Raw genomic sequence first — 115343 nt, forward strand, 5'->3', positions numbered from 1 at the left:
CAGCCTGCTTCAGCATTGTGCAAATGCGGGCATGTGCGTACTGAACGTAGAAGACCGGGTTGTCGTTGGACTGGGATCTTGCGAGTTCCACATCGAAGTCGAGCTGAGAGTCATTCGAACGTGTCAGGAAGTAGTAGCGGACTGCGTCAACACCTACTTCATCAACCAGGTCACGCAATGCAACGAGCTTCCCTGCCCGCTTCGACATTTTCATCTTTTCGCCGCCTTCGAACAGGTTCACCATCTGGATGATTTTCACATCCATTTTGTCTGCTGGATAGCCAAGCGCCTGGATTGCTGCGCGCATGCGCGGAATATATCCGTGGTGGTCTGCACCCCAAACGTTGATGATCTTGTCATAACCACGATCAAGCTTGTCCTTATGGTAAGCGATATCCGGAGTCAAATACGTATAGTTGCCATCATTTTTAATAAGAACACGGTCTTTGTCATCACCGAAGTCTGTGGAGCGGAACCAGAGCGCGCCCTCTTTCTGATACGTATACTCACCCTCGGCGAGCTTTCTCAAAGCATCGTCAATTTTGCCGTCCTTGTAAAGACTTCTTTCTGAGAACCAATTGTCAAAGAAGACACCGAAGCGGTCCAAGTCGACACGAAGCTTGTTCAGCTCGTACTTCAATCCATATTCCTTGAAGAAATCAAGACGCTCTTCTTCTGACTTCTCCGTCCAGCTCTCTTTGTATTCCATGACAAGGGCTTTGGCAATGCCGATGACATCTTCACCATGGTAGCCGTCTTCCGGCATTTCACGGTCTTCACCAAGCTCTTGGAAATAACGAGCATCCACAGACTTCGCAAGATTATCAATCTGGCTTCCTGCATCATTGATATAGTATTCACGGTCGACGTCATAGCCAGCTGCTGCAAGCACATTGCAAAGTACATCGCCAAATGCAGCGCCACGGGCATGTCCAAGGTGCAAGTCGCCTGTCGGGTTTACAGATACGAATTCAACTTGGATGCGTTGCCCATTACCAGCACCAGTTTTACCATAGTCGGCTTTTTCATCAAGAATGAGTTTGACAAGGTCTCCAAGATAATCTTCTTTCATGAAGAAATTGATGAAACCAGGTCCGGCAATCTCAATTTCATCAACGGAAGCCTTAGATTTATCAAGGGTGTTCACGATGTCTTCAGCGATCTGGCGAGGTGCTTTCTTCGCAATGCGTGCGAGCTGCATCGCAATATTCGCCGCAAAGTCGCCATGCTGTTTGTCTTTCGGTTTTTCCAAGATGATATCGGGCATTTCTGCAGCCGTTGCAAGCTCGGCCTTGAGGACTGCATCTGCAATGGCCTGTTTCAGCTGATCTTCTGTTTGTGACAAGACGTTCATTCGCCGTCCGCCTCCTTCTCATATTCGAACATTAGTTGATGATTCCGTTCTTCCTGTCCATTGAGCCTGACTGTATAGGCAATCTCTAGCTTGCCGCCCTCAGGCCCTTTCCCATGAAAGAAACGCTCTGTCCGCGTCTCCATATGAAGAGAACCGTGCGGATGCTGGTAGACATTCTCTGTAATGCCGTCCGGCTTAAAAGATTGGTGCATGCCAACAGCGCCCGACCGTTTAATGCTTGCGGAAGCGGACTTCACTGTCACGAGATTGCGGATCATGCTTCCTTCGTATTCCTCTTCATACGTAATGACATCGGCATGTTCCACACGTCTCAGCATCCCAGTGTGGCTTGAGCTGTTTCTCTCTTCCCCATTGTCATCGGAGATCACAGTCTCCAGTCTGATCAATACGGGTATTTTGTCAGATTTCATTCCAATCGCTCCTGAACCTGAGATGAACAATATAATTTTCTATTATAGCCCTCTCCAACCCGCTTAGGCAATAGGAATCTCTCGCCTCGAGATGTCAGATAACTGCTTTCTTCAGCTCTATGTGTTTATTATTGTCCATTTCTTCCCATAATAGCGACTAACAGAAGGATTACTGAACCAGAGGTGAGAGAATGAGAACATCGCGCCGCATGCAACGAAGAAAGAGAAGACGGATTTTGAAATGGTTCATCCTGATCTGCATCATGCTCCCAGTCATGGTCATCGGTGGCATGTACGCGGCAAGCTACATTGCTGGCCCACCGCCAATCGGATCTGTAGAGAAGACTGTCTACTACAGCAAGGATGATGAACGGATTGACAAGACTTCCGGCAATAGCCAGAACTATGTCCCTCTCAGTGAAATCACACCAAGCCTCGTCAATGCAACAATTGCTATCGAGGATCGTAACTTTTACAACCATCACGGCTTTGACTTCAAGAGAATCGGCGGATCTATTTTGGCGGACATCCGGACCCTCTCTTTAAAAGAAGGCGCCAGCACACTAACCCAGCAGTATGCGCGGAATTTATACCTTTCGCATGAAAAGACATGGACTCGAAAAGCGAAGGAAGCCTACTATACAACAAGACTCGAAATGTACTACTCAAAACAAGAAATTCTCGAAGGCTATCTGAACCGCGTCTATTACGGCCACGGTGCCTATGGAGTGGAAGCAGCGAGCCGCTATTATTTCAACAAACATGCTAGTGATCTGACGATTGCAGAATCGGCCATGCTCGCCGGTATCCCGAAAGGCCCGACATACTATTCTCCTTTCAATGATAAAGAAAGAGCCACAGCGAGACAGCAGCTCATTCTGAAAGTGATGCAAAAGGAACAGTACATCACAAGTGCGGAATATGAACAGGCCGTTTCGGAACAGCTCGTTTACAACGAACCTGGGGAGCGAAGCAAGGATGAAGTCGGCCCCTACTTTCAAGATATGGTTGACCGTGAAGCTGCCAAACTGCTCGATAAAGATATTGAATCGTTGAGATCCGGCGGCTATAAAATCTACACCACGTTGGATGTTTCCATGCAGGAAAAGCTCGATGAACAAATTGAGAAGGACATGAAGCCGGAGACGAAGATGGAAGTCGGTGCCATTGCCATGGATCCGCACACAGGAGAACTTCGGGCAATTGCAGGCGGTAGAGATTATGAGAAGAGCACTTACAACCGTGCTGTCTCCGCTGTCCGGATGCCCGGCTCGACATTCAAGCCGCTCCTCTATTACGCAGCACTCGAAAAAGGATATACAGCAAGCACACCGCTCATGAGCTCACCGACCTCATTCGAGCTGGAAGACGGCAAAGTATACGAACCAAATAACTACAATGGCTATTATGCGAACAAACCGATTACGATGGCTCAGGCACTCGCACTTTCCGATAATATTTATGCCGTGAAGACGAACATGTTCCTGAAGCCAGAGACACTTGTCCGTACTGCCAGAATCTTCGGCATCAAAAGCAAGCTCGCTCCTGTCCCTTCCCTGGCACTTGGCAGCTATGAAGTGTCCGTAAAGGAAATGGTTTCTGCCTACAGCATGATCGCAAACGGCGGACAAAAGGTGGACCTGCATACAGTCCGGAAGATTGAAGATGCAAGCGGCGATACGTTGTATGAAAACGATACAAAGACAGGTCAACAAGTGCTGGACCGCTCTAAAGCATTCATTCTCACCCATCTTATGACCGGCATTTTTGATGAAAAACTAAATGGCTATATGCAAGTAACCGGCGCGTCAATCTCAAAACAGCTCACGCGCGAATACGCGGGAAAGACTGGCTCAACAGACAGTGACAGCTGGATGATTGGTTATAGCCCGGAGCTCGCAGTCGGAGTCTGGACTGGCTATGATGACAACAAGAAAATAGAAAATGCAGACGAAATGGGCTATGCGAAAAATATTTGGGCCGGGTTCATGGAGCAGGCACATGACCCTGAGAGAAAATTACCTTTCCTCGTCCCTGCAGGCGTTGTTCCAGTAAAGGTTGATCCCGAGACCGGCCTGCGCGCAACCCCTTATTGCAATAACAGCCGCGTCATGTATTTCGAGAAGAAGTCTGCTCCAAAGGAAACGTGTACGATCCACATGCATGGCGAGGATCTGGCGAAAGACTGGTTCGAATCAGAGGACAAACCACCAATTGATCCGAATCTAGAGAAAAAGAAACAAAAAGAAGAGAAAAAGCGGCGCAAAGAAATGGTTGATAAGTGGAAAGCCATTATTGAGTGACCGCAAAAAAGACAGCTGCACCCCTTTTGGAGAGCGGCTGTCTTTTATATATTTTCTTATACTGTTCAGATACTGTTTTATAAATGTAATTAGGTCTAGAACCAGAAAATTGTTTCTGGCACTATTATTAAAGCAACTCTAGTATTAGTATTCTTGAGTCAATGAATGGCCAAGCAATGAAGCAATTTGCAAATTCGTCAACTGGCTGGACAACTTAGAAGATCTGCCAACCTTATCTGACTGTCTCTGTATTATGCCGGCACGCCCATTTGGCATCAGGGCATATGGCCGCATCTTTTCCCAGAAAAGATCTGCAACCTTGCTGTAACCTGCCAGGCTGAGATGAATATTTCTCGGGTTCGGAATATACGTTTCATAGTCCTTGGCAATTGCCGCTCCTGTACGAACAAAGACAACATTGGATTGCTCGGTGCTTGCAGCAATTTCCTTATTCAGCAGTTTCAGAACTTGATTAATTCTTGGTTGCTGTTCTTTAGCAAGGTAAGGAAAAGGATTATAATATCCCATTACAAAAATCTTAGCATCCGGATTCAGAGACTTGATTAACGACTCGATCTTTTGCAAATTCTGTTTTGTCTCTTGCAGACTTAGAGCAACTTCCCTTTCATCATAATCTAGGCCTCTCGTCTTTTTATTCACTTTGACATGTTCGAACATATCATTGGCCCCAGCTGTAATTGTGATCAAATCAGCATGTTGTATTGCATCCTGAATTGATATTGTGTTTGTCTTATACCCAAATCCCTTTATGTTCCTATTCACATTCTGCCTAATATCTTTCAATACATCCTTAGTAGTGTAACCCGGTATGGAGAACCCTTTGTCAAAAGACATTAAAGGATATTCTTTTTTCATCTGACTGGCCAGCATATCAGCATAACTCCTGTTAAGACCGCCTTGTGGGGTCATGCCGGCAGCAAGAGAGTCACCAAGCGCTACATAATTCAATTGCCCTGCGGAAGCGGAGACTTCCCATGCCGGACAAAGGAATAGCAGCAAGGCAATTAGCATCAATCCATAATACTTTTTCAAACTCCATTCACCTCCATAACCTAATACATTCCTTAATTTGATTGCAGAAAAACAAAAAAAGTGCGGAATCTCCTCTGAATCAGGAAGCCTCCACACTTTTGTCCTCAAAGCTTAATCCGACAGCGCGTCCTTCAATTCCTTTGGTGCACGCTCCCACATATCCTTATCAAAGTCGATCAGGAAGTCACGCAGCAGATGCTTTGACTTGTCATCGATATGATCGAGTACGTATTTCCCTTTCAGCGACTGCTCCATATGCTTCACATGTTCCGGCAAACGCTTGTAGCCGCGCTTCGCCTCTTTATCAACACGGATTTCGCTCGCAGCGGCGCCATGATAATAAGGCCCCTCCGGTCCGCGTTCGACGACAACCCAGCAAATCCAGTACAGCTTCGCATTCGGAACATCTTCCCTGTTCGGCAGCATTTTCACACGGCGTTCAATTTCACTTCGGGCATGCATGGCACCCATGTCAATGAAAGCCTTGCCCTCTTCCGGGTCGATAATGACCGGTGACATATTTTCAAGACTGATCGCACCGACACCGTAGCCGCCGTGTCCATCAGTCGAATCATCTTTAATAATCGTAAAAGCATTTGATTTCTTTTTGCCCTTTTCTTCACTCATTGTTCAACTCTCCTTCCCATCTATTCCAATATCAATGTAATCCCATATTAGCACAAAAAATGCCCCCGTTCATGCGAATGGTTCGTGAATCACTTTGAACGAAATACAAATAGACTCGTCCAAAGAACCACAACCGTATGTCGTATCTTTTCTTTGTTGTGGGGGATACTTTTAAATAGAAATCATTTATACAATCTCGCCTTGATTATTTCCTAAAAAAGCGGTTCACTCAGATGCTGAGACAGACACCATTATTCTATTCAACTCCATTTTTTTGCTTTATCGGTAAGAAGAAGACTGTTTGAAATCCTAAACCTTTTCAGGAGGAATGAAATTGAACGAAGAGAAACATAAATTTAAAATGCCGACAACTTACACCATCCTCTTTGCAATTATTTTCCTCATTGCTGTGCTAACCTGGATTGTTCCGGCTGGCCAATATGACACAGACAAAAATGGGAATCTCATTCCTGGTACATATAAGATAATGGAGTCTCATCCTCAAGGTTTTTGGGATGTAGCAAAAGCTCCCATCGTCGGCATGCTTGGCAATGACAAAACACCTGGGGCTATTCCGGTATCCTTATTCATTCTTATTATTGGCGGGTTCCTTGGAATCGTCAACAAAACGAAAGCTCTTGATAATGGGATTGAATCGATATTGAAGAAGTATCGAGGTCGTGAGAAGAAATTAATTATCATTCTAATGACCTTATTCTCACTAGGCGGGACGATTTATGGAATGGCTGAAGAAACATTAGCCTTTTACCCACTTCTGATTGCCATTATGGTCAGCATCGGACTTGATACGATTACAGCGGTCGCCACAATCTTAGTAGCAACTACAGTAGGCAGCCTGGCTTCAACGGTAAACCCTTTCGCAACAGGGGTAGCTGCTCAGGCTGCAGGTATTTCTCCAGGTGAAGGGTTAATTTGGCGAATCGCACTTTACGTTATTTTAATTGCAATTGCGATTCTTTACGTTTATCGTTATGCGTCAAAAATAGAAAAGAATCCCGAGAAATCATACGTTTACGCTGACCGTGAGAAGAACATCCGCAGGTTCAAGCTGGAAAGCACGGACCACAGTATCACGCAAACACAGAAAAGAGTATTATGGCTCTTTATCTTAACGTTTTCTCTCATGATTATAGGATTAATCCCATGGAGCAGTATAAATCAAAATTGGACATTCTTCTCGAAATTGACGAACTGGATCACACATATCCCAATCTTAGGAAGCTTAATTGGAAAAGATATCACACCTCCCGGGGATTGGTACTTCACCGAGATTACCCTCCTCTTTATGGTAATGTCTATTGTCATTGGGTTGGCTGCGAAGATGGATGAAGAAGAGATTGTAGAGACTTTTGTGAACGGTGCGAAAGACATGGTGAAAGTCGCCTTCATCGTAGGGATTGCCAGAGGGATTCAAGTAGTGATGAATGATGGCTATATGACAGCAACACTCCTGCATTATGGAGAAGTATACTTAAGCAATCTGCCGCCAGTCCTATTCAGTATCATCACTTACCTTTTCTATATCCCGATGAGTTTCCTGATTTACTCCACTTCCGGCCTTGCTTCCGCGACAATGGGAGTTATGAGTGGCTTGGGAGATTTTGTAGGCGTGCCGAAACATATTATCATTATGGCATTTCAAGCTGGCAACGGTACAGTTAACCTGTTCAGCCCAACATCAGCACTTGTTATGGCGGTCCTCGGAATGACAGGAATTTCATTAGGGACCTGGTTCAAATTTATCGCAAAGTTTTTAGCAATTGTATTTGTCATCGTTTGTGCATTTTTGACGATGGTTACGTTAATTACATCATAATAATTAGGGAGTTGCATCATGAAACCACTAGCTGAATTAAAAGGACAATTTCTACAAGAACTCTCAAAATTAAAGGAAGTCGCTTTTAATTACAATTATGACTTGGCTGAACATCCTGAGATTTCCGGCCATGAGTTTGAGACTGTAAAAAAGATCTATTCTATTTTAGAAGATAACAATTTGAAGATTGAAAAAGAGTTGGGTGGATTGCCAACTGCATTCAAAGCTACAGTTAAAGAAGATGTGAATTCCGATGTAAGAATTGGCATCTTAATGGAATTCGACGCCCTTCCAGAAGTAGGACATGCATGCGGCCATAGTGCCAGCGGCAGCCTAAGTATGCTCGCAGCATTGGCACTTTCAAAAATGACCGAGAATCTGGAAGGCAATATCGATTTAATCGGAACACCTGATGAAGAAGTGGCCGGTCGAAAAATCGACCTTGGCAAACAAGGCTATTTTGATAATTATAATTACGTCATTATGATTCATATGAATTCGAATGTAACATGGCCAGCTGTTAAATTTCTCGCCCTTTCAGATTTAGAAATAAACTTTACAGGTATGCCCGCCCATGCTTCCGCTTCGCCATGGGAAGGGAAAAACGCTCTGAACGGCGCGATGCTTGCACTACACGGGATGGACATGCTCCGTCAGCATGTAAAATCGGATACCCGTATTTCCAGTATCATTACAAAAGGCGGCGAATCTACAAATGTTATTCCTGCAAAGGCTCAAATTCAGACTGCCCTTAGGAGTAGCGATCGCGCTTATTTGGACAAAGTAGAAAAAAAAGTGAAGAAGTGTGCTGATGGGGCTGCAATGGCCACGGAAACAGAAGTGGAGTACCATAACATAAACGCAGATTTCGCTGATATGAAGCTAAATGAGCCGGGGATTGATACAATCCGTGACGTGATGAGAGAGCTGGACGTTCCTTTCGAAGAAGACGATGGATCCATGCTAGCAAGTTCCGATATCGGCAACGTTAGCCACATTTGCCCTGCATTTCACCCGATGCTCGCTGTATCAGATAAGTACTTTGCCCACCATACACCAGAATTTGCAGCAGCAATGAAAACAGACCATATTAGGGATGTTATTGAAATCGGAGCTAAAATTATCGGCTTCTTTATCTTGACGACACTAACTGATCCTGAATTATTGAAAAAGATTAAACAAGATTTCGCAGAGAATAAATAATTGATTGAGGGTTCTCCTATTCGGAAGAACCTTTTTCTTTTTTGGTTGCCTAAAAACAAAAAGGAAGCGCCTCTCAGACGCTCCCCCTCATCCATGCATGGAACAAATCAGTGCACATTCATGCTGCTTTGCAATTCTTCAATGAACTGCCAAGCTTCTGCCATTTCTTCATCCGTATATTTCTGTTTCGGTTTGACGATGTGGACTTTCGCTTCTGCTTCGGCTCTTTCGAATTCCTCGAAATAGCAGATTGTCGAGACAAGCTCCAAGAAACGAGAGCTCTTCGATTGCAACAGCTCCACTTGCTCAGAGAAGTCAGGCATGTCCAACTCAAACTGTTCGACAAAGTCTTTTCCTTCTGGCGTGATCTCATAATTGTAGCGGAAGTAGTTCCCCTTATCCTCACGCTCTTCCTTTAGGAGATTCAAATTGCACAGCTCTTCAACGCGCAAAGTGAGTTCCTCGGAATACGGTCCATAGAAGTGGAACTGGAATTTCTCCGCAAACGGAATGCGGTTCTTTTGTAAAATATAAATCATCTTCTGCAGTTTTTTACGGCCTCCAACGCGGTTCGCCACCGAGAAGAAATGCACCAATTTGGCATGATTATTCAGCACGCACATGTCCTCCTTGTCCATGCAAAATTTCATATATGCGTTTCTTAAGCTCTTTGTCCGTACAAGCTTCAAGCAAGTCATCCGGGTAGTAGAGTTTGTGATCTGTTCGTTTCTTGCCCGAGATCGCTTCAACGATATCCGAGTTGCGGGACAGTTCTTTCAGTTCGCCGCCGGGCATGATCAGATTGATTGGCAGCCGTTCTTCCTCTTCGCCCGGACGATAGAAATCATACGGCAGGTCACTTGAGGAATCTACTTCCAAATAATAGTTCGGTTCAATGCCAGCCTGCTGGAACAGTTTGTGAAGCTCCATCCACTCGCGAATTTGCAAATGCGGATTGAACTCGACATATTTGAATAGGCGGCGATTCATGAATCTCTCGCATAAGTCTGCGAGAATTTCGTCAGACTCTTCCTGCCATAGCTGGAAGTAATAATAGACAATCGATTCGTCAAGCTTCAGATAGTCTTCCAAAGAAACATCTTCCTTGAAGAAGGAAATGAAATGGAGCGGCTTCAGTTTGAATGAATAGCCCTTTCCATAAAGCTCCTTCGCCCGGTGCAGGATTTTTGTCAAAATGACCTCCGCACTGCGGGTGACAGGGTGGAAGTACACTTGCCAGTACATCTGATAGCGACTCATGATATAGTCCTCCACCGCATGCATCCCGGACTGCTTGATCGCAACCTGGTCATCCATCGGCCTCATGACGCGCAAAATCCGCTCCATGTCGAAATGTCCGTAGCTGACACCTGTGTAATACGCATCACGCTGCAAATAATCCATTCGGTCCGCGTCAATCTGACTCGAAATGAGGCTGACGACAAGTTTCTTCTCAGATGTTTTTGCTATGACATCAGCGACTTTCTGGCTGAAACCCGGTTCAACACGCTCAAGCACCTTGTTGATTTCCGTATTTCCAGTCAGAATGCGCTGCGTAAACACTTCATGATCCAAGTTGAAAATTTTCTCGAATGAATGCGAAAACGGTCCATGTCCGAGATCATGAAGCAGCGCAGCGCATAGTGAAAGCAGCCTGTCCGACTCATCCCAATGTGGTCTATCCTGGAAATTGAAAAGAATCCGTCTCACAATTTCATAGACGCCAAGAGAATGGTTGAAGCGGCTGTGTTCTGCCCCGTGGAAAGTAAGATAGGTCGTTCCAAGCTGGCGGATCCTGCGCAGACGCTGGAACTCAGATGTCGCAATGAGATCCCAGATGACGCGGTCCCTTACATGGACATAGCGATGCACCGGATCTTTGAACACCTTCTCCTCATGAAGTTTCTCATTTTTATACGCCATACGATTTCCAACCCGTTTCTTTTCGATGCTTTTCGTTATAGTATATAGTAATTGAGCAAACATAAAAAGGATAATTAAAAAATAGTTCGAAACCCGGGTGATAATGTGGAAAATTGGCAGGAGACTTTTGAAAAAACAGCATTTCGCATATTCGATCAATCAAAAACCGAGACCTTTGCCGGCGAGCGTATGACAGCTGAAATGTCCTTCGCAATCGACGACGCATTGGCACTTTCCGTGTCTGAAACCACCCTACCAGCGATGCGGCTATGGGTGCATAATCCATCTATCGTACTCGGCATCCCGGATTCGAGACTGCCGCATCTGCCTGAAGCGCTCGACTATGCTGCAGTGCAAGGACATGATGTCATCATTCGCAATTCAGGTGGACTTGCTGTCGTGCTTGATCATGATGTGCTGAACATATCCCTTATTCTGCCAGGGTCCAAACATCTCGGCATTCATGAAGGCTATGATTTAATGGTCGCTTTCGTCCGTTACATGCTGCGCGATCTGACAGACAAGATTGAGGCATATGAAATTGTCGGCTCCTACTGCCCGGGGGATTATGACTTGAGCATCGGTGGGAGAAAATTCGCCGGCATCTCTCAAAGACGGGTGAAAGACGGTGTCGCTGTTCAGATTTATTTGGACGCAGCCGGAGACAGCAGAAAGCGCGCTGAGCTTGTAAAAGATTTTTATAATATTGGCTTAGGCGGGGAAACGGTTAAAAATCCGCCTCCTGACATTCGGCCGGAAACGATGGCCTCCCTATCAGAATTGCTTGGGATTTCCATAAGTGCTAATGACCTCGGAAGACGTGCCATTTTAAGTCTCGATTCGCTTTCTGCGGGATGTTCTTTTAGTGATTTCACTGTTAAAGAACTTGCAGACTTCCAAACACGATTACAACAAATGAAAAAGCGGAATGAACCGATCAGATGTCACAAATCCGACAATTAACCTATGGTAAAAGCAGGTCAACCGGCTCGGATACATGCCCTGGGACATGCTGTATGATATAATTCCACTTGAGAAGACTACGTGATGATTAAAGGAGAGATCAAGATGGCTGAACAAGCAGTAGAAACAATGGATGGCTGGTATTGCCTGCATGATTTCCGCAACATTGACTGGCCCGCATGGAAACAGGCCGCACCTGAAGAGCGCGCCGAAGCAATTGGTGAACTGAAGGAATTGCTTGCCAAATGGGAAGCTGTTGAGGAGAAGAAGGAAGGCAGCCACGCGTTCTATCAAATCGTAGGTCAGAAAGCAGACATCATGTTCATGCTTTTGCGTCCGACTATGAATGAACTCGGCAACTTCGAAACAGAACTTGCAAAATCCAAGATCGGCGACTACTTGCTGCCGGCTTACTCATATGTGTCTGTTGTCGAACTTTCGAAATACCGCGCGTACGAGGAAGAGCATCCTGAGGAGAACCCTCATGTGAAAGCCCGCCTTCAGCCAATCCTGCCAAAATGGGAGCATATGTGCTTCTATCCAATGGACAAACGTCGCGGCGACCAGCATAACTGGTATGATACAGACTTCAAAAAGCGTGCCGGACTGCTTTATGAACATAGCAAAACAGGCCGCAAATACTCAGGTAAAGTATCTCAGATTATCTCTGGTTCCTTCGGCTTCGATGACTGGGAATGGGGCGTTACACTCTTCGCTCACGATGTCATCAACTTGAAGAAAATCGTATACGAAATGCGTTTTGACGAAGCGAGCGCTCACTATGCAGAATTTGGTGAATTCCTCGTCGGTAACATTCTTGATAAAGAATCAGTCACATCTTATCTTGAAGTATAAGACTCTTTTGCACCCTGTCGCTATCTTGCGGCGGGGTTTTTTATGTTTTAAGGGTGGAAACCAGCTCACCCTTAAGTTGTGTTCGCGGACTCGCACATAAAACCGTACAATAAACCAACCAGCTCGTCCCCCTGCCACCAACTCGCACCAACTCCCCACTTTACTGTTCCATCCTTACTTTCACCAGCATAGGCTGTTTGGAGACTGATATTTTCAGAAGAAACGAGGGGTTTTGATGGCGGTCATCAAATATACGGATAAAGGCATTTCTACGCTCGCCCGGCTGCTCCGTGCTGAGGCTGAGGGTGAAGGTAATCTCGGAATGCTGATGGTCGGTAATGTTGGAGTAAACCGGATTTTGTCCAACTGTCTCGACTTCAAAGGCTTGCGCACGATTGACCAGATGGTATTCCAAAGTCCGGGCGGGTTCGAGGCTACACAGAAGGGCTACTTTTATCAAAGAGCTCGTGAAAGTGAGAAAAAGCTAGCGAGAAGGGTTGCGAATGGTGCCCGTTTCCATCCAGCAACGAATTCACTTTGGTATTTCCGCCCGGATGCACCAAACTGTCCTGCTCAGTGGTACGGTCAGTGGAATTCCGGAAAATACAAAGCACATTGCTTCTTTAATCCAACTCAAACTGAATGCCCGAACGTTTTCTAATCATATGGAGCGTACGCCCAGCATAGGCTTTTGGGGAACAGTTGAAAATTCGAACTCATCAGGAGGTTTTTAGAAATTATGAGCAACTATAATAATAATCAAACACGGCAACAGAGTCCGTCCTTCGTACCGCCTTTTTATTCTCAAGGTGTTCCAGGACAGCAGCCTGGAGCCGGATCTCCTCAGTTCCAGCAGCAAATGCCGGGCGGATATCCTTACACATATCAACAGCCAACAGCTTCACCTTTCCAAATGTCGCCTGGACCTGGAATGCAGTCTCAGCCGGGAAGCAATGTACCTGGAATGCTTCCAATTGAACAGTCCTATGTGGAGAACATTCTGCGCCTGAATCGCGACAAGCTAGTCAAAGCGTACATGACATTCGAGAACAGTCCGAATCAGCAAGTGTTCCAAGGAACGATTGAAGCTGCGGGCCGTGATCATCTTATTTTGAAAAACCCAGAAACGAACGAACGCTATTTGCTTCTCATGGTTTATCTCGATTATGTAATTTTCCCTGAACGTGTCAACTACGAGTATCCTTTTGGCGCGCAGACTGCCGGTCTGTTATCTACAACTGCGCCACGCGCATCCGGTACTGCTCCAACTCGATAGACGACAGAAAAAGGCATGGTCGAATTTTCTGACCATGCCCATTTTTTATAAGGGTTGTGATTCTATTTGATGCATCAATTCGCCAAACTAAAAAGAATGGAATTGATCACCCTCGCTGCCGCTGCTTTCCTGCTCCTCGTTGCTTTCTTGAAAAAATCCTTCCTGTTCGGGACATTCACTATTTGGCTCGTTGCGGCAAGTATCCTCATTGAAGGTCTATGCGCCGCCCACACAGGAAGAAAGCAGGACGCACTCAAAAACTGGGTCTGCAGCGGAATATTGCTTTTGCTTTCCATATTGATGCTAATTAGCCGATAATGTCACTCATTCACTAGATCTTCATAACTGCAATCGCTAGCAGCACCCAGCCGATAAGGAAGGAAACGCCTCCGAACGGTGTGATGATTGCAAAGAATTTAACAGAAGTCACAGCATATACATATAGACTTCCAGAAAACAGAATGATTCCAATAAGAAAAGCCCATCCTGCTGCAGTCATGCTCGCAAACTGATATTTCATCATAAGAAGGCCTGTTGCAAGCAGTGCCGTTGCATGGAACATTTCATATGTAACGGCTTTTTCCCAAATTTTAATCATTTTTTCACTGATCTTGCCTTCAAGTCCGTGTGCACCAAATGCACCGAGGGCTACAGCAAGAAACCCATTAATAATGCCAAGTAGCAAAAATAATTTCATCTTATATCTCCATCCTCTCAGAAATCCAAAAGCGAACCGCCAGTATCTTTAGAAGGCATAATACCACTCGGTTCAGATCGTTGAATGTTATGCATCTCAGCCTCCACTTGCTTCTGGTCACCTTGATCATCAAGCAACAGTTCACATAGCAATTGGATCCGGCTGGCGTGCTTCTGAATATCCTCCGGCTTTCCCGCTTTGCGGGCCTCTGTAATTTCTTGTATCATTTTATCCAGGATTTTATCTGTCGAAACGCTCATTACAGCTCACTCCTTAGAATCAGAGTATACCATGTTTACAACTTGTCTTAAAAAGAATTGAGAACTGCAAAAAACCCGGAAACCGTTTTCCGGGCGCATGTATGTACAAAGCATATTCACTTGTTCAATCCGTTTTGTCAGTAAGACGCTCTGTCTTCTCGAGTTCGTGGCGTTCGTACATCCATTGTAAGAAATTGACTTCACATTCAGCAAGTTCTCTCCCTAGCTGATGCTTCGTTTCACTGAAAAAAATTTCCATTTGGCTTTGTCCCACTCCTCCATGCCCCCGCACCTGTCATATAAAAGTAACTTTTTTCCTATTGTAATCGCTTTCAATTACAAATGCAACTGTTTAACGGAATTTTTACAATTAAAAGGAAGTGCACTTTTCGTGCCCTTCCTACCGGTGCTGAACAACATCTTTGAAATGTTGCTTATAAACGATATGTTCACGGGAAAATTCCCGAGGTGACTTCAGCCCTGCAACTGCTGCCAGTTCAAAGATACCTTCCCGCATCGCCACGACATAATTAGCCACGCGGTACTTTTTCTCTTCAATCGCCAGCGCCTGCTGCAGCTTCGGATCGGTTGTCGTGACACCAGTTGGACAGCGGTTCGTATGGCAAACTTCAGCCATAATGCAGCCAACACTCAACATGAAGCCCCGGGCGATGTTAATCATGTCCGCCCCAAGAGCAAGCGCCATCGCTGCCCGATCCGGGGTAAGCAGCTTGCCTGACGCAATAATGTGAGTCCGCTCCCGAAGACCGTACTTCTTCAGCAGATCATCCAGCAAAGGCAATGCTGAGAAAGCCGGCAACCCGACTGATTCCGCCAACTCATAATAAGTTGCCCCGGAGCCGCCTTCACCGCCATCTATCGTAATAAAATCAGGTACAATGTTCATTTCCTTCATCTTAGCGACATATTGTTCAGCTTGTTTTTCATCACCGATGACAATCTTTGTACCGACCGGCTTTCCGCCGAGCTCACGCATCTTTTCAACGAAATGAAGCAAACCTTCAATATCGGAAAATTCATGGAAACGGTTCGGACTGTCAACAGTTTGCCCTACTTTAATATTGCGGATTTCAGCAATTTCCTTCGTTACTTTGCTGCCATCAACATGTCCGCCGCGTTGCTTCGCTCCCTGGGCAAGCTTCAGCTCAAACGCCTTCACCTGCTCAATGCGGCTTTTTTTAACAAAAGCATCCCAGTCCATTTTTCCGTCTTCGGTGCGGACACCGAACAGACCGGAACTGATCTGCATGATAATATCAACTTCGCCTTTCTGATGATACGGTGACAAACTTCCCTCACCTGTATTCATCCATGTTCCCCCTGCCATTCCAAGCCCTTTGGAAAGCGCTGTAACCGCATGGTCACCAAGAGAACCAAAGCTCATCGCAGACTGTCCAATCATTCCTTTTACCTTGAATGGCTGCCGAACCGTGTCTTTTCCTAGAATAATTGCATCCTCATCTGGATACAGAAACGGATCAAGTTCCGTATCATGACGCTTCTCTTTTCTACTAAATAGTCCTTCATCCTCAATACGGTATAACTTCGTCTTCACCTTTGGTTCCTGCTCGATGCGCACTTCTTCACGCTGTGACGGGAACATGCTGTTAACAAGATAATAACCACCTTGTTCGAAATCCCGCTCCGAACCGTAGCCGATCATCCGGTTATTATATTTCGCAGCTTTATATACGAATTCGAATTGGCGCCGGCTGAACGGCTTACCTTCATTATCATTGTTGAACAAATATTGCCTAAGCTCAGGACCCATCTTTTCGACAATATAACGAGCCTTTCCAAGCACTGGATAATTTCGGAGAATTGTATGCTGTTCCTGTTTGCGATCATGGAAATAGATTCTAAACAAAACAGCCAATGGTATCCCAATTATAATAATCCCGAAGACAACGAGCACAATTGTCAATCCAAGTTCCATCAAACCCCTCCTGTCAGATTAAAAAACGCAGGTAGACAACGAGAATGATAACTACCCACATTACATCAACGAAATGCCAGTAATAACTGAAGATCTTCAATTTCTCATGATAGAGATGTTTCTGGATATTACGCATCCAGTTAGTGAAGAGCGCCGCCATCCAGCCAAGGCCAAAAGCGACATGGGCTGCATGGAGACCGACGAGCACAAAATATGAAGCCATGAAATTGTTCGCACTCACGCCGTTTCCTTCAGAAACATATTTATAGAACTCTTTGACTTCGAGACCGAGAAAAATTGCGGCAAACAGGAACGTTATGCCAAGACCGATGAGAAATCCGAGCTTTTTCCCCTTACTCAGAAAACGCTCGGCGCCAATAAGTGTGAAGCTGGAAGAAAGGAGAAAGAATGAAGATAGGATCAGACTTTTCGCTTCAAACAGCTCACCCGGCTGCGGTCCATGTGGTGATGGGGTGAAAATAATATAGTTTGTGAACAGTGTAGCGAACATGATTGCCTCAACACCGAGGTACATGCCGAAGCCAATCTTTTTATCCTTAAGCAATGCGCCTTCATACTCACTCATGGATTTTTTCTCCTTTCTCCATCTTGATTCTTTCATCTGACACATTACGGATGAACATGATCGCAAACACACCCGCACCACTTAGAACAGCGAGCCAGAACCAGTGATACACCATTCCGAAGCTTAGGCTGATCATCAGGATACCTGTCAGGAATGGCAGAATCGTCTGCGGTGACGGTGGCATCGGCCGCACATCATCAGTCGTAATCATTGCGTGGCCGGATTTCTTAGCGAACCAATAAGGGTCCGACGTATGCACAACAGGCATCGGTTCGAATGTATTTTCAGGTGACGGCGACGCTTGCGTCCATTCCAAAGTCCTTCCGTCCCATGGATCGTTGCCGGCAATAGGTTTGAAACGGAACGTCTTGTACAGATTCCAGAAGAAGAACAGCATGCTGATGCCCATAAGAAAGGCACCGACCGTACTCGTGAAGTTGAGAGCAGTTAATCCTTCACCTGCATAATAAACGTAAGCACGTCGCTGCATTCCGTTCAATCCTGTCAAATGCATCGGCAGGAATGTCATATGGAAACCGAAAAGGAAAAGCCAAAAATGCCATTTCCCTAGTTTTTCATCAAGCAGATAGCCTGTAATTTTCGGGAACCAATAATAAATTCCTGCAAAAATCCCGAGAATCGTAGAGCTGATAATGACATAGTGGAAATGCGCCACAACAAAATGCGTATCATGATACTGGAAATCCGCTGCAGATACGGAAAGCATGACACCTGTCACACCGCCCATAACGAAGGACGGTATGAAACCGAGCGCGAACAGCATCGGTGTCGTGAAACGGATAATGCCACCTCGCATCGTGAATAGCCAATTAAACACTTTAACCCCTGTCGGAATGGCAATCATCATTGTCGTTATTGCAAAGAATGTATTCGCCATCGCCCCAAGACCGACTGTGAACATATGATGTGCCCAAACCATAAGGCCAAGGAAGCCAATTAAAGCGAGCGAAACAACCATTGCCGGATAACCAAAGATACGTTTCTTGGAAAATGTCGTAATAATATCTGAGAAAATCCCGAACGCTGGAAGTGCCAATATATACACTTCCGGATGGCCAAATATCCAGAATAGATGCTGCCAGTAAACCGGATCTCCCTCATCTCCCGAGAAGAACGCCGCCCCGAACTGCCGCTCGAACATCATGAGATAGAGAGCAATTGCAAGCACCGTGAAAGCGATCAGAATGAGCCAGGAAGTAAATAGTGCCGCCCAAGGAAAAAGGGGCATCCGCGTCAATTTCATGCCCGGAGCCCGATGGCGTAATATCGTTACAATTAAATTAATAGCAGTAAGAATCGTACCGAGCCCGGATACTTGGACGCCGAACACATAGAAATTTGTATTCGGTCCTGGCGTATATTCTGTTGATAGCGGTGCATAGCCTGTCCAACCGACAGACGGTGCCTGGTTGAAGAAGAATGACAGATTGAAGAACACGCCCCCAGCGAAGAAAAGCCAGAAACCGATCGCATTCAAATATGGAAATGCCAAATCACGAGCACCAATTTGCAGAGGTACAGCAACGTTCATCAATCCAAGCAGCATCGGCATCGCCGCGAAGAAGATCATGATCGTTCCATGGGTCGTGAACACTTCATTGTATTTCTCTCCCTGAATGAGCCAGAAATGATTATTTGGCAAAGCAAGCTGCGAGCGCATGAGCAAAGCATCAATCCCCGCACGCAGGAAAAAAACAAAACCGAACAGCAAATAGAGCGTACCGATTTTCCGATGATTCGTCGTTCTCATGTAATCCCAAATTAAAGGGAGTTTTCTTCGTTTAAGCACATATATTGTAATGATGGCACCAACGACAAAAGTAAAAATCCAAGCAGCAATGACATCTGACGGCATAAAGCCGACGATTGGCAATTTCATCCGTTAAAAACCTCCCCTTCTACTTCTCTTTTATATATTTTTCATACTCTTTCTTTGGGATGACTTTTACCGTAAAACGCATTTTCGCATGTTCGACTCCACAAAATTCAGCACATTTACCCTCGTACTCACCTGGTTTTGCATTTTTAACTTCATATATAAGCTTTGTATGCGGCATGACATCGCTCTTACCGGCAATTTCGGGAATCCAGAAAGAATGGATGACATCTTTTGAATGCAGATGAAAATAGACTTTCGTATTGGCAGGCATGACGAGAACCCCTGTCTCTTTCTTGCCGCCTTTATGCTCGAACGTCCATATGAATCTTTCACCAGTCACTTTAATATGAGTCCCTTTACTGTGCGGATCGACATGCGACTTCGTTTTATCTGCACTTGTCACCGGTGATTGGCCATATGTAATTGAAATCGTCGGAATGGCAAGCGCCACAAGCAGCAGAATCGGTCCCACTGTCCAGATCGTTTCATACAGCTTGTTCTCTGTAATATCCGTTGGCAAATTCGGGTTGTTCTTTTGCTTCGACTCCCGATATTTCCAAACGAAGCGTCCCCAGAGAATGAATACAATGACCAGCACAAAAAGCATGATTGCGAGAGACAGCCAAATGAGGAAAGCCTGGTCCTTGCCCGTATCACTCTGCGGATTCAATACTCTGATGTGGCTGCAGCCAGTCAGAAAAATAAAAAAGACTGCAATTATCCACTTTTTCACTTGAAAACCTCCCTTTAAAACAGATTCCTAATAACTAGTTTCCGTCTCACTCTATGTCTAAACTTGCGGTCGGTGTTTTGGATACTGGGAATTACTGCAAGAGGGCAAATTCTTTTCAAAAAAGGGATGCATATTCATTCAGTCCAATGTATAATAATGAAGTTACAAATAGTCAGGAGGCAATCCTATGAAGAACTCATACACAATTACCGATCATCTTAAATTCATCATTCCATCGATTATCGGTGTTTTCCTATTTATGATTCCGATTAAAGTTGGAGGCGAATTTACAATACCGATCGCCATCCTTTCCAATTGGCTTGGTAATCTGCTTACCAATTATCTTTCGCTGATCATGATGCTCATCATCTGTATAACAGCTCTGTTCACATTGATTGCAATGATTTTTGGCCGGGAAATATACGACAAGACACCGTTTTTCAAAAATCTTTTCGGAGTAACACCGTTTTGGACGATTACCCGTCTGCTTGCAGCAATTTTTGCTGTCATGACTTATTTCAAAGTCGGACCTGAAGCTGTCTGGGGTGAAGATACAGGGCAAGTCCTGCTCGGTTCGCTGCTTCATACACTGTTCACTGTATTCCTATTCGCCGGCCTCTTCCTTCCATTGCTCATGAACTTCGGACTCATGGAAATGTTCGGTACACTTATGTCAAAAGTGATGCGCCCTCTCTTCAAACTGCCTGGGCGTTCTTCCATCGACTGCCTCGCTTCTTGGATCGGCGACGGTACGATCGGTGTCCTGCTTACAAGCAAGCAATATGAAGATGGCTATTATACGAAACAGGAAGCAGCTGTCATCGGTACGACATTCTCTGTCGTTTCCATTACGTTCACACTCGTTGTGCTAAAGACAGTCCACCTTGGCAATATGTTCGTTCCTTTCTATCTGACTGTTCTGCTCGCAGGCGTTATCGCTGCACTCATCATGCCCCGCATACCGCCGCTTTCACTTAAGGCGAAAACATATGTAAATGGTTCCGATGAACAACTTGATGAGTCAGCTCCAGAAGGCACTCACATTATTAAACACGGCTACGACATGGCAATCGCCAGAAGCCGTAAAGAAAAGAGCATCTACCAATTCCTGAAGTCTGGTGGCGAAAATGTCCTCGATATGTGGATGGGTGTTTCTACAGTCGTTATGGCATTCGGTACAATCGCTTTGGTTATTGCTACGTACACACCTTTCTTCAAATGGGTCGGCATGCCTTTCATCCCATTGCTTGAACTGCTGCAGATTCCAGAAGCGGCACATGCTTCACAAACGATCATTATCGGATTTGCCGATATGTTCTTGCCGTCTGTACTTGCAGAATCGATTCATTCAGAAATGACTCGCTTCGTAGTCGCTGCCCTTTCAGTTACACAGCTTATTTACATGTCAGAAGTAGGCGGACTCTTGCTCGGCTCGAAGATTCCAGTCAACTTCAAAGACCTTGTCCTGATTTTCCTGATCAGAACAGTAATTACATTGCTCGTCATCGTCGGAGTTGCACATTTGCTCTTCTAATATGACGCCGAAAAAACCTTCCATTCTGCTCACCGCAGCGTGGAAGGTTTTTTATTGATCGCCTGATTTGAGTAACATGCTGAATTCCGCGGAAAAGCAGTAGTAACGAGATGCCATAGAGCAGAATAACCGCATAAAACAATAGAATCTCTAGACCGCAAGAATCCCTCAGCGCATCTGCTGACTCGTAATCATGCGGAGCCGATCTGTCAGCAAGGCTGTGTTTTGCGGCAAGTTCATTTGCAGTTTGCGCTCTTCTTTTTTGACAAGCGCTTCATCATATCCTGCCTGTTTCGCCTGCTTCCTCATAAATTCATAGAAACTTTCCTGTTTAGCAGGACCGACATGATAAACGCCAGTCCGATCGTTCAGCGCCATTTCAGCAACAATCTTAGACAGGTCTTCAATATGAACAAAGGTCCGAATCAGATCATCCCGGTAATGAGCGGGCATTCCTTGCGCTACGGTCTGTTCCAGATTTTCCGTATGGGCATCCAGCTTGTCGCGCGCATTTTTTCCATAAACAGGTCCGGAACGCAGAATGACAAAGTTAGTCAGTTCCTTTTCTATAAAACGCTCGGACTTGATTTTTGCGTTGGCATATTTGCTCATACCATGATCATCTGCCATAGTCTGAAGCACATCGGTTTCTGAATAAGGTCCTCTCCCCCGGGCAAACACATAATCCGAAGAAAGGTAGACGAGTTTCGTTGACGGTGTCATGTGACTGATCAAATGAAGCAAACCTTCATCGCTCAACCGTTGTTCTTCAGCTCCAGCCATCAGCGCCCAAATAATGACATTGGGCTGGATTTCCTTATAAACCTGAGAGAAGTTCTCCGGATCATTCACATCAAGCTTAACCATGTTCTCTTTCGTTTCCTCATTCAAGTCCACACCGATTACTTGCAGCTTCTCTTCTTTTCGAAGAGCTTCATATATTGATGCACCAACATAACCTCCAGAGCCAAAAACAACAGCCTTCATTTTACTAAGCACCTGCCTTCCTATGATGGAAACCTGGCTAATTTCAATCTGATCAGGATACTTGCGAGCGTTTGCCCGTATTTCCTCTTATGAAACTCCAGAACGAATTCCAGCGCCCTTCGATGAATGGCTGCCAAAGCTTAAGCACAGGCTTGCTGGAAAGCACAAGTACAATCACCGCTGCCACAATGGCAAGTTCCGTTGCATCAATGATATTGTCAATAGAGAACAAATCTTGCTTGCGGAATGTCTGAATAAAGAAGCCGTGAAGCAGATAAACGTACAACGTCCTTGCCCCAAGCACTGTAAGTTTGAAGTGGCGTGACGGAATCCATGCAAGCACACTCGAGGCCATCACAACAGCTGTCACATAAACAAGACCGCGTGTGATTACGCCCATGAACGGAGATTCCAGCATGGAATATGGCTTCGATGCGAGCAGCCAACCGCTATCCAAATCTGGCATCCAATGAATAAACAATGCTACAGCTATCATGATGACAAGACCAGCGCCTTTAATAATAGGCTTCTTCAGCTGTTGTAATTGCTCAGTCCGCACCCAGAATCCTGCTAGGAAGAACGGGAAAAATACAAACGTTCTAGACAGGCTGAACAGCGAGCCGACTTCAGGAACATAACCGATCGCAAGACCAATCAATACTGCAAGCGCCAGTCCATATCTTGGACCAATTTTCTTGAACAAAATTAGCATGAGATGCCAGCTGAATAGACTGAACAGGAACCAGAGCGCCCATTGCGGATCAAACACACTGTTCATCCAGTTCTCTTTTCCAATTAAGAAATAAAACACCGTATACAGCGCCTGAAAAACAAGATACGGAAGCAGCAATTTTTTAGCCAGGTTGTATATATATGACTTATTCCCTGCTCCTTTTGCAAAAAAACCGGAGAGGAAAATAAACGCCGGCATGTGAAACGTATAGATCCATATGTACATTGTATGCAAGACACTCGAATCCTTTGTCGATGGCTGGATCAGATGGCCGAACACGACAAGGAAAATCAACAAAAGTTTCGCGTTATCAAAGAAAGCATTCCGTCCCATAGACAAAGCAGGTCACCCTTTTTATTCATTCTGAAGTCAGACTCAAAGCCCGTATTATATAGCAAACATACCCGAATTCACACAGGATAAGCACGCAATATACGAAACGTAATCAGATTGTGATATAGCTGAAAAAAGCCCGTAAGATTGTTGGAAAGGGAAGGCAAATGCGGTAAATTGCACTCGGGGAATGATGGAAAAGGGGTTTGCGCGTGATTCTAACTGTTGCACACAATTTCAACGTTCGCAAAAGTGTTACTCTTCCCATACCAAATGTCTTCCTTAACTCCAACAAAAAAAGCGCACTGTAAACACAGCACACTTTCCTTCCTTCTATTCCAATGTTGCTTCCAACCCAATCTCCACATTCCCTTGAATGGCGCGGGAAATCATGCAGCTCGTTTCCGCTTTTTCAGTAAGCCGTTTTAACAGGCTGCGGTCTTTATCACTCGCCTCCGCTTTCAGAGCGACATATGGCTTATGAGTGATTTTTCGGTAAGTGAGCACACCTCTTTCTTCCTCAACAATCGCTTCAGATTCCATAGACATCCGTTCGAGCGGAAGATTTGCCCTTTCAATCATCGCTGCCAGAGTAATGATGTAACAAGTTGCCGCAGCACCTAGAAGCATTTCATCCGGATTCGTCCCGATTCCAGGACCATTCATTTCCGGCGGGATGGACACTTTTGTCTGCAGATTGCCTACACTGATGAAGCCTTCGCTGTTTCGTCCCCCTGGCCATTCTGCTTTCAAATGAAAATGATGTTCTGCCATTCCAATTCCCCCTAAAAATTATTGCTCGTACAGGACTTCACCCATTCCTGTAGTATCATAGCCAACTGAAGCAAGCTCTTCCTGCAAGTCAACCGAACGAAGCAAATCTTTCACATGCTGTATGAGTTTCTCAGTATGCTGATTTTTTAAAAGTACGATATCATATTGCTCCGTAATCATTGGGACAAAATCAACATTCGCACTTCCAGCAACACGTGAAATCCCGACGCCCGCATTAGCACGTCCTGCTGCCACAGCACCTGCAACTGCAAGATGACTCGTATAGATTGAATCATAACCCGCAACAGAGTCCTTGCCAATCCCGTTCAGCCTAAGTTGTTCATCAAGCAACACTCGCGCACCCGCTCCCGGCTCACGATTTGCAATCGTAATGCCAGGCTTCGCAAGGTCCGGCCATTCACTTATATTTTCCGGATTTCCTTTCTGAACATAGATCCCAGCTTCCCGCTTGATGAAATGCAGCACGACAAAAGATTGGCTGACGAGCAGTTTCCGAATATACGGTATATTATACGTCTTTGTATCGCCGTCAAACAGATGCGTGCTCACAATATCTGCTTCACCGCGGTACATGGAGACGAGACCGTCAAGGCTGCCGCTTTGAGAACGGAGCGGCTGACCTGCCCCTTTTCCTTCAAGCTCCCGTGCAAGCAAATCCATGCACGGATCCTGACCGCTAATAATAATCCTACCGGCAGTCGCAGACACTTCATTTTCAATAACTTCGACCGGCTTGAGATTACTTCCTCTTCCTCGCTGTTTATATGCTTCAAGCGCCGTCCGCTCAATCCGCATCTGCCGGCCAACACGATATGCCTCAAGTTCATCCTTTTTAATAAGGTCATAAACTGTCAGCTTAGACACTTTGAGAAGACGCGCCACTTCCTCAACGGTATAGATTTCTTCTTCTAGCAAAAGAAACACTCCATTTTCATATCCGGTTTTCATTTGTATTGATAGGATATATTTAGTTATAATCTATTATAATTAGATATAATTCATTTTAAAAGAAAGGTGTTATGCTTTATGAAAAAAAGCTCCCTTCTAGTTATTTCCCTATTGCTGACAGTAATGCTCGCAGCTTGTGGAACTACAAATGACAGCAAGAAAGAGGATAAATCATCAAACAAAAACAATTCAAAGCCGGAACTGACTATTTCAGCTGCCGTGAGCCTGACAGATGCACTGGAAGAAATGAAAAAAGACTTCGAGAAAGTTCATGACGTCAAAGTGAAATTCAATCTTGGCAGCTCGGGAACACTCGCCCAGCAAATCCAGCAAGGCGCACCTGCCGATGTCTTTATTTCTGCCAACCAAGATTGGATGGACAAGCTGGAGCTGAGTGGCGACATAAAGAAAGGTACACGGTCTGATGTTACAGGGAACAGGATCGTTCTTATTACTAAAAAAGACGGGGAATCAAAGGTAAAGAAAATCAAAGACCTTACAGCAAAAAATGCCGGACAGATTGCAATCGGCAATCCTGAAAGTGTTCCTGCTGGAGCATACACGGAAGACACGCTTAAGCATTTGAAAAAATGGGACAAGCTGAAGAACCACTTCATCATGGCAAAGGACGTACGCCAAGTACTCACTTATACAGAAACGGGAAATGCCGACCTTGGATTCGTATACGCAAGTGATGCTGCAACTTCTAATAAAGTTAAAATCATCGATACAGCGGACAAATCATGGCACGAACCGATCATCTATCCTGGAGCTGTTACAACAGATTCAAAATATGAAATACCAGCAAAGGAATTCCTCGACTATATGAAATCGAGCAAAGGACAGGAAATTCTTAAAAAATACGGATTCGAGAAGTAAGCAGGTATTCTAATGGAACAAATGGACTTCTCACCATTTTGGCTTTCAATTAAAACGGCGGCAATTGCGACCTTATTCGTTTTCGTCGCTGGCACATTCTTGGCGCGGCTCATCAGCCGGCGCCAGTTTTTCGGCAAAAGCGTCTTAGAAGCGGTCATCCTGCTGCCACTCGTCCTGCCGCCAACCGTTGTCGGCTTTGGTCTGCTTTATATATTCGGTAAAAATGGCTTCATTGGCAAGCCCCTCATCAAGTATTTCGATTTCCAGATTGTTTTCTCCTGGTGGGGTGTACTGATTGCAGCAATCGTTGTCGCGTTTCCTTTAATGTACCAAAGTGCTTCAGCTGCCTTCCAACAGTACGACCCGAACTTGGAAAACGCCGCTCGCACAATGGGCGCTTCCGGCTGGCGGATTTTCTGGACAATCAGCTTCCCGCTCGCATGGCCTGGACTTTTATCTGGGCTCGTCCTCACCTTTGCTCGCGCGCTCGGCGAATTCGGCGCCACACTCATGGTCGCCGGCTATATTAAAGGCGTCACAGACACGATTCCGCTTGCTATTTATTTCTCCGTCGAATCCGGAAACATGGACGCTGCTAAACTTTGGGTACTCGTCATCGTTGCACTCGGATTCTCTGCCATACTCTGGCTGAACTGGTGGAGCCGGCGTAATATGCAGAAGCATACTAGATAGGAGGATGCCTTATGCTCGACATAGCGATCAAAAAGAAACTCTCTCATTTCACACTCGATGTTGCCATTCGGACATCCGCCGATATCATCTCTCTGTTCGGCCCATCTGGTTCTGGCAAAACGACTATCCTAAATTGTCTGGCAGGCCTTGTAAAACCAGATGCTGGTCATATTACATTGAAAGACCGAACCATGTTCCAGCAAGGAAAAACGAACCTTCCTGTCCAGCAGCGCCGCGTCGGCTATCTCTTTCAGGACTATGCACTATTCCCACATATGACCGTATGGAAAAACATCATCTATGGCATGAAAAACGAGGAATTTGCAAAGACACTGATGGAGCAATTGAATATTACCCATCTTGCAAAACAATATCCAAAGGCAATATCCGGCGGTGAAAAGCAACGTGTCGCACTTGCCCGTGCACTCGCTACAGAACCCGATCTCCTCCTTCTCGATGAACCATTTTCCGCATTGGATGAAAAAACACGCGAGCGTGCTTATGAAAAACTGTTGCGTATCCATAAAGAATGGCAAATTCCGATCGTGCTCGTGACCCACCAGCATGATGAAGCGCTAAATCTCGCCAATCGGATCTATTACTTAGATAGTGGAAAAATCATTTCCGAGAAGGTGACCAAGCTTGCGAACGTATAGAACACCCCGACTGGCATTAAGCCAATCAGGGTGTTCTTTTATGCAGTGCATGAAAGTAAAATATAGCGCTGACCCCTTCACTCCGAACAACAAAAAACGCCTCCCCCTATTATTCATAGAGGAAGACGCAAATCATTACTTCGCTTTGGCTACTGTCACTTTCACTTGCTTGCTATTACGTTTTGCAGGATCTACACTCTTCGCATAAAGGACTGTGCCCGCTTTTTGTTTAGCCATTTTCAATTTAAACTGACCTTTGGAATTCACCGCACCTTGAGCAATAACCTTTTTCGACTTGTTCGTCAGTACGACTTTTGTATCAAGTGGAGCTGTTCCTGTTGCATAGCTCGACTTATTCGTCACTTTGTTCACTTTCGGAGAGGCAGGTGCTTTTCCTTTTGCGACGTAAGTTCGAACTGTCGTCTTCACATCTCCAGCAGATACTGTTACATAAAGCTCTGTCTTGTTCGTCTGAGCCGGAATCTTCATCGAGAAGGCCCCTTTAGTATTTACAGTGCCCTTTGCCAAGACTGTTTTACCTTTTTTCACTTCGACCTTGGCACCTTTGACTGCTGTTCCAGTTATGATTCTTCGATTATCAAGCACTGGTTTCAACTTCACATTAAGGTCGACTGCACTGAAAGCATTATATGCATTCAATCTGCCGAAGCCTGCATGCATATCCGAACCCGCCGGAACATCCGGCTTAACTTCCACTAGATTGCCATCTTTGTCCACTTCGTATTCCCCAGAGAATTCTTCCGGCTCTTCTGAAGGAACGAACGTATTCTTTTTCGCTGTCTCTTTCAGTGCTGTACGAACATCAGCAAACTTCAGCTTCGGATTGCGTGAAAGCATGAGGCCGACTGTCGCTGAAACATGAGGAGCCGCCATGGACGTTCCGCTCATATATGTGACATTTCCATTCGGTACAAGGCTTGGAATATTAGAGCCAGGCGCCACAAGATCTAAAGCATTTCCATAGTTGGAGAAGTCTGATACGACGTCAAGTGAGTTCGTACCACCAACAGAAATTGTATACTTGGAAGCAGCTGGGTAGCTCAGTTCAGGTACGTTTTCATTACCGCTCGCCGCGACGATGATAATACCTTTTGAATAGGCATATTTCAATACATATTCCAGCGTTCGGCTGTATTCACCGCCAAGGCTCAAGTTGATTACTTTAGCGCCATGATCTGCCGCATATTTGATACCATAAGCAATCTCTTCTGTATCACCAAATCCTGCTGCATTCAAGACCTTTACAGGCATGATGCGGGCTTTTTGGTTGATACCAGCCATTGAGTAATCATTATTAGCAGCAGCTGCGATGATACCAGCCACATGTGTTCCATGTCCGTAATCATCTGTAGCAGGTTCATTTGGATCTACGAAGTTCTTGCCGATAGACATATCAACAGAGTTCTTCAAATCAGTCAGCGAATTGTCAACACCCGTATCGACAACAGCGATGACCGTTTGTTTCAGATTGCGTTTATTAACTAGGTTCTGCAAGGCTGCATTCCGAATATCTGCGCCATTTGTGCCACCATTTTGTCCTCTGTTCGAGAGTGACCACTGATAAGAATACTGAATGTCCTCAGAATGAACTTGATACTTCTGTGCTTTTTCAACATACTCAACTTCCGGCAGCGCTTCTATCTGCTTTGCAGCTGATGTAGCAGTTGCAGAAACAGCTTTTGCACTCATTCCCTTTGGCAGCTGTTCTTCCAAATCGAATACATACAGGTCCTTCAGCATCGTATCATCTTCATCTACCGGCTCTGCTTTGGAAACGTTATAGCTTTTTACAGAACGTGCTGCAGATATGCTGTCCACAGATTTACCCGGTTTCATCTTAATGAGGAGCTTACCGCCTGTTCCTGATCCACCAGAAAGCTTAACTCCCATCTTCGTCATCGTCGACGCAGCCTGGTCACCGGCCAAGCTCTTGATTCCAGCTTTATTCGCAAGCTTTTGCATTTCTTTATTCAAGATTCCAGGAGATGCGTCTGCAACAAAATTATATAGTTCTTCGATTGCAGCCTGTTCGCTCTTGCTAATAACATAGCTGCTGTCCAAGCCATTATTGTTCAGATCCTTAATAAGTGGCTGTAATGTCATAAGGTTTTTGTATACACGATCTCTTGCATTTGAATCCTTTGCGACCTTCACCATAACAAATGGTGCTGCCTTGTAATAAAGAGCAGACATTTCACGGCCTGCTTGTGATTTGGCTAAAGTACCATCACGGAACTGACGGATTGACTGCAGCAATGCTTTGCCGCCGCTTTTCTTCGCCGCAGCACTCATTTCCACAGGACAACTTGAGAGTTCATCCTCTTTTGCAGGCTGTTTCTTCACATCTTTCACTGAAAGTGTATAAGTTGTTGAAAGGTCCAGTTCTTCTTCAGTGTCGGACGTTACCTCTTCTTGCTCAGTTGTTACTGTATCCTTGTTAGTCTCTGACTCTGCATTAGAATCAGGTGTAGTTTCAGGTGACTTTATTTCTTCAATTTCGGCTTTACCGAAATACTCGACTTTAATATAATAAGGCCCGTCCCATGCATAAGGGAAAGCAACCTCTGCAGGTTTCATTGAATAGTCTGTACCCGCTCTATACTGACCGAATGTCTTCTCTTCAAGAGCATTTTTTTTGCTTGAATAGATTGATATATTCAATAGGTCCTTGCTTTTCAAATTCAGTTCTACATGAGTGAATTTCTTAATATCATTAAGATTCGGTTTGAAGACATACCAGCGTATGCCCGGCTTATCAAATGTAGCTTCAATAGAATCTCCACTCTTGACTTCAGCAGCCTGATTGATGAGTTCAGAATCATTTTCTTCAGCTTTTGCGACTTTACTAGGTGCAAAAGGAAGCATAAGGCCCAAAATAAGGCTGAGTACCATTGTAATTGATAATAATTGAATACGGCCTGTTCTATCCAAAGCTTCTCCTCCATATACATATACTGTTTTTGAAAAATACAACTTTTTCCTATCATAACTGATTAAACATAGTTTACAAGGGTTTTCTTCCAATTCAACAAAAGTTTTCATAATTTTTGGCAATCCACTTTTTTTAGCGTTATTTCAAAGCAGGAATAGCCAATATTCCAACCCATTTTCCAGCGACTTTTACAGCAATTCATTATCTTTTGTAAGCGTTTTGTTTTATAATATTAATAGGCCACTATTTTAAGTGCCATTTAAATGGAGGGAAAACATTTTGAAAAAAATCTTATCTTGCTTGATTGCGCTGACATTCATCTTGTCGCCGATTTCACCGGTTGGCACCATCTTTGTCCAAGATCACGTACAAAAAGTAGAAGCAAGAGGTTATAAATCTGTTAGACGCAGTTACAGTCCGACTCCAAAGCGATACAACCAGCAACCGAAACAAAACAATTCCAATTACAATAAGTCAACGAATAACAATAAATCTACATCAACTGCAACAAACCAAAGACGCGGATTCTTCTCCGGTGGTTTCGCCAAAGGTCTCTTCATCGGTGGCCTAGCTGGTATGCTCTTCGGTGGATTCCTTGGCAACATGGGCGCATTCGGCTCATTCCTCGGATTGCTAATCAATATTATTGCAATTGTGTTCATCATTAACATCGTGCGTAGCATTTTCGCAGCAATGAGAATGAAGAAGCGACACAGAGAGGATGCGAATCATTGGAGAAACTAACGATGGATGAGCAAGACGTAACAAATGCGATTTGTCTTTATGTCGCTGATGAGAAGCATATCGAGCCCCGACATGTGGAAGTTGAACTTGCCTATGACGACCAGCTCGGTTTCTCAGCTGAAGCTTATTATGAACGCGGCAAGATGAGCCTTTCCCATCATCAGATGATCCAGGCAATCCGATTCTGGATTGATGAAACGCTTGATGAGGATCCTTCCTCTGCAGCAATCCGGCTTGAACTCGATGATGTGCAAGGCATTATCGCGAATATACGGTAATAGACAAAAGCCCCGACCTTTTATAGGCCGGGGCTTTTCTATTTTTCTCTTTAATAATAGAAGTAAAGTGCAACAGCCATTGCAAACAGCATGACCAATCCCGTTATAAACGGGTACAAATAACTTTGTGGCATCAATTCAGAGAGCCTTCTTCGTTCCTCCCCTTCCATCTTCCCAAAAAAACTTTGAAAACTATGAAACACGATATCAAAGAATCCCCCTCTAATTACAAATCCGAATAGAGAAATGAGCACAAGCAGGATTCCTGCCATAAATGACACATCTGTATATACCAAAAGGGTCAACCCTTTATAAAAGATGAAGCAAGCAGCTAGAACTGCTGCTTGCGAAATAGCAATCCATAAGACTAGTTTCTTCAATGACAAACGAAGCTCCTCCTGCCTCTTTATTAACTACCATTCATTATAGTGCATTTTTCCCCACTATATAATAAAAGAAATTTTGCTGGCAAGCAGGCTTATAAATGTCCAATAAGTGGTATATACTGACTGACATTCAATGTCCATAATTTGAAAGCGCATACAGTTCTATTCGACATAATTACAAGAAATTTGTCGATGTTAGTTATCTATTGGAAATATGACAAATTATTTTTATTTACATACTATTAAAATATAGTATAATTATTTTCAGTAAGTTAGTAACAATTAAAAAGGGGTGTACAAATGGAAAAGTCGAAAAAATTAGTTTTTATGACTCTTTTGATTGCTTTGGCATTAATCGTTTCTGCTTGTTCCTCAGGTTCGAAGGACAGCAGTGATAAAAAAGGGGAAGGATCTAAGGACAAGAAGGAATTCAATATGATTGAAGTTGCTGAGATTCCTACAGGTGACCCTGCACTCGCTACTGACGCAGCCAGCTTCATCGTTTTAGGTCAGACTATGGAAGGCCTATATGCTTTGGACAAAAATGACAAGCCAGTCCCTGCTCTATCTGACGGTAAACCAAAGGTAAGCAAGGATGGTAAAGAATATACTTTCAAAATCAAGAAAGACGCCAAGTGGTCCAATGGTGATCCGGTAACAGCAAAAGATTTTGTCTTCGCTTGGAGAAGAGCTGTCGATCCTGCTACAGGTGCGGAATATGCATATATGTTCTCTGATGTAGTTAAAAACGCAGACAAAATCATGAACAGCAAAGCTAAACCGGAAGAGCTCGGTGTTGAAGCAACTGATGACAACACTTTGAAAGTAACATTGGAACACCCAGTACCTTATCTTGATTCATTGCTAGCATTCGGTACATACTTGCCAATGAATCAGAAGTTCTTTGAACAGACAAAAGGCAAATACGGTACAAACAGCGACAATATGATTGCAAACGGTCCATTCGTTCTTAAAGACTGGAACGGTTCTGGTCTTACATGGAGCTATGTAAAGAATGACAAGTACTATGATAAAGACAAGGTAAACCTTAATAAGGTTAACGTCCAAGTTGCAAAGACTCCGAATACAGCAGTCAACTTGTACAACACTGGAAAGGCTGATCGTACAGCCGCTCTATCAGCAGAGTACGCTAAGCAATATCAGAATAATAAAGAAGCTTCTACATTTGAAGAAAGCAGCTCTTGGTACCTCAAGTTCAATATGAAGCGTGATGGTAAAGAAACACCTCTTGCAAACAAAAATATCCGTAAAGCTCTTGCGATGGCATTTGATAAGAAAGCATATGTAGACACAGTTCTTTCAAATGGTTCTATTACAAGTGACGGTCTTGTGCCGCGCGGCCTTGCGAATGGTCCTAAATCAGGCAAAGACTTCCGTGAAGAAAGCGGAAACTTGATGTCCTATGATGTGAAACAAGCTCAAGAATATTGGAAGAAAGGTCTGAAAGAACTTGGCGTGAAAGAATTGACACTTGATTACTTGAGTGACGATACAGAAACAGCTAAGAAGACAGGCGAATTCTTCCAGAATCAGCTAGAAACTAATCTTAAAGGTTTGAAGCTTAAGCTTTCTAACGTACCTTTCAAAGTCCGCATTGATAAAACTCAGAAGCAGGACTATGACATTTCAATGGCTGGCTGGGGTGCCGATTATCTTGATCCAATGACATACCTTGATCTATATGTCACAGACGGCGGAAACAACCAGGCAAGCTACTCTAACAAAAAGTATGACCAACTAATCGAAGACGCCAAAGTCAAGTATGCGAACGATTCTGAGAAGCGTTGGGAAAAATTGCTTGAAGCTGAGAAACTTCTTATCCAAGAAGATACAGCAATCGCACCGATTTACCAAAGAGGTCACTTGGTTCTAATCAAGCCATCTGTCAAGAATTTCGAGGAACACCTCTTTGGACCAGATTACACTCTTAAAAACGTAAAGATCGAAAAATAATAATTAAGTCACATAACAGTTCGTTGGCGAAAGAGAGTATTTGCAAAAATACTCTCTTTCCCCTGTTTTACACCCTCTTGTTTTGAAAATTTAAACTTTTCCATTTGGATAAGGAGGATAAAGAATTATGGTGAAGTACCTTGCCCAGCGTGTCGTCTACTTGATCATCACCCTATTTGTGATCACTTCATTCACTTTCTTTCTTATGAAGTTCCTGCCGGGTACACCTTTTCAGAATGAAGAGAAACTATCCGTTGAACAGAGAGAAATTCTGAATGAAAAATATGGCCTGAACAAGCCTGTTCCCGTTCAATATGTGAATTACATGAAAAATGTCGCGACAGGTGATCTCGGTAATTCATTCCAGTTTGACAATCAGCCCGTTACAGACCTTCTGAAAAGTCGCATCGGACCTTCCCTGCAATTGGGCTTCCAGGCGATGATTGTCGGTACAATTGTCGGTATCGCACTCGGTGTCCTTGCCGCAATGTTCCAGAACACATGGATTGATTACGGCAGCACATTCCTAGCAGTGCTAGGCAAATCCATCCCCTCCTTCGTATTCGCAGCACTTCTGCAATACTATATCGGTGTTAAACTCGGATGGCTGCCTGTAGCCTCCTGGGACGGATTCGCCTCTTCAATCTTGCCGACTATCGCGTTAGCCATTTTCCCTGTTGCGACTGCGGCGCGTTTCATGCGAACGGAATTGATTGAAGTGCTGAGCTCCGATTACATTACACTCGCCAAAGCAAAAGGTAACTCACGTATGGAAGTCGCCATCAAACACGCTATCCGCAATGCACTCATCCCACTCATTACAGTATTGGGACCGATGGCTGTAAGTTTGATGACAGGTTCCATGGTTGTTGAGCAGATTTTCGCAATACCTGGTATTGGTGAACAATTTGTTAAATCAATTACAACGAATGACTTCCCGATCATTATGGGTACGACAATCTTCTTCGCTGTACTGCTCACAGTCATCGTTCTGATTGTCGACATCTTATATGGAATCATTGACCCTAGAATCAGATTGGCAGGAGGGGCTAAGAAATGAGAAACACAAACGATCCTATATCTAAAGACATGTTCGAACTGGCCCCACATTCCACTGGTGACAATGAGGTCATTGCCAAGCCACAGCTTTCCTTCATGAAAGACGCTTGGCTTCGTGTACGGAAGAACAAAGCAGCTCTTGTCAGTGCCGTTCTGCTTTTGCTCGTTGTCCTCATGGCGTTCATTGGACCACATCTTTCCCATTATGATGCGTACCATCAAGATGTAACGAAAGCCAATCTCCCGCCAAAAATTCCAGGGCTTGAGAAATTGGGCATATTCGATGGAAAGATGGATGTCGGCGGTGTAGAGACAGATGTCTATGCACAGAACAATGTAAAGGAAAATTACTGGTTCGGTACAGACAGTCTCGGACGTGACCTGTTCTCCCGTGTATGGGTTGGAACTAGAGTCTCACTATATATTGCTCTTTTGGCAGCTGTAATCGATATGCTGATCGGTGTCATTTACGGACTCGTCTCAGGATTCAGAGGCGGCAGAGTCGATAACGTGATGCAACGTATACTGGAAGTCATCTCAGGCATTCCAAACCTTATCGTTGTTATTCTCATGCTCCTGATCCTGAATCCCGGCATCATTTCAATTACGATTGCAATGGTCATAACCGGCTGGATCGGTATGGCAAGGGTCGTGCGCGGACAAGTATTGAAACTGAAGAATCAGGAATACATCCTTGCTTCACGCACACTAGGAGCGAAGAACAACAGACTGCTCTTCAAACACCTTTTGCCGAACCTTACTGGTGTCATCATCATCAACACGATGTTCACCATTCCAAGTGCAATCTTTTTCGAAGCATTCCTTAGCTTCATCGGAATTGGCTTACAGGCACCAAAAGCCTCACTCGGTACATTGATTGAAGATGGATACAAGACGTTCCAGTTCCTGCCTCACCTAATGATCATACCGAGTATCGTAATCTGTATTATCTTGATTACAACGAACTTGATTGGTGACGGACTCAGAGACGCATTCGACCCGAAAATGCGGGATTAATAGACGGGGTGAAACTATTGAGAAAAAAAATATTGGAAGTCAAAGATTTGAATATATCCTTTCACACTTTTGCTGGTGAAGTACAAGCAATTCGCGGTGTGAATTTTGACCTGTACGAAGGAGAAACGCTCGCTATCGTTGGTGAGTCGGGTTCGGGTAAATCCGTAACGACGAAATCTATCATGCGCCTGCTGCCTACGAGTAGTTCTGAGGTCAAGTCAGGGCAGATTCTCTTTGACGGCAAAGATATCGTGACTGCTTCTGAAAGAGAAATGCAAAAGATCCGCGGTAAAGACATCTCTATGATCTTCCAGGATCCAATGACCTCTCTAAACCCAACAATGCAAGTCGGCAAACAGATTATGGAACCGTTGCTTAAACATCAGAACATGAGCAGACATGATGCAAGAAGCCGTGCACTTGAATTGTTGAAAATGGTTGGCATCCCAAATGCAGAAGCCCGTATGAAGCAATATCCGCATCAGTTCTCAGGTGGTATGAGACAGCGTGTAGTTATCGCAATCGCTCTTGCTTGCGCACCAAAAGTACTCATTGCCGATGAGCCGACGACTGCTCTTGATGTAACGATCCAAGCTCAGATGCTTGATTTAATGAAGGATTTGCAGAAGCAGATTGAAACGTCAATCATCTTCATTACCCATGATCTCGGCGTTGTTGCGAATGTCGCTGATCGTGTCGCCGTTATGTATGGAGGTAAAATCGTTGAAGTTGGCACAGTCGATGAAATTTTCTACAATCCAAAGCACCCTTATACTTGGGGACTCATCAGTTCCATGCCTTCACTCGACGAACAAGAAGATGAGCTTTATGTCATTCCAGGAACACCGCCTGATCTGTTGAATCCGCCAAAAGGCGATGCTTTTGCACCGAGAAATCCTTATGCTATGAAGATTGACCTGGAAGAGCAGCCGCCGATGTTCAAAGTCTCAGATACACATTATGCGGCAACTTGGCTTCTCCATCCCGATGCTCCTGCATATGAGCCTCCGCAGAAGATTAAAGACAGAATGGCTGAGTTTGAAAAAGGTGGGTTTTAAATGGCTGAAAAAGAAAAGCTGCTCGAAATTAAAAATCTTAAACAATACTTCAACGTAGGAAGTTCCAATGAAGTTCGTGCAGTAGATGATATTTCATTTGATATCTACAGAGGAGAAACATTGGGGATCGTTGGAGAATCCGGATGTGGCAAGTCCACTACTGGCAGAACGATAATCGGACTTTATGATGCGACAGGCGGCCAAGTATTATATGAAGGAAAAGACGTTCATGCGAAGAAATCAAAAGCAGAACTGAAAAGTCTCCATCAGAATATGCAAATGATTTTCCAAGATCCGTACGCTTCATTGAATCCACGCATGAAGGTCAATGATATCGTCGCTGAAGGCATTGATATCCACGGCCTTGCGTCATCCAAGAAAGAGCGTGCTGATAAAGTCATCGAGCTATTGGAAACAGTCGGCTTGAATCGAGACCATGCGAACCGCTACCCGCATGAATTCTCTGGCGGCCAGCGCCAAAGAATTGGAATTGCTCGTGCTCTTGCGGTGAATCCGGAATTCATCATCGCCGATGAACCAATCTCCGCATTGGACGTATCAATCCAGGCACAGGTCGTCAACTTGATGAAGAAGCTGCAAAAGGAAAAACAGCTCACTTACCTCTTCATCGCTCACGACTTGTCCATGGTCAAGTACATCAGTGACCGCATCGGCGTCATGTACTTTGGCAAGATGGTCGAACTCGCCAGCTCCGAAGATCTTTACCGGAATCCGATGCACCCGTACACGCAGTCATTGCTATCAGCAATTCCGCTCCCGGATCCGAATTACGAGCGGACTCGCAAGCGTAAAGCCTATGATCCGAAGATGCACGCCTATGAAGAAGGCGAAGAAGTGAAAATGCGCGAAGTGGCGCCTGATCATTTTGTTCTCTGCTCAGAGAGAGAGTTTGAGCAGTATAAGCAAGCTTATAAAAATTAAAAAACAGGGGTCTTGAGTTCAAACAAGGCCCCTGTTTTCTTATATAAAAAGTTATTATTCGTAAAGAAATATGACCAATCCCTCTTTCGCCTCTTACCACATTGCAGTAAAAATGCTAAAATCCACTCAAACAGAACAAGAGGTGGTAATACATTGGAAACGTCACATCTTCTAGGATTAATCAGCATAATAAGCGGTATGATTATGCTTACAGTACCACTTATCATCATCTTACGGCGCAGACAATTCCGTGAAAATATACGAGTTGCCGAAACAACTGCAACGATTATTGAAAACATCCGACCAGTCTATTCAGAAAAAATGTACAACCCAGTCCTTGAATATACAACCAAGGAAGGCGAAACGATCATCCACCGCTCCAAAATGGGCAGCAACCCTCCTCGTTTCAAGGAAGGTGAGCAAGTCAAAATATATTATCATATGGACAAACCTGAGAAACACCAGGTCAAAGCCGGATGGCCATACTACCTTCTCATTTCCATCTTCCTCTTTTTCGGTATTATTACTAGCGTAATCGGTGTGGTACCTTTTGTCTTGTAAGAATAACAGGGCTGGGAACAGAAGTATCTTAGCCTACAGAGAACCCGAACTAATGCAAAGAAAATTTTGCCTTAGTTCGGGTTATTCATTTCGAGTATAGAATTTCACCGGTTGTAACCCGCCGGATTTTCGTTGCAGGCGAACGCTTTCCACGGGCATGGCTTCAGCTAAATTCCAGGCAAAGAACGCCTTGGAATATTATCTTCAACTCATGCTATTCCCGTTGGAGTCGTCGCCCTCCACTGCAATCTGGATAGAACACCAGACATAGCGGAGGAAAGATGCGAGACTCCCGTGGGAAGAACAAGCGTACTGAGACTGTGAGGCGCTTGCGCCACAGTGGCTCAGTGCTTGCCCACAGGAAAGCGAGCATTCTTTTCGTAGCGGTGGCTTACTCTTAACTATTATCATTTTATCCACTTTTCGTCTTTTATACAGGCATTTTTAGCTATGTCTCAGCCCCGTCTTATCTGTTAGAAGTATTTACAATACACAGCATCACGCATTCTTGAGCGGCTACTATATTCCCCCATACCTTCTCTGACGCTGCTGATACTCCTTTATTGCTAGCAGGAACTCATCCTCCGAGAAATCCGGCCATAACACATCAGTGAACACAAGCTCAGCATATGCCAGCTGCCAAAGAAGGAAATTGCTGAGACGTTTCTCTCCACCAGTACGAATAAGCAAATCCGGTTCTGGTATGCCAGCTGTATACAAATGCTTCGCGAACTGCTGCTCATCCAATTCATCCATTGATAAGCTCTTATCATTCATATCTTGAAACATTGACTTCATGGCATGCAGAATTTCATCCCGACCACCATAATTAAGTGCAAAGTTCAACTGCAGGCCATCATTGTCTTTAGTCCGATCAACCGCATATTGTAAAGGTTCACATACATGGTCAGGTAGTTTTTCCATATCACCAATTGTACCAATACGGACATTATTATAAACAAGATCTGGCAAATACATATGCAAAAACTGCTTCGGAAGCTTTAATATGAAATCTACTTCAGCCTTCGGACGTTTCCAGTTCTCCGTGGAAAATGTATAGAGGGTGAGTGTTTTAACTTTAAGCTGAGAGGCAGCCTTGACGATTTTCATGACGGCAGTGACTCCCTCTTTATGACCTAGAAATCTCGGCATGCCTCGTTTCTGTGCCCAGCGCCCATTCCCATCCATAATAATCGCTATATGATCCGGAACCTTTTCATCTGATGCTTGATTAAATTTCTCCGGCTGTTTACTTTTAAAAAAAGGTATTTTCATTGACATTGTGATCCCTCGCAATCTTCCAGCTTTTATAACGGTCTATCTTCACTTTAAAAATAAATACTGTATGTTCAGCTTATCTCGATCTCGCTTTCCGAGTTATCCTCATCCTTCTCATACTCTAGAATATCTCCCGGCTGGCAATCCAGTGCCTCGCAGATTGCTTCCAATGTCGAGAAACGAATTGCTTTCGCCTTGCCATTTTTTAGAATTGAAAGGTTTGCCATCGTAATTCCAACCTTTGTCGACAGTTCTGTTACACTCATTTTCCGCTTAGCGAGCATTACATCGATATTCACTATAATCGCCATTGCTTCACCTCAGACTGTTAAATCATTTTCTGTTTTAATGCGAATTGCCTCTTGCAGCAGTTTTTTGAGGACAGCGGAAAAGACTGCGATAACCATTGAGGATCCGATAATGACCATTCCAATCAATAATAGTCCTGGTGCATCGTCCCAATCAGCAACAATATAAATCAATGGCAGCGCCAAAATATACAAACCGCTGATTACTGCGGAGAAGTTCCTGACTTTCCTCAGAGCCTTCACAGAAAGCTCCGAGAAAGCTTCGTTCCTATCGATGTAATTCAGTAATTTTAACCCCTGATACAATGCAAGATAAAATGGAATTGCAGATATGTACATAATTAATAAAATACCGAGTACCACATAAGCCATATTCGCTCCACTTGTTGTTAGCTGCCCAATGGCTTCTATTGCGATTTTAGGCAATAGGAAAATGCATAAGGCCAGAATTGGAACCCCAATTGCAATAATAGCTACTCTCAAGAAGAGTATTTTCATTCAGAAGCACCTCACCATTTATATTCGTTTTGATTTTAACCTGAAATTTATCGATAATCAATAAATAATTATCTAATTTTGATAAAAATTAATTAATGAGCAAAAAAAGCCGAGCAAACCAATGACCTCAAGCCATTTGTTTGCTCGGTATTTTAATCCGATTTACGGACAGTGACATTCTCTTATAGCGACTGCTGTCTCGCTTGACTTAGTGAAAGCCCCATGCCGCCTCTTTATTTAGGTAACGGGAATTTCACTGTGTCTTTACCCAAAATATTCCCTTTTCCATCATAGTAAAGTGGACCGAATTCGATTTCGAATTCTTTTTCCTTCAGTATCTTTTCATACATTTCTTCATCAAGTGTATAGACTTGGAGCATCTTTCTCGATTCACCGCTTTTAAAAGGCTCATTTGACAAATTGTTATCAAGGATTATTTCATTTCGGGCTGTCTGAGTCTTATTATTCATATGCAAAGTAGAATTGAAGTACCTGACCGGACGCTTTCCACCATTCTTAATAGTAAACTCAGCCGTCAGGAGAACCATGCCATGCTTGAATTCGTTGAATCTCTTTCCCGTTTCCCTATTTGGTCTGAACTTTGTAAACTGATAGCCATTCAACGTTACCTCTATATCTTCCAGCTTTGCTTTCTCGTTGATCCCCTTTTTCTCCTTGAGCATCTTCTTATCGCCCATATCCTCTGCAATTACTCTATCTTCATAGAAAGCTGAATTATGCGCAAGCTTCTTGGCACCTTTTTCATTTAAGCTGATATGAAACTTCCCTTGCGTACCAAATATTGATTTATAATCATCTTTCTTTTTCATCGCTAAGGGCACATCCAGTATTGCAGTTGACTCACTAAATACTTCCTCTGTAAGCGGGTAAGCCTCATAACCTGTCACAGTTTCTCCCGCCTTCACTACATATGCGTTATCCCGATCGAATTTCGCAGCAATCTGTTTGGCTGTTGGCAGAAACATGTCTTCATTTCTTTTGCTATAATCAACCTGCCTATTCTTCAGACTAAACGCAGGTATAAAATAGATATCTTTTTTACCTGCATTATGGATCGTAAATCGAGCAACAACGAGCCTTCCACCGATTTCACTATCAAAAACTCTAGCAAACTCTTCCCCAACGTCCTTCAGACTCACTACTTCGTATGATTCGAGCTTTACCTTCAACTGATCGAGATCATGTTCTCTCGTCTTCCCATCCTCATGGAGCACCTTAACCTTGCCGCCTGTATGCTCTGCCATATATTCATTCAGTTTTCTATACTCCTTGGCATCTTTGAAAGACTCTTCCTTCTTCTCACTCTTCGCCTTTGTTTCCTCTTTCTCACTTCCTTTGGCTTTGTCGCCTGAACTACAGCCCACAAGACCAAAAGTCGTTAGGCAAATGATAAATAGAATAAAATATAGCTTTTTCATTTGTATTGCTCCCTTCTTTGAATAAGCCTATTAACCGAAAAACCCCATAATAATATGTGCTCTAATCTGTTTTGAAAGGGCTTTCAATATAAAGTGGCTTTTTCTACTTATTTATATTTATTCAAGTATTGAGGCTAATCATCCAACTGAACTCCAATTTAGTAACACACACATAAATAGCCTCCTGCTAAACTGAAGAGGCTATTTCTAGATGAATTTGCTTATATTATGTATTTACTTTTCTACTTCGAGGATAAACCACTGTTTTGTGGCGTAGATTATAGTGAAAACCATGCCGATAAATCCTATTAAAGTCAGAATTGGACTAATGTTTTTTCCTATTACAGACATAAAGAGAGAGGCGAAAAAGATAAAAATAGCCAAGCCATTCGTTTTAATCGCAACGGTACTGCCATCTTCTACTTCCTTCTCAACACTGCCAAAAAACCATTGATTCACGCGGATTTTGACCGGTTCGGCTCCCGCATCAATTTTGAATGTTTCTTTGTTTTTCAGCTTTTTTTCAAGATTGCTATTCACCTTCAATGCGATTGCAGAAGCAGCTCCCATAAGTCCGGTTTCTCTCTTTATTTGTATACTCATTTCATCAATCCCCCTTGTCTTTATCTACACAACTGGCATCAAGTATTTACTCATCGAATCCTTTATTCCGCCTTGCTTACCTTTGTATCCTTAAGGTCGACAAAACGTGTTTGGGCATCCAATTTTGTTAGATTTTCAAGCTCTTCATCTGTAATCGGGACCAAGATCGGGTGTCCGTATCCCGGTTTCAGCACACCCATTGCCTCTGCGGGAATCTCTACTTTATGATCTTTCACTACATAATGCCCTGATTTATCTCCCACAGTGATGTTGAACGACACATCCTTGATAGCTGCAGGGAGACGATTGATGCCAAGCAAAATAAGGTCTGCCTTTCCATCCTTTGGATTGGTAGCATCCACGACCGTCACAGAGTAATCGCCTTTTGTGCCTTCATCAGGGTATTTATTTACAAACTTCTGCATTCCACTGTATATCGGATGATTCTCAACCGTAGCTCCAGCCTCCTGATCCGCTTTCAATACATGCAGTTTCAAAGGGCCATCCGGATCTCCATCCTTAGCTTTTGATTCTGTATCTGACTGCTTCGTTGTCGCCTGTTCCGTATCATTTTTATCCTTGTTCTTCGATTCCGTATCTGCTTTATTGCCGCAGCCCGCAAGCAGAAGCGCAACAGCAAGCACTAAGAAAATCATAATCCGTTTCATACTCGTCATCTCCTTATGTATTCAGCGTGTTGTCCGATTTCCTAGTTCTTCACCAGCAATTCCAGATTTTCAAGTGCTCCGGCAAGTTCAGTCGCTCCATAAATCTGTTTGGCAGGATCCAGTCCTTCAGCAGGGATATCAATATGAAGAACAATCGCTTCGTCCGGCTCAAGACGACCTAAGAAATTATCGTCAATCTCAAGATGAACTTCGGCAAATTGTGCTTGTACATCACTTTTTACATTCAGTTTCATATCTGCCCGAAAGCCTTCAATTGGCAGACCTGTCTTATTCACAAATGCTCCCGCAAGTCGAAGCTTCCTTTCAATCTGCAGATTCAATCCACGGAGAATGACGAAGTACAATGTTTCTTTTTCAAATGCAAAATCATTCTGATCAAAAAACTTCTGCACATCCTGGATTTCCCTTTGAATATCCGGGTCTTCTCTTTGTCCCTCATGAGCTTTAGCCATGACAACCTTTATCTTACTCAATCGCTTCACCCTCTAATTTATCAAGTTCTCTATTTTCGTAGAGATCCAGTTAATTGCCGACTTGATGTTACCGATCAGGCCTTCCATATTATACAACTCATTCTCCAAACGCATGAGCGCATTGTTCAGTTCATCAAGATTATCATCAACGTTGTCTATATACGACTTCAGCGCACTGTCAGACAAATCGTCTCCCAATATATTTTGATACTTTTCAAGCCGCTTTCCAACCCAGTATGTATGAGTCGCCTTCGCATCTTTGTCCAGATCCTTCTTTAGCGACTTCAAATCGGCTTTAAGCGCTTCAAAGTCTGCAATCAATTCTTTGATCCTCTGTATTTTCGCTTCCAATGAAGCAACCGCACTGACACAAGCATTCAGTTCACCCTGCTTGGCGCTCAGATTCGCATGTAATTCAACCCGCTCACTCATATGGGCTCCTCCTTTACCAAGGCCACTTCGCTTGGATAGTTGGGATTGTGACATCCAACTTAACACCGAGCAGAAGCTTTAGATCGGCATTAAGACTTGTCGCATTGATATTTAAATAGTCACTTTTCCATACAGGTTCATCTTTGTACTCTACCCCGACTCCAGCCTGCCATCCTGCGCTTGCTTCGACATTCATCCCGAAGTCTTTCTTGGCAGTTGTTTTGACTCCATTTTTCTCATGCTCGCCGCCCATGCTTTCCATCCCGAACAACGTGATACCCGCAGAAGCCTTGACAGTCGCTGCTTCCGCTCTGCCTCCAAGAGCAATATGGGTCGTATCATCGGCATTCTTTGGCAATTTGAAAGCAGCCTGACCATTTGCAGAAAGGGCACTTGCCTTGAGACTGACATGGCCATTAAATTTATCCGTCCCCAGCATGGCAGTCGATTCTGACTTTACAACACTTGCATCTCCAGAAGCAGCCATTCTCGTGAATCCGTCAAACTCAGCATTTCCAGAACCAGATAGCAAAGACTGTGTCCCGTCATACTTGAGCCAGCCACCTGCCGTTTCGGCCTTCGTATACAGCTTGGCTCCACTCACTTCACCACTCACTTTATAGGCGCCTTTGTCGTTAGTCTTTTCACCGCGGGCACTCAAGACAGAGCCCGTCTGCGTGATATAGTTCTTATCGCTCGTACCCATCACCCATTGTCCCTCAAGAACAGAGGCTTCACCTGCTTCATAGGAAAAAGGATCATCCTCAGACAATGCTTTGAAAGCACCCTTGTTCTCAAGCGTGTACCATGGTTGCTCTTTGATGCTTGATACCTTATCAGTGAGAACACCATTCTCGTTCTTGAAATGCGTACTCAACTCATTCATTTCGGTAATCAGTTCATTGATCCGCTCCGTTACCGGACTCATATTCTTCGTGCACGTTGAATCCGACGACAATAATTCCTCTTTCGTCTTCTTAATATTGGAATCCGCCGTTTGATATGTATGCAGAACCGTTTCTCCAGGAAGTTTGACCGTACTTATGAATTCATCAGCCCGCAGCACGAGCTTCTGCCCTTTGGAATCAAGCTCCTCAAATGTTGTACGGCTGTCACCCAAGTTCTCCTTTTCCTTATCAAGGGTGCCTGACCCAACAATTCCCTTGGCATCACTCTCATAACTTCTAAAATCATCCTTCACTTTACGCGCCGCTTCCAGCAGCTCCGAAGAGACATTGATGATTTTCTGAGCAAGATTGATATGAACAATTTCCATGTATTCCTTCATGGAATTACCGGTCTTTCCCTTCAGGTTGATTGAGCGACTTAGCACTGTTGAGGATTTGTACTGTTCATACACCGCATCTTTAAGGCTTGACTGGTATTTCTCCAGCTTTTTGACCAGGTCTTCCATTTCTTCATTGACCAATCTCGCCATCTTAATCCCCCTTCATGCTTTCTGCCAGTGCAAGGTCTTTTGTAACCCAAGCTTCCTTCATCGCTTCAAGATTCTTCACGTCTTTCTTTGAAAAGGAAGTATAGGATTCTCTCATTTCCTCGAAGAGCTTGATTGCGGCAATCATTGCTGACATGGAATCGAGGATTGTCTTATTGCCAAGATCGGAGACCCCTTCGAATTTCACTTTTTCCACACCTTCTACCGCAGTCTTCAGTGATTTCACTTCGGCTTCAAAGCCATCTGGATTAAGAAATATCTCATTTGCCAACTGCCGCCGCCTCCTTCCGATATGCCAGATAGCCTTCACGTACCTGGTAATTGCTTTTTTCTATCCAATCCTTAAACCTTTCATAATCCATTCCATTCAATTGCTCCAACCATTCATAGACATGAATATGCTGCATGTAGCACTGTCCAGCCCAAGTGACAAAGTTCATCGTCTTGAAACGAACTTGGGTCTCAAAGTTATTCAACAGACGCTTTTTAGCCTCTTCAAATGATTCTTCCGTCAATGATTCCATTATTTCATATTTATATTTTTTCAAGCCTTTTTTATAAGTGATACTCGCATCAGCCAAATCGACATTGACTTGAGCATGCCCGTTAAATTGAATTTCACCGAGCAATGCAAGAACCGCGTACTCCTTCGTCAAGTCCTCAAGGCTAGCCTTCCGTTCGAACCGGATACAGCCGCATTGCCAGTTCCCCTTGGAAGTCTCTTCATATACTTCATCATCGGCAAAACGGACCTCTCGCGTATTGAATAGCTGCTCTGCATATCCCTTCTCCAGCTCTGGCAGCTTCAGCTCTTGCAAAGCACCCTGTTCAACTTTCCCGTGGACGAAGAGAAACATATTAGCAGGATGGATGACATGATCCCGATATGTGCACATTTGGTCAAAATCCGCTCCCTGCAAGTCACGGACAAGCGATTCATAACGGTACAATGTATTCTGATGGGCGAACTCCATCATTCTGAAGTGACCTCTGAACGCAAGATCCTTATAACAATTCTTGAACCGTTTCATGCTCTCCCACTTTTCCGCTTCAAAGAAATCCCTGTCCGGAACACCTTGGAAAAGCAGATCAAGAACTTGCTGAACTTCAGAAGCACATGCATCTCCTGTCGTTTGCCATACGAGGCTCGTGCAGTGAACAGATGCCAACACTTCCACATCGGGGAATCCAGATTCCTTTAATAACCGCTTCACGCAATCGGCATACAACTTGGATGAGGCGGAACCGATTCTAATCCGCTCCTCCCCCTTCCCCATCCATTCCGACGCAAATCCGCCACCGATGGCGAGCGATACATAAGTCCGATTGGACAATTCCACATCATTTAACCAAATGTTCAAGCCATTCGCCTGCAATGCTTTCATCCATAACGCCCCTTATCAAACACGAGAACCGCGTTAATCAATTTATACTGAATATTCAAAAACTACTAAACAGAGAACGGCCGCCACTTCCCGATTGTGGCGTGACCGACCGCATATATTTCATGGCAATATCAGGTCTATCATGATCGCCGACTACTCTGCCAATAGTTCCTTTTCCTTCTTCGCCAGCAAAGTTTGTATGCCTGCAACGATGAACAGAATACCGACTAAAAAAATCACCGTAAAGAATCCGACAACAATCATAAACACACCTTGAAACGTAGAAGGATGAACCCTTACTTTCTTGCTTATATACAAACCAATTATCCCGAAAGCAATTGGCAGCAAAAGAACAATCAGCAAGAATATGAAAGCCCCCGGCTCCGCTGCAAGCTCCCATAGGCGTCCTCTCGTTGTATAGTCATTCAACGTCACTTCTATCGGAGTGAACATGCTAATTAGCAGTATCATTCCGCCGAACACGATATACAGAATCCCAGCAATCTTTGATAACTTGCTGGCAAGTTTTGCGCTCCTACCCATATGCCTTCAATCCTTTCCAATGATTTTCATTAACTTAAAATTATAAGATCCAACCAAAATATTCATTTTCAAAATAAGCCTAAAAATTGCTATTCCAGTCCACAAACTACATTATTTCCCTATTATAATTTTAAACGCCACAAGCAAAATTGCAATGCTTCAAAAGCCACCCAACCTTTATAAGACAATAGAATCAAACCCAGCCAAAACAACTGCTTTTTCACTGTTTTCACAATTAGCTGTATAGCATAATAGACCTTTTTAATGGAAGATTGAACATGTATTGGAGAAAGAGCAAATAATTTGGACGGGAAATGAGTAAAGGCAATCCTGCTAAGTGAATTGCAGGATTGCCTAGTTTTTTGAAGAACAATCAATACTTCCATCTATAGTGCACCTCCTAGACTTTATAGATGTGCTTAGCCAAAGACTGCGAATTTCGATGAATATCAGTTCTTCAGCCCAGGAGATACAGCTCTTTTAAGTATTCTTTAAAATCAGCATTGAGCCTTATATCCAGTCCTTCAATCAAGTTATAATAGATAATAAATATTGTGTTTTTTAAAACCTCATGAAAATATTTGGTATCATAAATGGAATGCTTATGATTATAATTGCGATTGAATAAACCAAATGTACCTTGAAGATCATGTCTTGATAAGGATAATACGAGTCATATGCAATCACAATATGGACAAGGAAAAACAATAGAGCTTCTATAAAAATCCCCAGTAATAACACTAACGTTAAAGCACCTGGCGATTGGCGTCCTGTCAGTAAAGGTCCTCTTAAAGCTTCAAAATCTTCTTCTCTCATTCTCTCACCTGTACCTTAAAAACTAAATGGTATTTGAAAAGATTATTGTAAGGGGGAAAGAGTACCCCGACATTTATCCTATCTATGTCAAATACACTGAAAATCCCTTGCTCACTCATTTTTTCAAGTAAATATTCATTTTTTTAATGTAAGTACTCTTTCTTCTTCATATTCATCTGCTCTCTTGCTTTAACTTTGCTATTTTATACTTTTACCTTCTTCTTCCTTTTCCCATATTTCTCGTCAAAACCGATCGGATACAACTCGCCTCTCCGGTCGAAGCTAAAACTGGAAAAACGAGATTTGCAATAGAGGATGACGAGTTGTTCGGGTAATATGAACACAGTTACATAAGCAATGACAATTGCCAGCGATGCAATCATCAAGCTGTTCAAATCACTTGAAGAATTCCGCAAAACATATTGCATTATAAAAACGATCTCCGTTCCGCCAACAATGGCAATTCCCTTGAACGATGTCCCTTCTAAACGGCTTCTGACATAATCTCTATCGCTTCCTTTTCTATACTTCCCTGCCTTCAATAGAAAGTAGAAACGGATACATACAGCAACAAATATCATAAGCCCTATCCCGATCGATAACCACATGATCCATCTCAGTTCTTCTATGGAAATTCCCATTCCCCCAACCAAAAACAAAAAGATTAAGTATGGCGTGATGCAAAATAAATTTTGTGTAACAGCTATACTCAGCGCATATTGTATTTTTTGAAACTTGAGATGAACTTTTGAAAAAACCATCAAGACAGACATTCCCATAATTGCAGCTGTAATGATAAAATGCAACTTAAATAGTGCGTCTTTATAGGGATATATTGTCTCGTCTGCGGCAACAACATAAACACAGAACAGCATTAATACCTGTAGCGGAATCGCCAACAACATGGTTCCAGCCAACCCATCTGGACGTTGGCGCCCTGAAAGAAAGGGGCCTCTCAGAACTTCGTAATCTTTTTCCAGCATCTTTACACCTCCATCTTCTCGAAGCTATGTCGTTTCATAAGTGATGACATCATCAAAAATGAGTGAACGTATTTCAATACTCATCTGTTTTTTCTTTCAATTGCTACTTTATGCCTTTACCTTCTTCTTCCTTTCCCCCGGTTCCCCCTTATCTGACAGTGTAACCATTGCTTGAAAAATCCGCTGCCTGCAAAGCTTCAAATTCAGTTTTAATCTGATTACCATAGAAGTTCTCACCAGCAAGCAGGTCGTCGAGCGAAACAGAATCCTTTTTAACCGTCTTCTGTCCGAACCCAATAAAAAATCCTGTTTTAAAAATTCAAGCAGGACTGTCAAATGCTTTTTTATAATTACTATACTTAATCAAGTCAAAAAGCAAAATCAATTATGTAACATATCAAGGAATACGGTAAAATTATCCACAATGTAGAATACATTTTCTCTCGCTCTTCAGCCTCTTCCTCTGTTAATCCCTCATCTTGTATTAATGCTTCTTTTTCCCAAACGTTTTCATGCTCCCCAAAACGACAATTAAATTGTCTTCATGCCCTTTATAGTCAAAGCATACTAATTTCCTGCGGGGCCAAATGCAAAAGGTATTTATACCTTTAAGGAGTCTATCTTTATCATAAAATAATATGGTGGTAAATTTTTTTTCTCTTTATCTACTTGAAATAGTTAAAACGCGATAAAGCACTTGTTGCCTTTAGTTGACAATCAAGTGCTTTAAGTTCATATGTTTTTTAGTAGCATAAATTTTGTAGGTCTTAACTTGATTTCATATTAAATCTTTCTATAAAAAACAGCAGTCCCATTGTATCTACTCGGCTACACTTTATATCAGGTATTTTTTCATATAAATGTTCTTAGTATATTATTTTTGTAACTTTAAATTAGCAATTAACTCATCTAAACTATCCGAAATCTCTTCAAACGAACCTCATTCAAAATCCTCCAATTCAACCTTACCACTTATATTATCTAAAACAACTATCAAACCGTTCCCCTCTACGCCTATTGGAGTCTTATCAACCTTATTATGATTGTTTTTATACCCTTCTAAATTACTTTCGAAGGATTCCAATTCAATATTTGGTAATACAGGTTCTAGCCTAATATAATGATTACCTATAAATCCATCTAAATCAGCAAACCAATAAGAATTAATATAATCAACAATTGAAGTGTGCAGTTTAATCTCAAATCTTTTCTCAATCTTCGTTAAATCATTCTTATTATTTTTTTCAATAGGTTTCCATGAAATTTCTTCTTCATCATCCATTTCACCTTGATATATGAATGCATCAACTTCTTCGTTATATGGCGTTTTAAATAAAAAATCTAACCCTTTATCAAAATATTCTTTTCTTAAATTAAAATATTTGCTCATGGCATCCTTCATTACCAAAATAATCACCCTTACTTTTCTAAGAATTTTTCTAATAGTTCAGCATATTTTTTGTCATTTCCCCAAACTCCTGCGCTTTTCTCAGCATTATGAATCCCTCCTAAACCTGGATGTAGCTGTTTTTTTGCCCTTTACCAACATAGGGCATCTCAACAGTTAACCGAGGATCCGCAGTATACTTAGCCTCTAGCTTACCTAAATCAGCACCACGATATGTTCTAATAGGATCATTAATATCACCTATATTCTTAACCGTTTCACCCGTACCCTTAGTCCCCAAATTCACATCAAACTTGCTAAGGATATCCTGAACCTTGTTCTCCACAATCCGCTGATTCTCTACAGTCTCTTTTAACACTACGCCTTCAGGAGTTGAGGGCATGAGACTTGGACTGAGATTTCGGATATTGGTTATGCCCTGGTCGATTACTTTGCTGGCTGCAACTGCACTATTTGCAACTTCTCCTTAAGTACCCAAGTCTTGTTAACCGTACTATTCAAAAGAGATGATGTATTAAAAAGACCCCATGATGGATGTAACATCATGAGGTCTCTATTTCACGCAAGCTATTACATACAAGGAATTACCTGATCATGTGATGCAATCAATTTATTTGAAAATCAATCTTATTCAACGGGTCCCATAAATTCAGTAATAAGAAGAATATGTTCCTTCAGTTTAACTTTTTTTAGATTCTCTACTTTTTCTGCTCCACCTAAACCTAATAGAGGTGTATAGCCAAAACACTCATCATAATCCAACTCACTATATTGTTTAAGGGCTTCGGGATATGGTTGCCAAGACAAATCTTCATCTTTGAATTCCAAATCGTTAATATTTTGAAAGAAAAATTCAAATGTAAACATAATTGTCTTTACCACACCATACCTGTAATTAAGTAGTCTAACATATCCATCTGAACAAATAACCAGATCACCCATACCTGTAGCAAACAACACAACTGAATCCTTGTATCTTTGACTACTCATTCCCAAAATCTCTTTAAAATCCTCTGGATTTACACTTTTAAAATACCCTTGCATAAACGTACCAAATCCATAGTTACACCATAAATCTATAATTTCATTTGGTACCAGCTGCCTATATTTTTCAATGATTTCACTCGGTACTTTATTATACAATTTGAAATCTGTTAAGCATTTTTCCATTTAAACTCCTCCCACTAATGTGTTAATTTTATATTCAAATAAGTATTTTTCAGTTGTTCTGATGTCATACTTTTTGCTAATTCCTCGCTAAAAGTAAAAAAAGCACTTGTTGCCATAATAGACAAATAAGTGCTTTGGTTAAATATATATGTCATGTAATTATCTTTACCGCCGAGTAAGATGTTATATTGTCTAAGCTCGTACTTTATTTTCTATTCTAGCATTGTATAATACTTCCTGATGGTTCAACCCTCATGAAGTATGTATTTTCAAACAACCTTCTTCCTAACCACTTCATATATGCTTTATTTTTCATATGTTATAGTTAAAGCTTACATCCGTAAAAGTATTTTTGTCCCTTCTCCCAGTTTTCAGTTGAAAGCTTGTTTATATAGTTAATAAAATCTTTATAATTACTTGGACTAATAATAGTGTTGTAGTCAGCAGGTACTTCTTCACCAGTCCAAATTGATAATAAAGATGGTATTAATTCCATTTTTAATGGCTCCTCTTTATTTGCAGCAAGCATAACACGCTGTATCAACTTTTTGGCTAAGTCTCCAGGAAAAGCTAAGTTCTGTTGAAAATAATAACTATTTGTATCGTTTTCCTTACAAAACTTAAGATAAAATTCTCCAATTTCATCTATAGTAGCATCTTCCCCGATTTCTTCTTCAAAATTAATAAAAGAATCAATAGAGTCTCTTATAATAGTAGCTGTATCACTAACTTCCTCCCACTCTTCAAGTAAAGCCAATAAATATGGAATTACCTCAAGCGAAAGCGAGGTGATAGCTGCTGATGCAAAGGTGTCTACTATTTCTTCAGTTCCCTCACTAAGAAAACGGAGATTATTTGAATCCCTTAAGTCTTCATGTGTTGCGATAGATAAAAATACCCTAATACATAAATTCAGGACTGCTTCATCTTTAGTCTGATTCATTAATTGAACTAATAATGTTTTTTGAGAAAAATCTCCCGCTTTAAATAGTTCTATTACATTAAATAAAACTTCAGTTTCTGTTAAAGACTTTAAAATCTTTTCTTTTATTTCTGACTTCGCTAAATTTGTTTTTTCTCCAAACCATATACTATTCATAAGATTTCCTGTTTCCCCCACAAGTGCACCTACTTTCATTTAACTATCTCTTTCCACTTTCTCGTTGCCATTTCAGAACTTTATTCTGAAAAACAGTAACCTCAGTATGTTTTGGATTATTACCAAATACAATAATCCCCTTTTCATTCTCATGTATTTTTAGTACTTTAGCATTTTCTTTACCATAACCCATTTCATGATAAAATTCTAAATCCATATCATCAATTTGTTCTCGCCGAATAGTTGATTCTCCTGTATTCTTTATATTGGAACTTGTATTCTCTCCTCCAAAAGATAAGCCTTGTACATGGTGACCTTTTTCAAGTTCCCCTCTTCTAACCAACGCTTGATAGTCTGCTCGTGCTTCTTTCAGTTCTTTGTCCTTTACTATTGTAGATTCATCAGGGTTAGGATACCAATCCGGGTTAGTTTCGTGTAATTTTTTTGCCTCATCATAATAAGGTCCATAAACATCCTTACTTGAAGAATTACTAACCGTACCCTTAGTCCCCAAATTCACATCAAACTTGCTAAGTATATCCTGAACCTTGTTCTCCACAATCCGCTCATTCTCAACAGTCTCTTTTAACACTACGCCTTCAGGAGTTGAGGGCATGAGATTTGGACTGAGATTCCGGATATTGGTTATGCCCTGGTCGATCACTTTGCTGGCTGCTACTGCACCATGTGCAGCTTTTTCCTTAAGTACCCTCGTTCCATCCTCAAATGCGTGCTTGGCATTTCGCATACGGGCAGCGGATTGGCTTGCTGATTCTTTTACCAGGGTTTCAGTCTGGCGGATTCCTGTGTCTATCTGCTGCCAGCCTTGGACGAAAGGTTTCGAAGCTTGCTTACGTCAGCCAGCTTATCCTCAGCAGATAATATCTTGCTGAAACTTTTTACGCCCTTTGCAATGGAGCAAGACTGCCTGAGAAGCTTCATACTGTATTCACTTATAAAATTATGTTTTACCAACTAATTTTCTATGCTAAAGTACAAAAAAGCACTTGTTGCCTTTAATTGACAATCAAGTGCTTCAGGTTAATGGTTTCCAATTAGCATTAAATTTGCAAGTTTATAATAACAGTATAACAACTACTATATTCAAGCTTACGAGTCCGTTAGTGAATATACAATCCATATGTTTGTGTTCGTCGCCCCGTAAGTCATCTCGCCTGCTACGTATTCTCTTCTATCATTGAACCTAGCACTATATAATGGGAAACCATCATGGATGTGTATATTCAAACACCTTTATCTATAACTCTAGTAGATATTATTTTTGTGTATTAATATATTCTCTAATTAGTTCCACATCACTTTTTCTCTTTTCATTAGGAGAAATCCCTAATTTTTTATACTTCCATATAATTAATCTCTCATAATGATTATAATTATTTTCTTCCTCCAATAAAGTATAATCAAATTCAACGTCAAACTTACCAGTAGAATATAACTCAAATGTTAAATTAGTCCAAGGTTCCTGCTTATTTCTTTTGAATTCTTCCCATAATTCTCTAAAGATACTATCGAGAATATTTAATTGACGATCTGTCTTGTCTTCATCGACACCTTCCATATCTTCAATATCTAAACTGTATATCGGTTCCTGCTTATTTTTGGGATAGTAGAAAAATACCGTCGAATCACTATATTCATCAACTTCTGAATATACCATTATTTTTTCCCATGGCTCTGGAATAATACTGTTTAAATGAATAGCTATTTTTTGATAAATATTTTCCAAGTTCCCTGTATTCATTTACTTTCCTCCATATACATTTTTCAAGCTAGCTTTAAATTTTTCTCCATCAACTGTATATTTTATTTTAAAGCTAACGGGTCTTACAGAATTCCCTTCATATACAGGTCTAATATCCACTATAACTTCCCGCTTATCTCTTAAAGCTTTTGCCCAAGCAGATTCCAACTTTTTATAAGCACTTACATTAACATTACCATTCATTGCAACTATATTATCAATAAGCGGAGATCCATTAAATTGTGTACCAATTAAATGTCCACCATGATCTCCTTGAGTACTAGGAGCTTTAACTCGGTCTTCCCCTCCAGCAGCTAACTGATGCTTACTATTACGTTCTCCCATTTCTAACGTTAATTCTCCAGAAGCTCTCTCAATTCTTCCCATTTCATCTGTTTGATATAGATATCCATTCGTTTCATATTTTACATTAGGTTTCAATTTAAATTCATCTAAAAAGTGACTACCATCTTTAACTATATCATCAAGAGCCTTACTATAATTACCCGTACCCTTATTACCCAAATTCACATCAAACTTGCTAAGTATATCCTGAACCTTGTTCTCCACAATCCGCTCATTCTCAACAGTCTCTTTTAACACTACGCCTTCAGGAGTTGAGGGCATGAGATTTGGACTGAGATTCCGGATATTGGTTATGCCCTGGTCGATCACTTTGCTGGCTGCTACTGCGCCATGTGCAGCTTTTTCCTTCAGCACCCTCGTTCCATCCTCAAATGCGTGCTTGGCATCTCGCATACGGGCAGCGGATTGGCTTGCTGCTTCTTTCACCAGGGTTTCAGTCTGGCGGATTCCTGTGTCCAAATGTTGTTTCGCCTTGGAAGACAGGTTGCGGATATGGCTTACGTCGATCAGCTTATCTCCCGCGGATAATGCCTTGCCGAAGCTCTTCACGCCTTTTGCACCGGGAATAATATCAAGCGGGGCTAGGGCGCCTCGTACCCATCTTTCCTGCGTATCCAGCTCACGGCCTGAAACAAGATCTTTACCTGCTATGGCAGAGCCAAGCTGTGACGCGCCATAGATTCCTCCGAGAGCGAGACCTGCAGGTGGGCAGATTAGAGTCGCTCCCACTACAACAACAAGCGCTGCGATATCGACCCAGAATTCTTTCTGCAACTGCTGATCTTTAATGGAATCGTACTCAAAGGCTCTTGTATTCATCGCCGCTTGGCGGTATTCCGCTTCAGTGAAATCCTGGTGACCTTTTGCCTGCAAAGCTTCAAATTCAGTTTTAATCTGATTACCATAGAAGTTCTCACCAGCAAGCAGGTCGTCGAGCGAAACAGAATCCTTTTTAACCGTCTTCTGCTCCACATCATACATTCCATGTACAAGGGTTTCAACCTTGGTTGTTCCCAGTAGGTTATCTGTAGTGTATCCTTCTATTCTTTCATCACGAATGGCTTCTACAAAACCATCAATATCCTTATGGAATGGTTCGTCTATTGTGTCTTTAACAATATCTCCTACTTTTCCCGTGAAATCAAACAATACCTCGAACTGCTCAAAGAGTTTGTTATATTTTCCTTCATGGTCCACATGTGAAAAGCTGATGGCATGATCACTGTCCAGATCTTTAATATCTGCTTCTGCATCTTCAAGGTTCTTTGTTGCGTCTTTCAGGTCATCTATGGCTCCTTTTCCCCAAACCCCTTTTCCAATCAGTTCACCAATTCCGTCCTTCATTTTATCCCAGTCTGATTTCAGGTATTTGACATCCATAGATTACACCTTCAAGTTCCCAATAATTCTTTCGGCAACCGCTTCATCATTTTCCATCATTTCATTTAATGAAAAAGTGATAAGTGTGGAAGCTCTGTTATAATGGTCTACCAATTCCAGGAATTTCTCATTAGCTTCACCAAGTGTATCTACCGTTTTCTTCGCTTCACCAGCCGTATAAAATGTATTGTCTTTAATTTTATTAATATAGAAATTCAGATGCAAATTCAGGTCTTCAAACATTGTATTAAGTTGGTTATAAACTTCGGTCAGTTCATCTGCTTTAACATGAATCTTTTCAGATGTGCTTCCTGCGCTACCTCCGCCAAAACTCGCCATTTCAACCATTTACTTCGCCCCCTGATAAGGAAATTCCAAATGATCAAACAACACTTTAAGAAACCCGTGCTGACTTGCATGATAATATTTCTTTTCTACTGGATTAATCATGATTAAACGTTGTTCTTGTTCAAATACAAGCCACTGCATATATGCTTTATCGTTGCGCGACTCCAAAGCTCCTTTTCCAGAACAAAAGACTTCCAAGTTCATAATCTTTTCTGGCTCGAATTCATTTATATGATGACGTTCTTGGTGTGTAAGAAGAGTTTTGAGAAAAGTTCTTTCCTTCTCTTCTGGTTCTCTTAATACAACAGGAAAGAAAGATGCAAGCAGATCGAATGCCTTAGCCTTAGATACTACAAATAATTTATACTTTTTTTGTCTTTCTACTTCTACAAGGAGGATTAGTTCATCCTGTTCATCCGGCATAAAAGCGAACATCATATTATTAATTCGGACATATTTATTACTTTGGTGATATGCTTGCAAAGTTTTAATTATAATTGCTCCGCCCTTTGTCAGCTTACCCTCATCGGTCAAAATATTCTTCTCGATCAGCCTCTCATATGCGCCCTCGAACACCTCATCTCCTTGCAGCTGATATATTTCCTTATCAGGCAATCCGAAAAGAATCTTTCCATCAAAAGCTTCGGCCAGCAAGTACAGCTCTGGAACGTTAAAGAAATCAGTAGTCTGTTCAATCGTTTGCTGACTCACAGATTTCTCACCTTCCTTACCTCTCCATTCGCATGGTAATCATCAAAATAATCAAGAAGATTATTCAAAGCTTCAACTTGTTTCTTGGAAATGTCATGCAATGAACCATGGAATTGCTCAAGGATATTGAGATAAGTATAAAACGCATCACGGTTCTTGCCGCTCCATTCAGCCGAGGCTACATAAGATTGCAGCGTTTTGCACTGTGTATGTGTTCTGGAAAGGCAATCTTGGATACCTTTGGCAGCAGCTCTGATTCCGTTTAATTCACTTTCATTAATTTCAACTTTATCTGCCACCTGTTATCCCTCCAATAAAGCTTTCGATCTTATCCATCATCGCTTTATGACGTGCTCTCGCTTCCTCTTCTGCAATTCGTTTATAATGCAAATATTTCTCATAAGCTGTATTTTTAGCATTTGTTAAATCGGACGTTTTGCTTTTTTCATATTCAAAATATTTATTTAGCAGAGCCGTTTTTTCTTCACGTTTTGGCTCAAAATCATCAGAAGGTATCTTATCTGACGACAGTGCAGGAATTGCGGCCTGATATCCGTTGATTGCAGCCTGTATATCTTTTATATATTTATTGTGATCGGTTAGGGCATCCTCCAATTTACCATGAAGCCTCTTATACTCATCCCTTTTCCGCTCCGCCTCTGTTCCACCAAATAACCACATTCCAGACCACGTCCTTCCCTAGTATGGAGTTGCAATTTTAATTTTTTCGTACTTACCGCGTTTGACATAATAGGCCTCATAACGCTGCAGGCTCTTCTCTTTATAAGGAGGCTGCAAAACGTCGAGCATATTCTGATCAGCAATTCTGCCGATAATTATGCCTGATTTGAATTTCTTGATCGCATTTGCTACCTCGTCATAGTTTCTGTCAATTGCGCCATTCATGGCACCAATGACAAAATGCATACCCATACGTGAACCTGCATCAATGAGTTTTGCCAGCTTTTCCTGTGCTGTCATTGATAAACTCTCAATTGTGAAACCGGCGTCTGTAAGAATGATAAGAAGCGGGCGGATTCCTTTCATGAAGTCTGCCAAAGTCGCTCTGCCATCAGTATTTGACTGGACTTCTCTGAAGGCGTCTTCTCTCGCTTCAAATAATGCTTGCAATCTTTCCAACATCTCTTCCAATGTGGCTCCGTCATTAGCATACAGGTCTGCTTTCTCCTTCCGAGAAGCAAATCCGGACGTAGCATTGTCCATCAATGCGATGTCAATCTGGTCATTATGCATTTTTGTTTCAAGAATGGTCATAAAGGCATTCTCAATTATCTCGGCATCCTCACCGATGACTAGAAGATTCTGGTCGTTTCTATAATCCAACTCAACAGGCTCAACCTCTTCAAAATCAACTGCAAACGGGATACCGCCATCTTTCAAAATGGCCGCTGTCTGATCTTTCCCAAGCAGTTCCTTGAATGTAATTTTCTCCGGAACCATTGGGATTGGTCGAGGTGTGCTTCCTGTCCACGAATGTGCCATTTCCTCTGCTTCAGCTTTGATTGCTTCGACGATTTCCAATGTGTCAGATCCGCTCGCCGGGAGGGCTGTCTGGAATGATACGGGGTCATCCAGCTTGATAAGCCCGCGACCCGGGATTTCGTCGATAGGCAAAGCTGTTCTGCCAACGACAGAGCGTACTTCTGTGTCATCAATCTGGTAGAGGGAAATCTGCGTCTTGATGTTAGCTAGAAGCTGAGCTCTCATCGCGTTCTGTCTGCCGGCCGTGATAACGAGATGCATTCCGACGCTTGCACCTTCCCTTGCAATCTGGACAGCAATGGCATCGAAGCTTTCCTTATAACTCGTATCTGCTGCCGAATCAAATGTATCTATCATGACGATAATATGCGGTACTTCTTCACCGCTCGCCCGTTCATACATCTCCATAGAGGCGACCCCATAATCACTCAGCTTTTGTTTCCGTTCTTTCAGCTCTTTGCTCAAGCGTCGGAACAGCTTCTCCATTTTCGCTTCTTCATCAACACGGATTGCATCGGCTGTATGAGGGAGATTTCTCAATGGAAGCAGACCGTTCGTCCCCAAATCCAGCAAGTAGAGATGCAGTTTTTCCGGGCTGTGCTTTCTCGCGAGGTCCATTGCGATAGTCTGAAGCATCGTTGATTTTCCATAACCAGGACTGGCGATTATCACCATATGGCCATCTTTTGTAAGATTAATATCCAACGGCTCCTGTTTTTGCATCTCAGGAATATCGACCATACCGATTGTTGCGATTAACGGTTGCTTTTTCACATGCCAAAGTGACTTGTAATCCACAGGGGACAAATTGGAAAGGAAAATCTCTCTTTCCAACGGCGGCAACCAAGGCCTCGGTAATCTCTCAATCTTTCTTTCTTCCGCAAAGTCATGAATATGACCAATGACTGCTTCCAACTCTGTTTCGGTCTTCTGTACCTTTTCTTGCCTATCCAACCCACTCAGGTCTTCTGTCAAAATGTCATACTGACCGAGATCATTAATTGCGTAGATTGTCGTGTCGAGATAGCTTGAGTCATCTTTGTCCTTCACATAGTCCGCTCCGCTCCATGCACTCTGGAACAGTTCATAAATTTCGTTGTTGCCGACTTGCAAGTACGCTCGGCCCGGCAATGTAATCTCTGCAGCGTCCGGTGTCTTAAGGATTTCGTTCGAATCACTCGCGTTCTGCACTTTCAAGGCGAGCTTGAATTTCGAGTTGGACCAGATTTGATCGTCGACAACACCGCTCGGCTTCTGTGTTGCTAGGATGAGATGAATCCCAAGTGAGCGTCCAATCCGGGCAGTCGAGACGAGCTCTTTCATGAAGTCCGGCTGTTCTGCTTTTAGCTCGGCGAATTCATCTGAGATGAGGAATAGATGCGGCATCGCTTCCTCGGCTTTCCCTTCTTTATATAGCTTCTGATACTGGTTGATGTGGTTCACATCATGCTCTCCGAAGAGTCGCTGGCGCTTTTGCAATTCTGCTTTGATCGAAGCGAGCGCGCGCATTGACTGAGCTCCATCCAAGTTCGTGATCGTCCCCATCAGATGAGGGAGATTTTTGAAAAGATTCGCCATGCCCCCACCTTTGTAGTCAATAAGAAGGAAGCCGACTTCATAAGGGTGGAAATTGACGGCCAGTGACAGTATATAAGACTGGATGATTTCCGATTTACCAGATCCTGTCGTACCGGCGACAAGCCCGTGAGGTCCATGTGCTTTTTCATGAAGGTTCAGCTGGACGATGTCATCTTTTCCTCTCATACCGAGGGGAACGGCAAGGCTCTTATATGTCTCATTCTGTTGCCAGCGTTCAGCGATCTGCAATTCTTCCACCTGTTCAGCCCCATACATTTCCAAGAACGTCACTGCTTCGGGAATGGAGTTCTTCAAAGATTGCAGATGATTAAGTGGTGCAAGCGCACGAGAAACATCTTCTTTATTAAAGCCTCCCGGGAAGTGATCGAGGTCGAACCTCCGATTCACAAGTTCTCCTTCCTCCAGAAGGATATTACCTGTCTGTGCGTCCCGGATATCGACTACTGTCGTCACATGCTCTGGCAATGATTCAAGTACGTCCTGTACGAAAACAAGCGATACGCCCAGCTCTTGCGGATCTTCATTGAAGAATTCCATGATCGAATGGTCGAGCATGATTTTTTCATCTGTAAGAAAAACGACGAAATGAGGCGTGAAATATGTCTTTTCATTCTTGTTCTGTTTCTCATCCAGAACGAGCTTGCGTTCTTTCAGCACTTGGTAGAGTGAAGACAGTACTTGGTCGCGTGAGCGCTCATGATAGACAAAACCACGCACATTCACGCCTGGCAGACTGGCATGTGGCAGCCATCGCATCCATTCCCATTCACGCTTCTCTTCTTCCGGAAAAACAGAGATGAATCTCACATCATGATAGCTGTGGAAAAGTGCGATCTGCATAGCAAGCTGCTGCAGCTGTTCGACAACGAGAGATCGCTTGCCGATATAGCCGACTGGCCCTTTCATAAGGGAAGTAACGATTGGCACTTGCTCCAGTTCGCTGAATTCATTTCTTAGTTTCCTTGCGGCCAGGACCAATTCATCCTTGTCCTGGGTGAATTCTTCTTCGTTGAAATCTATTTCAAAACTTGTCGGTTCTGTGCCGAGGCCCGCTCTAATATTGAGGAAATCATGGTGGTGCATTGCTTTTTCATAGATGCGCGCATCTACGCTTTTTGCCATGTGACGGATTTTTGAAGCATCTGGATAATGAAAGAGTAAGGCATGACGCTGTTCTTCCCGTGCATGATGAAGTTCGGCGGCTTTATCAAGCAGATAGGCCTTGTAGCTCTCTTCCCGCTCCTTCGTATCAATCCGGTACTGTTTAACACTCTTGATGTAAGATGTGACGGAGAAAATGATTGTCACAATGGTCACAGAAAGCATGGCGATGATGTAGATGCCCCGCGGCTGGAAGATCGAGATGATCACAAGGGCTGCAATCATCACGAGAGGCGGCACAATCGTGCGTGCCAGTTGTTCGCTCGGCTTCGAAGGCTTATTCGAAGGCTTGGCGATAATTTTCTTCTCCACAGGTTCACGGTGGATAATTCTCGGTGAACGGTGGTAATCCGGATATTCATTCCGATATGGAGAGCCAAGGCCGATCAGCTCAGGGCGCTTTGCAGTGAACTGATCGGGTGCTGATTGGATTTCAATCTTATCCTTTCGGGCAACAATCAGGATGCCATCAAAGAAAAGATGGTCCCCCGCAGCCAGCTTAGCCTGCCCATGGACACGGGCATAGTTGTGATATAGTTCTCCTGCAAATACTTCGACTTCATAGCCGTCTGGAATTGGCTGCAGAAGAAAGTCCGCGTCCGAGTCTTTCAAGACGATGTCATGATATTCCGCTGTTCCGAATGAGAGACTTGTTCCCGCAGAAGTGTCATATTCCATCTCTGTCACTTGCTCGAGGACATGGAGCTGTACAGTTTTCTCACCAATTGATAAGCGTCTGGATTGACCAGTTGGAATGTCTGTGTCAGCAATATGAAGCGACATTCCATCCCAACTTCCCTCCAGTCGCTCTGTCATATCAAGGGTTCTGACCGTATCTGTCCGCTGAGATCCGATTGTAAATCTCTTTTCTTCCCCCTTTGGCAGGCGGCATTTATGCAGTTCTTCATCACAGCTGATCATAAGCAAGGGATCTGCCATCTTTATTCCTCCTTATTCCTGATGCCTCGGACCTTCTATTTCTTCTTCTCTTCGGCTTTCTTTTTCTCTTCGGATTTTTTCTGTTCTTGCTGTTTCTTTTCTTCTTGCTGCTGTTCTTTTACTGAATTCTGATCGGCGCTTTCAGCTTGCTGCCCTTCGGCTGCTTCGCTATCTTCTTCCAAACCGTATTCCTCACGGTAGCGGCGCAGTTCGTCCTCTGCTTTGCGAACACGTTCATCACGTTCTTCACCTTTTAGTTCCGGATTGTTTTTATCTTGTTCGATTTTATTGATCAGTCCATAAATGATCAGACGCGGATCATCAAGCAATTTCGCCAGGTCGATTGACTTTTCAAAATCTCCCCGTCCGCTATATATCCAATAAAGCAAGTAATCCTTGTCACTTTTCAAACTGATGTTCTTCAGAATGACTTCTCTTTCCGCCGGCTTCAGATCAGCTGTCCTCACATAGGCATTTGCCAATATGTACTTTGCCGGGTCAGGCAGTTTTTCGGGATTTGCTTTTTGCAATGATGTGATGACCCCATCATAGTCAGAGGCAAGATTATTCCGGTGAGCCTCCAGCAAATGCTGCTCAAATGGTTGTTTGACAATCAGGAAGTAGCCGAGTGGTACAGCGAGAAGTACGGCAAGAGCAATCATGGAGAACGCAAGCCATTTAAATAACTTAAAACGTGAAGCAGGAACGAGTTGCATCATCTTGTCCGATTTGTCCTGTTCCTCCCGATAGCTCTCCTTCAGAAAAGCAGCCAATTCGCCAATACTATTCATCTCATTTACTTTTCGTTCGAATTCCGTCTCTGTCGCATTTGCGAGTGAACCGTTGTAGAGCTGGTCGAACGTAAGCTCTTTTGCAAATAATGCGATGGCAAGGCACTTGTACTGTTTCAGCAAATGCTCCTCATCCATCTCCATCGGTGGCATCAAATCGCGTATTCCCCTATATACGGAGAGTGGCATCAGATTTTCATTGAATAGTAGATTGTCCGGATGGAGAAAATATGTAATGCGCGCCGGTAATCCATGAAAGTAGGCGGAGATATTTCCGAGTAGGCGCAGCTTCTCAGCGCGGGTGCGCTTTTTCACTTGAGCCCATGTTTTCCAATCTTCCTGTACGATGAAGTGGAAAGAATAATGGTCTCCCGTCTCAGTAACACGTACTGGAACGAAGCGGTCCGCTGTCTCGTTCAAAATGCCGAATTGGCGGATATCCTTGACGCGTGTATCGGCTTTACGAATCTGCGTCTGCCATTCGTTCTGATCCATTTGGAATTCAAGCTGTAGTCCGTCCATTTCAATCTTCTTTTCTTTCATCTTGTCTCGTTCCTTTCTTCAAGAGACAAATCTGCTCCAGCCCGGACAGGTGCGAGGACGACAAGCACGTCCCCGTCCGTCACCGGATAATCTGTCAGTCTGTCATCACCAGTGAGGACCAGCTCCTTTGTAGCTATCTTTATAGCCTGGGAAATGATCGCTTCGTCAAGGTTTAGCGTTTCTGCCAGATTGGCAAGCAGCTGTGTGACCGTCTGATGCACAGGAATCCTGAGATCCAGCTTTCTGCCCCCATGCATATGCAAATCCAACGTTATGTCTATATGTGATTTTCCAGCCATTGCGACTGCCTCCTATGCAATCTTGCGGAATGTCCAGAAGAGAAGAGCGATCATTGCAGCGCCAAAAACTCCTAGTGCCGCAATGATCAAAATGCTGAATGGACCTTCTCTATCTGTTTCTTCTTCCGATTTTCTCTCTGGTGCTGTGTAATCTGCTGAAAATAATTGCTCAGTCAGCTTGTCTTGATTGTTATCAAATCGTCCGCTCTCTTCGAACAGTTTGTCCTGAAGCGAACGTATATCCGACTCCTTCTGTTTCTGATGACGCTTTATCGTCTTTTCCGTCTCCGGCTTGAATAATTCAGGGAAGCGTTTGTCCAGTTCTGTCTCAACAGAGTTGCTTCCTTTCTCTCCTTCACCGATACGGTCAATCTGGATTTTCAGTTTCCCTTCATCTTCAGCTTCCGCATTTACAGCATAGGGAGTGAGGATGAGAAGAAGAAGCAGAAGGCTAAATAGCTTCGTGCGCATCTTCTTCCTCCATCTCAGGCTGTTGGCGATGACGAACAAAGAGATTCAGCACAGCTCCTGCCAGCGCAAGCACTACAAGAACCGTTGTGATTTTCCATGTCCCTTCTGAAGCTGAGGCTAGCAGACCTGCATAGTTTTCAAGGTAGTTAAGTGGCGAGTACGCCTGCATATTGCTGCCTAGTCCGATTCCACTTCCACCGTTTGCTGTGAGCAGATAGAGACTGAATACGCCAAGCAGGATGAACATGCCGATCATCTTCAGTTGTCTCAACAAATATGTCGAGACAAGAACCATCGCAAGCATCATTAACATCACTGCAAGTGTCCACCAGATTGCCTCTGTCTGTTCCGCCTCCAAATAGTAGGCTGATAGAATGCCCATTAGCAGCCCTTCGACGAGTGCCGCTCCTGCCGCAATCACGGCAAATGGAAGGTTGGCACGATACAACGGCACTTCTCCAGATTCAAATTTGTCGATCGCTTTGCGTCCTGCTTTCAATGTTGAGATTGCATAAGCAGTGAACAAGGATACGATGAAGCCAATCAAAATAAGATACTGCGGTACAGATTCCTTAGCCAATTCCTTAGGATCATTGAATATCGTTCCACTATTCTTCGTTTGTACTGGATTGGATAGGAAGTTGAACAGATTCTCATTCAACTTGTCACCGACACGGCTATTGGCGAGTACATCTTTGAAATTATGAGCGAACTGCTTATCTTTCAGCACTTTGTCCGTCATGTTCTTGGAAAGGTTGTTCGCCTCGTCTACGAGATCCGTTCCCGACTTCTGGATAGCGGAAGCCTGGCTATCAATCTGTTCGAATGTTCCATAGACAGATTCTGCTGAAGCAAGCTGGAAGTTCGAGCGGCTCGCTACAGATTCACTTGCAGTAAGCAGATCATTGAACCCGCCATCGAAATTCATTGTCGCTGTCTGTCCATTTGCATCCTGGAGTTTTTTCTTTTCGTCAAGCAGCTTCAGGCTTTCTTCTCTCCAGGCTTCAGCAGCAGCCATCTGTTCATCAAGGGCTTTGCTCACTGACAGTGCTTCCTCAGTCGCACTTCTGACTTTATCTGCAAGCTGATCCGCCTGCTCGTCCGTTTTGTTCACAAGATCATTGTAAGCGTTGATTTCTCCTGTAAGTTCTTGCAAAGGCTCTTCCAATTTGCCTGCGAGATTATCTGCGATCTGCGCAATCGCATACTGCTTGAACATACCGCCGATATCTTTGTTGTTGAATAGATAATATAGAGAGTTCTCTGTTGCAAGACTTTTCAAGTTGCTGTCTTTAAGCTCGCTTTGCAAATTGCCTGCATTCATATTAAGACCGAAGTAGCTTTCATATAGGGAAGCCAGCTGCTCATATGAATTAAGACTATCCACTGCTTCTTCAACAACATCTTCTGCTGACCCGTCGAAGATCGGTATTTGTACTTTGTGACGGATTGTATTGTTGTTAATTTCCTTTTGAGGTTCGGAAGGCTCTTCTTTTGAAGGTACTTTTTCTTCCTCTTTTTGCTGTTTGTCTTCTTTGTCCTTCTGATCTGATTCTTTCTCTTGCTCTTGCTTGGCAGGTGTTTCTTCTTTGTCTTTCTCAGTTGTTTCGGACTTATCTTGTTCAGAGGCAGGATCTGCTGACTGATTTTCTTCTTCCTTCGGCTCAGTCGTTGCAGGATCTTCTGTTGTTGTTTCTTCAACCCCGTTGTTCAAACGGGTGAAGACAATCTTGCCTCCTGGCGCATTGACCTGTTCAGCTGTTCCGGATTCCTCAGAACCTGCATCTCCTGTATCCTTCTGTTCCAATGTCCAGCCCCACTCGAGCGGCTTCAGCACATCGAGGTCCATATTGCGATCATCCAGTTTGAAAGTCGCACGAACACTCATCTGGCCAGCTTCACTCGCCGGCAATGTAAGCACACTGCTTGATGAATTAATTGAGGATCCGCCTGGAAGCGATACATTAAGCTGCGTAACAGAGAACCCCTTCGGTACGATGAGGACAAATTTCTGTCCGCCATTCTCATTTTTATCGATACGAACTGTATCCGTAACATCGATTCCATCCGCAACGAGACGATCCTTTATCTTTTCCACCTGTTCCGGAAGCAGTGTTACATCTCCATTTCCGCCATTTGAAACTTCACCAAAATCCTCTTTATAGCTCTTGGTCACAGCAATCGTGTTGAGGATTCTGCGCTCTGTTTCATCCGACAGTCCTGAAGCCTCAATTGCATCAGGGGAAAGCGTCGGCAGTTTGCGAATATGCTTCTCAATCAGTTGCCTTGATTTCTTATCAGGATCTTCAAAGAGGACAGAAAGATTCATCCCCTTATCAGCAAACGCTTCATCAAAGCTGTCCGCGAGCTGTTCCTTCACCTGCTTCTCGATTCCATCATGCAAAGTCGATTCGAGATGGGTGTTCAACTTCTGAACAGCGCTGAATCGCTCTTGCAAATAGCCTCTGATCGTATCAACATTCGCCTGGATGCCCGCTTCCGGGTTTTCAGGTGTTCCTTGAAGTTTGGATAGCATCCATTCATTTTGCAGCTTCGCTTGCGCCATTACGCCACCCGGATCTGACTGCAACTGTTCATTCATCGCATTTTGTTGCTGGAAATAATCTACGTATAATAGCTCATTATTCTTTTGACTGTTTAGTGCATCCATTAGCTTTGGAAGCTGATTTCTTTTCGCTTCCGAATCTGCTGCGAGCTGGTCATTAAATGATAAAAGACCCTTTCGGAAGTCCCCGAAGCTCTGCTTTGACTGCTTCGTATAGTCTCTTACAAGTTTGAATTGACCAGTGTAGCCTGCAAGCGGGCTTCTCACAGATTGGTTATAAGCATTTGTATACTTCTCGCTTTTGTTGACAATTTGTCCTACATTGTCCTGTGCCTGCTGCAGATTGCCGACTATGCTTGCAAAATAGACATCAATGACACGCTTGTTAATATCATTGAGAATGCGGCTTGCCGCTTCTTCAGCCTCCGCCTTGGCACTTGTGCTGCCAGTGGCGTTGATTTTATATGGAAGAGAGACAGCATCTGGTCTTTTTTCATTGATGGCGAGTGCTTTTTGAGAGAAATCACTCGGTATGACGACCATCAGATTATATGTATTGTTCTTCAACCCGTTCTCTGCGATACTGCGGCTGACAACATGCCAGTCATGCGTATTATCTCTCTCAATGCTTTTGACGAAAGCATCGCCAAACCCAATATGTTCATTATTAAATCCAGTTCCATAATCTTCATTAACAAGGGCTACAGACATAACCTTGCCCTGACGCGGTGCTTTTCTATCTTTTGTTTTATCATTAAAAGCAAGATATGAGAGGCCGGACACAAATACTAGAATGAGTGCAAGGAAGATTGCTATGCGGCCATATGTTTTATTCATGGTGATCATCTCCTAAATTACGTATCCCGCAATTATTACGGGAGAAATAAGGGGTTTTTGAAAGAAGAGAAGCCACACAACAAGAAGTCGCGTGGCTATGTATTAAGGCTAGTTGATCAGGAAAGACCGAAGTTGCGTGATAGCGCTTCATCCTGCTGTGCAACTGCTTCAGCTGTCTTGTTCAATTGTTCATTGATTTCCTGCATCAAATGAGCGAAATCACGTACTTTTGGTTCCAACTGAGTGAACTGAACATCAAACTGTTCGAAAGCGCGACCTTTCCACTCTGCACTCAATTGTGATTGAAGACTCTTCAAACGTGATAGAATTCCTTCGATTTCCTGTGAACTCTGTCCATATGTTCTTGCTCTCGACTTCAGCTCTTCCGGCGTCATCATAATTTGGCCTGACATGTGATCATCTCCTCTTAATGATTTTGCTTTGAAAGAAGGGAATTTCCAAAAAGATAGACCCTGCTCAGTATCTACCATAGCAATAAAGCAGAGAACTTTCAACCATAAAATTACATTATTAGTAATTAGATACAAATCCCTATTATAAATTAACTAATATACTCCAGTAAATTCCATGTTATATATCAAATTAATTAATTTTCATTTTACTAAGCAGTACACAAGTCTTGGAAATCCGACAAAAATCCGCTCCTAAGAGACTTTTCCTGTTTAAGAAAATTCAGTAGATAGTATAGTACAGACTTTTGATAGATTATTAATCAGATCAAAATAGTAAAGCAGCCCCGTGCATTTGCCGGGACTGCTCTATTATTTGGTGATATTCATATATTTCAGTGCTCTGCAATCCCTAAGATTTGATTTCCGAAAAGAAGGTATCGCCAAGCCAATGATTACCAAACAATGCATCATACTCTATGAGATGATAGTCATGAATCATTTCTCGCAAATCATTAGGGAGTTCATAATTGGGAACTTTTCCTTTCTCCGTAACAACGTAATCCATCCCTATTCGTTTAACCCCTTTACTCAAAAGTTCGTCCATTAGACTATGGAATGCAGATAAACGATAGTTGCCTTCTTGGAGAAGAGCTGGAACGATGAAGGCTGGCGATAACCCTTCAAGATGCTGTCCCCCTTGACTCCTCACATGATTCATGTAGATAAACCATGGTGTTTCATGCAGTTTATCCGTACCGAATCTATCTTCCATACCGGTAAACACTCCAGGTAGATGGTCTCCATAGAAGACGATATTCACTTCTTGGCGAGACGCCTTCAATTTCTTTATCATCGTTTCAATCGCTTTGTCTGATGCGTGAATTCCCTGCAGATAGTTTATGAGTTCTTTTCTCTTTTCCTTAGGATAGACATTTAGATTGATTTTTGGCTGATAACCCATTTCCGGAATAGTCCCATCGTATGGAACATGATTCTGCATGGACAACACATGAATAAGCCCGGGATTCTTTTCTGCTACCATTTCAAGCACTTCTTCAGTCAATGATTCATCAGATATACGATGGTGTGTCCCGAGCTTCTTCGTATACTTGATTCCATGATTCAAATAAAGAAACTCATCAAAACCCATAACATTGTAAACTGTCTTCCTATTATATAGCTCTGCCGTATAAGGGTGGATGGCTACCTTCTGACGGTCGTAGTAACTAAGCACGGTATTATGATTTCTCGAACCGGCGAAGAAATCTGCATATGGTGTGACTATAAGCGGCTCCCGAAAGTCCTCCAGACTGAAAGAAGTCAAAATCGACCACTCCACGTTTGCCGTACCTCCCCCAATGTACGGGCTGTACATTGTACCTCCAATATGTTCTCTCGCCATTTTTGAGATATAAGGAATCGGCGTTTCATTTAACAGCAAATCAGGAAGCTGTTTAGGGTCCATTAGTGACTCGCTTAAATAGAGTATCGTCTGCGAATCATTAAGTGACTTATTGCGTTTCTCATTCTTATCTTTTGCAACATCTTTGTATTTACGGGAAATCTCCAATAAATTTTCCTTTTTATAACTGGATGGTTTATCCATATAATTCGGTTTCATCGTATGGATAAAACTCGGTACAAAGCCATCTCTATGCGCCCGGTACATCGGGTCCCAATTATGAAGATGCGGCTCTTTGTATTTCAAAATATACGCGTTATAAGCATTCGGTTTAACGCATATCGCGGAAAGACATAAAAGAGAGATGAGGAACAAAGTGATTCTCGATTTTCCATTAGGCCACAGATCCAGTCGTTTCAAGAGTTTTCTCGCCAGCCATTGTAAAAGGACGAATAACATAAAAGCAGCAATAATAAACAATGCGGCAGTTCGGAACGATATATTTATGAATGACAATAGTTCCCCTGGTGTAGCAACTGTCCGCAAGTCCGAATAAGTGATAAATTCATTCCGCTGCTCAACTTTTATATGATTTGCGATGACCAAACCTACCATAAGCCCATCTGTCACAACTATACTCATGGCAGTGCTCCCAAGAATTGCATAAATTAAAATAGTAATTAGGAAAATTAGTGAGGCACCATGATTAAAAGACTCATTAATCTCAGATTTGTTTACTATTGTGTAATCTATGAACATGCTTTTGTTCAGCCAGTCAACGACCAAAGCCGAATTTAATCCAATAGCAATCGCTGCCACTATAATATATAAAGCTATAACCCATTTCTTTTTTGTTAAAGACATTCTACCCCTCTTCCTTCAAATTTTCCGACTGTATCAATTCGGCTTGAGCCCCATAATTCTCTTTCGCATTTATACGCTATAAAACTTAACCAGTCAACCTGTCTGACTTTAGCCATTGCGATTAGAAACAAAAAACAGCCGTGGCAATGTGCCAAGGCTGTTCATTCTGTCAATCTTCCGTATGCTGCCGATCGAGAATCTCCTTCAGGACCTGTGCCTGATTATGTTTCTCATTCTTAGCTGCATAGAGAAGTGTTACTTCCTTATTATGCTGTTTCACAACTTCCTTCAGTTCTTCCAGCTCCTTTCGCTGGTCTCCCTGCTTGAGTTCTTCCTTATATCTTCTTTTGAACTCCGGAAATTGATCCGCCTCATGATTGAACCATTTGCGAAGCTCCACAGACGGTGCCACGTCCTTTGCCCATATGTCGAGAGCTGCAGCTTCCTTCGATACACCCCGGGGCCAAACTCTGTCGACGAGAATGCGCACGCCGTCTTCAGCAGATTTCTCCTCATATATGCGTTTAACAGAAACCGGCATCGTACATTTCTCCTTGATCAAATATCTTCAGAGACCGATACCCCTATCACGAAAGAATTAAGCTTGTTCTGACTTCTCTTCTTTCAATCCTCTTCCGGACGCAAACCAGCCAATGACGGCAATTCCGACAAGGACAACATAGAACGTCACTTTCCAGATGGCTGAATGCGGGAAGTGTTCCGGAATCCAGCCGACTGCAGGATGAGCAAGTGTCATAATTCCAAGCTTCACCCCAACCCAACCGACGATCAGGAATGCAGCGATTTCAAGCCCAGGGCGTTTGTGAAGAATTTCAACGAAAATATTTGCAGCGAATCGCATGATGATCAGTCCGATCATACCACCGGCGAAAACGACGAAGAACTGGGCACCATCAAGACTTCCGATATTCGGGAAGCTCGTTTTCGGCAAAGCCACGGCAAGAGCAATAGCCGCAAGAATCGAGTCAATCGCGAACGCCAGGTCCGCAAATTCTACTTTCACAACAGTCATCCAGAAGCCGCTTCCGGCCTTTTTTGCCTTTTCCAGATCTCCCGGCTTTGGCTGCCGTGTTTTATCATAAAGATGCTTGATGGACATAAGCAGTAAGTACGCCGCTCCCAAACCTTGAATCCACCAGAAGTCGACGAGTAGAGAAATGACGAACAACGAACCGAAACGAAGGACGAATGCCCCAACTAATCCATAAAAGAGTGCTTTCTTTCGTTCTTTTTCTGGCAGGTGCTTAACCATAAGCGCAAGTACGAGTGCATTATCCGCGGCCAGCAATCCTTCCAGGGCGACCAGTATGAGCAAGACCCATCCATACTCCAATATCAGGTTTAAATCCATAAACATGCTCCTTTTGTTTTGAACGAGCTTTTTACAAGCTTATCCAAAGTATTATCCGGGTAAACTGCTACAGCCGCTTTCCCGTCATCATCTGCATCTTGTCCACCCCGGACATAGAAAAGGTCCTGCCCGAAAATACGAGCAGGACCAAAAGAAAAGAGACCTTACCCGCAAAGTGGTAAAGGTCTCGCTAACAACGCCGTTCGTTGCCAACCGAGCCGGGGAATTCAAGATTCCCGTAATGACGACTCGAGCTGTACAGCTACTCCCCTTTAGAAGAAGCATATGATGTTATTTTTAATTAAAACGGATTTCTCCATGACTGTCAACCTTTTTTAGTCAGCGAGCTCTTCAAGCCTTTTATTAATTTCTGCGATTTCCTTTTCAAGACGAATAAGCTGCTCTTCAGCCGCTGAAACACGGCCTTTGACATACTCCAGCTTATCCATATCTCCCTGGATTCTCACATAATCTGACTTCGCTTCGGCCAGTTTGCCTTCCAACGTCTTCCTCACTAATATCCGCCTCCTGGCTTTTGCGGGCAAGCCGCATTATTTTTTATTTTCAATCCTGCTTCTGCTCCAAACGCTCTTGGATCTTAATTTGTTCTTTTTCCGGTGAAGTTAGGCTGAACACACGATCACCCGGTTCAGCTGTTATTTCTGAATCACTGGCATAAAAAAGAATCTGACCGGATGGCTTCAAGATGCACAAGTAGACAGTATCTTCATGTTTGTCATTCACATATTGTTCGTAGTCATATTGTCTGGTTATGGCGGTCTCACTAAATTTAAAGCCTTCTTTGAGCCGTTCATTCAATTCAGTCATCGTAATGTCTGCACCGAACAAGTGTCTGCCGCCCACATTAACAGCAAGGTCATTCCTATTCTGATCATTCTTTTCATATGGGACGATTCGGAACATATTACGCCTGCCATACTCAGGAACAAAAGTAGTCCCTATAAGAGCATTATACGAGTCAAAGTCGGTTGCTGCAATTAAATAGTCATATGGCATTGTGTCCAATTGGTATTCTGTTTGCTCCGAAAGCATCTCGCCGTGATAAAAAGGGATTCCAAGGTCACGTGCATGCTTAAGCCTTTCCCATGACGAATCTACTATGAGTACTGGTATCTTCTCTCGAGCAAGAGCGGATGCGAAGCCGGCTGAAAATCTGCTGCTTCCTATGAACAGCACACCGGGATTACCGACCATGGACAAATCCAGTTTCCGCGCCAGCCACCCCATCGAGAAACCATGAATGATAACTGTGAAAATGACAAGACCAAATGTCAGTGTCGTCAGAATATGTGCATCTTCATATCCCGCCTCAACGAATACATTGGCGAAATAACCTGAAACTGTAAGTGCCACAATCCCCCGTGGAGCAATCCAGCCGACAAGCGTCTTTTCTCTCAATGTCAAATTCGTGCCGATGGTCGAAAGGAATATTGATAGCGGACGCACAACAATCATCATTAATACAACATAGCCAATGACACGGGGTGTAAATACTTGTTGGATCGTTTCCATATCCAATGATGCGGCAAGCATGATAAAAATCGCCGAAATAAGCAAAATTGATATATTTTCTTTGAAATGACGCATATCGGCTAATGAACTGATCTGCATATTGGCGAGTGTAATACCCATCGCCGTAACTGAGAGCAATCCTGTCTGCAAAACGATTGCATCGGGTACAGCAAAGCAGAAAATAACAGCCACGAATACAACCGGGGATTTCAGATATTCCGGCATTCTACCCGTTTCGAACAACCATCCGACAAGCCTACCGCAGATCCAGCCGAAGAAAGCCGCAAATATGGAAGCCGCGAAAAACGTGAGTAGTTTTCTTAAGCTGGGATCTTCAGCCGAGAAGAAGGCGATAATTTCGAATGCGAATACTGCTAGTAGCGCACCGAGCGGATCTACAACGATACTTTCCCACTTCAGGATTTTGGCAGGTCGAGGTTTCAATTTTGACTGGCGAAGGAGCGGAAGGATAACTGTCGGGCCTGTCACGATGAATAAAGCCCCGATTGTAAATGCAACCGCCCAGGAGAGCCCAGCTATATAGTGAGCTGTAAGAGAACCAAGGAGCCAGGCAATAAGCGCACCGAGCGTTGAAATTCTGAAAACCGGTTTCTCCAATTCGCCAAGCTCTTTGAAACTCAAATTCACACTTCCTGCGAATAAGATGATCGCAACAGCTGCAGAAGTGATTGGCTTATAAAGTTCTCCGAAGTCCTCTTGAGGGTTCATTAGACCGAGCACTGGACCAATCAGCAATCCCATCGCGGCCATCGCCACAATTGCCGGAAACTTAAAGCGCCAGGCAAGCCACTGCGAGCCGATCCCCAGAACACCGATCAGCATGAATTCAAACAGAATGGATGGCATGCTGCAAACCCCTTTCTTTACCAACTTTTCGATAGTTACGGACATTCTATATGGCACATCCAGAAAAGTAAAACGATAGCCAGCGGGGCCAAAATCGTGCGTCTTACTCTGTGCTGACGTGCGAGTAAGACGTTTTTTCGTGCGTTTACCTGGCGCCATTTGCGAGCGCCGTATTCTCGGTCGCAACTCTTATTTTACCAAGCGCAAGTCGGTTTCCTTCTAAAATTTATGTTAAGATAAAAGTCGAAACGAGGTGTCCTATTTGTTAACAACGGAAACAAAACTGCTGCAGCAATATTACGGCTATGATTCTTTTCGCCCCGGACAAGAGGATGTCATCCAGAAAGCTGTGGGCCATCTTAATACTCTCGCCGTCATGCCAACTGGTGGAGGCAAATCAATCTGCTATCAAATTCCCGGTCTGGCACTTGATGGAACCGCCATTATCATCTCTCCGCTGATTTCCCTCATGAAAGACCAGGTCGATTCACTTCTCGCATTAGGGATACCCGCAACATGCATCAACAGCTCTGTCTCATCCAGTGAACTTCGACAGCGTCTATCCGACATAAATCGCGGCCGTTATAAATTTGTCTATGTTGCACCAGAACGATTCGAATCGGAAATGTTCATGAATATCTTGCGTTCAATCCGGATATCTCTTATTGCATTCGATGAAGCGCATTGTATCTCCCAATGGGGACACGATTTCCGTCCGAGCTACCGCTCCATCATCCCCAATCTCAAGACGCTGACAAATGTGCCGTTCGTCATGGCCCTGACTGCTACAGCAACAGAAACGGTTATACAAGATATTTGTGACTTGCTTCATATTGAAACGGCGAATGTCGTGAAAACCGGATTTGCCCGTGATAATCTATCATTCTTCCTTGTTAAAGGAAAGAACAAGGACGACTATATCCGGGATTTCCTGAAGAAAAACTCAGATCAATCGGGCATCATTTATACGGCAACGCGCAAACGGGTCGATGCATTGCACAATTATTTGGAAAGCCGTGGTTTCCCCGTTAGCAAATATCATGCTGGACTGTCTGAGATAGAGCGACAAGATGCACAGGATGCTTTTATTCGCGATGAAATTCCAATTATGATTGCGACGAATGCATTTGGAATGGGAATTGATAAATCCAACGTCCGCTTTGTCATTCATGATGCGATGCCGATGAACATCGAATCCTATTATCAGGAGGCTGGGAGAGCTGGTCGTGATGGCGAACCGAGCGACTGTATTCTTCTATTTTCTCCACAAGATATTCAGCTGCAGAAGTTTTTCATCGAACAATCAGAAATGGATGAAGAGGCCAAACAGCATGAGTACGCCAAGCTCCGCGCCATGACGAACTACTGTCATACGCAGAACTGCCTAAGTGCTTTCATACTTGATTATTTCGATGATACGGAAAAGGCCGAGCGCTGCGGACATTGCAGTAACTGCTTGCGCGGAAAAGAAAAAGTCGACATGACAGAAGAAGCGCAGATGATCCTTTCCTGTGTAAAACGTATGGGCGAACGATTCGGTGTCGGCATGACAGCCAAAGTTCTTCGCGGTTCCAAAGACAAGAAAATTCTCGACTTCGGTCTGCACAAACTGAGCACATACGGCATCATGAATGCCTACACCGAAAAAGAGTTGACCGAATTCATCCAGTTTCTTGTCGCGGAGCAGCTTCTTTCCATGGAAGATGGCAAGTTCCCACTCCTGAAACTGAACAGCAAATCTGTTGATGTGCTGAAAGGACAAGAACAAGTTTTCATGCATGTCGTAACTGTTCCACAGACAGAGGAACTCGGCGAACATGCAGAGCTATTCGATCTACTTCGCCAGCTGCGTAAGAAAATCGCTGACGAAAAAAATCTGCCGCCATATGTCCTTTTCTCCGACGCGACTTTAAAAGATATGAGCCGCTACTTGCCCGACTCTGAAGAAGAAATGCTCGGAATCAAAGGGGTCGGCCGTAAAAAATATCAAGACTATGGCGAAGTCTTCCTTGAAGTCGTTAGCAAGTGGAGTGCGGAACATCCTGATGTCAAACCGGCAACCCGGATTTCCTCCGGATCCTCTATGACAAAGCGGGAACGCACAGCGAAGTCATCAGATGAGCGGTCTAGTCACCGGATCAGCTATGACTTGTTCCAGAGTGGCAAGTCCATTACAGAAATCGCCGCCATGCGCGACATGTCTCCACAGACAATTGAAAGCCATATTTTCAAGACAGCCTCAATGGGCTATCCAATTAGCTGGAATCTGTTCTTTACAGATAAGGAGGAAAAAATGGTACTCGCCGCACGCGAACAATTTGATGAACCCCCGAAGCTGAAAGAATTGCGCGACGCCCTCCCTGAGGAATGCAGCTATACTGCAATCAAAGGTGTCCTTGTGAAAAATAAATTAATGGAAGCATAAAGAAAACCCTCTGTGCCAAGCTCGGTACAGAGGGTTTTTTATTTGGGCATATTCTATTGTGTTTAATTTTTGTGTGTATTCTACTGCTTTCCACCCAGATTCAATGCTTCACACGCTTTATTCCAACACTTTTTGCCGGGATTCCAACAACTTTCCCGATTATTCAGCATGTCTGAAAAAGCAGACAAGCCCGGCGTACTTATGAGCTGCGTTTCTGGACGAGTTGTTTTCACACTTCGTCTGTCCGGTTCAGATGGCTAGAAGTTTGCGTCATAAGTAGCCTTGCTACAGGCTTGGAAAAGCTTTAGCCTTACGCAATTCTACTTATGAGCTGCACTTCTGATCAAGCCATCTTCACACTTCCGACGTACAGGAAGTACTAGTGCAATCGTTGCGACAGGACGTCGCGAATTTAGATTGTAATTGCCCAAGTTCCGTTTCGGAATACGGCTTCGGTTGTTCCGTCGGGTTTAACGCCGTCGATATCGAGCTTTTCGGAACCGATCATGAAGTCGACGTGGTTAAGGCTATCGTTGACGCCGTGCTTGTCGAGTTCTTCTTCATTCATGGATGAGCCGCCTTCGATGTTTGTCGGGTAGGCTTTGCCAAGTGCGATATGGCATGATGCGTTCTCATCGAACAATGTATTGTAGAAAATTAAGCCAGACTGAGAGACTGGAGACTCGTGCGGTACGAGTGCCACTTCACCAAGACGGCGTGATCCTTCATCTGTGTTCAGCAAATGCTCAAGCACCTTTTCTCCTTGTTCAGCTTTGAAATCAACTACCTTGCCATCTTTGAATGTCAGGCTGAAGTTGTCGATCAGGCTGCCGCCGTAGTTGAGCGGCTTAGTGCTTGCAACGGTGCCATTGACACCATATTTATGCGGCATGGAGAACACTTCTTCAGTCGGGATGTTCGGATTGAACTCAATACCCTTTTCAGAAATGGCAGAGCCACCTTTCCAAATATGTCCTTCAGGTAGTTCAAGTTCAAGGTCTGTGCCAGGTGCCTTGAAGATTAGCTTTTTATAAGCTTTCTCGTTCAGGATACCGCGAGCTTTCTCCAGCTTCGCATTATGCTTATTCCACGCTTCAATCGGATCATCCTGGTCAACACGAACAATTTTAAAGATGGCTTCCCAAAGGTTGTCAACTGCTTCTTCCTTAGACTGACCAGGGAAAATCTTTTGTGCCCAGTCCCCTGTTGGAATGGCGACGATGGACCATGTGATACGGTCATTCATCGTATATTGGCGGAAGTTCTTCATCGCTTCTCCTGCCGCCTTTGAAGCCATGGCAACACGTTCAGGATCTACGCCGCCGAGCAGGTCCGGATTCGTTCCCCTGATAGAAAGGACTGCTCCCCGCTCCTCCGTAATCCAGTCATGAAGTTTCACACGCCACTCCGGTACATTCTTCAAAACTTCTTCCGGTGCATTCTCATATTTAAGTAATGTTAATTCATCATCTGCCCAGTTCACGAGGACATCTTTTGCACCAAGTTCATACGCCTTTCTCACAACGATGCGGGCAAAATCAGCCCCTTCGATTGGCGCATTGATCATCAATGCCTGGTCCTTTTGCAAATTGACACCTTTTACAAGCGCCAACTCTGCATACTTTTCCAGAATTTCTTTACTTGGCATATTTGATACCCTCCCAAAATAAATCTTCTCATCTATATTATCCCACAAAAAGGCATTTCTAATGAAAGAGGATGCTCATATTCTTAACAAACATTTTAAAGTGGCTAAATTGTTTATATTTACTCCGTTTGGTAAACTATAACAGTCCAATAATAACTTTTCATAAAAGCCATTTTATATCGAGGAATGATTTTCTCGGGGGCAGGTTATTAACTACTATGACGTAAAATTGCTGTTTTTTAGATTCGGAGGAGAAATAATGGCTTTGCTGAGCAACAAATTGAATTATATGTTCATGGATAAAGAGAAATTCTTAAAACGCATCAAGTACAACAATGAAGGCTATTATATACACTACAAAATTAGAGGAGATTATAAGGTTACGGTCGTCATGCCCGTTTATAACGCTGAACAAACAATCGCAAGGACAATTGATTCCATCATTGCCCAGACAATCGGATTCGAGAACATTCAGCTACTTATAATAGATGACCTATCTACAGACTCTTCAAGAGAAATCATCCTGGATTACAGCAAAGACTATCCCAACATCTTCCCTGTCTTCCTTAAGGAGAATTCCGGCTCTCCGGCAACTCCCAGGAATCTCGGCATACAGCTTGCAACGGGAAAATATATTACATTCATTGACTCAGATGACTGGTTCCACGGAGCTGGAATAGAAGTGCTATACAATTTGCTCGAAAAGACAAACGACCAGTATGCTGTAGGCAAGACAATCAAAGTAGATGACAAAGGCGAATACATCATCGGTGAATACAACAACTGGGCAGACAGAGAGTCCATCGACCCGTATTCCATCGACCGGATATTCCACCATTTGGGTCCGACAGCCAGAATGATGAACACCGCTTTTCTTCAAGAGAGAAACATTCAATTCCCTAACATGAAATTCGCCGAAGATAAGCAGTTTTTCATAGACGTTATTACACAGTGCAAAACGATCTCGACTTCAAAAGAAATCATCTATTATGCCAACCGCTACAGCGATAATATGAGTCTGACAACAACAACGACTATTTTCGAGAAAACCGATACAAATATATCTCTAATCAATTATGTAAAACGCAAGAACCTCCCTGTTCAATTGGAAAAGATGGTACTGAATAGATTGTATGAATTTGACTGTATTACGCGTCTATTCGACAGAGGTCATTTCCTCCGTTCGACCGAGAAGGAAAAATACTATGAGAAATTCCAGGAAGTTCTCGACACTACAAAAGATCTCCGTTATGAATTTTTGGATAGCTTCTACGAGCCTTGGCACAAGAGACTCATCGAGCTGTTCAGAATGGATGCCTATGATGACCTTGTAAAATTGATTGAATGGAACCGGAATGTCAGTACGAAGGATTTCTATATTGAAAACAGCTTGCCTTATTATCATTTGCCTCTGAATAAAATCAAATCGGCTCGGATCAATATGCTCGCACTTCACCATGCAACAATCACAGAATCAGACAGGCTGCTTCTTCAATACAGAATTTACGGAGATTTTAAGGACGAAATCCAGACACTTGTGTTCAGACAGCGACATAACGATTTGAATGAGCTAGAATTCCCAATCAAATTCGTCGGGGACAATCTCTATGAAACTTCCATACCTTATGAACATATTAGTAAAATCGGCTCAGCCAGCTATTCCGTTTATATCAAATACCGTAATTATATGAAGCTGCCCGTCAGAATGAATTCCAGGGAAATCATTAAATATGATGAGAAAAAACTGGATTTCTATGTGACGGTTTCGGATAATTTCGGCTTCACCTTAAAATAAGCAGCCCTTACAAGGCTGCCTATTCCTTTTTCACCAATACTTCTATTCGAAAAAAATGTTCTATTGGGATTTTCATATCCCAAAAAATGTGGTATGCTTTATCAATTAAATAGTCTAATTATTCTTAATGTTTTAAAGCAATTATTCCATAAGAGGGGGGATTTCTGGTGCAAGAACATCTCTGTAAGAAACTCGAAAGCGCCATGCATCTTATCAGTAAGCGCTGGGTCGGCCTCATACTCTTTGAGCTGTGCAAAGGCCCTAGGCGATTCTCTGAAATGGAAGCAAATCTTCCGATCAGCGGAAGGCTGCTCTCCGAACGTTTGAAAATGCTTGAACGCGAGGAAATGGTGAATCGTTCCGTGTATACGGAATACCCCGTCCGAATAGAATATTCACTTACTGAAAAAGGACATGCTATCCAGCCTGTCATCGGGGAACTTGAAAAGTGGGCCGAAGAATGGGTACAAACCGAGGAACATGAATATTCGAGCTGAAGCAAGAAATGTAATGACATATCTTGCTTTTTTTCTTTCAAAAAAGCGCCCCTCCTGTCGGAAGAGGCGCTCTGTTTTTATAATATTGGTGATAACAGCCGCGATACAGACTCTTTAAACTTGATTCCGATGGAACGTTTTGCATAAAGCTTCTTCGTCATCTGAGTCGACAGCTTCACATCTTCATGAAAAGCCGTGCAGAGCTTCTGCGCCAGATGATCATCATATAGGAAGGCATTTACTTCAAAGTTCAGGCGGAAGCTTCGCACATCAATATTCGCAGTTCCGACTGAAGCGACCTTACCATCAATGACAATTGTCTTCGCATGGAGAAAACCGTTCTGATAAATATAAATCTCCGCTCCCGCATTGAGCATGTCCCCTATATAGGACAATGTAGCCCAATAGACAAAAGGATGATCTGGCTTGTTCGGAATCATGATTTTTACATCAACTCCTGATAGCGCAGCAATCCTGACAGCATCACTCAAGCTCTCGTCCGGAATGAAGTAAGGAGTCTGGATATAAATACTTTCTTTCGCTGACAAAATCATTTTCAGATAGCCATATTTGATCTGTTCCCAGTCTGAATCGGGACCGCTCGATACAATTTGGACACCTGTATCGCCTGATGGAACCGAAGCATAATAGCGTTCCTCGTGAAGCATCTCATTCCTTGAAGCCTGGTTCCAGTCAAGAATGAAGCGCGTCTGCATATGGCGAACAGCATCACCGCTAATCCGCAGATGTGTATCACGCCAATAGCCGAACTTCGGATCCTTCCCAAGGTATTCATCTCCGATATTGAATCCTCCGATATAACCTGTCGCTCCATCAATAATCGCGAGTTTTCTATGATTGCGGAAATTGATCTTGAAGTTGATCTTCGGAATGACTGGAGGGAAAAACGCCTCCACCTTCGCCCCTGCATCACGTAGTCTTTGAATGAACTTCCTGCTTAGCGTGCGCGAGCCCATATCATCATAAAGGACACGCACTTCGACACCTTCCTGCGCCTTTTTTACAAGCACATCCGCAAGCCGCTTGCCAAGCTCATCATTACGAATAATATAGTAAAGCAAGTGGATATGGTCTTTCGCTTGACTCAAGTCCTCTATAAGAGCATTAAATTTTTTCTCGCCATCCGTATACACTTCAACCTTATTATCCTGTGTAAAGAGCGCATCATTATTGCGTAAATGCAAGTAGACAAGGTCTTTGTAATCAGAAAGGAAATCTTTCTTATATATGAAAAGATCATTTTCGATGGTCCTTCTTTGGAAATTGACAGCCTTCTTAACGCCAAGACGATTCTTCAAGTCCCAGGTGAAGATTTTCTTGTGACGCAAGCTTTTCCCAAAAATCAGGTAGAGGATGAAACCGGCGATCGGTATGAAGAACAGAACCATGAGCCAGGCCCATGTCGAGCTTGCATCTTTGCGTTCCAGGAAAATGATTGTGAACGCTAGAACCAGGTTGAAAACCATAATCGCTGTAAGTATGTAAGGCATGATGTGTATGTGCAGCTGCATGAACTGGATGTCCCCCTTCCTACCCGAACTATTTGCTCATTCCAATATAGCATATTCATATAAAGAAAGGCAGGGAATGGATTGCTTGCATATTATATTTCCCCTATGAGACGGTTGCCATTCCTCTTCTCTATCTGTAAAATTGCTCTATTGTCCATATTTCCAAATGGAAAAACTGTTTTCGCTTCTATTGTAAAACTTATTTATGCAAGGAGGCTCGCATCATGGAGCGAAACACGAATATGAATTATGGCATTCTCATCACATTTATCTCTTATATCATATGGGGGCTTCTGCCACTTTATTGGAAGCTGCTCGGTGACGTATCTCCTGATCAGATCCTTGCGGCAAGAATCGTCTGGTCATTTGTCTTCATGCTTATCGCACTTACAGTAAGTGGCGGCTGGAAGAAGTTCACTACTGAAGCGAGAATGCTATTGCATGACAAACGAAACTTGGCGAAAATCGTCATTGCTGCTTTTGTCATCACTCTGAACTGGCTCACATATATATGGGCAGTGAACACAGAGCATGTTATCCAGGCAAGCCTCGGTTACTACATCAATCCGCTCGTCAGCATCCTTCTCGGTATTGTCATTTTGAAGGAATCATTGACACGCAGGCAGACCGCAGCGGTCATTCTTGCTGTCGTGGGCGTACTCTACATGGCTTTTGACTTCGGAAAGTTCCCATGGATTTCCCTCGTCCTTGCCTTCAGCTTCGGCATTTATGGCCTTCTGAAGAAAACAGTCAACTTAAGCGCGATGACAGGTCTCACTATTGAAACACTCGTCGTCACCCCAATTGCGCTCATTTACTTATGGTTAGCGCCTACTAGCAGCGGTTTTACATTTACCGAACTGACTGAACGCGACCTGCTCTTAATTGGGACAGGCATTGCTACAGCAGTACCTCTGCTATTGTTCGCTACCGGTGCCAAACATATCCCGCTCGCACTGATCGGTTTCATCCAGTATGTGGCACCGACATTGATGCTTCTGCTCGGCGTATTCCTGTATCATGAACCATTTACAAGAGCACATGCAGTTGCCTTCGCTTTGATTTGGGCAGCTCTCTTCCTTTATATGAGTTCATTGATGCGCGGAAGGAAAAGGCGCAAGCAAAATTAGAATTGACTTATTAAATTCTGACTGTTAAAATTGTTTTTAAATTCAAAATCATATATCTCTTATTAAGAGTGGTGGAGGGATTAGGCCCTGTGAAGCCCGGCAACCTGGAATCGGGAGACATCTCATTTTTCATGGTGCCAAATCCTACAGATGTGCATGCACAACTGACAGATAAGAGGCGGACGGACTTAAAAGCGCATCCCCTCTTCCACGTGAAGACAGGTGCGCTTTTTTCATAAATCGGTCCAATTCCCTCAAAACAATTCAAAGGAGGATCATTTCATGAGTTCATTCAATTTCCAACATCCGGAGACACAGCTTCTCCACGGCGGTCAGATCGCTGACCCGACTACCGGTTCACGTGCGGTGCCGATCTATCAGACTACTTCCTACGTTTTCAAAGATACAGAGCATGCCCAGAACCTATTCGCACTTGCCGAACCAGGTAACATTTACACTCGAATCGGCAACCCGACAGTTGATGCCTTCGAACAGCGTGTTGCGCTTCTTGAAGACGGTTCTGCTGCTGTCGCTTTCTCTTCCGGAATGGCTGCAATCTCAATGGCCATTATGAATATTGCGGGTGCAGGAGATGAAATTATCGCTGACAGCAACCTTTACGGCGGTACATACAATCTTTTCGTACATACATTGCCGAAATACGGCATTAACGTAAAGTTCGTCGATGGTGGAGATCTTGAAGCGATTGAAAACGCAATTACAGATAAGACGAAGGCAATTTTCGGAGAAGTCATTACGAATCCCAGTCTGAACGTATTCAATATTGAAGGTGTCGCACAAGTTGCTCACAAGCACGGTGTACCACTTATTATTGATAACACATTTGCAACGCCTTATGTATGCAAGCCAGCCCAATGGGGTGCAGATATCATCGTTCACTCTGCAACGAAATGGATGGGCGGACATGGTACAGCAATCGGCGGCGTAGTCGTAGACAGTGGACGTTTCGACTGGGCAGCAAGCGGACGTTTCCCTGAATTCACTGAAGCAGACGAAAGCTATCACGGATTGAAATATGCAGACCTTGGACCTGTTGCCTATGCAATCAAAGTACGCGTCCAACTGCTTCGCGATATCGGTGCTTGCATCAGCCCGCAGAACGCTTTCCTCCTTCTACAAGGCTTGGAAACATTGCATTTGCGCATTGAGCGCCATAACGACAATGCAATTAAAGTCGCTGAATATTTGAATGGCCATCCGAGCGTTGAATGGGTGAACTTCCCTGGACTTGAGAATCATCCTTCACATGCCGCTGCGAAGAAATACTTTAAATCCGGCTTCGGTTCTGTCATTACTTTCGGTATTAAAGGCGGACGCGAAGCAGGACGCAAGCTAATAGACAACATTGAATTGTGGTCCCATGTTGCAAACGTTGGTGATGCAAAATCTCTTATCATCCACCCTGCTTCTACAACACATCAGCAGTTGAATGAGGAAGGTCTCAAGAAAAGCGGCGTAACAGAAGAGCTTGTCCGTCTTGCGGTTGGTCTCGAATCAACAGAAGATACATTGCGTGATCTGGACCAGGCGATTGCCAAAGCTACAGGAACAGAACCGCAGCTGCCACATAATGAGGAATCTGTATCCAAATGGCTCCTTACTTCCCCGTTTGATCGTGCTGACGGCGGCCTTCGCCAAAAGTCCATCGCCGTAATCGGTGCAGATGATGTACGTGAAGAAGTGGAAGGTCTTAAAGCACTTGGCTTCGGAATCCAGGAAGTCGAGCTCGCTTCCAAGGTTGACGAACAGACAGATGCCATCTGGTTCGCTAACAAAGAAATCGCAGGATGCGCTGTCAACAAGATTGGCGATAAGCAAGTCAAAGTTATTTTTGGCACAGGCGAAGCAGCCGACAGCTATCGCAATGCAGGTTATACAGTCATCCAGAACAAAACACCATTTGAATTAGCCAAAGCACTGCGCAATGATCGCAGCTAATTAAGCAACAGTGAAGAACCGTCTCTGCCGCAGGGACGGTTCTTCTTTCCCTTCTAACATTTTCATTACATGGAATTGATTCATTTACAGTTATTCCGGGAAATATAGTATGATGTACTAATAAAAACTGTTCGCATCCTGAATGCGAAAATACGGAACAGCAAGGTGATTATCCATGAAACGAAGATTCCTAATCGGAATAAGTTTAGCGATTTTGTTCATTGCCGGCATTGGACTCTATGCAGTTCTCAAACCAGGTGATGACTCTAGAAATGTAAAGCCTGACCCGACCCAAATCCAACAGAACAGCGCCAGGCAACAAGCAATGGCGAAGCCGAGAGACCCTGAACAATCAGGACCCGAAGCAAAGGCAGTGGTCGGCAGGAAGGGATTTTTATCAAGAAAAAGTACAAGAGTTGTAGCACTTGGGGATTCCTTGACACAGGGTGTAGGTGACAGTACGAAATCAGGCGGATATATCGGCATTCTCGATCGTAAAGTGAATGGAGATCGGAAAAAAGTCCGCTTTGACAACTTCGGTCATGCTGGTGACCGTACTGACCAGTTATATAGGAAGATACAAGACCCGAAAGTTTCAACCGCGATTGCCGACAGTGACATCGTGCTGATTACAATTGGGGCCAATGATATTATGAAAATAGTAAAGAGCAACATTACGAACCTCAATTATGATGACTTCACTGAAGAACGTGGACAATATGAAGAAAGGCTTCAGCGTGTCTTCAATGAGCTTCAGAAAATCAATCCTGATGCAAAGATCTACCTTCTCGGGTTCTATAACCCATTCCTGAAATACTTCCACGATATACCGGAGCTGAACGATATCGTCAAAATGTGGAACAAAACAAGTGAGATGGTAACAGAAGAGAATGAAAATATTCATTACATCCCGACAAAGGATCTCTTTGATAAATCAAGAGGAAATGTTTTCTATGAAGATAATTTCCACCCGAACGATAAAGGTTATCAGATGATGGCCGACCGTGTGCTGAAATACGTCAATTTCAAATAATATAATAGACTGAAAAGAGGTGAACGGCTCGTGCCCCGACAGGACAGAAGCAAACGCATCAAATGGAAGACCCTCTTTATCATCCTTGCAGCAATCAACATCGTTGCTATTTTGACTCTGGCCGTACTTATCTTCTGGCCAGTGAAAGAGGAGACTTACCCTGAATATGAACAACAAAAGGAATCAAACAGCTCTCAATTCATTGTTAGAACAACGAAGAAGAACATTAATGAGATGATTGCGGCTTATCTCGCCAATGTCTCCCAGGACAACAAGTACAACTTTAAGGTAAGGCTGGAGGAAGATGTCCATCTTCGGGGTGAACTCCCTGTCTTCTCATCATCAGTCCCGCTCTCCGTTCACCTGGATCCAATCGTACAGGAAAATGGAGACGCCATACTGAAGGTGAAGACCATTTCAGTAGGAATGCTAGAGTTGCCAAACAAGAACATCATGGAGTATATACGCGACCACCTTCCAATGCCTGAATGGGTCAAAGTGAACCCTAGAGGCGAAGAAATCTATGTGGCACTTACAAAGATGGATATCAAGAGTAACTTCCGTGTGCAAGCTGCCCATATCGATTTGCCAGAAAACAATATAGCTTTCAAAATTTCCGTTCCATACGATACAATCGGGCTTGACTGAGAAACCTTTCAAGATAGCATGATAAAAATAAAGACTGAACTGGGGTGAATCTTATTCCAGTTCAGTCTTTATATATTGCCTGCATGTCGGCAATCTCTTTTTTTATAGCATTACGAAGGGATTCAGGCTTAAGAACTTCTGCTTCCCCGCCCCATTCCAGAATCCAGCTTTTCAGCAGATCTTGCCTTAATGTGTGCAAACGAACGATTATTTCTCCATCCTTCTCTCTTTCAATTGAAACAGATGGTCCAAATTCATCAATTAGCTTCGGATAAAGATGTGCCGCAAAGCGAATCTCGACTTCTGTTCCTTCCCTTGAAAAGCGTAAAAAATGTTGTTCCGTATAAAGCTGTAAATTGAATTTATCCTTTTCGAATGTCTCTTCAAGAATTTCGATACTGGTCAAGCAATCAACTCGAAAATGCTGAAGCGTTCCCGTATCTATACATTTGCCGACAAGATAGCAAAAATCATCTTGCCAAGTGAGAACATACGGGGCAAAGCTTTTTACATTTTCCTTTTCTTCAAGTTTCCGATATACGAATTGGATTTGTCTATTTCCGTTCATAGCATTTTGCAGTGTTTGAACTTGAAGCTGCACTCTGTCGAACAGCCAACTCGGCCCATTTTTGTCAAGAAGGACATCCGGCAAGGTTCTTGCCATTGGCCTGCTGACAAGGGTTTTCAGCTTGCCCACTATTCGCTGCTTTTCCTTTTGTGGAAGGAAATTTGCCGCAAATACAGTATCGAGAAGAATGCGAAGCTCAGTATTACTGAATAGTCTTTCTCCTCTGCTATAGAGCAATTTTCCGAACTTGCCTTTTTCACTGTAAATACTAAAGGCAGTTGCATCAAGCGCCTGAAGGTCTGCTCGGATTGTTCTTGCATCCATCTTCATTTGCGGTAGCGAGGCTTTAAGTCTTTCGATGATTTCCTGAATGCTGATCTTATTTTCATAGTCTGTTTCTTCATCAATCAGTTTCCTTAGTAATAACAATCGACGCTGGTTACTTTGCACCATATCAATCACTCCTAATTACCATCCTATATCCCTACATGATATAGTGTAAAAGGACTATTATCAAACATTAAGTAGAGTTTAAGATACATTTTTCTACAAATTGAACAATTCTCTCCCAGCCCAGCCCATGCATATTGACGAAACCGCTTAAATCCCGTAAGCTTAACCCTAAAGTGTATAATCATGCCGTCTTCATGCCATGCTGTTTTGGACATGTAGATTTGCAATTTAAAGATATATTGGAGGTTCATAATTTACATGATTACCGTTAACAATGTAAGTTTACGATATGGTGACAAGAAACTGTTCGAAGATGTGAATCTCAAGTTCACTCCAGGCAACTGCTACGGAGTAATCGGTGCAAATGGTGCCGGTAAATCAACATTCCTGAAGGTCCTTTCTGGAGAAATCGAGCCGAATAGCGGCAATGTCTCACTTTCACCAGGTGAACGTCTTACATTCCTTAAGCAGGATCACTTTGCTTATGAAGATGTTCAAGTCTTGGAAACTGTTCTCATTGGACATGAAAAGCTATATAAAGTGAAACAGGAAAAAGATGCAATTTATATGAAGGCCGACTTCACTGAAGAAGATGGCATGCGTGCTGCCGAACTTGAAGGCGAATTCGCCGAGTTGAACGGTTGGGAAGCGGAATCAGATGCAGCCATCCTTTTAAAGGGTCTCGGTGTAGATGAGTCCAAACATGATTTGAAGATGGAGCAGCTTGCAGAAGATGATAAAGTAAAAGTACTTCTTGCACAGGCTCTGTTCGGCAACCCTGATATCCTTCTACTGGATGAGCCGACAAACGGTCTCGACATCCAGGCAATCCAATGGCTTGAAGAATTCCTGATCAACTTTGAAAACACGGTCATCGTTGTTTCCCACGACCGTTATTTCCTAAATAAAGTTTGTACACATATTGCTGATGTTGACTTTGGCAAAATCCAAATCTACATCGGTAACTATGATTTCTGGTATGAGTCCAGTCAGCTTGCACAGCGCATGGCTCAAGAACAGAACAAGAAGAAAGAAGAAAAAATCAAGGAATTGCAAGCATTCGTTGCTCGTTTTAGCGCCAATGCATCCAAATCCAAACAGGCGACTTCCCGTAAGAAGATGCTCGACAACATCACACTTGATGATATCAAGCCTTCTTCCCGCAAGTACCCTTACATTGCTTTTACACCAGAGCGTGAGATTGGTAACGACCTCCTTCGTGTAGAAGGGCTAAGTAAAACAATCAACGGCAAGAAAGTGCTTAACAATGTAAGCTTTACAATTAATAAGGATGATAAAGTTGCGTTCCTTGGTCGTGATGATATCGCTAAGACAACACTTTTCCGCATTCTAATGGGTGAGTTGGAACCTGATGAGGGAACGTTCAAATGGGGCGTAACGACGTCACAGTCATACTTCCCTAAGGATAATTCCGAGTACTTTGAAGAAGAACCGAAGCCGCTCGTTGACTGGTTACGTCAATATTCCCCTGAAGATGAAACAGAAACATTCCTGCGCGGATTCCTTGGCAGAATGCTCTTCTCAGGCGAGCAGGCACTCAAGAAGTCCAACGTCCTTTCCGGTGGAGAAAAAGTACGCTGCATGCTTGCTAAAATGATGCTCAGCAATGCCAATGTACTTGTCATGGATGAGCCGACAAACCACCTTGACCTGGAGTCCATCACATCACTTAACAACGGTCTGATCACTTTCAAAGGTTCCATACTGTTCTCCTCTCATGACCATGAGTTCGTTAACAGTATTGCTAACCGCTTGATCGAAATCACACCGACTGGCATCATCGATAAGGAAATCAGCTACGATGAGTATGCCCGTGATAAAGACTTGCAGAAAAAGATTAGCAGCATGTACGCTGTTGCTGAAGCACAATAATAAAAAAAGGTTCCGCTGCATTTGCAGCGGAACCTTTTTTATGTATATGCATAGCCTAGGATATAGTAAATGGACGTCCAGATCGTTTATATCGGATACAAGTTTGCCTCATACGCCACCAGACTTAGATCTTAACCAACTCATACAGAAACGGTTACAGGAGACGCTTAACTTGTATCCTCTCACAAAAACAATTTAACTCCAATAACAGCTTTCAAACTCTGAACCTTTCTCAACCCAAAAAGGGAAAACTGACGGCTCGACTCCGCAGTTCTCCCTATAGCAATATGTATATGTAAGATTTTTGGCATATTTGAATAGACATGGCATGCACTGCTCATGTGTTTGAAATTTACTGATAGGTTAAGTGTGTTTCCTCCAGGTTCATAAACGGGGGCAGTCCTTGCCCCTGGAACCTGTGGTTAAACCGGCCATCTCAATACGGGAGTTGGCCACGTTTAATACACAATTGATTGGGAAAGTCTTATAGTATGCGAGAATGTTTTACTGTACAACTGTTACTGTTACAGATTTGCGGCCCCAGTTATAGGCTTGGCTCTTAGATGGTACGTGAACATCAATGCGGTTACCTTTAATTGCGCCACCAGTATCTGCTGCAATTGCAGTACCGTAACCAGGAACGTATACTTTAGAACCTAGTGGAATAACACTTGGATCAACTGCGATTACTTTAGCGTTACGATTAGCTTTCAAGTTAACACCTGTTGCTGTTACACCAGAGCATCCAGCACAATCGGCAGTATACGCTGTTGATTGAACAGTGATCTGCTTGCCTTGTGGGTTGCTAGTTTGCTTAGCCTGTGGCTGAGCTTGTTGTGTTTGAGCTGGTGCCTGCTGTTTTTGTACAGGAGCTTGTTGTTTTTGAACTGGTGCTTGCTGTTGGCTAGCAGATTGCTGCACTGGAGCCTGTTGTGGCTGTGCTTGAGCCGGCTGCTGAACTTGACCTGAAAGGCTCAATTTCTGACCTACTACGATCAAATCACCAGAAAGATTGTTCCACTGCTTCAATGTTCCAACAGATACACCATTCGCTTTGGCGATCTTGAATAGAGTATCTCCGGATTTTACTGTATATGAACCGTTGTTTTGTGCAACTTGAGTGTTGGAGCTTCCGCCACCAACTGAAAGTGTTTGGTTTGGATAGATGATTGTACCCTTCAAACCATTATTTTTAATAATTGAATCAACCGATGTATTGTGAGTCTGAGCTATATTCCAGAGAGTGTCTCCCGCTTTTACCTGATAATCTGCGGCTGATACGCTTGTTGCCGCCGTTCCAGTAATAACGATTCCTGTAGCTACTGCTGCTACCATTTTCTTCATGTGAAAATGACCTCCTTGAATTTCTGACATTGCCTATACTATCACATGGACAGGTGCAGTACAGTTACAGCAAGGTTAAGAACATGTTACAGGAAACCCGTTTTCAGCGTCTTGATGTTACTTTCCATGTAATCTTGTAACATTATTGAAATATAAGCTATTATGCATGTTTGTAAGCGGTTTCCATGGTAATATTTGTGTCCTCTGCGTAAAGTTTGTAACAAACAAATCCCACGTTTTTTTGTGTTTCTTTGAATTTAAACGTGGAATTTTTTCTTGCTTTCTTTTATAAATCGCAAAGGACAAGGGTTTTTATTATTAAACACTCATTTTCTTTGTCGTGTTTCTTCTATATATAGAAAAAAGTCTTGCGCTCTTTTGCGCAAGACTTTTATGCTTTAACCAAACAAACCTTTAAAGAAGTCGACGATTGCCTGGAAGAAAGATTTGAAGAAAGCAACAACCTTCTCCCAGAATCCCTGATCGATGCCGAGTTCATCCATTTTATCTTTCAGCTTCCCTGTCAGATCGTTTAACTGCGTTTTAACTTTACTGAAGTCAATGTTCAAGTTACGCATCTTATCAAACAGATCGATGAGCAGCTGACGGTCTTTATCACTTAGTGAGATTTCCAGTTTATTAACCTGGTCGTTTACAATCTGTTCGACATCTTCTCTCGTTGCCGGCTTCTTGTCAGCGATTTCCTTTTTAATATCTGTCATGAGCTGAGTCGCTTTTTCGCTGTTCATGCCATCTTTTTTGGCAAGATCAGTCGTTACATCCAACTCCTCATTCGCCAATTCCATACGGTCTTTGTTCAAATCAGCACCAGCTGCATCATACGCCTTGTATATACCTGTGAGTGCTGAGTGGCCCGTAACTTTAACCGGTGAGGAAACATCTACGTTCGCATCTTCCACCCCGGCTGTAAGCATCGCGTTCGCATACATTTCACTCGTTACTTCAGTAATGTTATCTGGTGTGACGATATTGATATTAATGCCTTTGCCTTTATCTTGGCGGGTAATCTTCGCAGATGAGAACATACGTGAAGACGGGTCACCATTGATATATTTTTGTATATCCTGTCCGGTTACAGTGTATTCTTTTGTATTCGCCGGATCTTTGATATCCAGCTGTTGGCGCACTTGCTCTTTCTGATCTGCTGTCAGTGAACCGCCATAAACGACGATCGGCACACCAAGCTTCTCGTTAATGACATCTGTATCCGCGTTGCTGCCATCGGATGCGAATGCCGGCAATGCCGTTCCAAGTGTCATGAAAAATGCAAGCAGCGACACCAATGTAAGTTGCATAGTTCTTTTCATAATCAATCTCCTTTTTCCCACATGCTATGAAATCAAGCATGTCAGACGGTGAATTGCATTCTGTTCGTGCTTACGGATTATTATAACGGCAATTGTCCAATAATAGAAATGTTATGTGCACTTTTTTACCGAACGCAGTTCAATCGAGTGACGTGATTTCAGTTAGAGTATATAATTAAGAGATGGGCCTCATTCCCTTATCCACTAAGAAAGAATGTGATGTACATGGGGATTGTCGTTGTTGAAATATGTGATGGCAATATGATTACCGTTATTGATCTTGAATCCATTCTTGAGGGAGAATTCCCGGAAGTGGCAGTTCTGATGAGTGACTGTCTCTCCTTTTGCGGTATGTGCGCCGTCCGTCCATACGCCATAGTGAACAATAAGCGCATCTATGGAAAAACGCCGGAAGAAGCTCTTGAGAAAATCAGACAAGCGATCCGCGATGAACTCGCACAATATGATATATAAAAAATCCTCCACCCGGCTTGAGTGGAGGATTTTTTCTTATTATTTAAGGTAAGCGACAACGTCCATTTCAACAAGAACATCTTTTGGAAGACGTGCTACTTCAACAGTCGCTCGTGCCGGATAAGGCTTCTCGAGGTAGTTGCCATAAATTTCATTGATTGTCGCAAAGTCGTTCATATCTTTAATGAAGATTGTGAACTTCGCTACTTTGGAGAAATCTGTGCCTGCTTCAGTAAGGATTGCTTTCAGATTTTCAAGAACTTGTTTTGTCTGGTTCTCGATACCTTCTACAACTTCTCCAGTTGACGGATCAAGTGGAATCTGACCGGAAACATATAGGAAGTCTCCTGCCTGAATTGCTTGAGAGTATGGACCGATCGCTGCTGGTGCTTTGCTTGTATTGATTTCTTTCAACATTGGTAATTCCTCCTCGGTGAAATACAAATTGTACATGTTATCTTACCATTTTTCCAAAGATTCTTGCATCTGTTGCGTATCAATTTTAAATATATTTTTATTGAGTCGTTCCAATAAGTGTGGCTAAGACCTCTGAATTTACGACTTCCATCTACAAAGGAAAGAAACTTGATATTCGAAGACCGGCACTACTCTCTAGCTTTCCGACGCTATTGCAGGACGGTAAGCCATCACCGACTTCACATAATAGATATCTCCGTAACATGCATCGAATTTCTTGGAGTCCGGTCTGATACACCGGTATTTCTCCTTGTCCTTTACTTTGGCGTACATCTTTTTCGAAAAATCTATCGCCGTATCCTGAGTATACCCGCCCGACTCCTTCTTGGCATAAGTGATGAAGCCGCGGCCGAAGTTGTAGGATTGCACAGCAAGCTCAAGATCTCCATCCGCATCATTCAACATGTTCGCAAAATGGGCAACCCCGGCTTTGATTGACTGATCAGGATTCTTGATACAGCCTCGTTTACCGCAACTGCTTTCAGATGATTGCATTGGATCCTTTCCCCGGCCGCCAGATTCCTGCATAATAATCGCCAGAAGGACATCTGTATACTCTGAAACCCCTTTTTCCTTTGCATAACGGGCTACGAGTGGCTCATACTCCAAGACTTGTTCACTCACACGCTGAGAACGCGTTTCTTCTCTTGGATTAAAGTTCAAAGCAGAATCCAAAACCCAATTCACCAACGCGATAAGACCCGCAAACAAAAATACAGCAAAAACTAACGAACGAAAGACGCGCAGTTTACGTTTTTTCAACTGGACCAAATCCCTTTCACCGAACATTTTGATCCTACCATACTAGCATACTCCTGTCGGAAGTAGGAACTAATAAAAATAACCAAAAAGATACGAACTTGCATAAAAAATAGACCGCTCCATTTGGAACAGTCTATTTTCACTTTACTTATTAACTTCCTGCAGCCTCAGGCTGTTCAATATAGCTGCCACCATCCCGCTTCCGCTTCCAAAGCTGGTAGACGATAATTACAGCAAACAGCCCCATTCCGATGAAATCGGTCCAGAGTCTCGTATTGATAAAAACGAGAGCCGCTGCAACAGCGAGTACCCTTTCAATCCATCCATATTTCGTTAACAGATAGCCTTGGATGAATGTCGACCACATAATAATGCCAACAAATGCTGTAGCGATACTCCAAATGATTTGGATGAGTGTTGCATCTGGGTCCTGTAATATTAAAATCGGATTCATCGTGAAGGCAAACGGCAACAGCAAGGCGCCCATATCGAACTTGAAGCCTTGGAACCCAGTCTTCACAGGATCTGCATTGGCAATCCCTGCTGTCGCATATGCCGGCAAGTTGATTGGCGGCGTATCATCCGCAAGAATACCATAATAGAATACGAACAGATGCGCAGCGAGGACCGGAATGCCGATCTGGATAAGTGCCGGCGCCATGACAGCCGCGAGCACAATATACGTCGCTGTTGTCGGTAGCCCCATACCCATGATGATACAGGCAATCATCGTAAACAGAAGAACAAGAATGACCTGGTTGTTCGCAAGGTCAAGAATCATGCTGGAAAGGATTGGACCAAGTCCAGTCATTGTTACGACGCCTGTAAGAATACCGGCTGTCGCACAAGCCGCGACGACGCTAAGTGCATTTTTCGCACCAAGTTCAAGCGCCTTGAAAAATTCCTTCCAGCCGAATTCCAATGAGCGTTCAACATGCATTCTCTTTTTTAAAGCGTACCAGATTAAAGCGAATAGCAGACTTCCTGCCGCAACAATGGTTACATATGGGTTCAGGCCAAATATTAAATGGGCAACATAAGCCGCTCCAATAAAGACAAATGCGACGAGGAACCCTTGGCCCAAACTCTTCTGCATTCTATAAGAAAAGAGTGCAATTGTAATTGCTCCGACAATCGCCATGAACGAAGCGAGAATTGGTGTCATCCTCATAACGAGGAGTACGACAATCGCAATAATCGGCAGCATAAGGAACCCGCGGCTTGCTAATACCTTTAAGAGTGAAGGCAGCTCCTTGCGCGGAATTCCCTTCAAATTGTACTTGCTCGCCTCAAGATGGACCATGAACAGTATCGCCGTATAGCTCAGTAATGCCGGAACAGCAGCTGCAGTTGCAATTTCCAAATAAGGAATACCAGTGAAATCTGCCATGATAAAGGCAGCCGCTCCCATGACAGGTGGCAGGAATTGGCCGCTGGAAGACGCAGCTACTTCTACTCCTCCAGCAACATGCGGTCGGAATCCTGTTCTTTTCATAAGAGGAATTGTGAACGTCCCTGTCGTTACCGCGTTGGCAACGGAACTTCCCGAGATCGAGCCCATCATGCCTGATGAGACAACAGCGGCTTTCGCTGGTCCGCCTTTCATTGAACCGACGATCGACATGGCAAGGTCAATGAACATCCTGCCCGCTCCCGTAACTTCAAGAAAAGCCCCGAACAGAATGAAAATGAATACATACTGTGCCGATACCGTAATCGGCGTTCCGAAGATCCCTTCATTCGAAAGATACATGAATTCTGCAATCTCACGCCACGAAAAACCAAAATGGTTAATCGTATCTGGCAAAACTGCACGACCTCCTAGGAAACCTGGCAAGTACTTATCACCAAGATAAGCATAAAGCATAAACAAAAATGCCAGGATTACGAGTGGCTTGCCGACAACACGCCTTGTCGCTTCCATAACGAGAAGCAGACAGACGAAAGACATAACCGTATCAAAGATCGTCGGGTTCCCTACTTTTCCAAGCAAATCCCCTGAAACCGCCACAATATAAATTCCTGTTGAAGCTCCTAGAGCCGAGAGTATGAGATCATAGATTGGAATCTTCGTCTGACCCAATTTCTTTTTATAAGGAAAAATTAAAAATACAAGTGTTAATGCAAATCCAAGATGGATGGCATTTTGCTGCATGCGCGGTAAAGTGCCCACTCCTGCTGTATACAGATGGAAAAGAGACATAGCGACTGCTACTATAAGCGCCAGTATCGCCATCCAGCCGAACAGTTTTCGGTCACTGCCCTCCAATTCATCTAATCTGTCATTCATCTCTTGGAGTGAGTCATTGCCCGCAAGATTTGATTCCACCATTGAACGCCCTCCTTTCAAAAGGTTCAGTTATTATTTCAGCAAATATTCCGCTAAGCTCATCCTGCCTGTTTTCAAAGTAAAAGTTCTGCCTTCAAACGGTTCCTTATACAAATCCCACGTCTTATTACGAACCATCAATCTCTGCTTTGCAATAGCTACCGGGTGAAATTGAATTTCATTGAATTGCTGATTAATTCCTTTAATTTTGTAATAGCCATTTTCGAAGCTGCCTGTCGTTCCTTCAGGTAAAGAAGATTCAATGCCTGCTCCAAAATTACAGTTCCAGCTCTCTTTCAGCAAAATGTCCAAATTATGATTAACTTTGAATCTTTCTTTCATCGGGCATTTCTCTACTGAATGAACATATTCCGAGATTAGCTCGTCACCAGGGCTCACTCGTTTTTTCAGAAGGACCTCCCCTTCTTCGTCAATACCATAGATGACTGGTACCCTGATGAGCAGCATACTTGCCAAAGCTAAGATAAAAAGAACCAGCAACACGAGAATTCGGCCTCGCCGCCTCCGCATTGCTGGTGATTTCACTGTCATTATTTTTGTTTGATACCTTTCTCATCGAAGTACTTCTTCGCACCAGGATGCAAATCGATGGACATGCCATCAAGTGCTGTATCGAGTGATACGTCCGCACCTCTTGCATGTGCACTTTCCAATTTGTCCTTTTTCTCGAACAGATCCTTTGTCATGTTGTAGACAACGTCTTCAGGAAGATTTTTGTCCACGATGAGGATCGCCATAACGGCCACTGTTTTAATATCTTCTTTCTGTCCGTAATCACCATAAGTCTTCGCAGGGATATCACGCTCTGTGTAATAAGGGTATTTGTCTGTAAGTTTTTTTATAATATCTTCATCCAAAGAGAGTACATTCACTTTCTTGCTTGCACCAAGTTCCTGGATTGCACTAGTCGGCGCTCCTGCTGTGATGAATGCTGCATCAATCGTTCCATTTTGTAATCCTTGTGAAGCATCGCCAAAACCGAGATATTCAGCTTTAAAATCTTTATACGTAATGCCAGCTGCATCAAGAATCTGACGTGCGTTCGCTTCTGCACCGCTTCCCTGGTCTCCAACTGCAACCTTCTTACCTTTCAAATCATCCAAAGTTTTGATTTTACTGTCAGCAGTTGTGACAATCTGAACATCTTCTGGATAAAGTGAAGTGAGTCCTGCAATATTGTCGACTTTCTTACCTTCAAAGTCTTTAAGCGTTTCACCTTTCATCCCATAATAAGCAATATCATTTTGTACGAGTGCCAATTGGTATTTACCCGAGCCCATCTCCTGTACATTCGTTACCGATGCACCAGTTGAGACAGCATTCGCTTTGGAAACACCTTCAGTTTTTGTGAAAATCTGCTGAGCCATTGCTACGCCGAGCGGGTAGTATGTACCGCTTGTGCCGCCAGTACCGATCGTAATACGTTCACCTTTACCAGCTGAATTAGAAGAGCCGCCACCTTTTTTGTCTGATGAGTCTTTCGCACTTCCACAGCCTGCCAGAACGAGCACGATTGCAAATAGCAGAACAATCAGTTTTTTCATGAACCATCTGCCCCCTTTTTAATTGTAAAGCCAATGTAAATGTAAGCACTTACACAATATTTGTCAAGACTCTGCCTGTCCATCTTTATATTGTAATCGCTTACATATTATTGAAAAACAGACATTCTAAAAATCTAAACTCTTCGCTTGATTTCCCTTTAACTTCCTGGGATAAACTTTCCCTGTTTTTCTTTTCTCAGCACAAAAAGCTCTCCTTGCGCTTTTGTGCAAGGAGAGCTTAATTTAATAATCATATACTGAGCAATTCCCGAACATCGTCTTCAGTAATGCCGGTCAGTGCTGCTTCACCCGGCTGGATGACAGCATCAATAAGTTCACGTTTTTTCTGTTGGAGTGCATAAATCTTTTCTTCAATCGTTCCTTCAGCAATTAAACGCATTACTTGGACAACATTCTTCTGTCCGAATCGATGCGCCCTGCCTGCCGCCTGATCCTCAATTGCCGGATTCCACCAAAGGTCGTACAAGATAACCGTATCGGCTCCAGTCAGATTCAATCCGGTACCTCCCGCTTTTAACGAGATTAGGAAAATACTGTTTTCCCCATTGTTGAATCGTTCACAGATTTCAACGCGTTCCTTTGATTTTGTCTGGCCATGAAGATAAAAATAACCGATGCCACGCTTATCAAGAATCTTCGCGATCAGTTCGTGCATACTAGTGAACTGCGAGAAGATGAGCATTCTCTTGCCACTTTCCATTAAGGTTTCGATGAGCTGTATCAGTTGTTCTAGCTTCCCTGCAGTTCCTTCATAATTCTCGAGGAATAAAGAAGGGTGACAGCAAATCTGGCGCAGTCTCGTCAGTCCTGCAAGGATTTTCATCCTGTTCTCACGGAAGCTGCCAGTGCGCAGTGAATTTGCAGTTTCCTGACGCAGTTCATTCAAGTACCCGATATAAAGCTCCTTCTGTTCCTTTGTCAGTTCAGAGATCTGGACGGATTCTATTTTCTCCGGAAGTTCAGTTAGCACCTCTGTCTTGAGGCGGCGCAGAATGAACGGACGAGTCATGCGTGCAATTTTCTCATGGGAGAGCTCTTTGAATTTACGATGATTCGGCATAAGTCCCGGCATGATCACTTGGAATATCGCCCATAATTCATCAATTGAGTTCTCAATTGGTGTTCCAGAAAGAGCGAATTTCCTAGAGGCTTTCACTTCACGCATCGCTTTTGACGTCTTCGTCTGGTAATTCTTTATATACTGTGCTTCATCAAGTATCAAAGTCTGGAACTGTAACTCACGATAAAGTTCAATATCCTGGCGTAATGTCTGATAGGAAGTAATCCAGATATCCAGCTCATTGCCTTCCTGAATCTTCTCTTCACGTTCTTGAGGTGTTCCCGTCATTACAGCGACACGCAAATGCGGAGCGAATTTCTCGACTTCGTTTTTCCAATTATAAATAACCGAAGACGGCGCTACTATGAGATGCGGTTTGTCACTATCTATGGATGCAATATAAGCAATTGACTGAAGTGTCTTACCGAGTCCCATATCATCCGCAAGAATGCCTCCGAAATGATAATCAGACAGGGATCGGAACCATTGATATCCCGTTTCCTGGTAGGATCGAAGCTCCGCATTCAGTTGTTCAGGCAGCGGATAGTCCTGCCGCTCCGGCGACTGCAAATGTCCTAATAATTTATGGAATGCATGATCATACACTTTCTTCGTATCTATCAGTTCGTCTACTTCCATGCCGCGGAACATCGGTAAGGAGAGACGACCATTCACCGTATCTGCAGCTGTCAGGTCCATTTCCGCAAAGAAGTGCTGCACCGACTGGAACTCCTCTCCGCCAAGCGAAAGGAATGCCCCTGATTGCAAGCGGTAGAATCGTTTCTTCTCAATAACTGCGGCAAGTACTGCTTCGACTTCATCTTGGCTAACCCCTTCGATGGAGAAACCGATATCAAGAAGATTCGCTGATTCATCAACACGGATATTCGTAGCTGCTTCAGGCGGCGTATCCACGAGGAACTGGCGCAGTTCATTCGTCATAAGTACTTCAAGATGTCGGCTCATCTGAGGTAATACTTCATAAAGGAAATTATATAGAGTATCATCATCCGCTTCGATGTATAATTCCTTGCCATTGAAACGGAAATTCGCATGCTCGATCAAATTCATGATTTTCTGTTCCTTGGCAGCATCTCGGAGAATAAGCTGATTTCCAGTTTTTCTCCCTGCAAAAGGTTCAATCACTTCTTTGCCGTAATGATATTCAAGCCTGCCGCCAATGACCGTCTCCTTCATCTCAAGGTAGAGCTTTGCTTCGAGTGGTTTGTCGATAATCTCTTCAGATATTTCCTCGGCAATATTCACTTTCCCTACGTTCTTCAGTGAAGGCAGTACTTCTGAGAGGAAGAGATCCGCTCTTTCCTTCTGAACCGGCATCCTCTTGACACCCTGTGAGAAGCGAAGCATCTCACCAATGATCGGCAGCTGTTTTTTATTAGGGAAATAAAATATTCCATCTTGAAATACAAGATCATAATTGCGATAAAATTTAGCCCCATCTGTTCCTTCCAGTGTGAAGACGAGATCGTTACCTGTATCCTCCCTTTCCAGAACAAATTGGAAAGGCAGCTGGTCCTCGCTAATTGCAATTTCTGTATATTCTTTTTGTCCTTCTATTAAAACGAAGTTCAGTTTGCTAAGCTTTGCAATCAAGTCCTTCATTGCATAAGGAGGTACGACGACGTAGCGTTTATCACGCAATTCATCATGATAGTAGTTAAAAGATGGCTGGTCATAAATCTCGCTGTTGCGCTGAATTCCATGAAGCACTTCCAGCATTTCCATATCTTCCGGTCTGAAATAGTGAACCTGCCCATCATAGGTGAATTTTTTTGTGAATTCATGTTCTTCCCCTTCAAACACATCGTCGAGGAATTCACCAAGGTTGCGCACAACGTATCGACGTTTGACACCTGTTTTCATTTCCAGATAGAACAATCGTCCATACGTCCATCTGCCAATATATTCAACTTGCATCTGCTCTTTTGCAGGGCCAGCTTCATTCACTGTCTCCTGATGCCCCGCCTCCGCGATGGAGTTCATAAAATAGGCCGCGATATCATAATCACGTTTGCTGAACGCATGCTCATCCGCCGCCTCTGCCTCGTTATATTCAGCAATGGCGAGCAACACCGCTACTTCATGCTTGCACTCTCCGTACAGATCAAAAGGCGGGCAATCGCAATGGCTAGTGAACTGGTTCTCCCCCTCTGTAAAACGGACTTCCACAAAGTACTTCTCCGAACCTTCCACTTGCGCATTCCAGATCTGATTGTTGCGATCATAGATCAGTTCCTGGACGTGATTCTTCTCATAGCAGGCCAAGCCCCGTCTATATAAATTTGAAGGAAAAATTTTTGGTATCAACGCTCGATCAATTGTTTTCAAAACATGATTCCCAACTTTCCGCTTTCATTTCTATCAGAATATTGTACCCTAAATTCCTCAAGGAGGAAAATTAACTCACGCAGATTTTTGAGTTGCTTTCCGGTCACTCATGAAGAAGAACAGATAAACAATCATCGAAAATGCGACTGAACCTGCTGCCGCAATATAGATTGATCCATAGCCGAACCATCCTGCCAACTGGCCGAAGATCATTGCTCCGACCCCAACACCGAGGTCAAAGAACGAGAACAGCGTTGCATTCGCCATCCCTTTGCGGTTCGGGGCAGCCTTTTCAACTGACCATGCTTGGAGTGCAGGCTGTACAGAGCCGAATCCTAATCCGTACAATGCAGCGGCAACAAGCATGACAGTCGTGCTTGGCAACCAGGAAAGTAAAATCATTGCTGCAGTGATTAGTGCGGCACCTGGAAGATAAATGTACAGATGACCTCTTTTGTCATATATTTTGCCCGCAAACAGACGAGATATAAGGAGGAAAAGCGCATAGATGAAGAAGTAGAATTCAATGCCCTCTATGTGTTTTTGCTGGGCATATAGGGGCAGGAATGATGCAATCCCTCCGAATGTAGCTGTAATGAAGAACATGAGGATTGCTGGCTTTAAAGCCGTTTTTTCAAAGATATCTAACCCGACTGTCGTCGCCCGTTCTTCTTGCTTCTCGACTTTTTTGTAATGAATTTGCGTGGACAGGATAAAAGCCATGAGTCCTAACGCACCACATGCGAGGAAGAGTACTTTGAATGTTGTTGTGCCAGCAAGGAAAAGTCCAAGCGAAGGGCCAAAGGCGAGTGCCAGGTTCCCGCTCAAGCCGAAATAACCCATTCCTTCTCCCCTTCGTGAGGGCGGGATAAGGTCTGTTGCAATGGTTCCGGAAGCAGTTGTCGACATCCCCCAGCCAACCCCTTGTACAATCCGCATTGCAAACAAGAAGAAGATGCTCCCGATGAAAGCATAAGACCCTACTGAAATGACAAAGATGAACAAACCAATCATGTATACGATACCGCGGCCGCGTGATTCCAAAGCATGTCCGGCAATCGGGCGCAACACAAGAGCTGAAAGCGTGAAAATCCCAATTACGAATCCGATGAGCTGGTCACTGCCCCCAAGGTCTTCAACAAGAAGCGGCAGTGTCGGCAGCGTCATCTGGAAGCCCATAAACAGGAACATATTCGTCAAACAGATCAGTACGAAGTCACGCGTCCAGATTTTTGGCCTTTGCTGTTGGGATCGTTCTCTTGAAGTGTTCATCAATATGCCACCCTTCCAAGAAATAGTCTATCTTTCAGTATAACGCTGTTCAATCTAATTATCATTGTTCTCGCTCAGCGACAAAAAACGACTGCTCCGTTTGGCAGCAGCCGTCCGATTTTCATATTAGGATATTACTTGATTTCCGCACAGGCAATACGTTCTCCCGCATTTCCTGCAGGCTGTGATTTATTGTCGTCCGGGTCTTTATGAATAACAAGTGCTGTACCGCCTTCTTTCAAAAGGGAATTCTCAAGTCCCTTTTCAAGCGTTACAGTCTCTGCCTTCAAATCTTCCTTTACTGTTCCGTCTTCACTAACCTTCAAATTTGGCAAGTCCCCTGCGTGTGGGCCTTCTGGGTTTTCAATTCCATGCTTCTTATGCGTTGGGTTGAAGTGATCCCCTGCTGACTTGAAATCTGGCGGGGTACAAGTTCCTTTCTCATGGATATGGAATCCATGCTCACCTGGAGGCAAGTTCTGGAGGTCTAGTTTGATCTCTACTCCATGATCCGCCTGCATAATCGTTGCCGTACCAGCTTCCTTGCCATCGCTGTTCTTGAAAGTTGTCTCTACTTTCTCTGGCTGTTCCTTCCCTTCGGAAGCAGTTTCGTTCTTATCCTGATTTTCAATTGCTTCTTGATTTTTGGAAACTTCCTTAGCCGGTTTTTCGCCAGTTGCATCATCATTTCCACAAGCAGCTAGCACAGTGACGATTAGAATCATGGCAATCCACAATATTCGCTTTTTCACTATGTATAGTCCCTCCAATAATTTATTCTTTTCAATATTGCATTATTGCCTAATGGAGATTTGGTAAACCCTTTATTTGCCTTTAAAAATTAAAGAAGGCCTCCCTAATTGGAAAGCCTTCTTCATTTATCAGTAAGTCGTCAAGCCTGTCGCTTTCTGCACCCAGTATGTCGCTTCGAGAAGAGGGGTCAGGTCGTTTTCATATTTACTATAATCTGCCGTAATTTTACCGCCTTTATTATTCCATATCCGATCAAAGTATTGATCAATATCTTTCATAACCGGCTTATCCAGTGGAGCTTCGATCTTCAAGTCACTTTCCAGATTAAGATCCCCCAAGTTACGGGCAGTAAAGTTCGCTGATCCGCCAATTACCGTCGCTCGCTTTCCTTGCTTAATGAACATCATCTTCGTATGGAATTGATTCTTATTCGAATCATACCAGCGAATGCCGATACCCCCATGCTTCTTCAACTCTCTCGCTATCGGCAAATTCGGAAGCCCTGTCTTGCCATGGCCAAAGGCGATTTTATTCGGGTCGAGTATGAGACGTACTTTAACGCCTCTTTCCTCAGCCTCTTTAAGTCTGTCAACGACCGCTCTTTCTGCGAGATAGAACATCGCCATATCAATTTCATCGCCTTTTTTTGTGTGATCCAGTGCCTGAAGGACGTGCTTTTCAATTTTCCCTTCTGTCAGATACTGTACAGCAATATCTCCTTTTCCAGCAGATTTCACCTTACCTTGATGATGCACCTTTGTCTTGCCGCCAGAATAATCAATAACTGCTTGTTCCGCTTCTACAATTTCATGAATAATATCTCCTTTGACGGCAAAACCAACGTTCGAAAAGTATCCGCTTGCGTCATGAGCATTTCCTGATGTGACAAGTGCTTCTTTTTCAGTGACGAACACTTTGCGGTGATTCGCCTTGACATTCAGAAGCAAAGCATAGGATCGTGCTGTAATCTTAGGCGCTCCGGAAGCGAGTGGATTCGGAAGCCAACCTTCTCCCGCCTGTCCGAACGGCCTCATGAATATGCGCCAAAATGCAGAATATGCCGGATTCGAGTCGCGCAGCTTGTCCAGATTCGTGACAACGACTTCCACGCCGTTAGCCTCCAGCTTTTTCAAATGTTTATCTTCATAAGAATGATATCCCGCATTGATCGGATCAGTAATAAGGACTGCTTGCATATCGGGATGTTTCTTTTTCTGTGCTATAAGCTTCTCGGTCAACTGATCCGCCAGTTTTGGAAAATCACGTGACTCATCTGTATAGCTATTAAGTAGAAACATATCAACGACTACAAAATGCTGAGCCTGTTCAATCATTTTGAATGCCTTTTGAAAAATTTGCTGATCGTGAACAGGTTTTCTGTCCTTTTTATAAGATAGGTTTTGAAGAAATTCAACTTCATCCACATGATGAACGCTTCCTTCCATAGACAATCCTTCCGGTAAATTCTTGTAATGATTAAACAACATGACAATGACCATGACACCGAGAATTAACGGAATTAGCCAAAGCCACTTTTTAGATAATAAATTATTTCGCAAACCTTGTTCCTCCTCAAATAAGTCCAGTCTCTCTTGCTACCACCTTGCTGGTCTTTTGAAACTTCTTGCTTGCTAAATGCATAATTTGTTTATTTTTTCAGACATCAGGGAAAAGGTTTTATGTTGAATTTTTACGGATATTGTCACTTAAAGGAGTGGACTGATAATGCGCAAGAGGATTTTGTTTATTTCCGACCATGGGGATCCGCTTCAGACATTGGGCGGAAAACAGGCAGGTGGACAGAACAACTATGTGAGACAACTGGCCCTGGCATTATCTGATATGAATTATGCTGTTGATGTCGTGACTCATTGGAGCGACCCTAAGACTAAAAGAGTCGAGTATTTTGGCAAGGTCAATCGTGTAATCCGCATCGAAGCTGGTTATAAAGGTTTTGTTTCAAAAAATGATATGTACGGAATGCTCCCCAGATTTTATGATGAAATTGCAAATACACTTGATCTAAACGCTTATGATGCCATCCATTCTCATTACTGGCTTTCAGGTTTGCTCGGCTTGAAGATCGCTGAAAAGTACAATTTGCCCCTTATTCACACCTCTCATTCACTTGGCATCGCGAAGGCACATGCAACCGGCAAGCGGGACGAGCGCAGGCTTGCGGCTGAACGTCATATTTTGAGAAACGCCGACCAGATTATTGCTACAACGAAGAGCGAGAAAGAATTGATTGAGCAGTTCGCAAAGGGACATGCACCTGTTCATGTTATTTCCATCGGAGTGGACAAGGTATTTGAACCGGAATTAAGCAAAGCATCCAGCGGACAGGAACCCCTTTTCGTCTATGCCGGACGTTTGGAAGAGACAAAAGGGATTCATACACTGCTAAAAGCATTCAGTATTTTGAAGAAGAAGAATCCTGGCAATCGTGCAAAACTTATTCTCGCTGGTGGTGAGGCTTCACAAGTAGACTTGGAAAATGGCCTGCCAACAGTCCCAGCGCTTAAAGAGGCTGTGACTGGCATCGAGGAGGATGTCCGCTTTATTGGCCCCCAGCCGCCCGAAGTATTGGCTACCCTTTTCAACAAAGCACTTGCTACTGTCGTTCCTTCTTTCTATGAATCATTTGGAATGGTCGCGGCAGAAGCGCAAAGTTGCGGCTCCCCTGTCATCGCATCCAAAGTAGGTGGTCTAGCAAATATTGTTGTCGATGGAGAAACAGGACTTCTTACAATGCCAAGAGATGCAGATGATCTTGCTCTTGCGATGGAAGCTTTCTTGGACAACCAGTTACTAGCAAGAAGAATGGGGCGTAACGCAGCCATTTATGCAAAAAAACATTTCCGTTGGAAGTCCATTACTGAACAGATTGCCGCATTGTATGAGGAGGGATCAAATCATGCAGAACATATCACATTGTTTGGCAACTGACCTCGATGGTACATTTGTCGGTGATAGAGAAGCACTTCTGGAATTGCTCAAGCATTATAAGCAATTGCCCGACCGTGTTTTTCTCGTCTACATAACCGGTCGTCATCTTGCATCAGCTCTAGAATTGATCAAACAGGAGAATCTGCCAATCCCTGATGTGCTCGCTACAGATATCGGGACAGCAATCTATACATTCGAGAGCGGCAAATGGATTGCCGATACGGCATGGGAGAGACAAATGAAAGACAGCTGGTTCCCGGAGCGAATAACAGAGATTGCTGCTGCCTGCCCTGGGCTGGAGAATCAAGGTTTGCCGGAGAATCGACGTGTATCCTTTTATGCCAGCTCACTGAGCGATGTGGAAGAATTTGAACAATCCCTGATCCATGCAGCTATTCCTCATAATCTAATCTACAGTTCCGGACGCGATCTGGACATTCTTCCAGAGAATAGCGGCAAAGCTGCAGCGCTTGAGTTCATTCTGAATCGGTATGGTATAGATCATGAACGTCTTCTCGTTGCAGGAGATTCAGGTAATGATTTTGACATGCTGAATCTTGGCTATCGTTCCGTAGTCGTTGGAAATGGTCTTGATGATCTCGCTGAATTGGAAGATCGGGAGACACTCTACCGTGCAAAAGCCCGTTGCGCTGGCGGAATTCTCGAAGCCTGGCAGCATTTCTTCCCTTCTCGTGAAAATAAAAAGGTTCCCGCATCAGAATAATAGATGAGGGAACCTTTTTATTTTTATATGACACGCTTACGAATACGGGATGAGATTTGTTCTACAGTGATAACAACAACTAGAATCATTAAGATGATCATCAACGCTTCGTCGAATTTTCTCAAAGACATTGCTGTGCTCAGTTCGACTCCAATACCACCGGCACCGACCAATCCGAGAATGACCGCCGAGCGTACTGCCTTCTCTATGGAAAACAAGCTCGTGCCTACAAATGACGGAAATCCTGCTGGCAGAATGGCACCCGCTATGACTCCAAAGCGTGATGCACCAGCAGATTCCAAAGCTTCTGCCGGCCCTTTTTCCATTTCCTCAATTCTTTCTGAGAAGAAACGAGCGCAGAAACCGATTGTATCCACTGCTATTGTCAAAATCCCTGCCAGCGGTCCGAGTCCTACCGAGATAACAAAAATAAGAGCCCAGATGAGGTCTGGAATGGTACGCATGGCCGAAACAGCAGATTTAACCACTGTTCTTATGAGTACATTTGAACAAGTATTTCTTGAACAGCACAGCGCAATCGGAATACTTGCCAGAACTCCAATGACCGTACCTACAAGGGCAATTTCAAATGTTTCCAACATCCGCATCATGATTGGAGTGAACCTGGACGGATCGGGCGGGAAGGCAGTCGCCACAAAGTTCCCCATATTTATGATGCCATTTACAAGCCGGGACCAATTTAACTCTGCACCTTGGAGCCCCAATCCTAATAAGACAGCAAACAAAATCCATGTAAGAACCGTCAGAGTACCTGGCTTCTTAAAACGTGGCGGAGCTTCCAAGGAAGGACGTTTCCCTTTCAGTTCATACATCATGCCCCCTCCCTTTTTGCTTTTGCGAATTCAGACTCAACATCATAGAACCGTTCCAGTTCATAACGCTCCAATTTCTTGCTTGAAGCATCGAGGACAAGCTGCCCCTCTTTAAGCATCAATATCCTGTCTCCATATTCAAAAGCCAGATCAATATGGTGCAAAATGATTACAACAGCGAGTTTCCTTTCCTTCGCTATATCTGAGAGCAGTTCCATAATCTCTTTTCCGGCTTTCGGATCAAGACTGGCAATCGGTTCATCAGCAAGAATGACTTCCGGCTTCTGCATGAGCATTCTTGCGATGGCGACTCGCTGTTTTTGTCCTCCAGATAGCTCGTCTGACCGCCGCTCAGCCAAGTGAGCAAGTCCTACCCGGTCCAGACACTGCATTGCCTCTTTGCGTAAATCGTTTGACGCAAAGAGATTGAATGTATGGAACGCTACCGGCACCCTCCCTAGTGCCCCGAACAGAACATTTTGGAAGACAGACAAAGTTGGGACAAGGTTGAAGTGCTGAAAGACAATGCCGATTCTCTTCCTCAATTGTCGCAGCTGCTTTCTGTTCAAATCCGCAATCGGCTCTCCTGCTACTGAGATTTTTCCCTCAGATGGCTTTTCAAGTCCGGACAGACAGCGAAACAATGTGGACTTCCCCGAACCATTATGTCCCATTAGTATGACGCATTCGCCATTGTCGATAGAAAAGGAAACGTTCTTCAACCCTTGATTGCCATTCGGAAAAATCTTTGATATCCCTTCTGTGTGAATCATCATTGGCCCTCCTATTGCAATTCAATTCCGAGCACTTTGTATGTCTCACGCATTTCATCAAAATCGGAATCTTTCACATCAATGATCTTTGCCTTTTTATACTTATCATTCTCTTCGGATTGAAGCATTGCCTTTAGCAGCTCATCCTGGTGCTCAAGGAATGTTTCTTTCAACTTTGCACGCAATGACTCTGGCAGTTTGCTACTTGCAACAAAAGGATCTGCCGGAAGTGGCGGTCCCTCAGCCAAAATACGATAAGACCCTTCTCCGTCTTCTTCAGTCATATCATCATAATCTCGTACCCCTGTAGCAAGCGCATCGACATCCCCACCACGCAAAGCTTCTATTCTCGCATCACCAAGCATCTCAATCTTCACATCTTTGTCCAAATCAAAGCCCTGATCGATCAAGAGAGCACTTGGACCAATGTGACCACTTGTCGACCCGACATCTTTCATGGCTACTTTCTTTCCTTTCAGGTCTTTCACTTCTTTGATTTTACTTTTCTCCGGTACCATAATGACCGTATGATAAGCATCACGTTGAATGCCGGCAAGTGGTTCTGCGTCACCGTTAGCAGCCTTGATCTGAGCATATTCAGATGGACCTGCAAGCACGAGGTCCACTTGCCCATATTCCATTGCAGTAGCTGAAATAACCCTGTCCGACACCGGGAAGAATTCGACATCAATTCCGAGCAGTTTCTGAAGCTCAGCTTGGAAAGGTTCATATCTTCTCTGTAATTCTTCCATCCCCTCTACACCTGTAACAGCAAGAGTTAGCTTATCTGGCCAATCATCGTGTGCCCCTTTACTCTCAGCGGATGCCTTACTTTTATTTTCAGGCTTGCTGTCCCCATTTCCACAGCCAGCAAGGATTGCCAATAAAACAACAGTAAAAAATAATAGCAGTTTACCAATTCGTTTTTTCATTGCCCTCCACCTCTCTTTTCTTTTCTATTCAGCCTCTATGTTAGCTCCCTTCCATTAATTTCATTTAAATCACATGTAAAGATTATTTAATCACGAGAAAAGTCCTAAAAATTTAATAGAAAAAGAGACAATATAAATGAAATCCGTCGACTGTATAGGTATAATTTACTTAACAAATTCTAAAGACCTAATCCTAAAGGAGATTTCACATGAAAAAGAGAAGCATCGCACGTCGGCTTTCCCTGCTCATCATTGCACTTTTCGCCATTCTCTTCATTACGTATTCTGTCATTACGAATTGGATTTCGTACGGCAAAAATATCGCCAATGGTGAAAACTCAACTATTGAACATACTAAATTGTTCGCCAGCAAATTGGAAAAAGACCTAGGCAATTACAAGGAGACGCTCGAAATATCAAAACAGAATATTGAAGCGCTGAATGAAAAAGGCTCACTAAAAGCTTCAGACCTGCTGACAATATTGCATAAAAATCTGGAAATAAATTCTCGTATTTTCTCTGCCGGGCTCGTTCTTGAAAAAGGGGCAATGAAAGTAAACCCTAAAAAAGATGCCAATCAGCTTGATGATGAAGGAAGGTACGTTGCTTACCTTTATAGAAATAAAGATGAGATCAAAGTGGACAAAGGGTCAGGCTATGAAGGTGAGAATGCCGCTGATTGGTATGCTGTACCAAAAAGTGGAAACCGACCAATTCTCACTGAACCATATGATTATCCCATTGACGGAAAAACGGTGAAGATGTCAACGTTCGCTGTACCGCTCAATGATACAAAAGGGAAATTCATCGGAGTACTCACAATCGATTTTCCGCTTGATTTTGCTGAGGACATGGTGAAGGAAGTTAAACCTGACAAAGGCTATGCGGCTCTCATTTCTGATAACGGAACCGTACTTGCACATAGTGCGAATCCGAAAATGGTCGGCACGAATATGGCAGATGCTATCGACTGGAAGACTCAAAAAGACATTATCAATACAGGGGAAGCAGCTGACTTCTATGTAGATTCCAAAACATTTGGAGAAAAAGCTTTTAACTCAATTTCTCCAATTAATATTGACGGTCTCGATGAGAAATGGTCACTTCAATCCGTTTCTCCGAAATCAAGCATTCTTGATACATACAACCAGCTGCTTAAAATAACGATATTCTCAGGCATCCTGATGATTATACTCATGTCAGCTGCCGCACTTTGGTTCATCTACAAGCAGCTGAAGCCTTTGCAAAATGTCAAAGATGCAATGGAATTGGCAGCCGAGGGAGATCTCAGTGTGAGAATACCTTCTGAACAAATTAAACCGGATGAAATTGGAGCTGTATCAGAAGCTTTCAATACAATGGCCGAGCGCCAAAGTAGAGTTGTAGAAGCAATTAAGCAATCGACAGGGCAACTGAACAGTGCTGCTGACACAATGCAGCACACTTTCGAAGAAGTCGCTGCATCAAGCAATGAAGTCGCAACAGCGATTGATGAAATTGCTCAGGGCGCTTCCCGTCAATCTGAAGATACAGAGAACACGAACGAACAAATCAACAGTCTTGCATCACAGATTGATACCCTGTCAGCTCTTTCCGATAAAATGACTGCCTTATCCGATACTGCAAGCCAGTCTACATTAAACGGGATGGAACAAGTGAAAGTCTTGAAAGAGCAGAATGAAACGTCCAATACGGTAAATGAAACGGTACAGGAACAGATTGAAACACTCTCTGCCAAAATCGGTGAAATCAATGTGATTACATCTTCAATTCAATCCCTGACTGAACAGACGAATTTGCTTGCACTCAATGCAAGTATTGAGGCAGCACGTGCCGGTGAGCATGGAAAAGGCTTTGCAGTAGTCGCTGATGAAGTGCGCAAACTTGCAGAACAATCAAGAAAACAGACAGAAGTAATCCAAACAACTGTCCAAGATATTTTGCAGACATCTGACGCTACAGTAGAATCTATTGGCCGCAATGCAAAAATGCGAGAAGCAAACGACAAATCTGTAACTGAGACGGAAGCAGCATTCATCCATAATGCAAAAGTGCTTGATGAACTGCTATCCTCGATTCGAACGGTTGCTACAAGCCTCGCAAGCATGATGGAAGCAAAAGAGGAAGCGATCCTCTCCTTGCAAAGTGTCACTGCAATTTCTGAACAGACTGCGGCATCCGCTGAAGAAGTAAGTGCATCAGCAAATGAACAGCAAACAGAAATGACAAATGTTGCAGATAACATCGAGAAAATGAACACCATTGCTGCTGAGCTTGAACAAGTCATGAGACAATTCAAGACAGACGATTGAGAATTGGAACGCCACCCTTTTTTGACGGGTGGCGTTCTTTCTCTGTTTTTCGCCGCAATTCGAAAATCTGTTATACTTGAAGCAATTATTTCTTACGGAGGTTACATGAATGGACGAACGTATACAAGAATTGATTGATCATACTCAGAAACTATGCGGACTTGGGGCCTATACATTGAAAAGCCACCATATTTTCCACAACGCACAAGATGGCTACATTTTTTCAACTGAATGGCAGCCGAATGAAGACGAAACAGAAAAAACGAATTCCAACCCGCCCGGTACTGCTGTCATAGGGATTGATTTTCATACGAAGACCCTCAAAAGCCTAGTTCTTGTTAAAGATGTTTCTTATATCGAAACAGGCATTTTACCAGGGAACGACCGTGATCAGCTGCTCGATTGGATTGAAGAAGAGACAGAAATGACGTACGGACGTCAGTTCCAGCTGATCAAAGAGGACAAAAATCGCTTCGAATTTCGTGCCAGCATCGACAATCTCCCAGTAGCGCCAACTGGTAAAATTGATATCAAATTCAATGATAAAGGACAGCTCGTGCTCTTCTCTGTACACGGCCTCTTCCCTGATGAATCCGACATGGCATGGGAACCTTTCTCTCTAACTTCTGAGGACACGGAATCCTTTGCACGCGATTCACTCACACTTGTTGATATCCCTGTTGAAAAGAAGATGGCATGGATTCCTGTCTACTCCTTTGAGGAACAGTTCATCACAAATGACGGCAAATCTGCACTTTCTGCACAGACAGTCAACGAGCATCCTGTTTATATTCATGAAGATCATATACTGGAGTGGCAAGGCGAAGCTACTGGAGCTGTGGACAAGGTGAAAATAGAAGTTAGTACGGAAACAACGCTGGAGCAAGCCCTTTCTGCCGCTGAGCATGCAGATTGCAAACCAATTTCGAAACAGCTTGAACAAGCGTGCCTGCAGGAAGCAGCCCGTGTCATGCAGCTTGAATATCCTGAAGAAAGCGGAAAATGGAAAGCGACAAGCCTGTATCGCCAACATGGACATCTCTTTACTGTCATTCGTCCAGCCGACCCTCGCATGACAGCTGTGCGTAAGATTACGCTTGTATTTGATGAATCAGGAAAAGTTATCAACATCGTGGATAACAAATTTGTATTCCAGTTGCTATCCACATTCAAGGAAGCGGACGAACCGCAGATTACTGCGGATCAGGCATATGATTTGCTCAAGAATCATATTGAAACAGAGCCTGTCTACGTTCTTGACCGTGAATCAGGCAAGTATCACATACATGGCAGACTCCACTGCCCATACGCTGTCAATGCCGTTACCGGTGAACTGCTCCAAACAAAAGAGATTATGTAAAAGTCGACTCTATGGATAAAACAGATTCATCTTAATGGTAAGGAACCGGTTGCGCCCCGCCGGATTCTTTTCGCAGCGGCGGCTTACACCCAAATACATTTGAGAGAATCTATAGTAGAAAACGAAAAACCCGAACTAAGCATTAGTTCGGGTTTTTCGTAGGCTAAAACACTTCTGTCTCAGCATCTTTTCATCTATTTATTAAAGATCATCGAATCCATTCAGATCACTAGTCTTCGTATACTGTCGTGACTTCTGCTCAAAAAAGTCTGTTTTTGTACCGTCGAAGTTATCCACATAAGCGCGAATCCACTTCATTGGGTTTTCCACATATTCGGGATAGACTTCAGAGAGTCCCATCATGCGGAGCATTTTATTGGCACGGTATTTGATATAGCCGGTCATTTCATCAAGATCAATACCTTCTACATTGCCAAGGACATAGCTCGACCACTCAGTCTCAAGTTCAACCGATTCCTTGAAATGATCGTATACCCACTGTGTGAATTCCGGTGTGTTCAATTCAGGATGCTCAGCGAGTGTCGCACGGAACAACTCTCCAATGAAACGGCCATGTTCCAGTTCGTCACGATTTATGTAAGAAATCATCGTTGACGTGCCGACCATTTTATTATGTCTTGCCAAATTGTAGAAGAATGCAAAGCCGGAATAGAAGAACATGCCTTCAAGCAATGAAGTATAGACAAGCGTCTTCAAGATATTCTCAACTGTAGGTTCTTCAACGAATTTATTATAGTACTTAATGATATTCTCATTACGCTTCAACAATACAGGGTCTTTGCGACCGAGCTCGAATGATTTATTCTGCTGGCCAAGCGAAACGACTGAAGAAAGCACATAGGAGTAACTTTCGTTATGGACAGCTTCTTGCTGGGCGATAACAGCCATGATTGATTGGACAGATGGATCTGTCGCATAAAGTGAGATAAGAAGCGCTGTTCTCGTTTGTGGCGCATCAAGAGTTGAAAGCAGGCCAATAATTTTCAAATATGCATCTTGCTCTTCTTGTGAAAGCTGTGGGAATTGCTTCACATCACTGGACATATTCACTTCATCCGCTTGCCAATAGTTGCCGACTAGGCGCTTGTACATTTTGTACCAGTGCGGATAAGCAATATCATTCCAATTCAGAATACCGCTTGATTCGCCGCCGAATAGACCTGTTGATTTATTCGGGTTGCGAGGTTCGAGTGTTTTTGCTTTATCTAGCAGATTCGCCATGTTCCAGGACTCCTTCCATCCATTCTTTTACGATTTTTTCCTGTGAGCCGCGGGGAGATTGTTCAATTTTAAGCGGTGGCCAGGGACTGTTATAGAACTTAGCGAGTT

105 protein-coding genes, 1 pseudogene and 1 riboswitch (2 of these 107 cut by a window edge) are annotated in these 115343 nt (G+C 43.4%); of the genes and pseudogenes, 33 read left to right on the forward strand and 73 right to left on the reverse strand.

Features of this window, described 5'->3' with window-relative positions; translation table 11 throughout:
* Together argS and QR721_RS11420 are read right to left on the reverse strand one after the other, a co-directional pair.
* Positions 1-1354, reverse strand: the 5' portion of a protein-coding gene (gene argS, locus QR721_RS11415; protein WP_348027055.1) for an arginine--tRNA ligase. 317 nt of this gene lie to the left of the window's left edge; only the first 1354 of its 1671 coding nucleotides appear in the window; its start codon is at positions 1352-1354; the stop codon falls past the left edge of the window.
* Complete coding sequence (locus tag QR721_RS11420; protein ID WP_348027057.1) at positions 1351-1785, reverse strand: YwiB family protein; 435 nt, start codon at positions 1783-1785, stop codon at positions 1351-1353. Before QR721_RS11420 ends, argS begins: the two co-directional genes overlap by 4 nt.
* A gap of 191 nt (positions 1786-1976) precedes the next feature.
* On the opposite strand from QR721_RS11420, the gene QR721_RS11425 reads away from it, so the two are divergent.
* Positions 1977-4088 carry a transglycosylase domain-containing protein gene (locus QR721_RS11425; RefSeq protein WP_348027059.1) on the forward strand — a complete coding sequence of 704 codons (2112 nt, stop codon included), beginning with the start codon at positions 1977-1979 and terminating at the stop codon, positions 4086-4088.
* A 144-nt stretch (positions 4089-4232) separates the two neighbouring features.
* Here QR721_RS11425 and QR721_RS11430 read toward each other — a convergent pair whose 3' ends face one another.
* On the reverse strand, positions 4233-5141 hold the full coding sequence (locus tag QR721_RS11430) for a GDSL-type esterase/lipase family protein (protein WP_348027061.1): 909 nt from the start codon (positions 5139-5141) through the stop codon (positions 4233-4235).
* Positions 5142-5252: 111 nt separating this feature from the next.
* A complete protein-coding gene (locus QR721_RS11435) occupies positions 5253-5768 on the reverse strand; it encodes a YwhD family protein (protein WP_348027063.1) in 516 nt (171 codons plus the stop codon).
* A gap of 334 nt (positions 5769-6102) precedes the next feature.
* Between QR721_RS11435 and QR721_RS11440 the strand changes: the two genes are divergently transcribed.
* Both QR721_RS11440 and QR721_RS11445 read left to right on the forward strand, forming a co-directional pair.
* On the forward strand, positions 6103-7605 hold the full coding sequence (locus QR721_RS11440; protein WP_348027065.1) for a YfcC family protein: 1503 nt from the start codon (positions 6103-6105) through the stop codon (positions 7603-7605).
* A gap of 18 nt (positions 7606-7623) precedes the next feature.
* Positions 7624-8808, forward strand: coding sequence for an amidohydrolase (locus QR721_RS11445; RefSeq protein ID WP_348027066.1), 1185 nt, complete (start codon positions 7624-7626; stop codon positions 8806-8808).
* 107 nt (positions 8809-8915) lie between these two features.
* Here the strand turns inward: QR721_RS11445 and QR721_RS11450 are convergent, their stop codons facing one another.
* Both QR721_RS11450 and QR721_RS11455 read right to left on the reverse strand, forming a co-directional pair.
* On the reverse strand, positions 8916-9425 hold the full coding sequence (locus QR721_RS11450; protein WP_348027068.1) for a YwgA family protein: 510 nt from the start codon (positions 9423-9425) through the stop codon (positions 8916-8918).
* Positions 9415-10731 (reverse strand): HD domain-containing protein, encoded by a 1317-nt coding sequence (locus QR721_RS11455; protein WP_348027070.1) that lies wholly within the window; start codon positions 10729-10731, stop codon positions 9415-9417. Before QR721_RS11455 ends, QR721_RS11450 begins: the two co-directional genes overlap by 11 nt.
* A 105-nt stretch (positions 10732-10836) precedes the next feature.
* Here QR721_RS11455 and QR721_RS11460 point away from each other — a divergent pair, with 105 nt between their 5' ends.
* From QR721_RS11460 to QR721_RS11480, 5 genes are all read left to right on the forward strand, one after another.
* Complete coding sequence (locus QR721_RS11460; protein WP_348027072.1) at positions 10837-11694, forward strand: lipoate--protein ligase family protein; 858 nt, start codon at positions 10837-10839, stop codon at positions 11692-11694.
* A gap of 105 nt (positions 11695-11799) precedes the next feature.
* Positions 11800-12549 (forward strand): hydrogen peroxide-dependent heme synthase, encoded by a 750-nt coding sequence (gene hemQ / locus QR721_RS11465; RefSeq protein ID WP_348027074.1) that lies wholly within the window; start codon positions 11800-11802, stop codon positions 12547-12549.
* Positions 12550-12784: 235 nt separating this feature from the next.
* Entirely contained in the window at positions 12785-13210 is a 426-nt protein-coding gene (locus tag QR721_RS11470) for a cell wall hydrolase (protein ID WP_348027076.1), read from the forward strand.
* A 78-nt stretch (positions 13211-13288) separates the two neighbouring features.
* On the forward strand, positions 13289-13825 hold the full coding sequence (gene gerQ, locus QR721_RS11475) for a spore coat protein GerQ (protein ID WP_348027078.1): 537 nt from the start codon (positions 13289-13291) through the stop codon (positions 13823-13825).
* A 66-nt stretch (positions 13826-13891) separates the two neighbouring features.
* A complete protein-coding gene (locus QR721_RS11480; RefSeq protein ID WP_348027080.1) occupies positions 13892-14143 on the forward strand; it encodes a hypothetical protein in 252 nt (83 codons plus the stop codon).
* A gap of 13 nt (positions 14144-14156) precedes the next feature.
* Here QR721_RS11480 and QR721_RS11485 read toward each other — a convergent pair whose 3' ends face one another.
* The 7 genes from QR721_RS11485 to coxB form a co-directional block, all read right to left on the reverse strand.
* The gene (locus tag QR721_RS11485; RefSeq protein WP_348027084.1) at positions 14157-14522 is read right to left on the reverse strand and encodes a DUF423 domain-containing protein; all 366 of its coding nucleotides are present in this window, start codon (positions 14520-14522) and stop codon (positions 14157-14159) included.
* Positions 14523-14539: 17 nt separating this feature from the next.
* On the reverse strand, positions 14540-14782 hold the full coding sequence (locus QR721_RS11490) for a DUF5327 family protein (protein WP_348027086.1): 243 nt from the start codon (positions 14780-14782) through the stop codon (positions 14540-14542).
* A gap of 124 nt (positions 14783-14906) precedes the next feature.
* A complete protein-coding gene (locus QR721_RS11495) occupies positions 14907-15056 on the reverse strand; it encodes a hypothetical protein (protein ID WP_348027088.1) in 150 nt (49 codons plus the stop codon).
* Positions 15057-15182: 126 nt separating this feature from the next.
* On the reverse strand, positions 15183-16739 hold the full coding sequence (locus QR721_RS11500; protein WP_348027090.1) for an FMN-binding glutamate synthase family protein: 1557 nt from the start codon (positions 16737-16739) through the stop codon (positions 15183-15185).
* A gap of 13 nt (positions 16740-16752) precedes the next feature.
* On the reverse strand, positions 16753-17325 hold the full coding sequence (locus QR721_RS11505) for a cytochrome c oxidase subunit 3 (protein ID WP_348027092.1): 573 nt from the start codon (positions 17323-17325) through the stop codon (positions 16753-16755).
* Positions 17318-19225, reverse strand: a complete 1908-nt coding sequence (locus QR721_RS11510; RefSeq protein WP_348027094.1) for a cytochrome c oxidase subunit I — start codon at positions 19223-19225, stop codon at positions 17318-17320. The genes QR721_RS11505 and QR721_RS11510 overlap by 8 nt, the downstream gene beginning before the upstream one ends.
* A gap of 19 nt (positions 19226-19244) precedes the next feature.
* Positions 19245-19958 (reverse strand): cytochrome c oxidase subunit II, encoded by a 714-nt coding sequence (gene coxB, locus QR721_RS11515; protein WP_348027096.1) that lies wholly within the window; start codon positions 19956-19958, stop codon positions 19245-19247.
* Between the two features lie 187 nt (positions 19959-20145).
* Between coxB and QR721_RS11520 the strand changes: the two genes are divergently transcribed.
* A complete protein-coding gene (locus QR721_RS11520; RefSeq protein ID WP_348027098.1) occupies positions 20146-21492 on the forward strand; it encodes a YjiH family protein in 1347 nt (448 codons plus the stop codon).
* A 168-nt stretch (positions 21493-21660) separates the two neighbouring features.
* On the opposite strand, the gene QR721_RS11525 is transcribed toward QR721_RS11520, so the two are convergent.
* The 4 genes from QR721_RS11525 to QR721_RS11540 form a co-directional block, all read right to left on the reverse strand.
* Positions 21661-22479, reverse strand: a complete 819-nt coding sequence (locus QR721_RS11525) for a sugar nucleotide-binding protein (protein WP_348027100.1) — start codon at positions 22477-22479, stop codon at positions 21661-21663.
* 52 nt (positions 22480-22531) lie between these two features.
* On the reverse strand, positions 22532-23545 hold the full coding sequence (locus tag QR721_RS11530; protein ID WP_348029838.1) for an acyltransferase family protein: 1014 nt from the start codon (positions 23543-23545) through the stop codon (positions 22532-22534).
* A gap of 333 nt (positions 23546-23878) precedes the next feature.
* Positions 23879-24319, reverse strand: coding sequence for an OsmC family protein (locus QR721_RS11535; protein WP_348027102.1), 441 nt, complete (start codon positions 24317-24319; stop codon positions 23879-23881).
* A gap of 18 nt (positions 24320-24337) precedes the next feature.
* Positions 24338-25255, reverse strand: coding sequence for a substrate-binding domain-containing protein (locus tag QR721_RS11540; RefSeq protein WP_348027104.1), 918 nt, complete (start codon positions 25253-25255; stop codon positions 24338-24340).
* 111 nt (positions 25256-25366) lie between these two features.
* Here QR721_RS11540 and modA point away from each other — a divergent pair, with 111 nt between their 5' ends.
* The 3 genes from modA to QR721_RS11555 are packed head-to-tail and all read left to right on the forward strand — an operon-like array spanning position 25367 to position 27516.
* A complete protein-coding gene (modA, locus tag QR721_RS11545) occupies positions 25367-26167 on the forward strand; it encodes a molybdate ABC transporter substrate-binding protein (RefSeq protein WP_348027106.1) in 801 nt (266 codons plus the stop codon).
* A 21-nt stretch (positions 26168-26188) separates the two neighbouring features.
* Complete coding sequence (modB, locus tag QR721_RS11550; RefSeq protein WP_348029839.1) at positions 26189-26860, forward strand: molybdate ABC transporter permease subunit; 672 nt, start codon at positions 26189-26191, stop codon at positions 26858-26860.
* An 11-nt stretch (positions 26861-26871) separates the two neighbouring features.
* Positions 26872-27516 carry a sulfate/molybdate ABC transporter ATP-binding protein gene (locus QR721_RS11555; RefSeq protein WP_348027108.1) on the forward strand — a complete coding sequence of 215 codons (645 nt, stop codon included), beginning with the start codon at positions 26872-26874 and terminating at the stop codon, positions 27514-27516.
* A 135-nt stretch (positions 27517-27651) separates the two neighbouring features.
* Here the strand turns inward: QR721_RS11555 and QR721_RS11560 are convergent, their stop codons facing one another.
* Entirely contained in the window at positions 27652-30468 is a 2817-nt protein-coding gene (locus tag QR721_RS11560) for a S8 family peptidase (RefSeq protein ID WP_348027110.1), read from the reverse strand.
* A gap of 280 nt (positions 30469-30748) precedes the next feature.
* Between QR721_RS11560 and QR721_RS11565 the strand changes: the two genes are divergently transcribed.
* Together QR721_RS11565 and QR721_RS11570 are read left to right on the forward strand one after the other, a co-directional pair.
* Positions 30749-31213 carry a hypothetical protein gene (locus QR721_RS11565; RefSeq protein WP_348027112.1) on the forward strand — a complete coding sequence of 155 codons (465 nt, stop codon included), beginning with the start codon at positions 30749-30751 and terminating at the stop codon, positions 31211-31213.
* On the forward strand, positions 31201-31491 hold the full coding sequence (locus QR721_RS11570) for a DUF2653 family protein (protein WP_348027114.1): 291 nt from the start codon (positions 31201-31203) through the stop codon (positions 31489-31491). The genes QR721_RS11565 and QR721_RS11570 overlap by 13 nt, the downstream gene beginning before the upstream one ends.
* Before the next feature lie 50 nt (positions 31492-31541).
* Here the strand turns inward: QR721_RS11570 and QR721_RS11575 are convergent, their stop codons facing one another.
* The gene (locus tag QR721_RS11575; protein WP_348027116.1) at positions 31542-31877 is read right to left on the reverse strand and encodes a DUF3899 domain-containing protein; all 336 of its coding nucleotides are present in this window, start codon (positions 31875-31877) and stop codon (positions 31542-31544) included.
* 300 nt (positions 31878-32177) lie between these two features.
* On the opposite strand from QR721_RS11575, the gene QR721_RS11580 reads away from it, so the two are divergent.
* The 6 genes from QR721_RS11580 (at position 32178) to QR721_RS11605 (ending at position 38488) form a co-directional block, all read left to right on the forward strand.
* Positions 32178-33851: a peptide ABC transporter substrate-binding protein gene (locus QR721_RS11580; RefSeq protein ID WP_348027118.1), complete on the forward strand. Its 1674-nt coding sequence runs from the start codon at positions 32178-32180 to the stop codon at positions 33849-33851.
* Positions 33852-33978: 127 nt separating this feature from the next.
* On the forward strand, positions 33979-34911 hold the full coding sequence (gene opp3b, locus QR721_RS11585; protein ID WP_348027120.1) for an oligopeptide ABC transporter permease: 933 nt from the start codon (positions 33979-33981) through the stop codon (positions 34909-34911).
* Positions 34908-35927 carry an oligopeptide ABC transporter permease gene (gene opp3C / locus QR721_RS11590; protein WP_348027122.1) on the forward strand — a complete coding sequence of 340 codons (1020 nt, stop codon included), beginning with the start codon at positions 34908-34910 and terminating at the stop codon, positions 35925-35927. Before opp3b ends, opp3C begins: the two co-directional genes overlap by 4 nt.
* Before the next feature lie 17 nt (positions 35928-35944).
* Complete coding sequence (locus QR721_RS11595) at positions 35945-36985, forward strand: ABC transporter ATP-binding protein (RefSeq protein WP_348027124.1); 1041 nt, start codon at positions 35945-35947, stop codon at positions 36983-36985.
* Positions 36986-37927: an ABC transporter ATP-binding protein gene (locus QR721_RS11600; protein WP_348027126.1), complete on the forward strand. Its 942-nt coding sequence runs from the start codon at positions 36986-36988 to the stop codon at positions 37925-37927.
* Between the two features lie 153 nt (positions 37928-38080).
* The gene (locus QR721_RS11605; RefSeq protein ID WP_348027128.1) at positions 38081-38488 is read left to right on the forward strand and encodes a DUF3592 domain-containing protein; all 408 of its coding nucleotides are present in this window, start codon (positions 38081-38083) and stop codon (positions 38486-38488) included.
* A 519-nt stretch (positions 38489-39007) separates the two neighbouring features.
* On the opposite strand, the gene uppS is transcribed toward QR721_RS11605, so the two are convergent.
* The 35 genes and pseudogenes from uppS to QR721_RS11785 all read right to left on the reverse strand — a co-directional run bounded on the left by uppS (position 39008) and on the right by QR721_RS11785 (position 74795).
* Positions 39008-39769, reverse strand: coding sequence for an undecaprenyl pyrophosphate synthase (gene uppS, locus QR721_RS11610; protein WP_348027130.1), 762 nt, complete (start codon positions 39767-39769; stop codon positions 39008-39010).
* Positions 39770-39837: 68 nt separating this feature from the next.
* Positions 39838-40077 carry a helix-turn-helix domain-containing protein gene (locus QR721_RS11615; RefSeq protein ID WP_348027132.1) on the reverse strand — a complete coding sequence of 80 codons (240 nt, stop codon included), beginning with the start codon at positions 40075-40077 and terminating at the stop codon, positions 39838-39840.
* 9 nt (positions 40078-40086) lie between these two features.
* Complete coding sequence (locus QR721_RS11620; protein ID WP_348027134.1) at positions 40087-40572, reverse strand: DUF2975 domain-containing protein; 486 nt, start codon at positions 40570-40572, stop codon at positions 40087-40089.
* A gap of 233 nt (positions 40573-40805) precedes the next feature.
* The gene (locus QR721_RS11625; protein WP_348027136.1) at positions 40806-42011 is read right to left on the reverse strand and encodes a DUF5068 domain-containing protein; all 1206 of its coding nucleotides are present in this window, start codon (positions 42009-42011) and stop codon (positions 40806-40808) included.
* 234 nt (positions 42012-42245) lie between these two features.
* Positions 42246-42614, reverse strand: coding sequence for a hypothetical protein (locus QR721_RS11630; protein WP_348027138.1), 369 nt, complete (start codon positions 42612-42614; stop codon positions 42246-42248).
* A 62-nt stretch (positions 42615-42676) separates the two neighbouring features.
* Positions 42677-43282: a hypothetical protein gene (locus QR721_RS11635; protein WP_348027140.1), complete on the reverse strand. Its 606-nt coding sequence runs from the start codon at positions 43280-43282 to the stop codon at positions 42677-42679.
* A gap of 41 nt (positions 43283-43323) precedes the next feature.
* Positions 43324-43776, reverse strand: coding sequence for a hypothetical protein (locus QR721_RS11640; protein WP_348027142.1), 453 nt, complete (start codon positions 43774-43776; stop codon positions 43324-43326).
* 12 nt (positions 43777-43788) lie between these two features.
* Entirely contained in the window at positions 43789-44208 is a 420-nt protein-coding gene (locus QR721_RS11645; RefSeq protein WP_348027144.1) for a YwqH-like family protein, read from the reverse strand.
* 13 nt (positions 44209-44221) lie between these two features.
* Positions 44222-45646: a T7SS effector LXG polymorphic toxin gene (locus QR721_RS11650; RefSeq protein WP_348027146.1), complete on the reverse strand. Its 1425-nt coding sequence runs from the start codon at positions 45644-45646 to the stop codon at positions 44222-44224.
* Position 45647: 1 nt separating this feature from the next.
* Positions 45648-45935, reverse strand: coding sequence for a hypothetical protein (locus tag QR721_RS11655; protein ID WP_348027148.1), 288 nt, complete (start codon positions 45933-45935; stop codon positions 45648-45650).
* Complete coding sequence (locus tag QR721_RS11660) at positions 45925-47049, reverse strand: hypothetical protein (protein WP_348027150.1); 1125 nt, start codon at positions 47047-47049, stop codon at positions 45925-45927. Before QR721_RS11660 ends, QR721_RS11655 begins: the two co-directional genes overlap by 11 nt.
* Positions 47050-47202: 153 nt before the next feature.
* Positions 47203-47592, reverse strand: coding sequence for a hypothetical protein (locus QR721_RS11665; protein ID WP_348027152.1), 390 nt, complete (start codon positions 47590-47592; stop codon positions 47203-47205).
* Positions 47593-47714: 122 nt separating this feature from the next.
* On the reverse strand, positions 47715-47978 hold the full coding sequence (locus QR721_RS11670; protein WP_348027154.1) for a hypothetical protein: 264 nt from the start codon (positions 47976-47978) through the stop codon (positions 47715-47717).
* A gap of 633 nt (positions 47979-48611) precedes the next feature.
* Positions 48612-49391 (reverse strand): hypothetical protein, encoded by a 780-nt coding sequence (locus QR721_RS11675; protein WP_348027156.1) that lies wholly within the window; start codon positions 49389-49391, stop codon positions 48612-48614.
* Between the two features lie 874 nt (positions 49392-50265).
* Positions 50266-50781 (reverse strand): annotated as a pseudogene (locus tag QR721_RS11685) (SecY-interacting protein Syd).
* A 645-nt stretch (positions 50782-51426) separates the two neighbouring features.
* Complete coding sequence (locus tag QR721_RS11690; protein WP_348027158.1) at positions 51427-51969, reverse strand: T6SS immunity protein Tdi1 domain-containing protein; 543 nt, start codon at positions 51967-51969, stop codon at positions 51427-51429.
* Positions 51970-52294: 325 nt separating this feature from the next.
* Positions 52295-53107 (reverse strand): Imm47 family immunity protein, encoded by an 813-nt coding sequence (gene imm47 / locus QR721_RS11695; RefSeq protein ID WP_348027160.1) that lies wholly within the window; start codon positions 53105-53107, stop codon positions 52295-52297.
* A gap of 4 nt (positions 53108-53111) precedes the next feature.
* On the reverse strand, positions 53112-53816 hold the full coding sequence (locus QR721_RS11700) for a hypothetical protein (protein WP_348027162.1): 705 nt from the start codon (positions 53814-53816) through the stop codon (positions 53112-53114).
* A 528-nt stretch (positions 53817-54344) separates the two neighbouring features.
* The gene (locus QR721_RS11705; RefSeq protein ID WP_348027164.1) at positions 54345-54830 is read right to left on the reverse strand and encodes an immunity protein YezG family protein; all 486 of its coding nucleotides are present in this window, start codon (positions 54828-54830) and stop codon (positions 54345-54347) included.
* Complete coding sequence (locus QR721_RS11710; protein WP_348027166.1) at positions 54831-56576, reverse strand: DNA/RNA non-specific endonuclease; 1746 nt, start codon at positions 56574-56576, stop codon at positions 54831-54833.
* Positions 56577-56579: 3 nt separating this feature from the next.
* Entirely contained in the window at positions 56580-56924 is a 345-nt protein-coding gene (locus QR721_RS11715; protein WP_348027168.1) for a hypothetical protein, read from the reverse strand.
* Positions 56925-57635, reverse strand: a complete 711-nt coding sequence (locus QR721_RS11720; RefSeq protein ID WP_348027170.1) for a DUF5081 family protein — start codon at positions 57633-57635, stop codon at positions 56925-56927. It lies immediately after the preceding gene.
* Positions 57632-57934 carry a hypothetical protein gene (locus QR721_RS11725; RefSeq protein WP_348027172.1) on the reverse strand — a complete coding sequence of 101 codons (303 nt, stop codon included), beginning with the start codon at positions 57932-57934 and terminating at the stop codon, positions 57632-57634. The genes QR721_RS11720 and QR721_RS11725 overlap by 4 nt, the downstream gene beginning before the upstream one ends.
* Entirely contained in the window at positions 57924-58316 is a 393-nt protein-coding gene (locus QR721_RS11730) for a hypothetical protein (RefSeq protein WP_348027174.1), read from the reverse strand. Before QR721_RS11730 ends, QR721_RS11725 begins: the two co-directional genes overlap by 11 nt.
* Before the next feature lie 18 nt (positions 58317-58334).
* The gene (gene essC / locus QR721_RS11735) at positions 58335-62837 is read right to left on the reverse strand and encodes a type VII secretion protein EssC (protein WP_348027176.1); all 4503 of its coding nucleotides are present in this window, start codon (positions 62835-62837) and stop codon (positions 58335-58337) included.
* Between the two features lie 35 nt (positions 62838-62872).
* Complete coding sequence (gene essB / locus QR721_RS11740) at positions 62873-64171, reverse strand: type VII secretion protein EssB (protein ID WP_348027178.1); 1299 nt, start codon at positions 64169-64171, stop codon at positions 62873-62875.
* Positions 64168-64470 (reverse strand): EsaB/YukD family protein, encoded by a 303-nt coding sequence (locus QR721_RS11745; RefSeq protein WP_348027180.1) that lies wholly within the window; start codon positions 64468-64470, stop codon positions 64168-64170. Before QR721_RS11745 ends, essB begins: the two co-directional genes overlap by 4 nt.
* Positions 64471-64482: 12 nt before the next feature.
* A complete protein-coding gene (gene essA, locus QR721_RS11750; protein ID WP_348027182.1) occupies positions 64483-64941 on the reverse strand; it encodes a type VII secretion protein EssA in 459 nt (152 codons plus the stop codon).
* Positions 64922-68344, reverse strand: coding sequence for a type VII secretion protein EsaA (gene esaA / locus QR721_RS11755; RefSeq protein ID WP_348027187.1), 3423 nt, complete (start codon positions 68342-68344; stop codon positions 64922-64924). The genes essA and esaA overlap by 20 nt, the downstream gene beginning before the upstream one ends.
* A 116-nt stretch (positions 68345-68460) precedes the next feature.
* A complete protein-coding gene (locus QR721_RS11760) occupies positions 68461-68757 on the reverse strand; it encodes a WXG100 family type VII secretion target (protein ID WP_348027189.1) in 297 nt (98 codons plus the stop codon).
* Positions 68758-69166: 409 nt separating this feature from the next.
* Positions 69167-71023, reverse strand: coding sequence for an LTA synthase family protein (locus QR721_RS11765; RefSeq protein WP_348027191.1), 1857 nt, complete (start codon positions 71021-71023; stop codon positions 69167-69169).
* 169 nt (positions 71024-71192) lie between these two features.
* Positions 71193-71564 carry a DUF488 domain-containing protein gene (locus tag QR721_RS11770; protein ID WP_348027193.1) on the reverse strand — a complete coding sequence of 124 codons (372 nt, stop codon included), beginning with the start codon at positions 71562-71564 and terminating at the stop codon, positions 71193-71195.
* A 57-nt stretch (positions 71565-71621) separates the two neighbouring features.
* Positions 71622-72395, reverse strand: coding sequence for a TerC family protein (locus QR721_RS11775; RefSeq protein WP_348027195.1), 774 nt, complete (start codon positions 72393-72395; stop codon positions 71622-71624).
* Between the two features lie 335 nt (positions 72396-72730).
* Entirely contained in the window at positions 72731-72910 is a 180-nt protein-coding gene (locus QR721_RS11780) for an SE1832 family protein (RefSeq protein WP_348027197.1), read from the reverse strand.
* Between the two features lie 49 nt (positions 72911-72959).
* Positions 72960-74795 carry a cation:proton antiporter gene (locus QR721_RS11785; RefSeq protein WP_348027199.1) on the reverse strand — a complete coding sequence of 612 codons (1836 nt, stop codon included), beginning with the start codon at positions 74793-74795 and terminating at the stop codon, positions 72960-72962.
* A gap of 262 nt (positions 74796-75057) precedes the next feature.
* Between QR721_RS11785 and recQ the strand changes: the two genes are divergently transcribed.
* Positions 75058-77220, forward strand: a complete 2163-nt coding sequence (gene recQ, locus QR721_RS11790) for a DNA helicase RecQ (protein WP_348027201.1) — start codon at positions 75058-75060, stop codon at positions 77218-77220.
* Positions 77221-77632: 412 nt separating this feature from the next.
* On the opposite strand, the gene QR721_RS11795 is transcribed toward recQ, so the two are convergent.
* On the reverse strand, positions 77633-78868 hold the full coding sequence (locus QR721_RS11795) for an aminopeptidase (protein WP_348027203.1): 1236 nt from the start codon (positions 78866-78868) through the stop codon (positions 77633-77635).
* Between the two features lie 259 nt (positions 78869-79127).
* Here QR721_RS11795 and QR721_RS11800 point away from each other — a divergent pair, with 259 nt between their 5' ends.
* Positions 79128-80663 (forward strand): glycosyltransferase family 2 protein, encoded by a 1536-nt coding sequence (locus QR721_RS11800; protein ID WP_348027205.1) that lies wholly within the window; start codon positions 79128-79130, stop codon positions 80661-80663.
* Between the two features lie 203 nt (positions 80664-80866).
* Entirely contained in the window at positions 80867-81160 is a 294-nt protein-coding gene (locus QR721_RS11805; RefSeq protein ID WP_348029840.1) for a winged helix-turn-helix transcriptional regulator, read from the forward strand.
* A gap of 77 nt (positions 81161-81237) precedes the next feature.
* Here QR721_RS11805 and cls read toward each other — a convergent pair whose 3' ends face one another.
* The gene (cls, locus tag QR721_RS11810) at positions 81238-82680 is read right to left on the reverse strand and encodes a cardiolipin synthase (protein ID WP_431189546.1); all 1443 of its coding nucleotides are present in this window, start codon (positions 82678-82680) and stop codon (positions 81238-81240) included.
* A 236-nt stretch (positions 82681-82916) separates the two neighbouring features.
* Between cls and rarD the strand changes: the two genes are divergently transcribed.
* The 4 genes from rarD (at position 82917) to QR721_RS11830 (ending at position 87462) form a co-directional block, all read left to right on the forward strand.
* On the forward strand, positions 82917-83822 hold the full coding sequence (gene rarD / locus QR721_RS11815; RefSeq protein ID WP_348027208.1) for an EamA family transporter RarD: 906 nt from the start codon (positions 82917-82919) through the stop codon (positions 83820-83822).
* 56 nt (positions 83823-83878) lie between these two features.
* Positions 83879-84000, forward strand: a riboswitch (SAM riboswitch).
* A gap of 104 nt (positions 84001-84104) precedes the next feature.
* Positions 84105-85781 (forward strand): O-acetylhomoserine aminocarboxypropyltransferase/cysteine synthase family protein, encoded by a 1677-nt coding sequence (locus QR721_RS11820; protein ID WP_348027210.1) that lies wholly within the window; start codon positions 84105-84107, stop codon positions 85779-85781.
* Between the two features lie 175 nt (positions 85782-85956).
* Positions 85957-86814 (forward strand): SGNH/GDSL hydrolase family protein, encoded by an 858-nt coding sequence (locus tag QR721_RS11825; RefSeq protein WP_348027212.1) that lies wholly within the window; start codon positions 85957-85959, stop codon positions 86812-86814.
* 30 nt (positions 86815-86844) lie between these two features.
* The gene (locus QR721_RS11830; RefSeq protein ID WP_348027214.1) at positions 86845-87462 is read left to right on the forward strand and encodes a YpmS family protein; all 618 of its coding nucleotides are present in this window, start codon (positions 86845-86847) and stop codon (positions 87460-87462) included.
* Positions 87463-87523: 61 nt separating this feature from the next.
* On the opposite strand, the gene QR721_RS11835 is transcribed toward QR721_RS11830, so the two are convergent.
* The gene (locus QR721_RS11835; RefSeq protein ID WP_348027216.1) at positions 87524-88483 is read right to left on the reverse strand and encodes a helix-turn-helix transcriptional regulator; all 960 of its coding nucleotides are present in this window, start codon (positions 88481-88483) and stop codon (positions 87524-87526) included.
* Positions 88484-88741: 258 nt separating this feature from the next.
* Between QR721_RS11835 and QR721_RS11840 the strand changes: the two genes are divergently transcribed.
* Positions 88742-90376, forward strand: a complete 1635-nt coding sequence (locus QR721_RS11840; protein ID WP_348027218.1) for an ABC-F family ATP-binding cassette domain-containing protein — start codon at positions 88742-88744, stop codon at positions 90374-90376.
* A gap of 504 nt (positions 90377-90880) precedes the next feature.
* Here QR721_RS11840 and QR721_RS11845 read toward each other — a convergent pair.
* Positions 90881-91720, reverse strand: coding sequence for a 3D domain-containing protein (locus tag QR721_RS11845; protein ID WP_348027220.1), 840 nt, complete (start codon positions 91718-91720; stop codon positions 90881-90883).
* Positions 91721-92118: 398 nt separating this feature from the next.
* Positions 92119-93048, reverse strand: coding sequence for a DUF1002 domain-containing protein (locus tag QR721_RS11850; protein WP_348027222.1), 930 nt, complete (start codon positions 93046-93048; stop codon positions 92119-92121).
* A gap of 225 nt (positions 93049-93273) precedes the next feature.
* On the opposite strand from QR721_RS11850, the gene QR721_RS11855 reads away from it, so the two are divergent.
* Complete coding sequence (locus QR721_RS11855) at positions 93274-93522, forward strand: YuzB family protein (protein WP_348029841.1); 249 nt, start codon at positions 93274-93276, stop codon at positions 93520-93522.
* 39 nt (positions 93523-93561) lie between these two features.
* Here QR721_RS11855 and QR721_RS11860 read toward each other — a convergent pair whose 3' ends face one another.
* The 9 genes from QR721_RS11860 to QR721_RS11900 all read right to left on the reverse strand — a co-directional run bounded on the left by QR721_RS11860 (position 93562) and on the right by QR721_RS11900 (position 105669).
* On the reverse strand, positions 93562-93939 hold the full coding sequence (locus tag QR721_RS11860; protein ID WP_348027224.1) for a RidA family protein: 378 nt from the start codon (positions 93937-93939) through the stop codon (positions 93562-93564).
* Between the two features lie 195 nt (positions 93940-94134).
* Positions 94135-94761, reverse strand: coding sequence for a lysozyme family protein (locus tag QR721_RS11865; protein ID WP_348027226.1), 627 nt, complete (start codon positions 94759-94761; stop codon positions 94135-94137).
* A 151-nt stretch (positions 94762-94912) separates the two neighbouring features.
* Positions 94913-97093: a TRAP transporter permease gene (locus QR721_RS11870; RefSeq protein WP_348027228.1), complete on the reverse strand. Its 2181-nt coding sequence runs from the start codon at positions 97091-97093 to the stop codon at positions 94913-94915.
* Between the two features lie 30 nt (positions 97094-97123).
* On the reverse strand, positions 97124-97594 hold the full coding sequence (locus tag QR721_RS11875; RefSeq protein ID WP_348027230.1) for a DUF1850 domain-containing protein: 471 nt from the start codon (positions 97592-97594) through the stop codon (positions 97124-97126).
* Between the two features lie 47 nt (positions 97595-97641).
* Positions 97642-98655: a TAXI family TRAP transporter solute-binding subunit gene (locus QR721_RS11880; RefSeq protein ID WP_348027232.1), complete on the reverse strand. Its 1014-nt coding sequence runs from the start codon at positions 98653-98655 to the stop codon at positions 97642-97644.
* 250 nt (positions 98656-98905) lie between these two features.
* The gene (locus QR721_RS11885) at positions 98906-102022 is read right to left on the reverse strand and encodes a DEAD/DEAH box helicase (RefSeq protein WP_348027234.1); all 3117 of its coding nucleotides are present in this window, start codon (positions 102020-102022) and stop codon (positions 98906-98908) included.
* A gap of 138 nt (positions 102023-102160) precedes the next feature.
* Positions 102161-103357 (reverse strand): MFS transporter, encoded by a 1197-nt coding sequence (locus tag QR721_RS11890; protein ID WP_348027236.1) that lies wholly within the window; start codon positions 103355-103357, stop codon positions 102161-102163.
* Positions 103358-103491: 134 nt separating this feature from the next.
* Positions 103492-104109 carry a superoxide dismutase family protein gene (locus QR721_RS11895; RefSeq protein WP_348027238.1) on the reverse strand — a complete coding sequence of 206 codons (618 nt, stop codon included), beginning with the start codon at positions 104107-104109 and terminating at the stop codon, positions 103492-103494.
* Positions 104110-104238: 129 nt separating this feature from the next.
* Positions 104239-105669, reverse strand: coding sequence for a phospholipase D family protein (locus QR721_RS11900; protein WP_348027240.1), 1431 nt, complete (start codon positions 105667-105669; stop codon positions 104239-104241).
* 166 nt (positions 105670-105835) lie between these two features.
* On the opposite strand from QR721_RS11900, the gene QR721_RS11905 reads away from it, so the two are divergent.
* Positions 105836-107059, forward strand: a complete 1224-nt coding sequence (locus tag QR721_RS11905; RefSeq protein WP_348027242.1) for a glycosyltransferase — start codon at positions 105836-105838, stop codon at positions 107057-107059.
* Positions 107028-107783 (forward strand): HAD-IIB family hydrolase, encoded by a 756-nt coding sequence (locus QR721_RS11910; RefSeq protein ID WP_348027244.1) that lies wholly within the window; start codon positions 107028-107030, stop codon positions 107781-107783. The genes QR721_RS11905 and QR721_RS11910 overlap by 32 nt, the downstream gene beginning before the upstream one ends.
* A 23-nt stretch (positions 107784-107806) precedes the next feature.
* On the opposite strand, the gene phnE is transcribed toward QR721_RS11910, so the two are convergent.
* Genes phnE through QR721_RS11925 form a run of 3 tightly spaced genes read right to left on the reverse strand, consistent with a single transcriptional unit; the run spans position 107807 to position 110321 of the window.
* Positions 107807-108616 carry a phosphonate ABC transporter, permease protein PhnE gene (gene phnE / locus QR721_RS11915; protein ID WP_348027246.1) on the reverse strand — a complete coding sequence of 270 codons (810 nt, stop codon included), beginning with the start codon at positions 108614-108616 and terminating at the stop codon, positions 107807-107809.
* Positions 108616-109389, reverse strand: coding sequence for a phosphonate ABC transporter ATP-binding protein (gene phnC / locus QR721_RS11920; protein WP_348027248.1), 774 nt, complete (start codon positions 109387-109389; stop codon positions 108616-108618). Before phnC ends, phnE begins: the two co-directional genes overlap by 1 nt.
* Before the next feature lie 11 nt (positions 109390-109400).
* Entirely contained in the window at positions 109401-110321 is a 921-nt protein-coding gene (locus QR721_RS11925) for a phosphate/phosphite/phosphonate ABC transporter substrate-binding protein (protein WP_348027252.1), read from the reverse strand.
* 209 nt (positions 110322-110530) lie between these two features.
* Here QR721_RS11925 and QR721_RS11930 point away from each other — a divergent pair, with 209 nt between their 5' ends.
* Together QR721_RS11930 and QR721_RS11935 are read left to right on the forward strand one after the other, a co-directional pair.
* Entirely contained in the window at positions 110531-112633 is a 2103-nt protein-coding gene (locus tag QR721_RS11930) for a methyl-accepting chemotaxis protein (protein ID WP_348027254.1), read from the forward strand.
* 109 nt (positions 112634-112742) lie between these two features.
* Entirely contained in the window at positions 112743-113993 is a 1251-nt protein-coding gene (locus QR721_RS11935) for a hypothetical protein (RefSeq protein WP_348027256.1), read from the forward strand.
* A gap of 201 nt (positions 113994-114194) precedes the next feature.
* On the opposite strand, the gene QR721_RS11940 is transcribed toward QR721_RS11935, so the two are convergent.
* Complete coding sequence (locus QR721_RS11940; protein WP_348027257.1) at positions 114195-115235, reverse strand: ribonucleotide-diphosphate reductase subunit beta; 1041 nt, start codon at positions 115233-115235, stop codon at positions 114195-114197.
* Positions 115216-115343: the 3' portion of a flavodoxin gene (locus tag QR721_RS11945; protein WP_348027259.1), read on the reverse strand. 313 nt of this gene lie beyond the right edge of the window; 128 of the gene's 441 nt are visible here — the last part of the coding sequence; its start codon lies off the right edge, out of view; the stop codon is at positions 115216-115218. Before QR721_RS11945 ends, QR721_RS11940 begins: the two co-directional genes overlap by 20 nt.

Source organism: Aciduricibacillus chroicocephali, assembly GCF_030762805.1.
In the GTDB taxonomy this organism is placed as follows: domain Bacteria; phylum Bacillota; class Bacilli; order Bacillales; family Amphibacillaceae; genus Aciduricibacillus; species Aciduricibacillus chroicocephali.

What these genes read in the sequence shown, in the direction of transcription:
- essB (WP_348027178.1), bottom strand. Translation starts at nt 64,171, where the DNA reads ATGAAAGAAAAGAAGATTGAAATGGACGGACTACAGCTTGAATTCCAA.
- hemQ (WP_348027074.1), top strand. Translation starts at nt 11,800, where the DNA reads ATGGCTGAACAAGCAGTAGAAACAATGGATGGCTGGTATTGCCTGCAT.
- QR721_RS11630 (WP_348027138.1), bottom strand. Translation starts at nt 42,614, where the DNA reads ATGAGTATACAAATAAAGAGAGAAACCGGACTTATGGGAGCTGCTTCT.
- QR721_RS11485 (WP_348027084.1), bottom strand. Translation starts at nt 14,522, where the DNA reads ATGAAATTATTTTTGCTACTTGGCATTATTAATGGGTTTCTTGCTGTA.
- QR721_RS11870 (WP_348027228.1), bottom strand. Translation starts at nt 97,093, where the DNA reads ATGGTGGAATCAAATCTTGCGGGCAATGACTCACTCCAAGAGATGAAT.
- essC (WP_348027176.1), bottom strand. Translation starts at nt 62,837, where the DNA reads ATGGCAGATCCCTTGCTTATGATCAGCTGTGATGAAGAACTGCATAAA.
- QR721_RS11800 (WP_348027205.1), top strand. Translation starts at nt 79,128, where the DNA reads ATGGCTTTGCTGAGCAACAAATTGAATTATATGTTCATGGATAAAGAG.
- QR721_RS11420 (WP_348027057.1), bottom strand. Translation starts at nt 1,785, where the DNA reads ATGAAATCTGACAAAATACCCGTATTGATCAGACTGGAGACTGTGATC.
- QR721_RS11455 (WP_348027070.1), bottom strand. Translation starts at nt 10,731, where the DNA reads ATGGCGTATAAAAATGAGAAACTTCATGAGGAGAAGGTGTTCAAAGAT.
- QR721_RS11505 (WP_348027092.1), bottom strand. Translation starts at nt 17,325, where the DNA reads ATGAGTGAGTATGAAGGCGCATTGCTTAAGGATAAAAAGATTGGCTTC.
- QR721_RS11490 (WP_348027086.1), bottom strand. Translation starts at nt 14,782, where the DNA reads ATGAGCGTTTCGACAGATAAAATCCTGGATAAAATGATACAAGAAATT.
- QR721_RS11805 (WP_348029840.1), top strand. Translation starts at nt 80,867, where the DNA reads ATGCATCTTATCAGTAAGCGCTGGGTCGGCCTCATACTCTTTGAGCTG.
- QR721_RS11615 (WP_348027132.1), bottom strand. Translation starts at nt 40,077, where the DNA reads ATGGCGATTATAGTGAATATCGATGTAATGCTCGCTAAGCGGAAAATG.
- opp3C (WP_348027122.1), top strand. Translation starts at nt 34,908, where the DNA reads ATGAGAAACACAAACGATCCTATATCTAAAGACATGTTCGAACTGGCC.
- QR721_RS11840 (WP_348027218.1), top strand. Translation starts at nt 88,742, where the DNA reads ATGATTACCGTTAACAATGTAAGTTTACGATATGGTGACAAGAAACTG.
- modA (WP_348027106.1), top strand. Translation starts at nt 25,367, where the DNA reads ATGAAAAAAAGCTCCCTTCTAGTTATTTCCCTATTGCTGACAGTAATG.
- imm47 (WP_348027160.1), bottom strand. Translation starts at nt 53,107, where the DNA reads ATGAAAGTAGGTGCACTTGTGGGGGAAACAGGAAATCTTATGAATAGT.
- QR721_RS11935 (WP_348027256.1), top strand. Translation starts at nt 112,743, where the DNA reads ATGGACGAACGTATACAAGAATTGATTGATCATACTCAGAAACTATGC.
- QR721_RS11700 (WP_348027162.1), bottom strand. Translation starts at nt 53,816, where the DNA reads ATGCGAAATGCCAAGCACGCATTTGAGGATGGAACGAGGGTACTTAAG.
- QR721_RS11645 (WP_348027144.1), bottom strand. Translation starts at nt 44,208, where the DNA reads ATGAGTGAGCGGGTTGAATTACATGCGAATCTGAGCGCCAAGCAGGGT.
- QR721_RS11715 (WP_348027168.1), bottom strand. Translation starts at nt 56,924, where the DNA reads ATGGTTGAAATGGCGAGTTTTGGCGGAGGTAGCGCAGGAAGCACATCT.
- QR721_RS11890 (WP_348027236.1), bottom strand. Translation starts at nt 103,357, where the DNA reads ATGAACACTTCAAGAGAACGATCCCAACAGCAAAGGCCAAAAATCTGG.
- QR721_RS11820 (WP_348027210.1), top strand. Translation starts at nt 84,105, where the DNA reads ATGAGTTCATTCAATTTCCAACATCCGGAGACACAGCTTCTCCACGGC.
- QR721_RS11470 (WP_348027076.1), top strand. Translation starts at nt 12,785, where the DNA reads ATGGCGGTCATCAAATATACGGATAAAGGCATTTCTACGCTCGCCCGG.
- QR721_RS11825 (WP_348027212.1), top strand. Translation starts at nt 85,957, where the DNA reads ATGAAACGAAGATTCCTAATCGGAATAAGTTTAGCGATTTTGTTCATT.
- QR721_RS11910 (WP_348027244.1), top strand. Translation starts at nt 107,028, where the DNA reads ATGCAGAACATATCACATTGTTTGGCAACTGACCTCGATGGTACATTT.
- rarD (WP_348027208.1), top strand. Translation starts at nt 82,917, where the DNA reads ATGGAGCGAAACACGAATATGAATTATGGCATTCTCATCACATTTATC.
- QR721_RS11500 (WP_348027090.1), bottom strand. Translation starts at nt 16,739, where the DNA reads ATGGAACTTGGATTGACAATTGTGCTCGTTGTCTTCGGGATTATTATA.
- QR721_RS11665 (WP_348027152.1), bottom strand. Translation starts at nt 47,592, where the DNA reads ATGGGTAGGAGCGCAAAACTTGCCAGCAAGTTATCAAAGATTGCTGGG.
- QR721_RS11930 (WP_348027254.1), top strand. Translation starts at nt 110,531, where the DNA reads ATGAAAAAGAGAAGCATCGCACGTCGGCTTTCCCTGCTCATCATTGCA.
- QR721_RS11530 (WP_348029838.1), bottom strand. Translation starts at nt 23,545, where the DNA reads ATGGGACGGAATGCTTTCTTTGATAACGCGAAACTTTTGTTGATTTTC.
- QR721_RS11445 (WP_348027066.1), top strand. Translation starts at nt 7,624, where the DNA reads ATGAAACCACTAGCTGAATTAAAAGGACAATTTCTACAAGAACTCTCA.
- QR721_RS11880 (WP_348027232.1), bottom strand. Translation starts at nt 98,655, where the DNA reads ATGAAAAAACTGATTGTTCTGCTATTTGCAATCGTGCTCGTTCTGGCA.
- QR721_RS11670 (WP_348027154.1), bottom strand. Translation starts at nt 47,978, where the DNA reads ATGGAAGTATTGATTGTTCTTCAAAAAACTAGGCAATCCTGCAATTCA.
- QR721_RS11940 (WP_348027257.1), bottom strand. Translation starts at nt 115,235, where the DNA reads ATGGCGAATCTGCTAGATAAAGCAAAAACACTCGAACCTCGCAACCCG.
- QR721_RS11745 (WP_348027180.1), bottom strand. Translation starts at nt 64,470, where the DNA reads ATGGCTGGAAAATCACATATAGACATAACGTTGGATTTGCATATGCAT.
- QR721_RS11845 (WP_348027220.1), bottom strand. Translation starts at nt 91,720, where the DNA reads ATGAAGAAAATGGTAGCAGCAGTAGCTACAGGAATCGTTATTACTGGA.
- QR721_RS11425 (WP_348027059.1), top strand. Translation starts at nt 1,977, where the DNA reads ATGAGAACATCGCGCCGCATGCAACGAAGAAAGAGAAGACGGATTTTG.
- QR721_RS11660 (WP_348027150.1), bottom strand. Translation starts at nt 47,049, where the DNA reads ATGAAAGCATTGCAGGCGAATGGCTTGAACATTTGGTTAAATGATGTG.
- QR721_RS11835 (WP_348027216.1), bottom strand. Translation starts at nt 88,483, where the DNA reads ATGGTGCAAAGTAACCAGCGTCGATTGTTATTACTAAGGAAACTGATT.
- QR721_RS11620 (WP_348027134.1), bottom strand. Translation starts at nt 40,572, where the DNA reads ATGAAAATACTCTTCTTGAGAGTAGCTATTATTGCAATTGGGGTTCCA.
- gerQ (WP_348027078.1), top strand. Translation starts at nt 13,289, where the DNA reads ATGAGCAACTATAATAATAATCAAACACGGCAACAGAGTCCGTCCTTC.
- phnC (WP_348027248.1), bottom strand. Translation starts at nt 109,389, where the DNA reads ATGATTCACACAGAAGGGATATCAAAGATTTTTCCGAATGGCAATCAA.
- essA (WP_348027182.1), bottom strand. Translation starts at nt 64,941, where the DNA reads ATGCGCACGAAGCTATTTAGCCTTCTGCTTCTTCTTCTCATCCTCACT.
- QR721_RS11905 (WP_348027242.1), top strand. Translation starts at nt 105,836, where the DNA reads ATGCGCAAGAGGATTTTGTTTATTTCCGACCATGGGGATCCGCTTCAG.
- QR721_RS11795 (WP_348027203.1), bottom strand. Translation starts at nt 78,868, where the DNA reads ATGCCAAGTAAAGAAATTCTGGAAAAGTATGCAGAGTTGGCGCTTGTA.
- QR721_RS11770 (WP_348027193.1), bottom strand. Translation starts at nt 71,564, where the DNA reads ATGCCGGTTTCTGTTAAACGCATATATGAGGAGAAATCTGCTGAAGAC.
- QR721_RS11690 (WP_348027158.1), bottom strand. Translation starts at nt 51,969, where the DNA reads ATGGAAAAATGCTTAACAGATTTCAAATTGTATAATAAAGTACCGAGT.
- QR721_RS11580 (WP_348027118.1), top strand. Translation starts at nt 32,178, where the DNA reads ATGGAAAAGTCGAAAAAATTAGTTTTTATGACTCTTTTGATTGCTTTG.
- QR721_RS11860 (WP_348027224.1), bottom strand. Translation starts at nt 93,939, where the DNA reads ATGTTGAAAGAAATCAATACAAGCAAAGCACCAGCAGCGATCGGTCCA.
- QR721_RS11525 (WP_348027100.1), bottom strand. Translation starts at nt 22,479, where the DNA reads ATGAAGGCTGTTGTTTTTGGCTCTGGAGGTTATGTTGGTGCATCAATA.
- QR721_RS11520 (WP_348027098.1), top strand. Translation starts at nt 20,146, where the DNA reads ATGAAGAACTCATACACAATTACCGATCATCTTAAATTCATCATTCCA.
- QR721_RS11850 (WP_348027222.1), bottom strand. Translation starts at nt 93,048, where the DNA reads ATGAAAAGAACTATGCAACTTACATTGGTGTCGCTGCTTGCATTTTTC.
- QR721_RS11625 (WP_348027136.1), bottom strand. Translation starts at nt 42,011, where the DNA reads ATGAAAAAGCTATATTTTATTCTATTTATCATTTGCCTAACGACTTTT.
- QR721_RS11925 (WP_348027252.1), bottom strand. Translation starts at nt 110,321, where the DNA reads ATGAAAAAACGAATTGGTAAACTGCTATTATTTTTTACTGTTGTTTTA.
- QR721_RS11650 (WP_348027146.1), bottom strand. Translation starts at nt 45,646, where the DNA reads ATGGCGAGATTGGTCAATGAAGAAATGGAAGACCTGGTCAAAAAGCTG.
- uppS (WP_348027130.1), bottom strand. Translation starts at nt 39,769, where the DNA reads ATGTCAATGAAAATACCTTTTTTTAAAAGTAAACAGCCGGAGAAATTT.
- QR721_RS11600 (WP_348027126.1), top strand. Translation starts at nt 36,986, where the DNA reads ATGGCTGAAAAAGAAAAGCTGCTCGAAATTAAAAATCTTAAACAATAC.
- opp3b (WP_348027120.1), top strand. Translation starts at nt 33,979, where the DNA reads ATGGTGAAGTACCTTGCCCAGCGTGTCGTCTACTTGATCATCACCCTA.
- QR721_RS11435 (WP_348027063.1), bottom strand. Translation starts at nt 5,768, where the DNA reads ATGAGTGAAGAAAAGGGCAAAAAGAAATCAAATGCTTTTACGATTATT.
- QR721_RS11675 (WP_348027156.1), bottom strand. Translation starts at nt 49,391, where the DNA reads ATGCTGGAAAAAGATTACGAAGTTCTGAGAGGCCCCTTTCTTTCAGGG.
- QR721_RS11785 (WP_348027199.1), bottom strand. Translation starts at nt 74,795, where the DNA reads ATGCCATCCATTCTGTTTGAATTCATGCTGATCGGTGTTCTGGGGATC.
- QR721_RS11730 (WP_348027174.1), bottom strand. Translation starts at nt 58,316, where the DNA reads ATGTGGTTATTTGGTGGAACAGAGGCGGAGCGGAAAAGGGATGAGTAT.
- QR721_RS11710 (WP_348027166.1), bottom strand. Translation starts at nt 56,576, where the DNA reads ATGGATGTCAAATACCTGAAATCAGACTGGGATAAAATGAAGGACGGA.
- QR721_RS11535 (WP_348027102.1), bottom strand. Translation starts at nt 24,319, where the DNA reads ATGGCAGAACATCATTTTCATTTGAAAGCAGAATGGCCAGGGGGACGA.
- QR721_RS11555 (WP_348027108.1), top strand. Translation starts at nt 26,872, where the DNA reads ATGCTCGACATAGCGATCAAAAAGAAACTCTCTCATTTCACACTCGAT.
- modB (WP_348029839.1), top strand. Translation starts at nt 26,189, where the DNA reads ATGGACTTCTCACCATTTTGGCTTTCAATTAAAACGGCGGCAATTGCG.
- QR721_RS11510 (WP_348027094.1), bottom strand. Translation starts at nt 19,225, where the DNA reads ATGAAATTGCCAATCGTCGGCTTTATGCCGTCAGATGTCATTGCTGCT.
- esaA (WP_348027187.1), bottom strand. Translation starts at nt 68,344, where the DNA reads ATGAATAAAACATATGGCCGCATAGCAATCTTCCTTGCACTCATTCTA.
- QR721_RS11775 (WP_348027195.1), bottom strand. Translation starts at nt 72,395, where the DNA reads ATGGATTTAAACCTGATATTGGAGTATGGATGGGTCTTGCTCATACTG.
- QR721_RS11705 (WP_348027164.1), bottom strand. Translation starts at nt 54,830, where the DNA reads ATGAATACAGGGAACTTGGAAAATATTTATCAAAAAATAGCTATTCAT.
- QR721_RS11635 (WP_348027140.1), bottom strand. Translation starts at nt 43,282, where the DNA reads ATGAAACGGATTATGATTTTCTTAGTGCTTGCTGTTGCGCTTCTGCTT.
- QR721_RS11855 (WP_348029841.1), top strand. Translation starts at nt 93,274, where the DNA reads ATGGGGATTGTCGTTGTTGAAATATGTGATGGCAATATGATTACCGTT.
- QR721_RS11760 (WP_348027189.1), bottom strand. Translation starts at nt 68,757, where the DNA reads ATGTCAGGCCAAATTATGATGACGCCGGAAGAGCTGAAGTCGAGAGCA.
- QR721_RS11765 (WP_348027191.1), bottom strand. Translation starts at nt 71,023, where the DNA reads ATGTCTTTAACAAAAAAGAAATGGGTTATAGCTTTATATATTATAGTG.
- phnE (WP_348027246.1), bottom strand. Translation starts at nt 108,616, where the DNA reads ATGTATGAACTGAAAGGGAAACGTCCTTCCTTGGAAGCTCCGCCACGT.